Origin of the sequence: Amycolatopsis sp. NPDC051106 (assembly GCF_040682775.1) — a bacterium.
GTDB lineage: Bacteria > Actinomycetota > Actinomycetes > Mycobacteriales > Pseudonocardiaceae > Amycolatopsis.
Map to the genome: position 1 here is coordinate 1 of NZ_JBFBBQ010000032.1, position 89,226 is coordinate 89,226.

General features: G+C 71.2%; 80 protein-coding genes, 1 tRNA gene and 1 pseudogene. 32 read left to right on the forward strand and 50 right to left on the reverse strand.

Going from position 1 to position 89,226, the window contains the following annotated elements; genetic code table 11:
- Positions 1-61 precede the first annotated feature (61 nt).
- Together AB0M83_RS23480 and AB0M83_RS23485 are read right to left on the reverse strand one after the other, a co-directional pair.
- Complete coding sequence (locus AB0M83_RS23480) at positions 62-1,483, reverse strand: AMP-binding protein (RefSeq protein WP_364520462.1); 1,422 nt, start codon at positions 1,481-1,483, stop codon at positions 62-64.
- Positions 1,484-1,488: 5 nt separating this feature from the next.
- Positions 1,489-2,619: an acyl-CoA dehydrogenase family protein gene (locus tag AB0M83_RS23485; RefSeq protein WP_364520316.1), complete on the reverse strand. Its 1,131-nt coding sequence runs from the start codon at positions 2,617-2,619 to the stop codon at positions 1,489-1,491.
- Between the two features lie 78 nt (positions 2,620-2,697).
- Between AB0M83_RS23485 and AB0M83_RS23490 the strand changes: the two genes are divergently transcribed.
- A complete protein-coding gene (locus tag AB0M83_RS23490; RefSeq protein ID WP_364520318.1) occupies positions 2,698-3,876 on the forward strand; it encodes a macrolide family glycosyltransferase in 1,179 nt (392 codons plus the stop codon).
- A gap of 81 nt (positions 3,877-3,957) precedes the next feature.
- Here AB0M83_RS23490 and AB0M83_RS23495 read toward each other — a convergent pair whose 3' ends face one another.
- Together AB0M83_RS23495 and AB0M83_RS23500 are read right to left on the reverse strand one after the other, a co-directional pair.
- Complete coding sequence (locus AB0M83_RS23495) at positions 3,958-4,791, reverse strand: ABC transporter permease (protein WP_364520320.1); 834 nt, start codon at positions 4,789-4,791, stop codon at positions 3,958-3,960.
- A 1-nt stretch (position 4,792) separates the two neighbouring features.
- Positions 4,793-5,761, reverse strand: a complete 969-nt coding sequence (locus AB0M83_RS23500) for an ATP-binding cassette domain-containing protein (RefSeq protein ID WP_364520322.1) — start codon at positions 5,759-5,761, stop codon at positions 4,793-4,795.
- Positions 5,762-6,035: 274 nt separating this feature from the next.
- Here AB0M83_RS23500 and AB0M83_RS23505 point away from each other — a divergent pair, with 274 nt between their 5' ends.
- Positions 6,036-6,248, forward strand: coding sequence for a hypothetical protein (locus tag AB0M83_RS23505; protein WP_364520324.1), 213 nt, complete (start codon positions 6,036-6,038; stop codon positions 6,246-6,248).
- 113 nt (positions 6,249-6,361) lie between these two features.
- Here the strand turns inward: AB0M83_RS23505 and AB0M83_RS23510 are convergent, their stop codons facing one another.
- Positions 6,362-16,669, reverse strand: a complete 10,308-nt coding sequence (locus tag AB0M83_RS23510) for an SDR family NAD(P)-dependent oxidoreductase (RefSeq protein WP_364520326.1) — start codon at positions 16,667-16,669, stop codon at positions 6,362-6,364.
- Positions 16,666-17,886: a macrolide family glycosyltransferase gene (locus AB0M83_RS23515; RefSeq protein WP_364520327.1), complete on the reverse strand. Its 1,221-nt coding sequence runs from the start codon at positions 17,884-17,886 to the stop codon at positions 16,666-16,668. Before AB0M83_RS23515 ends, AB0M83_RS23510 begins: the two co-directional genes overlap by 4 nt.
- Before the next feature lie 165 nt (positions 17,887-18,051).
- Between AB0M83_RS23515 and AB0M83_RS23520 the strand changes: the two genes are divergently transcribed.
- From AB0M83_RS23520 to AB0M83_RS23535, 4 genes are all read left to right on the forward strand, one after another.
- Positions 18,052-19,497: an NDP-hexose 2,3-dehydratase family protein gene (locus AB0M83_RS23520; RefSeq protein ID WP_364520328.1), complete on the forward strand. Its 1,446-nt coding sequence runs from the start codon at positions 18,052-18,054 to the stop codon at positions 19,495-19,497.
- Positions 19,476-20,492 carry a Gfo/Idh/MocA family oxidoreductase gene (locus tag AB0M83_RS23525; RefSeq protein ID WP_364520329.1) on the forward strand — a complete coding sequence of 339 codons (1,017 nt, stop codon included), beginning with the start codon at positions 19,476-19,478 and terminating at the stop codon, positions 20,490-20,492. Before AB0M83_RS23520 ends, AB0M83_RS23525 begins: the two co-directional genes overlap by 22 nt.
- Positions 20,492-21,283: an NAD-dependent epimerase/dehydratase family protein gene (locus AB0M83_RS23530; RefSeq protein WP_364520331.1), complete on the forward strand. Its 792-nt coding sequence runs from the start codon at positions 20,492-20,494 to the stop codon at positions 21,281-21,283. Before AB0M83_RS23525 ends, AB0M83_RS23530 begins: the two co-directional genes overlap by 1 nt.
- 589 nt (positions 21,284-21,872) lie before the next feature.
- Positions 21,873-23,513, forward strand: a complete 1,641-nt coding sequence (locus AB0M83_RS23535; protein ID WP_364520333.1) for a beta-1,3-glucanase family protein — start codon at positions 21,873-21,875, stop codon at positions 23,511-23,513.
- Positions 23,514-23,550: 37 nt separating this feature from the next.
- On the opposite strand, the gene AB0M83_RS23540 is transcribed toward AB0M83_RS23535, so the two are convergent.
- From AB0M83_RS23540 to AB0M83_RS23555, 4 genes are all read right to left on the reverse strand, one after another.
- Positions 23,551-25,107, reverse strand: a complete 1,557-nt coding sequence (locus AB0M83_RS23540) for an alpha-L-arabinofuranosidase B (RefSeq protein ID WP_364520335.1) — start codon at positions 25,105-25,107, stop codon at positions 23,551-23,553.
- 405 nt (positions 25,108-25,512) lie between these two features.
- Positions 25,513-26,673, reverse strand: coding sequence for a 4-hydroxybenzoate 3-monooxygenase (locus AB0M83_RS23545; RefSeq protein ID WP_364520337.1), 1,161 nt, complete (start codon positions 26,671-26,673; stop codon positions 25,513-25,515).
- An 81-nt stretch (positions 26,674-26,754) separates the two neighbouring features.
- Entirely contained in the window at positions 26,755-27,534 is a 780-nt protein-coding gene (locus AB0M83_RS23550) for an AraC family transcriptional regulator (protein ID WP_364520339.1), read from the reverse strand.
- An 11-nt stretch (positions 27,535-27,545) separates the two neighbouring features.
- On the reverse strand, positions 27,546-28,331 hold the full coding sequence (locus AB0M83_RS23555; RefSeq protein ID WP_364520341.1) for an IclR family transcriptional regulator C-terminal domain-containing protein: 786 nt from the start codon (positions 28,329-28,331) through the stop codon (positions 27,546-27,548).
- Positions 28,332-28,473: 142 nt separating this feature from the next.
- Between AB0M83_RS23555 and AB0M83_RS23560 the strand changes: the two genes are divergently transcribed.
- The 5 genes from AB0M83_RS23560 (at position 28,474) to AB0M83_RS23580 (ending at position 34,443) form a co-directional block, all read left to right on the forward strand.
- Positions 28,474-29,829 carry an FAD-dependent oxidoreductase gene (locus AB0M83_RS23560; RefSeq protein ID WP_364520343.1) on the forward strand — a complete coding sequence of 452 codons (1,356 nt, stop codon included), beginning with the start codon at positions 28,474-28,476 and terminating at the stop codon, positions 29,827-29,829.
- A gap of 105 nt (positions 29,830-29,934) precedes the next feature.
- Complete coding sequence (locus tag AB0M83_RS23565) at positions 29,935-31,188, forward strand: MFS transporter (protein WP_364520345.1); 1,254 nt, start codon at positions 29,935-29,937, stop codon at positions 31,186-31,188.
- Positions 31,185-31,919, forward strand: a complete 735-nt coding sequence (locus AB0M83_RS23570) for an SDR family NAD(P)-dependent oxidoreductase (protein ID WP_364520347.1) — start codon at positions 31,185-31,187, stop codon at positions 31,917-31,919. Before AB0M83_RS23565 ends, AB0M83_RS23570 begins: the two co-directional genes overlap by 4 nt.
- Positions 31,919-33,523 carry an FAD-dependent oxidoreductase gene (locus tag AB0M83_RS23575; protein ID WP_364520349.1) on the forward strand — a complete coding sequence of 535 codons (1,605 nt, stop codon included), beginning with the start codon at positions 31,919-31,921 and terminating at the stop codon, positions 33,521-33,523. The genes AB0M83_RS23570 and AB0M83_RS23575 overlap by 1 nt, the downstream gene beginning before the upstream one ends.
- Positions 33,520-34,443 (forward strand): alpha/beta fold hydrolase, encoded by a 924-nt coding sequence (locus AB0M83_RS23580; protein WP_364520351.1) that lies wholly within the window; start codon positions 33,520-33,522, stop codon positions 34,441-34,443. Before AB0M83_RS23575 ends, AB0M83_RS23580 begins: the two co-directional genes overlap by 4 nt.
- A gap of 190 nt (positions 34,444-34,633) precedes the next feature.
- Here AB0M83_RS23580 and AB0M83_RS23585 read toward each other — a convergent pair whose 3' ends face one another.
- Positions 34,634-35,527: an alpha/beta fold hydrolase gene (locus AB0M83_RS23585; protein WP_364520353.1), complete on the reverse strand. Its 894-nt coding sequence runs from the start codon at positions 35,525-35,527 to the stop codon at positions 34,634-34,636.
- A 255-nt stretch (positions 35,528-35,782) separates the two neighbouring features.
- Between AB0M83_RS23585 and AB0M83_RS23590 the strand changes: the two genes are divergently transcribed.
- Genes AB0M83_RS23590 through AB0M83_RS23600 form a run of 3 tightly spaced genes read left to right on the forward strand, consistent with a single transcriptional unit; the run spans position 35,783 to position 39,278 of the window.
- Complete coding sequence (locus tag AB0M83_RS23590) at positions 35,783-36,304, forward strand: PadR family transcriptional regulator (RefSeq protein ID WP_364520354.1); 522 nt, start codon at positions 35,783-35,785, stop codon at positions 36,302-36,304.
- Entirely contained in the window at positions 36,304-36,993 is a 690-nt protein-coding gene (locus AB0M83_RS23595; RefSeq protein WP_364520356.1) for an ABC transporter ATP-binding protein, read from the forward strand. Before AB0M83_RS23590 ends, AB0M83_RS23595 begins: the two co-directional genes overlap by 1 nt.
- The gene (locus AB0M83_RS23600) at positions 36,990-39,278 is read left to right on the forward strand and encodes an FtsX-like permease family protein (protein ID WP_364520358.1); all 2,289 of its coding nucleotides are present in this window, start codon (positions 36,990-36,992) and stop codon (positions 39,276-39,278) included. Before AB0M83_RS23595 ends, AB0M83_RS23600 begins: the two co-directional genes overlap by 4 nt.
- A 67-nt stretch (positions 39,279-39,345) precedes the next feature.
- Here AB0M83_RS23600 and AB0M83_RS23605 read toward each other — a convergent pair whose 3' ends face one another.
- Positions 39,346-39,813, reverse strand: a complete 468-nt coding sequence (locus AB0M83_RS23605; protein ID WP_364520360.1) for a nitroreductase family deazaflavin-dependent oxidoreductase — start codon at positions 39,811-39,813, stop codon at positions 39,346-39,348.
- An 82-nt stretch (positions 39,814-39,895) separates the two neighbouring features.
- Between AB0M83_RS23605 and AB0M83_RS23610 the strand changes: the two genes are divergently transcribed.
- Positions 39,896-40,513, forward strand: coding sequence for a TetR family transcriptional regulator (locus AB0M83_RS23610; protein WP_364520362.1), 618 nt, complete (start codon positions 39,896-39,898; stop codon positions 40,511-40,513).
- Between the two features lie 351 nt (positions 40,514-40,864).
- Here the strand turns inward: AB0M83_RS23610 and AB0M83_RS23615 are convergent, their stop codons facing one another.
- The 3 genes from AB0M83_RS23615 to AB0M83_RS23625 are packed head-to-tail and all read right to left on the reverse strand — an operon-like array spanning position 40,865 to position 43,970.
- Positions 40,865-41,998, reverse strand: a complete 1,134-nt coding sequence (locus AB0M83_RS23615) for a histidine kinase (protein WP_364520364.1) — start codon at positions 41,996-41,998, stop codon at positions 40,865-40,867.
- Positions 41,999-42,058: 60 nt separating this feature from the next.
- A complete protein-coding gene (locus tag AB0M83_RS23620; RefSeq protein WP_364520366.1) occupies positions 42,059-43,093 on the reverse strand; it encodes an amidohydrolase family protein in 1,035 nt (344 codons plus the stop codon).
- Positions 43,094-43,097: 4 nt separating this feature from the next.
- Positions 43,098-43,970, reverse strand: coding sequence for an NAD(P)H-binding protein (locus tag AB0M83_RS23625; RefSeq protein ID WP_364520368.1), 873 nt, complete (start codon positions 43,968-43,970; stop codon positions 43,098-43,100).
- A gap of 69 nt (positions 43,971-44,039) precedes the next feature.
- Between AB0M83_RS23625 and AB0M83_RS23630 the strand changes: the two genes are divergently transcribed.
- Positions 44,040-44,657, forward strand: coding sequence for a TetR/AcrR family transcriptional regulator (locus AB0M83_RS23630; RefSeq protein ID WP_364520370.1), 618 nt, complete (start codon positions 44,040-44,042; stop codon positions 44,655-44,657).
- A gap of 9 nt (positions 44,658-44,666) precedes the next feature.
- On the opposite strand, the gene AB0M83_RS23635 is transcribed toward AB0M83_RS23630, so the two are convergent.
- Genes AB0M83_RS23635 through AB0M83_RS23650 form a run of 4 tightly spaced genes read right to left on the reverse strand, consistent with a single transcriptional unit; the run spans position 44,667 to position 49,121 of the window.
- Complete coding sequence (locus tag AB0M83_RS23635) at positions 44,667-46,025, reverse strand: adenylosuccinate lyase family protein (protein WP_364520372.1); 1,359 nt, start codon at positions 46,023-46,025, stop codon at positions 44,667-44,669.
- Positions 46,022-47,518 carry an NAD-dependent succinate-semialdehyde dehydrogenase gene (locus AB0M83_RS23640; protein ID WP_364520374.1) on the reverse strand — a complete coding sequence of 499 codons (1,497 nt, stop codon included), beginning with the start codon at positions 47,516-47,518 and terminating at the stop codon, positions 46,022-46,024. The genes AB0M83_RS23635 and AB0M83_RS23640 overlap by 4 nt, the downstream gene beginning before the upstream one ends.
- Positions 47,519-47,539: 21 nt before the next feature.
- On the reverse strand, positions 47,540-48,232 hold the full coding sequence (locus AB0M83_RS23645) for a type 1 glutamine amidotransferase domain-containing protein (protein ID WP_364520376.1): 693 nt from the start codon (positions 48,230-48,232) through the stop codon (positions 47,540-47,542).
- A gap of 28 nt (positions 48,233-48,260) precedes the next feature.
- A complete protein-coding gene (locus AB0M83_RS23650) occupies positions 48,261-49,121 on the reverse strand; it encodes an SDR family NAD(P)-dependent oxidoreductase (protein WP_364520378.1) in 861 nt (286 codons plus the stop codon).
- Between the two features lie 184 nt (positions 49,122-49,305).
- Between AB0M83_RS23650 and AB0M83_RS23655 the strand changes: the two genes are divergently transcribed.
- Positions 49,306-50,190, forward strand: coding sequence for a helix-turn-helix transcriptional regulator (locus AB0M83_RS23655; protein ID WP_364520380.1), 885 nt, complete (start codon positions 49,306-49,308; stop codon positions 50,188-50,190).
- A gap of 8 nt (positions 50,191-50,198) precedes the next feature.
- Positions 50,199-50,543 (forward strand): hypothetical protein, encoded by a 345-nt coding sequence (locus AB0M83_RS23660; protein WP_364520382.1) that lies wholly within the window; start codon positions 50,199-50,201, stop codon positions 50,541-50,543.
- A 26-nt stretch (positions 50,544-50,569) separates the two neighbouring features.
- Here AB0M83_RS23660 and AB0M83_RS23665 read toward each other — a convergent pair whose 3' ends face one another.
- Positions 50,570-51,001, reverse strand: coding sequence for a MarR family transcriptional regulator (locus tag AB0M83_RS23665; protein WP_364520384.1), 432 nt, complete (start codon positions 50,999-51,001; stop codon positions 50,570-50,572).
- A gap of 46 nt (positions 51,002-51,047) precedes the next feature.
- Here AB0M83_RS23665 and AB0M83_RS23670 point away from each other — a divergent pair, with 46 nt between their 5' ends.
- The 3 genes from AB0M83_RS23670 (at position 51,048) to AB0M83_RS23680 (ending at position 53,647) form a co-directional block, all read left to right on the forward strand.
- Positions 51,048-51,734 (forward strand): class I SAM-dependent methyltransferase, encoded by a 687-nt coding sequence (locus tag AB0M83_RS23670; protein WP_364520386.1) that lies wholly within the window; start codon positions 51,048-51,050, stop codon positions 51,732-51,734.
- A gap of 92 nt (positions 51,735-51,826) precedes the next feature.
- On the forward strand, positions 51,827-52,627 hold the full coding sequence (locus AB0M83_RS23675; RefSeq protein WP_364520387.1) for an alpha/beta hydrolase: 801 nt from the start codon (positions 51,827-51,829) through the stop codon (positions 52,625-52,627).
- Positions 52,628-52,813: 186 nt separating this feature from the next.
- Positions 52,814-53,647: a MarR family transcriptional regulator gene (locus AB0M83_RS23680; protein ID WP_364520389.1), complete on the forward strand. Its 834-nt coding sequence runs from the start codon at positions 52,814-52,816 to the stop codon at positions 53,645-53,647.
- 120 nt (positions 53,648-53,767) lie between these two features.
- Here AB0M83_RS23680 and AB0M83_RS23685 read toward each other — a convergent pair whose 3' ends face one another.
- From AB0M83_RS23685 to AB0M83_RS23695, 3 genes are all read right to left on the reverse strand, one after another.
- Complete coding sequence (locus tag AB0M83_RS23685) at positions 53,768-54,793, reverse strand: hypothetical protein (protein WP_364520391.1); 1,026 nt, start codon at positions 54,791-54,793, stop codon at positions 53,768-53,770.
- A 28-nt stretch (positions 54,794-54,821) separates the two neighbouring features.
- A complete protein-coding gene (locus tag AB0M83_RS23690) occupies positions 54,822-55,376 on the reverse strand; it encodes a sigma-70 family RNA polymerase sigma factor (protein ID WP_364520393.1) in 555 nt (184 codons plus the stop codon).
- 194 nt (positions 55,377-55,570) lie between these two features.
- Positions 55,571-56,221 (reverse strand): TetR/AcrR family transcriptional regulator, encoded by a 651-nt coding sequence (locus tag AB0M83_RS23695; protein ID WP_364520464.1) that lies wholly within the window; start codon positions 56,219-56,221, stop codon positions 55,571-55,573.
- Between the two features lie 110 nt (positions 56,222-56,331).
- On the opposite strand from AB0M83_RS23695, the gene AB0M83_RS23700 reads away from it, so the two are divergent.
- Entirely contained in the window at positions 56,332-56,784 is a 453-nt protein-coding gene (locus tag AB0M83_RS23700; protein ID WP_364520395.1) for a nuclear transport factor 2 family protein, read from the forward strand.
- 67 nt (positions 56,785-56,851) lie between these two features.
- On the opposite strand, the gene AB0M83_RS23705 is transcribed toward AB0M83_RS23700, so the two are convergent.
- Both AB0M83_RS23705 and AB0M83_RS23710 read right to left on the reverse strand, forming a co-directional pair.
- Positions 56,852-57,196: a hypothetical protein gene (locus AB0M83_RS23705; RefSeq protein WP_364520397.1), complete on the reverse strand. Its 345-nt coding sequence runs from the start codon at positions 57,194-57,196 to the stop codon at positions 56,852-56,854.
- A 95-nt stretch (positions 57,197-57,291) separates the two neighbouring features.
- Positions 57,292-57,897: a helix-turn-helix domain-containing protein gene (locus AB0M83_RS23710; RefSeq protein ID WP_364520399.1), complete on the reverse strand. Its 606-nt coding sequence runs from the start codon at positions 57,895-57,897 to the stop codon at positions 57,292-57,294.
- Between the two features lie 190 nt (positions 57,898-58,087).
- Here AB0M83_RS23710 and AB0M83_RS23715 point away from each other — a divergent pair, with 190 nt between their 5' ends.
- The 3 genes and pseudogenes from AB0M83_RS23715 to AB0M83_RS23725 all read left to right on the forward strand — a co-directional run bounded on the left by AB0M83_RS23715 (position 58,088) and on the right by AB0M83_RS23725 (position 60,470).
- Positions 58,088-59,056, forward strand: coding sequence for a chlorophyllase (locus tag AB0M83_RS23715; RefSeq protein ID WP_364520401.1), 969 nt, complete (start codon positions 58,088-58,090; stop codon positions 59,054-59,056).
- 60 nt (positions 59,057-59,116) lie between these two features.
- A pseudogene (locus AB0M83_RS23720) lies at positions 59,117-59,722 on the forward strand (NAD(P)-binding domain-containing protein); the annotation flags it as partial.
- Between the two features lie 505 nt (positions 59,723-60,227).
- Complete coding sequence (locus tag AB0M83_RS23725) at positions 60,228-60,470, forward strand: hypothetical protein (protein WP_364520403.1); 243 nt, start codon at positions 60,228-60,230, stop codon at positions 60,468-60,470.
- Between the two features lie 250 nt (positions 60,471-60,720).
- Here the strand turns inward: AB0M83_RS23725 and AB0M83_RS23730 are convergent, their stop codons facing one another.
- The 7 genes from AB0M83_RS23730 to AB0M83_RS23760 form a co-directional block, all read right to left on the reverse strand.
- A complete protein-coding gene (locus AB0M83_RS23730; protein WP_364520405.1) occupies positions 60,721-60,861 on the reverse strand; it encodes a hypothetical protein in 141 nt (46 codons plus the stop codon).
- Between the two features lie 45 nt (positions 60,862-60,906).
- Positions 60,907-61,839 (reverse strand): iron-siderophore ABC transporter substrate-binding protein, encoded by a 933-nt coding sequence (locus AB0M83_RS23735; protein WP_364520407.1) that lies wholly within the window; start codon positions 61,837-61,839, stop codon positions 60,907-60,909.
- 267 nt (positions 61,840-62,106) lie between these two features.
- The gene (locus tag AB0M83_RS23740; RefSeq protein WP_364520409.1) at positions 62,107-62,541 is read right to left on the reverse strand and encodes a hypothetical protein; all 435 of its coding nucleotides are present in this window, start codon (positions 62,539-62,541) and stop codon (positions 62,107-62,109) included.
- Positions 62,542-62,560: 19 nt separating this feature from the next.
- Positions 62,561-62,962, reverse strand: a complete 402-nt coding sequence (locus AB0M83_RS23745; RefSeq protein ID WP_364520411.1) for a beta/gamma crystallin domain-containing protein — start codon at positions 62,960-62,962, stop codon at positions 62,561-62,563.
- Positions 62,963-63,107: 145 nt separating this feature from the next.
- On the reverse strand, positions 63,108-63,404 hold the full coding sequence (locus tag AB0M83_RS23750; protein WP_364520466.1) for a helix-turn-helix domain-containing protein: 297 nt from the start codon (positions 63,402-63,404) through the stop codon (positions 63,108-63,110).
- A 236-nt stretch (positions 63,405-63,640) separates the two neighbouring features.
- Positions 63,641-64,501: a helix-turn-helix domain-containing protein gene (locus tag AB0M83_RS23755; protein ID WP_364520413.1), complete on the reverse strand. Its 861-nt coding sequence runs from the start codon at positions 64,499-64,501 to the stop codon at positions 63,641-63,643.
- A 63-nt stretch (positions 64,502-64,564) separates the two neighbouring features.
- A complete protein-coding gene (locus tag AB0M83_RS23760; protein WP_364520415.1) occupies positions 64,565-64,813 on the reverse strand; it encodes a PLD nuclease N-terminal domain-containing protein in 249 nt (82 codons plus the stop codon).
- 286 nt (positions 64,814-65,099) lie between these two features.
- Here AB0M83_RS23760 and AB0M83_RS23765 point away from each other — a divergent pair, with 286 nt between their 5' ends.
- Positions 65,100-65,435, forward strand: coding sequence for a transposase (locus AB0M83_RS23765; RefSeq protein ID WP_364520468.1), 336 nt, complete (start codon positions 65,100-65,102; stop codon positions 65,433-65,435).
- 532 nt (positions 65,436-65,967) lie between these two features.
- On the opposite strand, the gene AB0M83_RS23770 is transcribed toward AB0M83_RS23765, so the two are convergent.
- Complete coding sequence (locus AB0M83_RS23770) at positions 65,968-67,113, reverse strand: acyl-CoA dehydrogenase family protein (RefSeq protein ID WP_364520417.1); 1,146 nt, start codon at positions 67,111-67,113, stop codon at positions 65,968-65,970.
- A gap of 1,083 nt (positions 67,114-68,196) precedes the next feature.
- Positions 68,197-68,269, reverse strand: a tRNA-Asn gene (locus AB0M83_RS23775).
- Between the two features lie 124 nt (positions 68,270-68,393).
- On the opposite strand from AB0M83_RS23775, the gene AB0M83_RS23780 reads away from it, so the two are divergent.
- Complete coding sequence (locus AB0M83_RS23780) at positions 68,394-68,606, forward strand: hypothetical protein (RefSeq protein WP_364520470.1); 213 nt, start codon at positions 68,394-68,396, stop codon at positions 68,604-68,606.
- On the opposite strand, the gene AB0M83_RS23785 is transcribed toward AB0M83_RS23780, so the two are convergent.
- From AB0M83_RS23785 to dnaG, 3 genes are read right to left on the reverse strand one after another with little or no spacing between them, the layout of a single operon-like run.
- A complete protein-coding gene (locus AB0M83_RS23785; RefSeq protein WP_364520419.1) occupies positions 68,603-69,364 on the reverse strand; it encodes a trans-aconitate 2-methyltransferase in 762 nt (253 codons plus the stop codon). The genes AB0M83_RS23780 and AB0M83_RS23785 overlap by 4 nt on opposite strands.
- Before the next feature lie 48 nt (positions 69,365-69,412).
- Positions 69,413-69,934: a hypothetical protein gene (locus tag AB0M83_RS23790; protein ID WP_364520421.1), complete on the reverse strand. Its 522-nt coding sequence runs from the start codon at positions 69,932-69,934 to the stop codon at positions 69,413-69,415.
- A gap of 1 nt (position 69,935) precedes the next feature.
- Positions 69,936-71,843 carry a DNA primase gene (gene dnaG / locus AB0M83_RS23795; protein ID WP_364520423.1) on the reverse strand — a complete coding sequence of 636 codons (1,908 nt, stop codon included), beginning with the start codon at positions 71,841-71,843 and terminating at the stop codon, positions 69,936-69,938.
- Positions 71,844-71,884: 41 nt separating this feature from the next.
- Between dnaG and AB0M83_RS23800 the strand changes: the two genes are divergently transcribed.
- Entirely contained in the window at positions 71,885-72,838 is a 954-nt protein-coding gene (locus AB0M83_RS23800) for a sigma-70 family RNA polymerase sigma factor (RefSeq protein WP_364520425.1), read from the forward strand.
- Here the strand turns inward: AB0M83_RS23800 and AB0M83_RS23805 are convergent.
- The 3 genes from AB0M83_RS23805 to AB0M83_RS23815 form a co-directional block, all read right to left on the reverse strand.
- Positions 72,810-73,580 (reverse strand): hypothetical protein, encoded by a 771-nt coding sequence (locus AB0M83_RS23805; RefSeq protein WP_364520427.1) that lies wholly within the window; start codon positions 73,578-73,580, stop codon positions 72,810-72,812. The two genes, AB0M83_RS23800 and AB0M83_RS23805, sit on opposite strands and share 29 nt — an antisense overlap.
- A gap of 66 nt (positions 73,581-73,646) precedes the next feature.
- Positions 73,647-74,213 carry a carboxymuconolactone decarboxylase family protein gene (locus tag AB0M83_RS23810; protein WP_364520429.1) on the reverse strand — a complete coding sequence of 189 codons (567 nt, stop codon included), beginning with the start codon at positions 74,211-74,213 and terminating at the stop codon, positions 73,647-73,649.
- A gap of 22 nt (positions 74,214-74,235) precedes the next feature.
- Entirely contained in the window at positions 74,236-75,594 is a 1,359-nt protein-coding gene (locus tag AB0M83_RS23815) for an MFS transporter (RefSeq protein ID WP_364520431.1), read from the reverse strand.
- A 24-nt stretch (positions 75,595-75,618) separates the two neighbouring features.
- Between AB0M83_RS23815 and AB0M83_RS23820 the strand changes: the two genes are divergently transcribed.
- A complete protein-coding gene (locus tag AB0M83_RS23820; protein ID WP_364520433.1) occupies positions 75,619-76,071 on the forward strand; it encodes a MarR family winged helix-turn-helix transcriptional regulator in 453 nt (150 codons plus the stop codon).
- Here the strand turns inward: AB0M83_RS23820 and AB0M83_RS23825 are convergent.
- Entirely contained in the window at positions 76,068-76,772 is a 705-nt protein-coding gene (locus AB0M83_RS23825) for a carboxymuconolactone decarboxylase family protein (protein ID WP_364520435.1), read from the reverse strand. The genes AB0M83_RS23820 and AB0M83_RS23825 overlap by 4 nt on opposite strands.
- Before the next feature lie 103 nt (positions 76,773-76,875).
- Between AB0M83_RS23825 and AB0M83_RS23830 the strand changes: the two genes are divergently transcribed.
- Positions 76,876-77,475, forward strand: a complete 600-nt coding sequence (locus AB0M83_RS23830; protein ID WP_364520437.1) for a TetR/AcrR family transcriptional regulator — start codon at positions 76,876-76,878, stop codon at positions 77,473-77,475.
- Positions 77,476-77,706: 231 nt separating this feature from the next.
- Positions 77,707-79,128, forward strand: coding sequence for a serine/threonine-protein kinase (locus tag AB0M83_RS23835; RefSeq protein ID WP_364520439.1), 1,422 nt, complete (start codon positions 77,707-77,709; stop codon positions 79,126-79,128).
- A 1-nt stretch (position 79,129) separates the two neighbouring features.
- Here the strand turns inward: AB0M83_RS23835 and AB0M83_RS23840 are convergent, their stop codons facing one another.
- Positions 79,130-79,669 carry a DinB family protein gene (locus AB0M83_RS23840; RefSeq protein ID WP_364520441.1) on the reverse strand — a complete coding sequence of 180 codons (540 nt, stop codon included), beginning with the start codon at positions 79,667-79,669 and terminating at the stop codon, positions 79,130-79,132.
- Positions 79,670-79,718: 49 nt separating this feature from the next.
- On the opposite strand from AB0M83_RS23840, the gene AB0M83_RS23845 reads away from it, so the two are divergent.
- Positions 79,719-80,405, forward strand: coding sequence for an alpha/beta hydrolase (locus AB0M83_RS23845; protein WP_364520443.1), 687 nt, complete (start codon positions 79,719-79,721; stop codon positions 80,403-80,405).
- 10 nt (positions 80,406-80,415) lie between these two features.
- Here the strand turns inward: AB0M83_RS23845 and AB0M83_RS23850 are convergent, their stop codons facing one another.
- From AB0M83_RS23850 to AB0M83_RS23885, 8 genes are all read right to left on the reverse strand, one after another.
- Entirely contained in the window at positions 80,416-82,227 is a 1,812-nt protein-coding gene (locus AB0M83_RS23850) for a glycosyl transferase (protein WP_364520445.1), read from the reverse strand.
- The gene (locus tag AB0M83_RS23855) at positions 82,224-83,315 is read right to left on the reverse strand and encodes a serpin family protein (protein ID WP_364520448.1); all 1,092 of its coding nucleotides are present in this window, start codon (positions 83,313-83,315) and stop codon (positions 82,224-82,226) included. The genes AB0M83_RS23850 and AB0M83_RS23855 overlap by 4 nt, the downstream gene beginning before the upstream one ends.
- A 276-nt stretch (positions 83,316-83,591) precedes the next feature.
- Positions 83,592-84,866 (reverse strand): deoxyguanosinetriphosphate triphosphohydrolase, encoded by a 1,275-nt coding sequence (locus AB0M83_RS23860; RefSeq protein ID WP_364520450.1) that lies wholly within the window; start codon positions 84,864-84,866, stop codon positions 83,592-83,594.
- Between the two features lie 32 nt (positions 84,867-84,898).
- Entirely contained in the window at positions 84,899-85,552 is a 654-nt protein-coding gene (locus tag AB0M83_RS23865) for a YdcF family protein (RefSeq protein ID WP_364520452.1), read from the reverse strand.
- Between the two features lie 32 nt (positions 85,553-85,584).
- A complete protein-coding gene (locus tag AB0M83_RS23870) occupies positions 85,585-86,190 on the reverse strand; it encodes a response regulator transcription factor (RefSeq protein ID WP_364520454.1) in 606 nt (201 codons plus the stop codon).
- A complete protein-coding gene (locus AB0M83_RS23875; RefSeq protein WP_364520456.1) occupies positions 86,187-87,389 on the reverse strand; it encodes a sensor histidine kinase in 1,203 nt (400 codons plus the stop codon). The genes AB0M83_RS23870 and AB0M83_RS23875 overlap by 4 nt, the downstream gene beginning before the upstream one ends.
- Before the next feature lie 28 nt (positions 87,390-87,417).
- On the reverse strand, positions 87,418-88,158 hold the full coding sequence (locus tag AB0M83_RS23880; protein WP_364520458.1) for an ABC transporter permease: 741 nt from the start codon (positions 88,156-88,158) through the stop codon (positions 87,418-87,420).
- A complete protein-coding gene (locus AB0M83_RS23885; protein ID WP_364520460.1) occupies positions 88,155-89,087 on the reverse strand; it encodes an ABC transporter ATP-binding protein in 933 nt (310 codons plus the stop codon). Before AB0M83_RS23885 ends, AB0M83_RS23880 begins: the two co-directional genes overlap by 4 nt.
- Positions 89,088-89,226: the final 139 nt, after the last annotated feature.

Below are 89,226 nucleotides of genomic sequence, written 5' to 3' on the forward strand. Positions count from 1 at the left end.
TCACGATCCTCTGGACCTTGCTGGCGCACCTGGTGTCATTCACTGCACCACGGCGGGACAGTCAGTGGGCGGCGGCCAGCGCGGCGCGGTCGGTCTTGCCGTTCGCCGTGCGGGGCAGCTCGGCGACCAGGCTCACGTCGTCCACGATCATGTACTTCGGCAGGTGGGCCGCGCAGTGGGCCTTCATCCCCAGGAGCGTCACGCGCTCGCCCGGGCGCGGGACGATCACCGCGCGCAGGCGGGCGTCGATGCCCGCTCCCGCCACGATCACCGCCACCTCGGCCACCGCCGGGTGGCGGGCCAGGGCCGTCTCGATCTCGCCCAGCTCGATGCGGTGGCCGCGGAGCTTGACCATCGCGTCGCGCCGGCCGGCGTACTCCAGCTCGCCCGCCGCGTCGTACCGGCCGACGTCGCCGGTGCGGTAGCCGCCCAGCTGCGGCGGCGCGCCCCAGTAGCCGAGCATGACGGTCGGGCCGTCGACGATGATCTCGCCGTCCGGCGACAGCGTCAGCGTCGCCCCCGAACACGCCCGCCCGATCGGCAGCCCCCCGGTCCGCGAGAGGTCCGCCGAAGTCACTTCGTAGCTGGTGACGACGTTCGTCTCGGTCGGGCCGTACCAGTTGAACAGCCGGACGTCCGGCCACGCGCGGCGCAGCGTCTGCACCCCGGCGATCGGGAACGGCTCCCCGGCGAACACGCAGACCCGCAGCGAAGCCGGCGCCGGCCGGTCGAGCAGGCCGCCGTGGCGCATCATCAGCAGCAGCGCCGACGGCACCGAATACCAGACGCTGATCCCGCGCCCGTGCAGGAAGTCGGTCAGCTCGGCGGGCGAGTAGGACAGGTCGGACCCGGCCAGGTCGACCGACGCCCCGGCGAAGAACGCGCCGTAGAGGTCGAACACCGACAGGTCGAAGTTGAACGGCGCGTGGTTGGCCAGCCGGTCGCCCGCGTGCAGCCCGGTCTCCGCCGCGGCCCACCCGACGAACGCGAGCGCGTTGCGGTGGCTGATCAGGACGCCCTTCGGCGCACCCGTCGAGCCGGAGGTGTAGAGGATGTAGGCGGGCTCGTCCGGCCCGACGTGCTCGAGCGGTGGCAGACTGTCGCTTGTGGACAGTTCCGCGAACGAGCTCGACGGCGGGGGGTTCGAGCCCCAGTCGGCTGCTCGGTCGGAGACGACCAGCGCGGGCGTGCAGCTCTCGGCGATGAGCCGCACCCGCGAGACCGGGTTCGACGGCGCGACCGGCACGTAGACCGCGCCCAGCCGCAGCGACGCCTGCATCAGCGCCACGACCTCGACGCTCTTCTCCGCCCAGATCAGCACCCGGTCGCCGCGGCGGACGCCGGCCGCCCACAGTCCGGCGGCCTGCCGATCGGCCAGCGCGTCCAGTTCCCGGTAGGTCACGGTCGTGTCGCCCGCGTGCACCGCGGGCGCGTCCGGCGTGCGCTCTCGAGCGGCGGAAACCAGCTGGTGCAGCAACTCCATCGTGCTCACATCCCCAGTTCCATCGCGACCAGCTGCCGCTGCACGTCGGAGGCGCCGGAAAAGATCGTGCCGCCGATCGCGTCCCGCAGCGCGGCTTCGATCCCCTGTTCGCGCAGGTAGCCGCGGCTGCCGAACAGCTGCACGGCGTCCGTCGCGCTCGCCACCGTCCCCTCGGACACGGCGAGCTTCGACAGCGCAGCGAACAGCGTCGCGTCCTCGCCTTCGTCCAGCGCCCAGCAGGCCCGGTACAGCAGCAGGCGAGCACTTTCGGCCCGCAGCTTCATCTCCACGATCCGGTTGGACACCGACTGGAACTCCGCGAGCCGCTTGCCGAACTGGCGGCGGCCGCGCACGTGCTCCAGGCAGCGCTCGATCAGCCGGTCCTGCACGCCCAGGTACAGCGCGAACAGGCAGGCCCGCTCCCAGCCCATCGAGTGCTGGAAGATGGCCGAACCCTGGCCGGGTTCGCCGAGGACGGCGTCCGCGGGCACGAAGCACCCGGTGAAGGTGACTTCGGAGGCCACGCAGCCTTCCATGCCGAGCTTGCCGAACGGCTCGCCGCAGGCGATCCCCGGCGAGCGGGCGTCGAGCGCGAAGGCGGTGATGCCCCAGTGCCCGGCGGCCGGGTCGGTGACCGCGTAGGTGACCAAGACGTCGGCCACGGGACCGTTGCTGACGAAGCTCTTGACGCCGTCGAGCACGAACCCGCCCTCGACCGGAGTGGCCGTGGTCCGCAGCGCGCCGACGTCGGAACCCGCTTCGGGCTCGGTCATCGCGTTGCCGGCAATCAGGTCGCCGGCGGCGAGGCCGGGCAGGAGCCGGGCGCGCAGGGCCTCCGGGGCGAAGTCCACGATCGGCATCGTGCAGGCGAACAGGTGCGCGGCCGCGCCGAAGACGAGACCGGTGTCCGGGCAACCGCGCCCGGCGGCTTCGAACACTCGCGCCGTTTCGAGGGCGGTGAGACCGCCGCCGCCGTGATCTGCGGGCACGCTGGCGCCGAGGACGCCGAACTTGCCCAGCAGGGCCCACTTCTCGCGGCTGAACACGTACTCGGGCGCGGCCGGGAAGGCCGCGCGCGTGTCGGCCACCGTCCGGTCGTAGCGCTGCCGCTGCTCCGCGGTCCAGCCGAACTCCATCCGCCCACCTCCACGAGTGTCCGCGCCCGAGGCTAGCCGCGGGATGTCTGGCGAAATCCCTGAATACGCGGTGCGAGCATGACCGGTGTGACCCGATACGTCGTGCTCTGCACCCTGCCCGGTTACGGCCACGTGACACCCGTGCTCGACGTCCTCGGCGAGCTGGTCCGGCGCGGCCACCGGGTCACCGTGGCCACCGGCGGCGCGTTCGCCGACCGGATCGCGGCGACCGGTGCACGGCCTCTCCGCTACGACGGGCCGGCCGACGACCCGGGTTCGCACCGCCTGGCCGCCGCGCTGACCGGCGCGTCCAGCTGCCTGGCGCCGCTGGAGCCCGTCCGGAAGCTGCTGGCCGAGGACCCGCCCGACGTGCTCGCCTTCGACTCGACGATGTGGATCGCGGGCCGCGTGCTCGCCCACGACGTCGCGTGCCCGACGGTCCAGCTCTCGGCGTGTTTCGCTTCCAACGAGCACTATTCCCTGCCGGCGCACGTGGCCCGGTTCCCGTCGGAGTCCACAGTGGACGAAGAGCCGTACGACTTCGTGGCCGACCTCACCGCGCTGCTCGCGGCCGAAGCTCCCGGGCAGAGCGCGGAGCGGTTCCTCGACGACGGGCGCGACCACAAGCTGGTCCTGATCCCCCGCGCCTTCCAGTACGCGGGCGAGACGTTCGACGCGCGGCACACGTTCACGGGCCCGTGCTTCGGCCCGCAGCGGCCGCTGACCGGCTGGGAGCCGCCGGGGAACGGGAACCCGGTGCTGCTGGTGTCCCTGGGCACGTCGGCGTTCAACGACCAGCCGGGCTTCTTCCGCCAGTGCGCCCGCGCGTTCGCGGACCTGCCCTGGAACCTGGTGATGACCCTGGGCGGCGGCGTGGATCCGGCGTCGCTGGGACCGTTGCCGCCGAACGTCGAGGCGCGGCCATGGGTTCCGCACCCGGCGGTGCTGCGGCACGCGTCGGCGTTCGTGACGTCGGCGGGCATGGGGAGCGTGATGGAGGCGTTCTACTGCGGGACGCCCCTGGTCCTGGTGCCGATGCACGGCGAGCAGGAGGTCAACACCGAACGGGCGGTGGAGCTGGGCCTCGGAGTCCGCCTGCCCCGCGAGGAGCTGACCCCGGAGTCGATCCGCGACGCGGTGCTGGCCGTGGCTGCGGACGAAGGCATCGGCGCGCGCATGCGGGCGATGCGGGACCACACGCACGAAGGCGGCGGTGCCGTCACGGCCGCCGACCGCATCCTCGCGCTCACGGACTGACCCACCCCGAACGCAGTGAATGACTCATTCCTGGCGTCCGGCGCCAGGAATGAGTCATTCACTGCAACGAAAAACGGGAACTCAGCCGGAGTCGCGCTTGCCCATCAGGGAGAACGCCACCACCAGCGCCACCGCGACCCACGTCAACAGCGTGCCGCCGCCGGTCAGCGGGCCCAGGTACGTCACCGAGTCCGTCTTCAGCTGCGCGGTGCTCAACTGCTCCGCCGCCGATGCCGGGAAGTACGCCAGGATGTCGCGCTGGACCCACGTCGGCAGCAGCGCGCCGAGGATCGCCGGGGCGAAGATGAAGCCGATCGCCGTGGCGATCGCGCCCGCCGCGCTGCGCATCATCACGCCGAACGACAGCGCCAGCAGGGCGAACGCCGCGAACTCCGCGCCCCAGCCGAGCAGGCTGCGCAGCACGCCCGGGCCGCCGAGGCCCAGCGTCGGGATGGCCGGGTTGAGACCGAGGACCAGCTGGCCGATGAAGAACGCCGCCGCCGCGAACAGGGTGCCGAGCACGAACGCCAGCAGCCCGACGACCACGGCCTTCGAGATCAGGACCCGGCCGCGGTGCGGGGTGATGGCCAGGGTGAGGCGCATCATCCCGGTCGAGTACTCACCGGACACGGCGAGCACGCCGAGCACCGAAATGAGGATCAGGCCGAGGTTCATCCCGACCATGCTGGTGCCGGCCGAGTCGAAGTCCGCCGTCTGCCCGGCGGGCAGGTTCTTGTAGTCCTGCTCGGTCAGGAAGCTGAACAGCACGGAGAACCCGACGCTGACGACGGCCGCGGCGATGACGACGAGCCAGGTCGACCGGACCGACCTGAGCTTGGTCCACTCCGCGGCGAGCGTGTTGCCGATCCCGGGCGAGGTCTTCGTCTCCGGCAGCGAAGCCGTTGCGGTGGTCACGTTATTCCGTCCCTTCCGACGCGAGCGCCCGCACCGTCTCGAGTACCTTCTCTTCCGCCGGCGCGCCGCTGTGGGAGCGGTACTGCACGCTGTCCTTCGTGAGGTCCATGAACGCGGCCTCGAGGCTGGCGCGGACCGGCGTGAGCTCGTGCAGCCCGAGCCGGCGCTCCAGCGCGAGGTCGCCGATCTCCGGCGCGTCCAGGCCGACGACGTTGAGCGAACCGTCGTCCAGCTTCGTCACCTTGCCCCCCGCCCGTTCGAGGGCTTCGGCGAGGTCGGTGGCCTGTGGCGAGACCACGTGGACGTGGCTGCGCGCGCTGCGCTGGGTGAAGTCGGCGATCGGCATGTCGGCGATGAGCTCGCCGCGGCCGATCACGATGACGTGCGCGGCGGTCTCTTCCATCTCGTTCATCAGGTGGCTCGACACGAAGACCGTCCGCCCTTCGGCGGCGAGGTCCTGCATCAGGGTCCTGATCCAGAAGATGCCCTCGGGGTCGAGGCCGTTGACCGGCTCGTCGAACAGCAGCGTCGGCGGGTCGCCCAGCAGGGCGGTCGCGATGCCGAGCCGCTGGTACATGCCGAGCGAGAAGTTGCCGACCTTCTTGCCCGCGACGTCGGTGAGGCCGACGGTGTCGAGCACCTCGTCCACCCGCTTGCGCGGGATGCCGCCGGCCTGTGCCACCCACTGCAGGTGCCGGTACGCCGTGCGCGCGCCGTGGACGGCCTTCGCGTCGAGCAGCGCCCCGACCTCCCGCATCGGCGCGGGCAGGTCCCGGTAGGGCTTGCCATTGACCGTGACCGAGCCGCCGCTGGGGGCGTCCAGGCCGAGGATCATCCGCATCGTGGTCGACTTGCCCGCGCCGTTGGGCCCCAGGAAACCGGTCACGACGCCAGGCTTGATGTCGAACGACAGGCCGTTGACGGCCGTCGTGTCCCCGTATCGCTTCGTAAGATCTCGTGCTGTGATCAAGCGCCTGCTCCGTATCCGATCCTGAAGTACCTGAGGACGAGTCAACCGGCTGCCACCACCGCCGGGCTAGTACACAAGGTCGCTTGTCACCGCAACCAAAGTTGCAACCCCCGTACTCGCGTGATCTTCCCAGCACCCGGCGCGACCGGCAACTCGGGAGAACGTCAACTTTCGATGGTCGGAAGACGACTTTCGAGGACTCACAACGCTGATCTCCGTGTGCTTGAATCGATCACAAGAGATTTCGCCGACCACTTTTCACGAGGAGTTTCCGATGGCCAAAGAACAAGGACGTCCCTTCGTTTCCCTCGTCATGGGACTGATTCTCGTCGCGGGCGGGGTCGCGATCATCATCAACGCGGGAGAGCACACCATCGGCGTGATCGGCGGCGGGGTCACCATCGTCGTGGGTCTGCTGTTCTTCGTGCGCAGCGCCACTTCCCGCAGGACGACGGCCGCCGGACGGCGCCGCTTCTTCATATCCTGAACACTCTGAACACCCTGGAAATCCTGAAAGCCTGCCATCGGCGGAACTCGGCGGCCGTCCTGGTGTCCCGGTCGGGGGGTCACCAGGACGGCCGCTTTCCGTTGTGAGCGAAGCTATTCGTCGCCGAGCGCCAGCCGCACGAGGTCGTCGACCGCCATCTCGCCGAACGCGTCGTCGTCGGGCGATTCCGGGGCCGGGCCGCCGTCGCGCAGCTTCAGCACCGCCTCCAGCAAGCCCGCCTCGCGGAACCGCGCGACCGGGATGGACGCCAGTGCCGCGCGGATCTCCTGGTCCTCGTCCGCCTCCTCCGACGGGACTTCAGCGGTTTCCGGGAACAGCTCCTCCCCCACGTAGCCGGCCAGCGCCGCCGGGGTCGGGTAGTCGAAGATCAGCGTCGCCGGCAGGCGGATCCCGCTCGCCGCGCTGAGGCGGTTGCGCAGCTCCACGGCGGTCAGCGAGTCGAAACCCAGCTCCTTGAACACCCTCAGCGGATCGACGGTCTCCGCGCCGCCGTAGCCCAGCACCGCGCCCACCTGCGCGCACACCAGCTCCAGCAGCGCCTGCTCGCGGTCTTCGCCGGACGTCCCGGCGAGCCGCTGACGGAGGTCGGCCTCCGCCGCTCCCGCGCCTGCCGTGCGGCGCCGGACAGCGGTCCGGACCACTCCGCGCAGCTGCTCCGGCACGTCCGCCGAGGCCAGCACGCGCGCGTCGACCAGCATCGGCACCAGCACGGCGTCGGGCGCCCCCAGCGCCGCGTCGAACAGCGCGAGGCCCTGCTCCGCGGGCAGCGGCGGCAGCCCGGACCGCGCCATGCGGCGCACGTCGGCGTCGGACAGGCTCGCCGTCATGCCGCCGGTGGGCAGCCACGGGCCCCAGGCGAGCGCCAGCGCCGGCCGTCCCGCCGATCGCCGTTGCCGGGCCAGGGCGTCCAGGAAAGCGTTTGCGGCCGCGTAGTTGCCCTGCCCCGGCGCCCCGAGGACGCCCGCCGCCGACGAGAACAGGACGAACGCGGACAGATCGAGGTCTCGTGTCAGCTCGTCCAGGTTCGCCGCCGCCGCGGCCTTCGGCCGCATTACGGCGTCCAGCCGCTCCGGGGTGAGCGCGCCGACGAGGCCGTCGTCGAGCACCCCGGCCGCGTGCACCACAGCGGTCAGCGGGTGCCGCTCCGGCACGTCGGCCAGCAGCTTCGCCAGCGCTTCCCGGTCCGCCGCGTCACACGCGACGACGGAAGTCTCAGCGCCGAGCGAGGACAGCTCGGCCTGCAGTTCCCCGACACCTTCGGCCGCCGGGCCGCGCCGGCTCGCCAGCAGCAGGTGCCGGACGCCGGAGCCCGCGAGGTGCCGGGCCAGCAGGCGCCCGAGCCCGCCGGTGCCGCCGGTGATCAGCACCGTGCCTTCCGGGTCGAGCGGCGCGGGCACGGTCAGCACCACCTTGCCGACGTGCTTCGCCTGGCTCACGTGCCGGAACGCCGCGGGCGCGCGCCGGACGTCCCAGGTGGTGACGGGCACCGGCGTCAGCACCCCGGCCTCGAACCACTCCAGCAGCCGGTCGAACAGCTCGCGGATCCGGTCGTACCCGGCCTCGACCAGATCGAACGCCTGGTACCGGACGCCGGGGTGCTCGGCCGCGACGCGCGCGGCGTCGCGCACGTCGGTCTTGCCCATCTCCAGGAAGCGGCCGCCTCGCGGCAGCAGCCGCAGGGACGCGTCCACGAACTCCCCGGCGAGCGAGTCGAGCACGACGTCGACGCCGCGTCCGCCGGTCGCCGCGCGGAACTCCGCCTCGAAGTCGAGCGTCCGCGACGACGCGATGTGGTCGTCCGCCAGGCCCGAAGCCCGCAGCGTGTCCCACTTGCCGGCGCTCGCGGTGCCGTAGACCTCGGCGCCGAGCTGCCGCGCGAGCTGCACCGCGGCCATGCCGACGCCGCCCGCCGCCGCGTGCACCAGCACGGCTTCGCCCGGTTGCACGTCACCGAGGTCGGTCAGGGCGTAGAGCGCGGTCAAGAACACCACCGGCATCGAAGCGCCCTGCGCGAACGACAACCCGGCGGGCAGCCGGCAGAGCATGCGCTCGTCGACCTCCGCGACCGGTCCGAACGCGCCGCCGAACATGCCCATCACGCGGTCGCCCGGCGCGAACCGGGTGACGCCGGCGCCGACCGCCGTGACGACCCCGGCGCCCTCCAGCCCCGGCGAGGTGGCCGGGCCCGGGTACATGCCGAGCGTGTTGAGCACGTCCCGGAAGTTCACGCCGGCGGCGCGCACGGAGATCCGCACCGCGCCCGGCGCGACCGGCTCGGCGAACTCGGGGCAGGGCACGACGGTCAGCCCGTCGAGGGTGCCGCGATCGGCGATGTCGACCCGCCAGTCCCCGGCCGGGACGGCGAGTGCGTCGACTTCCGCTGCCTTGGCCAGCCGCGCCACCCGGATCACACCCGAGCGGACCGCGACCTGGTTCTCGCCCACGGTCAAGGCGGCGCCCGGTTCGGCTGAGCCGTCGGAGTCCACCAGCACGAAACGGCCGGGGTGCTCGGACTGCGCCGAACGCACCAGGCCCCACACCGCGGCGAGGGCGGGATCGGCCGGGCCGTCGCCTTCTTCGGTGACGACCGCCCCCGAAGTCAGCAGCGCGAGCTTGGCCGCGGCGAAGCGCTCGTCGGCGAGCCAGGCCTGCACGAGGGCGAGCACGTCGTGCGTCGCCTCGCGCACCGGCCGGGTGGCGAAGGGGACCACGACGACGTCCGGGATGTCGGTGACGTCGGCGAGCGAGTCGGCCACCGTCCACGACGGGTCGACGACGTCGCCGTCGTGGACGGGCCAGGTGAGCCGGTACAGCGCGTCCGGACGGGCCACGAGCTGGTCCGGCGAGAACTCCCGCAGAGCCAGGGAATCCACGGTCGCCACGGCCCGGCCGGCGGAGTCGGCGATCGTGATCGCGAGGGACTCGGCGCCGGTCTTGGTGAGCCGTACCCGCAGGCCGCGCGCGCCTTCGGCGTGCAGCGACACCCCGCGCCAGGAGAACGGCAGCCTGCCGTTCGGCGCGGGCGCGAACGGCAGGAACGCCGCCGCGTGCAGGACCGCGTCGAGCAGCGCCGGGTGCAGCCCGAACGCCGACGCGTCCGCACCCTCGGGCAGCTCGACCTCGGCGTAGACGTCTTCGCCGTGCTTCCAGGCCTTCCGCAGGCCCTGGAAGACGGGCCCGTAGCCGAATCCGCTGTCCGCGAGCCGGTCGTAGAGCCCGTCCGTCTCGAGCGGCTCCGCGCCCGCGGGCGGCCACGCGGTGAGGTCGTCGCCGCGCGCCGGGACCGCCGGGGTCAGCACGCCGCTCGCGTGCAGCGTCCACGGGCTGTCGGGGGCCGCGTCCTCGGTGCGCGAGTGGATGGTCAGGGAGCACGCGCCGGATTCGTCCGGTGCGCCGGTCAGGACCTGAAGCCGGACGCCGCCGGTCGCGGGCAGCACCAGCGGTGCCCCGAGCGTCAGTTCCTCGAGCTGGGTGCACCCGGCGCGGTCGCCCGCGTCGACGGCGAGGTCGACGAACGCCGTCCCGGGGAAGAGCACCGAACCGCCGATGCCGTGGTCGGCGAGCCAGGGGTGGGTGCGCAGGGAAAGCCGGCCGGTGCCGAAGAAGCCCGCGGACCCGGCCAGTTCGGCGGTGGCGCCGAGGAACGGGTGCGGGCTGGCCGAGAGCCCCGCGGTCGCGACGTCCCCGGAGCGCCCCGAAGATGCGCCGGGCCAGAAGCGTCGGCGCCGGAAGGGGTAGGTGGGCAGGTCGACCCGGCGGCCGGCCGGGTGCAGCGTGGTCCAGTCCGGGGAGAAGCCGTGCACGTGGGCCTCGGCGACCGCGGTCAGCAGGGTCTCGACGTCCGGTCGCCGGGGTCGTTGAGTCGCGGTGACGAAGACATCGCCGTCGACGCAGTCCCCGACCATGGCGGCGAGCACGGCGTCCGGCCCCACCTCGACGAACCGGGTGACCCCGCTCGCCACCAGCCGGCTGACGCCGTCGGCGAACCGGACGGTGTCCCGCACGTGGCGGACCCAGTGCTCGGGATCGGTGGCGTTCGAGACCAGTCCGATCTTCGGGTCCTGATAGGACAGTCCACGGGCGACCTCGCGGAACTGCGCGAGCATCGGGTCCATCAGCGGGGAGTGGAAGGCGTGGCTGGTGCGCAGCCGTTTGGTTTCCCGGCCCAGCCGCGTGAAGTGCGCCGCGATGCCGAGGACGTCTTCCTCCACACCGGACACGACGACCGACGCCGGGCCGTTGACGGCGGCCAGGTCCGCCGACGCCGTGAGCAGCGGCCGGACCTCCTCCTCGGTCGCCCGCACGGCCACCATCGCGCCGGTCGCGGGTAGTTCCTGCATGAGCCGGCCACGCGCGGCGACCAGCGTGCAGGCGTCGTCCAAGGTCAGGACACCCGCCACGTGAGCGGCCGCGAGTTCGCCGATCGAGTGACCCAGCACGAAGTCCGGCGTCAGCTCCCAGGACTCCAGCAGCCGGAACAGCGCCACTTCGAAGGCGAAGAGTGCGGGCTGGGTGAACTGCGTCCGATCGAGTCGCTCGCCGCCTTCGGCGATCACCTCGCGCAGGGGGAGGTCGAATCGCGCGCAGGCCGCGTCGAAAGCTTCCGCGAAAACCGGGAACTCCTCGCGCAGGGCGAGTCCCATGCCCACGCGCTGGGCGCCTTGGCCGGTGAACAGGAACGCCGAGCGGCCCTCGTCGGCGACGCGGCCGCGCACGACACCGGGGCCTTCGCCGCCCTCGGCCAGCAGCCGCAGGTTCCGCACGGCGGTGTCCCGGTCGGGCACCGCCACCACGGCGCGGTGGTCGAACGCCGTGCGCGCGGCCAACGCGGAACCGAGGGCGTCGAAGTCTTCCGCTACCCAGGGAAGCAGCGCCGCGGCCTGCGCGGCCAGTGCCGCCTCGGTGTGCCCGGAAAGCGGCCACAGCGGCAGCGCCGACTCGTCCACAGTGGACTCGCCCGGCGGGGACGCCGGGGCCTGCTCCAGCACGACGTGGGCGTTGGTGCCGCTGAAGCCGAACGCGGACACCGCGGCGCGGCGGGGCCGTCCGGCGGCGGGCCACGCGACGGGCTCGGTCAGCAGCCGGACGTGCCCGGCGGTCCAGTCGACCCGCTCCGAGGGGACGTCGGCGTGCAGCGTGCGCGGCAGCACCTCGTGGTTCAGCGAGAGGACCATCTTGAGCACGCCGGCGACCCCGGCGGCGGCCTGGGTGTGGCCGAGGTTGGACTTGATCGCGCCGAGCCACAGCGGCCGATCCTCCGAACGATCCTGCCCGTAGGTGGCGAGCAGCGCCTGGGCCTCGATCGGATCGCCGAGCCGGGTGCCGGTGCCGTGTGCCTCGACAGCGTCCACCTCGGACGGCGTGAGCCCGGCGTCGGCGAGGGCGGCGAGGATGACGCGTTGCTGCGAAGGCCCGTTCGGGGCGGTGAGCCCGTTGCTCGAGCCGTCCTGGTTCACCGCCGAGCCGCGTAGCACCGCGAGCACGCGACGGCCGTTGCGCTGAGCGTCGGAAAGCCGTTCCAGGAGCAGGATTCCGGCGCCCTCCGACCAGCCGGTGCCGTCGGCCGCCTCACCGAAGGCCTTGCAGCGGCCGTCCTCGGCCAGGCCGCGCTGCCGGCTGAACTCCACGAACCCGGCCGGCGTGGACATCACGGTGACCCCGCCGGCCAGCGCCAGCGAGCACTCGCCGGACCGCAGCGACTGCGCCGCGAGATGGAGGGCGACGAGCGACGACGAGCACGCCGTGTCGACGGTGACCGCCGGGCCTTCGAGCCCGAAGGTGTAGGAGACCCGGCCGGAGAGCACGCTCGCCGCGTTGCCGGTGCCGAGGTGCCCGGCGACCTCGTCCGCCGAGTCCCGCAGCAGGGACGAGTAGTCCTGGCCGTTGGTCCCGGCGAAGACGCCGGTGCGGCTGCCGCGCAGCGCCGACGGGTCGATCCCGGCGCGCTCGAACGCGTCCCAGGAGGTCTCCAGCAGCAGCCGCTGCTGCGGGTCCATGGCGACGGCTTCGCGCGGCGACACCTCGAAGAACTCCGGGTCGAACCCGGCCGCGTCGTCGAGGAAGCCGCCTTCCCGCGTGTAGCAGGTACCGGGGTGGTCGGGGTCCGGGTGGTAGAGCGCGTCGAGGTCCCAGCCGCGGTCGCCGGGGAACGGCGCGATGACGTCCCGCCCGCTTTCGAGGAGGTCCCACAGCTGCTCGGGCGTGCTGACCCCACCGGGGAAGCGGCAGCTCATCGCCACGATCGCGATGGGCTCGTCGGCGGCCCGATCGCTCGTCTCCGCGGGCCTGAGATCGGCCGCGCCCAGGAGGTGCTCGGCGAGCGCGCGCGGCGTCGGGTGGTCGAACACGAGGGTCGAAGGCAGGGTCAGGCCGGTCTCGCGGCCGAGGGCGTTGCGCAGCTCGACCGCGGTCAGCGAGTCGAAGCCGAGGTCGGCGAAGGGCCGGTCCGCGCGCACGGACGCCGTCGACGCATGGCCGAGCACCGCGGCCACCTGGGCCCGGACCAGGTCCAGGGCGGCGGCGGGATCGCCGGCGAGCAGCGCGGCGGGGGCGGGCCGTTCTCCGGCGAGCCCGCCGAGCAGCGGCCGGGTGGTGTCCAGGTCGTCGGCGGCGAAGTCGATCGGCACGACGAGCGCGTCGGGGCTCGCGAGGGCCCGGTCGAACAAGCGCAGTGCGTCGCGGGCGGGCAACGGCCGCACACCGCCCTGGCGCATCCGGGCGACGTCGGCGTCGGTGAGCTGCCCGGTCATCCCGCCGTCGGGCACCCAGGGGCCCCAGGCCAGCGACACCGCGGGCAGGCTGAGCTCGCGCCGGTGCGCGGCGAGGGCGTCGAGGAACGTGTTGGCCGCCGCGTAGTTGCCCTGCCCGGCACCGCCGAGGACCCCGGCGGCGGACGAGAAGAGGACGAACGCGGACAGGCCTTCGGTGAGCTCGTGCAGGTGCCAGGCCGCGTCGAGCTTGGGCCGCAGGACGGCGTCGAGCCGCTCCGGGGTCAGCGAGGAGACGACGCCGTCGTCGAGCACCCCGGCCGCGTGCACCACCGCGGTGAGCGGGCCGACCTCGCCGAGCAGCCCGGCCAGGGCTGCCCGGTCCGAGACGTCGCAAGCGGCGAGGACGACTTCGGCGCCTTCCGCGGCCAGTTCGGCCTCGAGTTCGCGCGCGCCCGGCGCCTCCGGTCCCCGCCGGCTCACGAGCACGAGCCGGCGCACGTCGTGCGCGCGGACCAGGTGCCGGGCCAGAACGCCGCCGAGCGAGCCGGCCCCGCCGGTGATGAGCACCGTCCCGTCGAGACGGACGCCGGGTTCGTCCGAAGTGGACTCCACGAGCCGGGGCACGGTGACTTCGCCCCCGGCATGAGTCGCCTCCGGCTCGTCGATGGCGAACGCGGCCGGCAGTTCGGCGGCGTCGGCCAGGACGAACCGGCCGGGGTGTTCGGCCTGCGCGGAGCGGACCAGGCCCCGCACCGCGGCACCGGCGAGCCCCCGGGTGACGAACACCAGCTTGGACTTCGCGTAGCGGTCGTCGGCCAGCCAAGTCTGCAGCAGCCGCAGGGCTTCCCGCGTCCGGCGGTGAGCGGACTCGACGACGTCACCTTCGGCCTCGCACCGGAAGAAGACCACCGGCGGGACGTCCGCGGCCGGGTCCAGCTCGTGCCAGTCGACCGCCGGGCTGGTGGCGGTGGCCGGGACCTGCTCGACGCGGTACAGCGCACCGGCCGGCTTGACGGCCCGCTGCCCATCCAGCCAGTAGCGTTCCCGCTGGAAGGCGTAGGTCGGCAGGTCCACGACCCGGGCGCCCCGTCCGGCGAACACGGCCGCCCAGTCGGGGCTGAACCCGGCGACGTGCAGCCGGCCGACGGCTTCGGTGAAGGTGCGCACCTCGTCGCGGTCCCGGCGCAGGACGGGAACCACCACCGCGTCCGGCACGCAGTCCCCGGCCATCGCGGCGGCCGCGCCACCGGGGCCGGGCGTCACGAAGCGGGTCACCCGGTTCGCGGCGAGCCAGCGCATCCCGTCGTGGAATCGCACGGTGGCGCGGACGTGCCCCACCCAGTACTCCGCCGAGCCGACGTCGGCCGGTTCGCCGGTCACGTTCGACACCACGGGGATCTTCGGCGTTGTGTACGTGACGGTCTTCGCGACCGCGCGGAACTCCGCCAGGATCGGGTCCATGTGCGGCGAGTGGAACGCGTGGCTCACGCGCAGCCGCTTCGCCTCGGCGAACCGCCCGGCGATCTCCTCGACGGCGTCGGCGTCCCCGGAGACGACCACGGCCGCGGGCCCGTTGACCGCCGCGATGGCGACACCGTCGCGCAGCAGCGGCCGGACCTCGTCTTCGGTGGCGCGCAGGGCGACCATCGCCCCCTCCGCGGCCACGGACTGCATGAGCCGCGCTCGCGCGGCGACCAGCCGGCACGCGTCGGCGAGGCCGAACACCCCGGCGACGTGCGCGGCGGCCAGCTCGCCGATCGAGTGGCCCAGGACGAAGTCCGGGGTCAGGCCCCAGGAGACGAGCAGCCGGTGAAGCGCGACCTCCACGGCGAACAGCGCGGGCTGGGTGATCTCGGTGCGGCCGAGCGCGTCGCCGTCCTCGGCGAAGACCAGCTCTCGCAATCCGGGCACCCCGGCGGCCGCGAAACCCGCGCAGATCTCGTCGAAGGCTTCGGCGTAGGCGGGGAACGCGGCGTACAGCTCACGCCCCATACCGGGCTGCTGCGCACCTTGGCCCGCGAAGACGTAAGCCGTCTTGCCCGGGTGGGTTTCGCCGACGGGCGCACGCCCTTCGGCCAGCTCTACGAGTCCTTCGCGCAGTTCCTCGGCCGTTTCCGCGAGCACGACGGCACGGTGCTCGAACGCGGCGCGGGTCGTGGCCAGCGAATAGGCGACGTCGACCGGCCGGTGATCGTCCACATGCGACAGCAAACGGGTGGCTTGCTCGCGCAGCGCCTCGGGACTCTTCGCCGACAGGACCGCGGGAACGAGTCCCGCCGAGCCGGTCTCTTCGACGGGCTCGGTTTCAGGCGCCTGCTCGATGATCGTGTGCGCGTTGGTGCCGCTCACGCCGAAGGACGAGACCCCGGCACGGCGCGGCCGCTCGCCCGCCGGCCACGCGACGGCCTCCTGCAGCAGCTCGACCTCGCCCGCGTCCCAGTCCACTTTGGACGAAGGGACCTCGGCGTGCAGGGTGCGCGGCAGCAGCTCGTTGCGCAGCGCCATCACCATCTTGATCACGCCGCCGACGCCGGCCGCGGCCTGCGTGTGGCCGAAGTTCGACTTCGCCGAGCCCAGCCACAGCGGTGCCCCGCCCGCGCGTTCGCGGCCGTACGTCGCCAGCAGCGCCTGCGCCTCGATCGGGTCGCCCAGCGTGGTCCCGGTGCCGTGGCCTTCGACGACGTCGACGTCCGCGGCGGACAGCCCCGCGTCGGCGAGCGCGGCGCGGATGACGCGCTGCTGCGAAGGCCCGTTCGGTGCGGTGAGCCCGCTGCTCGCACCGTCGGAGTTGACGGCCGAGCCGCGCACCACCGCCAGCACCGGGTGGCCGTTGCGCCGCGCGTCCGAAAGCCGCTCCAGCAAGAGGAACCCGGCGCCTTCCCCCCAGCCCGTGCCGTCGGCGGCGTCGGCGTACGAGCGGCACCGGCCGTCCGGGGAAAGGCCGCGCTGCCGGCTGAAGCCGATGAACGTCACCGGCGTCGACATCACCGCGACGCCGCCGGCCAGCGCCAGCGAGCAGTCACCCCGCCGCAGCGCCTGCGCGGCCCAGTGCAGCGCGACGAGCGACGACGAACAGGCGGTGTCGACGGTGACCGCCGGGCCTTCGAGCCCGAAGGTGTAGGCCACCCGGCCGGACGCGATGCTGGCGGCGCTTCCGTTGCCCACATAGCCTTCCAGGCTCGCGGGCAGCTCGGTCAGGCGCGTGGCGTAGTCGTTGTACATCACCCCGGCGAACACGCCGGTGCTGCTGCCACGCAGCGACGCCGGGTCGATGCCGCCGCGTTCGAAGGCTTCCCAAGCAGTCTCGAGCAGCAGCCGCTGCTGCGGGTCGATCGTCTGCGCCTCGCGCGGGGAGATGCCGAAGAACTCCGGGTCGAACTCGTCCGCGTCGTGCAGGAAACCACCGTGGCGGGTGTAGCACTTCCCGGCGCGGTCCGGGTCCGGGTCGTAGAGCGCGTCGAGGTCCCAGCCGCGGTTGACGGGGAACCCCGAGATCGCGTCGCGGCCCGAGGCCACGACGTCCCAGAGGTCCTCCGGCGACCGGACGCCGCCGGGGAACCGGCAGCTCATCCCCACGATCGCGATCGGCTCGTGCTCCCGGTCCTCCGCGTCGCGCAGCCGCTCGCGCGTCCGGTAGAGGTCCGCGGTGACCTTCTTGAGGTACCCGCGCAGCTTGTCGTCGTCGCTCATGCCTTTTCTCCGTCGGTGGACCGCACGGCGCGCTCGAGCACGTCCGCCGCCTTCTTCGCGCCCCCGGACGCCTTGATGGCGGCCCGCATCCGCGCGACCTCGGCCGCCACGGCCGCGTCGGCGGCGACGGCCAGGACGGCGTCGCGCACGTCGTCACCCGTCACGTCGCCGAGCAGCGCGCGGCCCAGCCCCAGCCGCTCGACCTGCTGCGCCGTCACCCGCGCCTCCGGCCGCTGCGGCACGGCGACCACGGGGACGCCGTGGCCGAACGCGTCCATCAGGGACCCCGTCCCCGCCTGGCAGACGACGACGTCGGTGTGCGGCAGGACCGCGCGGTGGTCGAGCCAGGAGTGCAGCTCGACGTTGTCCGGCATGGCCGCCGCGACGTCGTCGCCGACGTGCCCGGCGGTCGTCATCACGACCCGCCAGCCGGTGCCCGCGAACGCCTGCCCGCAGGCGGTGAAGAACCCGGGGTTGCTGTTGGACGAGGTGCCCAGCGACACCAGGACGACGGGGACGTCTTCGGCGGGCGCGGCCCAGCCGTCGGCGGCCGCGCCGTCGTCGCCGGTCGGGCCGACGAAGACGAACTCGTCGCCGAAGCACTCCGGGCGGGGCTGGAAGGCGCGGGGCACGAACACGAGGTTCGCCACGACCTCGCCGCCGCCGGGCGGGAACTCCGGCGGGGTGTCCAGGCCGAACTTCCCGAGCAGGGCCGTGATGCGCTCGCCGCACGCCGCCAACGCGGGGTGGGCGGGATCGAGCGGCGGGCCGTCGAGCTCGGTCTCGCTGCCGTTGAGGGGAACCTCGTCGTTGCCGCCGAAGCCGGCGAACAGGCGGACGACACCGCAGCCCGCGCGCCGCGCGACCAGCGTGCCGACATCGGTGCTCAGCACGTCCTGGACCACGAGGTCGACCGGGCGGTCCGCGAACTCCGGCCACGCGGTGGCGAGCGGGGCGTAGGCCTCGTCGAGGTAGTGCGCGAGGACCTCGGCGAGGTCGTCGGCGGTGTGCACGTCCGGCATCGACTCCGGGAACACCGACGGGTAGGGCACCACTCTCGCTCCGGTCTCCGCGACGACGCCGGCGAACCGCTCGGCGACGACGTACGACACGTCGTGCCCGCGCGAAAGCAGCTCGCGCACGACCGGCAGCGTCGGCCGGAGGTGACCGAAGCCCGGAAAACCGAAGAAGGCGACATGCCCGGCGGAGACGTCCACGCCGGTCACCCTAGGTCGGCCGGGAGCGCCGACCCGGGCGTGCACAGGAAATCCGGTGAATCGCCTAGTGTCACCGCGGCGGCCGGCCAAAGACCAGCATTCCTCCTAGTTTCTCCCCGCTACAACTAGGACATCCCGTCCGCCGGCCACGCGAGGTGAAAATCCATGGAGCGTCACACTGGAACCGGCTTGCTCCGCAAACCGGACGTGACGTTGCCACACCGGCTCGCCAAGTCCGCGGCCGCAACCGACGGTGTCGCGACGCCGAACGCCGTGGTGGCCAAGTGGATCGAGGACCGCAACCTCGCCCACCGCCACGAGGTCCGCCGGATCGAGTTCGGCCAGCTCCGGCAGTGGGGTTTCGACCCCGGCTCCGGGAACCTGCGGCACGAAAGCGGCCGCTTCTTCGGCGTCGAGGGGCTCGAGGTCGACACCGACCACGGCCCGGTGACGCACTGGTCGCAGCCGATCATCAACCAGCCGGAAATCGGGATCCTGGGCATTCTCGTCAAGGAGATCGACGGCGTCCTGCACTGCCTGATGCAGGCGAAGTCCGAGCCGGGCAACGTCAACGGCGTCCAGGTCTCGCCGACGGTCCAGGCGACCAAGAGCAACTACACCCGCGTGCACGGCGGGCGGCCGGTCCCCTACCTCGACCACTTCCGCGACCCGGACCCGGAAACCGTGCTCGCCGACGTCCTGCAGTCGGAACAGGGTTCCTGGTTCTACCGCAAGCGCAACCGGAACATGATCGTCGAAGCCGCGGAGTTCGCCGGTGAGGACGACCTGCCCGACGACTTCCGCTGGCTCACCCTCGGCCAGCTGCACGAGCTGCTCCGGCACGACAACCTGGTCAACATGGACGCCCGCACGGTGCTGTCCTGCATGCCGGGCGGGCTCGAAGGCCACGAAGCCGACGCCGTGAGCGACCTCGCCGCGGCGATCGCGCGTTCCTCGGCCCAGCCCACCGGCAGCCTGCACACCCGCACCGAGGTGCTCAGCTGGATCACCTCGCGCCAGGCCCAGCACGTCGTGCGCACCAGCCCGCTCCCGCTGGGCAAGGTCGCGAACTGGGTCCGGACCCCGGCCGAGATCTCGCACGAGCTGGGCCTGTACTTCAGCATCATCGCCGTCGACATCACCACCAACGGGCGCGAAGTCGCGCAGTGGACCCAGCCGCTGGTCCGCCCGCACGGCGCGGGCGTGGTGGCCCTGCTGGTGAAACGCGTCGACGGGGTGCTGCACGCCCTGCTCAACGCGCGGGTCGAGCCCGGTTACCTCGACGTGGTGGAGCTGGCGCCGACCGTGCAGTGCACCCCGGACAACTACGTGCTCACGCCGGCCGCGGACCGTCCGCCGTTCCTCGACATGGTGCTGGGCAGACGCGAAGACCAAGTGCTCTTCTCCGCCCAGCTTTCCGAAGAAGGCGGCCGGTTCCACCACGCGTACAGCGACTACCAGATCATCGAGGTGCCCGCGGACTTCCCGGACGCCGGCCTGGCCGACTTCCGGTGGCTCACCCTCAACCAGCTCAACGAGCTGCTGCGGCACAGCCACTACGTCAACGTGCAGGCCCGCAGCCTGATCGCGTGCCTGCGGGGGCTGCGGTGAGCCGGGCCCTGCGGCTCGGTGCGCTGGGCTGCTCGTCGATCGCCGCGCGGCGCACGCTGCCCGCCGCGGCCGCGGTGGCGGAGCTTGCGCTGACCGCCGTCGCGGCCCGCTCGCCGGAGAAGGCCGCGGAGTTCGCCGCGCGCTTCCACGCCACCGCGACGACCTACGACGAGCTGCTGGAGCGCTCCGACGTCGACGCCGTGTACGTCTCCCTGCCGACCAGCCTGCACCACGAGTGGGCCAGAAAAGCCCTGCTGGCCGGGAAACACGTGCTGTGCGAGAAGCCGCTCACGCTCAACCTCGAGCAGGCCGAGGACCTGGCCGGGCTGGCCACGAAGCAGAACCTGGTGCTGCGCGAGAACTTCACGTTCATCCACCACCCCCAGCACACGCGGGTGCGCGACCTGCTCGACGCCGGGCGCCTCGGCGACCTGCGGACGTTCACCGCGTCGTTCGGCATCCCGCCGCTGCCCGCCGACGACATCCGCTACCAGCCCTCGCTCGGCGGCGGGGCGCTGCTCGACGTCGGCGTCTACCCGCTGCGCGCGGCCCTTTTCCTGCTGGGCCCCGACCTCCGGGTCACCGGCGCCACCCTGCGGTTCGACGAAGGCGGCGTGGACGTCGCCGGGCACGCGCTGCTCACCTCGGCGAGCGGCGTCACCGCGTCCCTCGACTTCGGGTTCCAGCACAGCTACCGCTCGCGCTACGAGCTCTGGGGCAGCGCCGCCGCGCTCTCGCTGGACCGCGCCTTCACGCCGCCGCCGGGCCGCCAACCGGTGCTGCGCATCGAAGAACAGGACCACGTCGAGGAAATCTGGCTGCCCCCGGCGCACCAGTTCGAGCTGTCGCTGCGCTCGTTCGCCGTCGCCGCGCTGGCCGGGCGCGACGACTCCGAGGCGGCCTGGCTCGCCTCTTCCGTGGACACCGCGCGGCTCGCCGACGACGTCTTCTCGAACGCGGCCGGGGTGGCCGACGACCGGACGGTGGCCCGCTGATGGAGATCATCGGGAACGGCTTCATCGCGCACCACACCCGGCAGCACTTCGGCGACCGGTACCCGGACGTCACCCTCATCGCGGCGGGCGTCTCGACGGTGCTCGTCGACGACGTGTCCGCGTTCCAGCGCGAGTCCACGCTCGTCTACGACGTGATCGACCGCTGCCGGGCCGCCGGCCGCACGGTGATCTTCCTGTCCACCGCCTCGACCGGCATGTACGGCGCCGACCAGTCGGTCGGCAGCGAGGGCGGCGCGGTCTTCCCGCTCACGCCCTACGGCCGGCACAAGCTGTGCCTCGAACACGTCTGCGCACTCTCCGGGGCGCGCTGGCTCGTCCTGCGGCTGTCGCACATCGTCGGGCCGGGCCAGGCGTCGCACCAGCTGCTGCCGTCCCTGACGCGCCAGGTGCTCTCGGGCTCGGTCACGCTGCACTCCGGCGTCTCCCGGGACCTGCTCGACGTCGGCGACATGATGCGGATGATCGACTCGCTGCTCGGCCAGGGCATCCGCGACGAGGTCGTCAACGTGGCGTCCGGCCGGTCCGAGACCATCGAGGACATCGTCGACGGGCTGGAGGAGCGGCTCGGCACGCGGGCCGAGCGCAAGCTGGTCGACATGCCGGCCAAGCGCGGCGACGTGCGGATCGAAAAGCTGCGGTCCCTGGTCACCGGCTTCGACGACTTCGGCATCGGCCCGGGCTACCTGAAGGTGCTGCTGGACCGCAACATCGACGAGCTGGCCGCGAGCGCCCGCCGTCACCTCGAGGCCGCCGCCGTGGTCGGCGCCTGACCCGTTTCCGTCCCTTGTGGACAATCTCGTTTCTTCTTCGTGCTTGCGGCACGACGTCCGGCGCACCGTACTGGGGGCTGGGTGCACCGGACGTCGTACCTCGCAGGCGGGAGGGGGGAGTGCTCCCGCCGGGTCTTCGGTCGCCCGCTCAGGGCGGCGTGGCAGGGGAAGAATCCGGCTCGGCGTTCCCGCGCTCGCTCATCGGTTTTCCCCTCCCTCGGGCGCACCGCCCGCGCGGTGCTCCCGTGATCAGCTAACCGGGCGCGGTCGTGGTACGGCTAGCGGAAAAGGTCGCTGCCGCTGACAACCTAAGTTGATCGGTCCTGGGATGAGTAGTCCACGAACGGAGCAGCAAGCATCTTCCGAATTGCGACTTTCGGGTTCCGTGCGGGCATTCCCGTGCGCAAAAGAATCGCGTTGCTCCGAATGCCGCACCTGTACGGGAGGGCAGGCTCGGCGGCCGCTCGTACCCCACGTGACCAGGTGGTCTTGACCACGTCGGGGCGGCGTACCTAGCGTTCGGCGACCCCCACCCCGCGGACACGTGCTCGCCGCCACCGCACGTCACCGCCCTCCCCCAGGAGGCGCCATGTTGTCCAGGCGTACCTTCGTCACCGCCGGCCTCGCCGCCGCCGTGACCAGCGCGCCACTGTGGTCTGCCGTCACCGCGCCGAGAGCGCGGGCCGCGGCGGCCCTGCCGTTGACCCTGAAGAACAATTCGGGCAGCGGAACCGTCTACGCCTACATCAGCGGCGCGGACACCTCCGGCCGGCCCGGCTTCGTCACCGCCAACGGCCAGTTCCAGCGGCTGTCCAACCCGTCCTCGCCGGTGACCCCGATCCCCGACTACGCCATCCCGCTGGGCGGCTCCGGGTCCCAGGTCACGGTGATGCTGAACGACTACATCATCGGCGGCCGGGTGTGGTTCTCGGCGGACAAGAAGCTCCAGTTCTTCGTCAACCCGGGCCCCGGCCTGGTGCAGCCCGCCTTGACCAGCTCGGACCCCAACTGGCAGACGAACTGGACGTTCTGCGAGTTCACTTACAACAGCGCGAACCTCTACGCGAACATCAGCTACGTCGACATGGTGGCGCTGCCGGTGTCGATGGCGACGACGGGAGCGGCCGGGGCGCAGTCGGTCAGCCCGCTGCCGGACGGCGCGCTCGGCGCCATCGCGGACGGGCTGCGCGCCCAGCACAACACCGACGGGGCGCCGTGGGACCGGCTGGTCGTCACCGACGCGTCCGGCAAGCTGGTCCGGGTGCTCGCGCCCGGCCACTCCCCCACCGACTTCGGCGGCTACTGGACCGGCTACCTGAACGCCGTGTGGGACCACTACCGCAGCACGCCGCTGACGATCAACGGCCAGGGCAGCATCGGCTCGTACACGGGCACGGTCAGCGGCGACGCGATCGTGTTCGCCGGCCTGAACACCAACGGCGTCCCGTTCACCAAACCGAGCGCGATCGACATCTTCGGCTGCGCGAGCGGACCGCTGTACAACTCCGGCGGGGACGCGCGCGGCGCGATCGCCGCCCGGCTCGCGGCCGCGCTCAACCGCAGCAGCCTGCTGGTTTCGGGCGGGAACAACCAGCCCGACGGCGTCCCGCCTTCCCAGTATTACCGGGACGCGACGACGAACCACTACGCGCGCCTGGTCCATCAGCACGCGTCGATCGGCTACGCCTTCCCGTACGACGACGTCGGCCCGACGGGCGCCCAGCCGGTCGACGGCCACCTCCAGGACCCGGCGCCGACGTCCTGGACGGTGGCGCTCGGCCCGGGCGCGGGCGGCGGCACCGGGCCCGGTCCCGGCGGCACGAGCGCTTACTCGACGATCCAAGCGGAGTCCTACAGCGCCCAGAGCGGCACGCAGAACGAAGGGTGCAGCGACACCGGCGGCGGCACCGACGTCGGGTGGATCGCGGGAGGTGACTGGCTGAAGTACAGCGGCCTCGACTTCGGGTCGAGCTCGCCGCGCCAGTTCGTGGCCCGCCTGGCCTCCGGCGCGGCGGCCGGCGTGAGCGGCGCGATCCTGGCGCGCCTGGACAGCACGTCGGGGCCGGTGCTCGCGGAGATCGACTTCGGGAACAACGGCGGCTGGCAGAACTGGCAGACGGTGCCGGCGAACATCGTCGGGTCCGCGACGGGCGTGCACGACGTCTACCTGACGTTCGGCGGCGGCTCGGCGGACTTCGTGAACATCAACTGGTTCACCTTCACGCGGTGACCGGCGGGCCGGGGGCCACGGCCCCCGGCCCGGTGGGTCACGGCGTCCAGGGTGAGCTGACCAGCCAGCTCACGTCGTCGTTGTACGAGGTGGCGTTGTCGAACGTGTTGGCCCCGCCGTTGCTGGCGATGTACCCGACGTTGGCGTAGTGGCGGACGTACCGGTCGGCGTAGTTGGCCGACCTCAGCGAGGTGCCCTGGCCGTTGCGGCCGGCTTCGGGGCAGAACGTCGCGTCCTGGGCGAACAGCGAACTCCCGTCGTTCGCGTTGAGGTACAGCTGGAAGTTCTGGTGCCGCAGGTACTGCCCGGCGGTGTTCTTGGATTCGAACGACACGCACGACGCGTTGCCGAGCCCGGCGCGCACGATCCAGGACGCATTGCCTTTCTCCGTGGTGGAAGTCGCGTTGGTGACCACCGCGGTGTCCACCCCGGCGCCGGTGTGGTGGATGTACCGGTCCGTGCAGCACGCCGTGGTCGCGCGCAGGGACACGGTCGAGCCGGGGGTCAGCCCGCTGCCCGCACTGCCGACGCTGTAGCCCGCCGCGGTGATGTTGGCCTGCACGGCGTTCTCGGTGGCGTCCGACGGGTAGCCGGACGTCATCACGCCCTCGTAGAAGGTGCCGCGGGCGCCGACGCTGTTGTCGCCGCCGATGCCCAGGATGATCGCGCCTTCCTTCTTCATCGGGTTGTACCCCGAGGCGTTGGGCCGGGCCCCGTTGTAGAACGTCGACACGCCGCCCGACTGCGCGTTGCCGCCCCGGATCGCCCAGTGGTTGGGCTCGCCCTTGACGATCGCCGTCAGGAACCGGTGGCTGATGGACGGGTCGTTGGCGTTGTAGCCGGGGTTGATTCCGGAGAACAGGCCGTTTTCGAGGTCGGCCATGATCCACGGGCCGTTCCCGCTGCCGTAGCCCCAGACCTTGATGTTGCCGAAGTAGATGGCCTCCATGGTGCCGTTGCCGTTGTCCCGGCTGTTGCGCTCGGCGTTGCCGTAGTCGAAGCAGCAGCCGCCGTTGAAGTGCGTGCCGTCGAAGACGGAGTACATGCCCTCCGGCTGGTCACCGGTGGCGACGCCGTTCGTGTTGTTGTTGCGATAGCCGGTTCCGGGCGCGACGTAGACGCCGTAGGCCTTGTGGCCGCCGACGGTGATGGGAGCCGCGGTCGCGTTCGCGAGGTTGTCGTAGCCGCCGGCGGCCGGACCGTTGAACCCGCCGGGAGGCGCCTGGGTGAGCCGGTTGTTCCGGCCGCTCTGGTCGTAGATGACGGTGATGAGACAGGTGGTGCCGGCGCAGAAGGAGTCCTGGGCGGCGGCGTTCGCGACCCCGCCCGCGCTGAGCGGGCCGATGTCACGGGTGCCGTTGTCCGAGGCCCGCCGGACTTGGTAGAGCGGGCCGGTGTAGGCACCGTAGAGCGCGCGAGTGGTGCTGTGCGCGGCCACGCAAGGCGTACCCCCGCTCGCGTAGATGTCGCACGGCCCCTGCGTGGCGGCCTGCGAGGTACCGGTGGCGGCGACCAGTCCCCCGGCGAGGGTGACCACCGCGGCGGCGATCCGGGAAATCGTCCGCAAACGGCGATTCTTCAGCCGTGGAGTCATATTCGATTCCTCCGTTGCAGTGAGAACAGCTGGCAAATCTTCGAACGACAGCAGAACCGGGCTCTGCCGGAACGCAATGGCCCCGGCGGCGCGCAGCTTCGACACCCGTGCTCGCACAGCGCGGCACGGGTGGATCCGGTGAAAGACTGCTATTTCAGGACAAAACGGGCGCCGACGCGCGCTCTTGCGCGAGGATTCCGCCACTCAGCCCGATATCGGGAAGCGGTCCGGCAATGCGGCTTCATTGGCATCTCTCCGACTCCGTCGTCGAACCAGGCCTAATGTTAGCGCTAACATTCTGTCGTACGCTTGAATTGTGGGCGCTCACCGGCCGGGCGTCAAGAGTCAGTCGGCGGAACTTGGGCCGGCGCCCGCGCGGTGATCGCGGGCGCCGGCTCCGGCCGGTCAGCCGGGAACCACCGGCTCCAGCATGGTTTCCAGGTTCTTCCGGGCGATCTGCTTGCGGAACTCCCCTTCGTAGGAGGCATCGCCGGCGTCATGCATCGTCTCGGTCATCCGGACCGCGGCGGCCTGACGCTCCCACGTGTGGCCGAGGCAGGTGTCGGAGTAGCTGTCGAGCAGGCTCGGATCGTCCTTCTCGACCTGGCGGACGACCGCCCGGGCCAACGTCTCGGCGTCGTGGAGGGCGAGACTCATCCCCTCCGCGCTCATCGGGGAAATGAGGTGGGCGGCATCTCCGAGGAGGAAGAGCCGGCCGTGGCGCAGGGGGCTGAACACCACCCCGCGCAGCGGCACGACCTGCTTGCTCGAGATCGGCCCCGGCGCCACGGGCTCGCCGAACCGGGTGCCCAGCTCGGTCCAGACGCGCTCGTCCGGCCACTGGTCGACGGTGTCGGTCAGCGGGCACTGCAGGTAGAGCCGGCTGGCCTCCGGGCCCCGGGTGATCCGCGCCGCGAAGCCGCGGGAGTGCACCGCCAGCACGGCCGGCGGATCCGCCGGCACTCCCGCCATGACGGTCAGCCAGGCGTACCCGAACTCGTGGGTGTGGCAGGTGAGCGCGTCGGCGGGAACGGCCGTCCGGCTGACGCCGTGGTAGCCGTCGGCGCCGGCGACGAAGGCACAGCCGATGGCTTTCGCCGCACCCGTGGCGTCCCGATAGCGCACCACGGGACGTTCGGTGCCGAGTCCTTCCAGTGCAACGTCTTCCGCCTCGAAGCGGAGGTCGCCGCCGTCGCGGAGGAAGCTCTTGACGAGGTTCCGGACGACGACCTGCTGGGGGCAGAACGCGCCGTCGGCGTCGTCCTCGTCGTCCTCGAAGCTTTTCCACAGCCGCTTTTCCCCGTCGATGAGCAGCGGCATCCCGGCATCGCCGGAGTCGTGGCCGACGCCGCCCTCGACGACCTCTCCCAGCCCCCACGCCCGCAGCACGCGCACCCCCTGAGCGTCGAGGGACCCCGCCCGCTGGCGGGTTTCGACGTGCTCACGGCTGTGCTTCTCCAGGACCGTGCAGCCGATCCCGCTGCGCAGGAGGAAGTTCCCGAGCGCGAGACCGGCGACTCCGCCGCCCACGACGACCACGGTGGTGTTCTCGTCTGTCTTGGTCATGGGACCACAGTGGACTCGCGAAAGAGTGCCGACCACCGGGATCCGGACACCGGATGACGGAAAGCCGCCACCTTGCGCCGGTCAGCCGCCTGGGTCCTGCAGGCCGGCCTGGTAGCGCCCCGGCGTCTGGCCGACGACGGCGCTGAACGCTTCGATGAAGGTCGACGGATTGGACCACCCGCACGCGACCGCGGTGTCGGTGACGGACTGCCCGTCGGTGAGGTGCACGAGGGCGTGGTGGATGCGCAGGATGGTGCGCCACCGGTGGAAACTCATCCCGAGATCGGCGTGGAACAGGCGGCTGAGCGTGCGCTCGCTCGCCCCCGCGACGCGCCCGAGCGCCGCCAGCGTCGTGGCCCGCCCGGGATCGGCCCGCAGCAGATCGGTGACGACGCGCAGCCGGTCATCGCGCGGTTCGGGCAGGTGCAGGGACTGCTCGGGCGTCTCACGGAGCTCGTCGACCACCACGGCGCGCAGCCGTTTCTCGACCTCGGGAGACCGGCCACTCCGGCCGGTCAGCGCGAGCAGGGCCTCGCGCAACAGCGGACTCACGGCGAAGACGCTGGGGTGCGCGACGAGGCCACCGCACTCGTCGGCCGGGATGGCCACGAGCCGGGCATCGGTCCGGCCGTAGAAGCGGTGGGAGTGGCCGAACCCGGGAGGCGTCCAGGTGACCCGGCTGGCGGGGGCCACCCAGGTCCCCCGCGCGGTGGTGGTCGCCAACGCTCCGGCGGCCGCGTAGACGAGCTGGCCATCGGGGTGGGAGTGGGTACCGAGGTGAAAGCCGTGCGGCAGCCAGCCCCCACCCCGAGGCGTCGCGCCTCCCGGTTCAGTCGGCGGGGACTGGCGGGATTCCTGCATCGGGCGTCAGATTACCGCTGATCTCGAGGGCGAGTGCCCGGTCCGGCGAGCCGGGTGCGCGGCGACTCCGCCGTCTCGATCGCCGCCGCCGCGTGGCGCAGGGCCGTCAGGTACGCCGGCAGCCGGTTCGGCGCGTACCGGAACTCCGGGACACCCAGGGAAACCGCGGAACGCGCGTGGTCCTCGGTGCCGCCCACCGCCACGCCCAGCGCGACGAACCCGGACCTGGTCTCGGTGACGTTGGTGCCGAACCCCTTGGCCCGCACGTCGTCCAGGGTCCGGCGCAGGCTCCGGGGGTCCGCGGCCAGCCGTGATCCGCTGTGGAGCGCGATGACGTCTTCGTCGCTCATGGTGGCGAGCATGGCGCGGCCGCCGGAGACCATGTGCGCGGGCAGGACCAGGCCGGTCCGGTCGCCGACGCGAACGGCCTGCCGGGACTCGACCGTGGCGATGAAGTGCACGTCGCGGCCGCGCAGCACCTGCAGGAACACCGTTTCGCCCGTCTTTTCCGCGAGGTCCTTCATCGCGGGCGCCGCCGAGGCCCGCAGCCGGCTCAGCGGGTCGCCGCCCGGACGCCGCACCGGCAGGCGGTGGCCCGCGCGGTATTCACGGGTCACCCCTTGCTCGGCGAAGTCCCGGTGCACGAGCGCGCTCAGCACCCGGTGCGCGCTCGAGCGGCCGATCCCCAGCAGCTGCGCGACATCGCCGACCGTGACCGTCGCGCCGGTCTGCAGCGTCGCGAGCACCTGCAGCGCGTGATCCACCGATTTCAGCGGATAGTTCGGCGCGCGTCCCATTCGCTTCACCTCCGGACTTCGCCGGTTCTCATCATAGCTGGTCAGCGCCTTGCCGTTCTGCAATGCGGAACGCGGGCCGCCGCCGGGCCCCGGCGAGGCACCGTTCCCGGGCAGGACTTCCGGCACCGGACGAGGAGGAGCATTGCAGCTGCTGCACACGACGGAGGGTGACTCGATCGCCCTGCCCGGCGAGACGATCGAGGTCGACCGGTCGGTGGACGTCGCCGTCGCGGGTGGTGGTCCGGCCGGGTTCTGCGCGGCCGTCGCCGCGGCCCGGTCGGGAGCCCGGACCGTGCTCGTCGAGCAGGCGCCGTTCCTCGGCGGCACGGCGACCGGCGCGATGGTCGCCAGCTTCATGGGCTTCTACTGGCGGGACGTGCGGGTCGGCGGCGGCATCGGCCACGAGATCACCGAGCGCCTCGTCGAAGCCGGGGGCGCGAAGGCGTTCACCCCGTACGTCCTCGCCGAGGCGAGCCGGAACCCGGTCAAGGTGCGGACCTTCCCGTTCGACCCGGAGGTGCTCAAGTTCGTCCTCGACGACGTGTTCGCCGAAAGCGGCGCCGAGCTGCGGCTGCACACCCAGGTGGTCGACCCCCTCCGAGAGGGCGCCACGGTCCGCGGAGTCGTCACGCAGGACCAGTACGCCCGCCGCGCGATCCGGGCGAAGGTGGTGGTCGACGCCACCGCGAACGCGGTCGTCGGCCGCCGGGCGGGGTGCCGGACGCAGAACCGGGTCGAGGACCGGCGGGACCGCCAGCCGATGACGCTCATGGCGAGGCTGTCGAACGTCGACGTCGCCCGTTTCCGCGCCCTGCCGCGCGAGGAGAAGCGGCGGCTCGCGGTGGCCGGTGTGGCGGCCGGCGCACTCAAGCAGGAGCTGCTTTCCCTGGTCAGCTCCCCTGAAGGATCCGACGCGTTCGTCCTGATGACCCGGGTGACCGGGCTCGACGGCTCCGACAGCCGGGACCTCACCACCGCCGAGCGGATCGGGCGCACGCAGATCCAGGCGGTCGTCGAGTTCCTGCGGACCTCCGTGCCGGGGTTCGAACGGTCGTACCTCGCCGCCCTGGCGCCCTGGATCGGCGTGCGCGAGACCTGGCGGGTCGAGGGCGAGTACACGCTGACCGAGGACGACGTCCTGCAAGGGCGCCAGTTCGCCGACGCGATCGCCCAAGCCGGTGGCCCCCTGGACGTGCACGACACCACGGGGACCGGACTGGTTCTCCTCGAACCGCCCGCGCCGTTCTCGGTCCCGTACCGGTGTCTCGTCCCGCGCGGGACCGAGGGCCTGCTGGTGGCGGGCCGGTGCCTGTCCGCCACCGGGCGCGCGATGGGCGCCACCCGGCACATGGGCACGGCGATGGCGACGGGGCAGGCGGCGGGCACCGCCGCGGCCATCGCGGCCGGCGACGACGTCGGCACCCGCGACGTACCGGTCGAGGAGCTGCGCCGTGCGCTGCGCGACGCGGGCGCCATCGTCGACTCCCCACTCCCCTGACCTTTCCCGCTCTGTCCCGTAACCCGACGTCGAAGGCGGTCACCGTTGACCCACACCTCACCGGCTCTGCACCCGGAAACGACCTCGCGAGCCAGACGCCGAGCCGTGGCGGCGAACCTCATCGGCACCGTGCTGGAGTGGTACGACTTCTACATCTACGGCACGGCCACCGCGCTCGTGTTCGCCCCGCTGTTCTTCCCGGCCGCGAGCGCCGCCGCCGGCACGCTGGCGGCCCTCGCCACCTACGCGATCGGCTTCGTCTTCCGGCCTGTGGCGGGCATGCTGCTCGCGCGCTGGGGCGACACGATCGGGCGCAAACGCCTGCTCGTCCTCTGCCTCGTGCTGATGGGCGCCTCGACCGGCGCGATCGGGCTGCTCCCGACCCACGCCCAGGCCGGGCTGGCCGCCCCGGTCCTCCTGGTGGTCCTGCGGCTGGTGCAGAGCCTGGGCGCCGGCGCCGAATACGGCACCTCGGTGACGATGACCTCGGAGTACTCGGCCGCCGGACGGCGCGGGCTGTACGCGACCGTGCCGGCCCTCGGTGTCGGCCTGGGCATCATGCTCGGCACCGGCGTCTTCTCACTCCTGTCCCTGCTCCCGCGTGAGTCCTTTTCGGACTGGGGGTGGCGGCTGCCGTTCCTCTTCGGGTTCTGCCTCGTGTTCGTCGGGCTCTACCTCCGGCTGCGCGTGGCGGAGTCCCCGGAGTTCGAACGGCTGCGGGAATCCGGGACGCTGGCGGCGAGCCCGCTGCGGGAACTCCTCCGCTCCGGCCGCAAGCACCTGGTCCTGGCGTCCCTCGCCCGATCGACCGAGTCCGTCTGCGCCCAGCTGTTCAACGTCTTCGCGATCTCGTACTGCACCGCCCAGCTGGGGATGAGCGCCGGGCCGGCCCTGACCGGGGTCCTGGTGGCGAACGCCGTCGGGCTCGCGGTGATCCCGCTGAGCGGGCACCTGGCCGATCGCGTGGGCCGCCGTCCGGTGTTCCTCTTCGGACTGCTGTTCATCGCCGCGTTCGCCTTCCCGTTCTTCTGGTTGCTGGAAACGCGAAACCCGCTGCTCGTCATCGTCGCCCTGGTGCTCGCCTACGGGCTCGGCGTCAAGGTCATCCTCGCGGTGTCCGGCGCGTACCTCGCCGAGATGTTCGAGCCGCGCGTCCGGAACTCCGGCGTCACCATCGCCCGCTCACTATCCGACCCGCTCGGCGGGTTCACCCCGTTGATCGCGTCGGCCCTGTGCGCGGCGACCGGTTCCTACTGGGCGATCGGAGCCCTGCTCGTCGTCCTCGCCCTCACCTCGGCGGGAGCCGTCCTGGCGAGCCCCGAAACCGTTGAGCCGTCCCAGAAAGGTGCGTCATCGTGAACCTTCCAGCTGGAATCGAGGACCTGCGCGTCGTGGTCGTCGGCGCCGGGAACGGCATCGGCGCCGGAGTCGCCGAACTGCTGCACGCCTCGGGCGCGGTCGTCGTCGGCAGCGACCTGCCGTCGGTCAGGCCGCCCCTGCCCAGTCTGGCCGCCTGGTTGCCCGTCGACCTCACCGATCCCCCGAGCGTGCGGGAGATGGTCGGCAGCGCGACACGCACCCTGGGCCGGCTCGACGGCGTCGTCAACTGCGCCGGCATCCTCGGCGACCCCGCCCCCGCGGCCGAGGAGCCGATCGAGCACTTCGAGCACGTGGTGCGCGTCAACCTCACCGGGGCGTTCGCGCTGTCCCAGGCAGTGCTCCCGGTGATGGCCGCCGCCGGGTACGGCCGCCTCCTGCACATCGCCTCGATGGCGGGCAAGGACGGCAATGCCGGGATGACCGGGTACTCCGCCTCGAAGGCCGGGCTCATGGGCATGGTCAAGGCCCTCGGCAAGGAGTACGCGACCACCGGCGTCACGGTGAACGCGGTCGCGCCGACCATGGTCGAGACGACCCTGATCCGGGGGATGTCCGACGAACAGGTGGCCCGGCTCCGGACCCTCATCCCGATGGGCCGGCTCGGCACCGTGGCCGAGGTCGCCGCGCTCGTGCGGTGGGCCATCTCCCCGGCCGCGTCGTTCACCACGGGGTTCACCTACGACCTCTCGGGCGGGCGGGCGACGTACTGATGACCGGCTGGGACCACGAAACCGACCTGCTGGTGCTCGGAGCCGGTGCGGCCGGGCTCACCGCCGCCCTCGTCGCGGCGGGCGAAGGCCTGTCCACTCTCGTCGCCGAGAAGTCGGAGTGGGTGGGCGGCACCACGGCCCGCTCGGCGGGCACGGTGTGGGTCCCGGGGCACCGGCAGCTGGCCGATCCGCGAGCGGACCTCGCCGAGGCGGCCCGCTACCTCGACGCGCTCGTCGGCGACCGCGGCCGCCGCGACCTGCGCACCGCGTACCTCCGGCACGCACCCGAAGCCCTGGACCGCCTGCGGCAGCTGGGAATCGGCTTCCGGCACACGGCCGGCGCCGCCGACTACCACCCGGAGGTGCCCGGGGCGGGCGTCGGCCGGGCTCTCGAACCGGAGCCCTTCGACGGACGGCGGCTCGGCCGGCGGGCCTTCGGCCGGATCCGCCGGCCGGTACGGGAGTTCACGCTCCTCGGCGGGACCTTGATGCTGCGCCGGGCCGAAGCCGACCAGCTGGCGGCCGTGTTCGCCGGGGACACCGTCCGGGCCGCGGCGACGGCGGCCCGCCTCGGCCTGCGCTGGCTGCTCGACCGCGTGGGCGGCTACCCCCGCGGCACCCGGTTGACCATGGGCAACGCGCTCGTCGCCGCTCTCTACGAACGGTTGCGGGCGACGTCGGCGGACGTGTGGTTCACCGCCCACGCGGACGAGCTGATCGCCGGCGAGCGCGGCCGGGTCGAGGGAGCGGTGGTGCACCGGCGGGGCACGGTCAGCCGGGTCCGCGCCCTGCGCGGCGTCGTCCTGGCCTGTGGTGGCTTCGCCGCGAACCCCGCCTTGCGAGCCCGATACCTGCCGGAACCCGTCGCCCAGTTCACGCCGGCCGTGCCGGAAGCCACCGGAGACGGCCTGCGCCTGGCCCAAGCGGCAGGCGGGGCGCTCGGCGCGCCTCGAGACGACAACGCGATGTGGTTCCCCGGTTCCCTCGGCCGGCGACGCGACGGCAGCACAGCGGTCTTCCCGCACATCTGGGACCGGGCCCAGCCCGGCGTCGTGGCCGTCGACCGAGGGGGACGCCGGTTCGTCGACGAGTCGGTGTCCTACCACCGCTTCGTTCGCGCCATGTACGCCGCCACGCCGGGCCCGGCGGTCCCGGCGTGGCTGGTCACCGACGCGGCCGCGCTGCGGAAGTACGGGCTGGGCATGGTCCGGCCGTACCTGCCGGGAGCCGCCCTGCGGCGCCACCTCGACGACGGTTACCTGCGGTCCGGCCGCACCGGGCGCGAGCTGGCCGCGGCGATCGGCGTCGACCCCGAGGCCCTTGAGCACACCGTGGCGGCGCGCGGCCGGCCGCCGTTCTACGCCGTCGCCGTCTTCCCGACGCCCTTGGCGACCACGCTCGGCGTGCAAACCGACTCCTGCGCCCGTGTCCTCACCAGGACCGGCGAACCGGTGCCGGGTCTGTACGCCTGCGGCGACGACGCCCACTCGATCACCGCGTCGGAGTACCCGGGACCCGGGTGCCGGATCGGCGCGGCCGTGACGTTCGGCTACCTCGCGGCCCGGCACGCGGCGCAGGATGTCCGGGAAGGGAACCGGCTTTGACCGCGACGCCGCCGAGCCGGCGCACGATCCTCGGGAGCGCACTGATGGCCGGATTCGGGACACCGCCGGGTCACGGAAAGACAGCCGGAACGGACTTCGTCCTCGTGCACGGCGCTTGGCACAGCGGCGCCGCCTGGGCCGACGTGAGCTTCGAACTGGCGGCGGCGGAGGCGCGTGTCTGCGCGCTCGACCTGCCGGGCGCGGGACCGAACGCCCGCTTCCCGAAGTCGTACCTGACCGCCGGGCAGCCGGGGCTCACGACCGAGGCCTCACCGCTGCGGAACCTCACGCTGGACGACACCGCCGACGCCGTCGTGGCAGCGCTGCGACGGCTGCGCGGTGCCCGGCGCCGGGTCGTCCTGGTCGCGCACAGCCTCGGCGGGCTCACGGTCACGCGGGCCGCCGAGAAGGCACCCGAGCTGGTCGACCACCTCGTCTACGTCGCGGCCCTGGTGCCCACCCTGCTGGGATCGGCGGCCGCCTACCTCCGCCTGCCCGAGGCCGGCCCCCGCTACCCGGGCCTCTACGTCGGCGACCCGGCGGCGATCGGGGCGACCCGGATCAACTTCCGCAGCACCGACGCCGGCTACCGCGACCTGCTGCACCGCACCTTCTACGGCGATGTCGACGAAGAGCGCTTCCTGGCCTTCGCCCACGGTCTCGTCCCGGACAACCCCACCGCCATCGCCGCGGCCGAGGTCGGCGCGACCCGGGAACGCTGGGGCCCGATCCCGCGCTCGTACGTGCTCACGACCCAGGACCGGGTCGTCACCCCCGCACTGCAGCGCAGGATGATCGACGACGCCGACCGGTTCACCCCGGCCCACCGCTTCCGGGTCGCCTCGCTCGAGAGCAGCCACTCCCCTTTCGCTTCACGGCCGGAGGAACTGGCGAGACTGATCCGGACACTTTCGGCGTAACACCTGCGCCGACATCGGCGAGACGGTCGCGCAGCCGGGAAGGCGGGTCGACGCGCAGCAGCTCGCTGTCCACCCCTCGCCGCTCGAACGGAGCCGCGGGCACGCTGAAGGGCACCTTCCTCGCATCACATGCAAGGAAGGGCACCTTCAGCCGCCCGTGCGCTGTCAACGGATCTCGGACGCACGGCAATCAGGCGGATTCGGTGATGACGTGCTGGATGGCCTGCACGGCGATGTCGGGCTGCTTGACGTAGATGTAGTGGTCGCTCTCGGCCGCGGTCACCGGCTCGCTGCGGCTGGACAGCTCCAGCCACTTCTCCTGCCCGTCGGTCCACGCCTTCTCCAGCGCGGGCCCGTACTGGGGCAGCTCGGCGAGGTAGGGCTGCCCGTGCCGGATCACCGTCACCGGGATGTCCCCGGCGTAGCCGACCTCCCCGTCCTGCATGACCAGCTTCTCCGGGTTCTCGCCGCCGTACACCGCGAGGCTCTGCCCACGCAGCTCGGCCACCTGCCCGGTCGCCGACTCCGGGATCGAAGCCTTGGTGTCGGCGAGGATCGTCGACGGGGTGGCGTCCATCAGCACCAGTCCCGCGACCCGGTCCTGGTGGGCCGGGGTGTAGCGGGCGGCGATCAGCCCACCCAGGGAATGCCCGGCCAGCACGACCTTCCGGTGCCCGGCGACGCGGTCGAGCACGCCGGTCAGGATCTTGCCGGCGCTGTCGAAACTCTGCGGGCCCTCCGGCTGGTCGCTGGCGCCTTCGCCGAGCCGGTCGTAGGAACAGACCCGGCCCTTCTCACTCAGCGTCTTCTGGAACGCGGCCAGCTTGTCCAGGCCGTCACCCAGCCCGGCGAGCAGCACGACGACCGGCCGGCCCTCGGCCGCCGTACCCGAGCACGACACGTTCACCGACCGGCCCTCGACAGTGATCTTGGCCGTGCCCGAAATCGGGGCCGGGTCCCCGGTCGCCGCCGGCGTCGAGGCGCCGTCGTCCGGCTCGGCGCCCTCGTCGCACCCGGCGAGCACCGGTGCGGCCGCGGCGCAGAACAGGGCGGCGACGGCGGTGGCCTTGACATTGCGAAACATCAGTACTCCACGGTTTCCTCGGGCAACTTCGGCCGATCCGGCCTCCGCGGTCCGGTGACCGCGTGTCCCGAACGCTAGGGGCCCGGCAGCCTCAAGATCGTCACCCCAGGGTGGACATTTGCGCGTAGCTCGCACGGGGGACAAAGGCCCTGAACTGCGAAAAGAAGCTATTCGCTGGGGGTATACACACGACGTATACGCCACCGGTATAGTGATCACCACTCGCGAGATCGCGGGTGGAGGAGGGAGAGGGGAATGTCGGTTTCACACACCTTGCTCGCGCTGCTCGAACCGGGCCCGCGGCACGGCTACGACCTGAAGCGGGCGTACGACGAGCAGTTCGGGCAGGACCGCCCGCTCGCTTACGGCCAGGTCTATTCGACGTTGTCGCGGCTGCTGCGCAACGGCATGGTCGAAGTGGCGGGCATCGAAAGCGGCGAAGGGCCGGAGCGCAAGCGCTACACGATCACCGACGCCGGGGTCACCGACGTCGAGACGTGGCTGCGCACTCCGGAGAACCCGCAGCCGTACCTGCAGAACACGCTCTACACGAAGGTCGTGCTCGCACTGCTGTCCGGGCGCAGCGCCTCGGAGGTGCTCGACGTCCAACGCGGCGAGCACCTGAAGGTGATGCGGTCGCTCACCAAACGCAAGAACGGGGGCGAGCTCGCCGATCAGCTGATCTGCGACCACGCGCTCTTCCACCTCGAGGCGGACCTGCGGTGGCTGGAGCTCACCGCCGCCCGCCTCGGCGAACTCGAAAAGGCGGTGCGCTGATGACCACGCCGGGAACGCCGTTGCTCGCCGGCAGCGGGCTGCACAAGTCGTTCGGCCCGACGCGCGCGCTCGACGGGGCGGCGCTGTCCGTCTCGGCGGGGGAAGTGCTCGCGATCATGGGTTCGTCGGGCTCGGGCAAGTCGACGCTGCTGCACTGTCTCGCCGGCATCGTCCGGCCGGACTCGGGCACCATCACCTACCGCGGCGCCGACCTCGTCGGCATGGACGACAAGGGACGCAGTGCGTTGCGGCGCACCGAGTTCGGCTTCGTGTTCCAGTTCGGCCAGCTCGTGCCCGAGCTGTCCTGCCTGGAGAACGTCGCGCTTCCGCTGCGGCTGACCGGGTCCAAGCGCAAGCAGGCCGAGGCCAAGGCGACCGAATGGCTCGCCCGGCTGGAGGTCGACGGGCTGGCGAAGCGGCGTCCGGGCGACGTGTCCGGCGGGCAAGCGCAGCGGGTCGCGGTGGCGCGGGCCCTGGTGACCGGGCCGAAGGTGGTCTTCGCGGACGAGCCGACCGGCGCGCTCGACTCGCTCAACGGCGAGAAGGTCATGCAGATGCTCACCGAGGCGGCGCGGGAAACGCACGCCGCGGTGGTGCTGGTGACCCACGAGCCGCGGGTCGCGGCCTATTCGGACCGGGAGATCGTGGTGCGGGACGGGCAGACGGTCGACCGGGAGCTGGTCGCATGATGCGGGATCTCGCGCTGGGACTCCGGCTGGCCGTCGGGGGCGGCCGGATGTCCGGCGCGGCGCTGCTGCGCCTCGCGATGACCGCGTTCGGGATCGCGCTCGCGGTCGCGGTGCTGCTGCCCGCCGCGGCGGCGCACCACCTGGCCGGTGCCCAGGCGGAGCGCAAGGCGGCCATCGCCCAGGTCACCGAGCCGCGCGCGGGCATCGCCCCGCTGCTGGTCTACAACTGGTACGCGTCGGCCGGCGATGACTACGTGAAGGTCACCGCGGTCGCGGCGACCGGGGCGAACTCGCCGGTGCCGCCGGGCCTCGGCCGGCTGCCGGCGCCGGGCGAAATCGCCGTGTCGCCGGAACTCGCCGCGAAACTGGCCGCACCGGACGGCGCTACGCTGAAGGCGCGGCTGCCGGGGCGGGTGATCGGCCAGATCTCGCGGGAAGGCGTTTCCGGCGCGGGCGATCTCAGTGCGGTCTACGGGGTGCCGGCCGCGCAGATCGAGGCCGAGGGCACCGACGGCGCCAAGGTCTACGCGTTCGGCCGGCCCTACACCGGGCTCGGGCTGTCGGCGGTCATGCTGGCCGTCATCCTGCCGATCGCGGCCGTGCTGCTGCTGCCGTTGCTGATCTTCGTGACCACCGCGTCGCGGATGGGCGCGGCGCAACGGGAACGCCGGCTCGCCGCGCTGCGGCTGATCGGCCTGGACTCCCGGCAGGTGAAACGGGTCGCGGCGGCCGAATCCCTGGTCGGGGCGGTGATCGGGCTCGCGGCCGGGATCGGGTTGTTCGCCGTGCTGCGCACGTTCGTCGCCGACATCCTGCCGTTCGGCCTGCGGATCTTCCCGGAGGACTTCGTCCCGGACTGGCCGCTGGTCGTGGTGATCGTGCTGCTGGTGCCCGCACTCGCGGTCGGCTCGGCGATGTTCGGGCTGCGCGGCACGATCGTGGAGCCGCTCGGCGTGGTCCGCCAGGGCAAGCCGATGCGGCGGCGGATGTGGTGGCGCTGGGCGCTGACCGCGACCGGCGTGCTGTGCCTGGCCGCGAGCCTGGCCTTCGACCGCGGCAAGGGCGACACGGCCGGCGGGCTGGCGCTCGCGGTGGGCAGCGTGTTCCTGCTGGTGGGCGTCGCGGCCCTGCTGCCGTGGCTGGTCGAGCGGCTCGTGGACCGGCTGCACGGTGGTTCGCCGGCGTGGCAGCTGGCGATCCGGCGGCTGCAGCTGGACAGCGGCACCGCCAGCCGCGTGGTGTCCGGCCTGGTCGTCGTCCTGGCCGGCACGATCCTGATCCAGGGCGTGATCACGTCGCTCGGCAGCGGCGGCGACCGGCGGGAGTCGCCGGCCGGGGTGGCCGCCGTCCCGGTGCGGGTGCACACCACCGCCGCGCACGAAGCCGAAGTCGTCGAGCTGACGGCGTCGGCGGCCGGGGTGACCGGGACGCACCCGGCCCGGACCGTGGCGTTCCAGTCCGGGCAAGAGCAGGACTACGGCGTGGTCGGCGATTGCGTGGCGCTCAAGGCGCGGGCGGACATCGGCGGCTGCTCCGACGGCGACGTGTTCTACGTCGTCCCGGCCGAGGGCGGCGCGGCGCCCTCCGGCCGGCTGCGGCTGACGGGCTTTTCCCACGGCCGGGAGGTGCCCGGTCCGGAGTGGACGGTCCCGGGGAACGTCCGGGTCGTGCGGCCGGGCGACACGCTCGCGGGTGACAGCCTCCTGGTCACGCCCGGCGCGCTCGGCGGGCTCACCCTCCCGGACTCGACGGTCGCGGTCTACGTCTCGGGCACCGGCGACCCGAAGGTGCTGGCCGACAACGTCGCGACGGCGGTCGGCCCGCTGGCGTGGAACGCCGAGGTCAGCAACAGCGACTACCTGACCGACTTCGCCGAGCGCGACGAGCGGATGATGGCGAGCTTCCGTGCGGTGCTGCTCACCGCGACGCTCTTCGTGCTCGCGGTGGCCGCGATGAGCCTGCTGATGCTGTCGATCGAGCAGATCAGCGAACGGCGGCGGCCGCTCGCGGCGCTGTCCGCGGCCGGGGTGCCAATCTCGGTGCTCGCCCGCGGATCGCTGTGGCAGACCGCGATTCCGGTGGTGGTCGGCGTGGTGCTGGCGGTCGCGGCGGGGCTGGGGCTGACCGCCCCGATCCTGCGGCTGGCGGACCGGCCGATGATCATCGACGTCCCGGCGCTGCTCGCGCTGGCGGGCGCCACGGTGGCGGCGGTCCTGCTGGTGACCGGGTTGACGATGCCGTTGCTGCGGCAGGTGACCCGGCTGGACACGCTGCGCTCGGAATGAGCCCCGGGGGGGGGTCGCTCGGGGAAGGGCTTCTTGCCGCAGGAGGCCCTTCCCCACCCGAGCGGAACTACGCGGTGGGCGTGGCGTCGGCGGGTTCGAGCACGACCACCGGGATCGTCCGCTCGGTGTAGGTCGCGTAGGTCGCATAGGGCCGGTAGATCGCCACCGCTCGCTCCCACAAGCGGGCCCGCTCCGCGCCCTCCGCGACGCGCGGACGGACTCGCCGCCGTTCGCCGCCCGGCAGCTCCACCTCGGTGGCCGCCATCGCCATCACGTTGTGGAACCACGCCGGATGCGCGTCGACACCGCCCTTCGACGCGACGACGACCAGCCGCGGCGAGTCGTCGAGGTAGATCAGGGGGCTGGTCCGGGCCTGGCCGGACTTCCGGCCGACGTGGTGGAGCAGCAGCACGGGCGCGCCGCCGAAGAACGTCCCGCCCACCTTGCCGCCGGTTTTGCGGAACAGGAACGTGTTCAACCGGGCGAACTGCCGCTGGAGTTTCCAGTAGCGGGACGTCGGCGCGGGAGGCTTCATGGCCACGACTGTGTCATGCAATGACAAGTGTCGTCAACTGACAAAAGTCTCCCCATGACGCGACTGCCGTAAGCTGGCCGGCATGGACCAGCCCGGGCTGCGCGAACGGAAGAAGCAGCGGACGCGAGAGGCCCTGATCGACGCGGCCCACGCGTTGTTCTGCGCGAACGGCTTCGACGCCACGACCATCGACCAGATCGCCGAAGCGGTGGAGGTCTCGTCGCGAACGTTCTTCCGGTACTTCGCCTCGAAGGAGGACGTCGCGCTGGCCCTCGCAGACGAGCAGATCACGGCGGTCCTCGAGGCGTTCGCCGCGCAACCGGCCGGCCGGCCGGTGCTGACCGCGCTGCGGACGGCCGCGGTCGAAGTCATCCGGACGTACGAGACCGACGCGCGCTTCCACAGCCTGCAGACCATGATTTCGGGCAACCCGTCGCTGACGGCCGCGCGCGTCGAGCGGGCGACCGCCCGGTTCGACGAGGTGACGCGGCTGATCGCCGACCGCATGGGCGTCGACCCGGCGGCCGACCCCCGTCCGTGCCTGGTGGCCTCGGTGGCGCTGTGCGCGGTGCAGACAGCGGTCGCCGCCTGGCGAGCGGCCGGCCACCCGGCGCCGGAATCCGAACTGACCGGGCAGGCGTTCGACCTGCTGGCCACCGGCCTCGACTATCCCGCAGGACCGGCGGTCACCGGCCGGTAGCGCCGGTTACCGCGCGCTGCCCACCGGAATCCGCGCCCGCACCACGAATTCGCCGTCATCCCGCCGCCCGGCCGTGAACTCACCGCCGAGCACGTCGACCCGCTCGCGGTCGCCACCGATAGTCAGTGAGAGCGCCGGTCGACGACCAGTCCTGCCGTGCCCGACCGCAAATGTACTCCGATAACCGGTGCCATCACTCCGCGCTGCCTACCGAAATATGAGCCAGCACCACGAACTCGCCAGCGAGCACATCGACCCGCTCGCGGTCGCCGACCGACAGTCAGTGATAGCGCCGGTCGACGACCAATCCTGCCGCGCCCGGCCTCGAAGGCACTCCGAAAATCGGCGCGATCACCGCGCGCTGCCCACCGGAATCCGGGCCCGCACCACGAACTCGCCGTCATCCCGCCGCCCGGCCGTGAACTCACCGCCGAGCACATCGACCCGCTCGCGGAGCCCGGCCAAACCCCGCCCGCTTCCGCCGACCCGGGCACTGCCGCCACCCGCGTCCGCCGTCCCGACCTGGACCGTGATCTCGCCGTCCGCGTGGCGCACGTGGACGGTCGTCCGGCCGCCGTGGGCGTACTTGAGCGCGTTCGTCAAGGCTTCTTGGACGACTCGGTAGGCCGTCGCGCGGGCGCTGCCGTCCGCCTGCGCCACGCCGCCTTCTTCGGTGAACTCCACCGGCTGGCCGGCTTGCCGGGTCTGCTCCACGAGCGTGCGGAGATCGCCGCCGTCGTGCCCGGGATCGAGCAGGTCGAGCAGGTGCCGCAGGTCGGCGATGGCACGGCGACCCGAGCCCGTGATGGCCGACAGGGCCTGATCGAAGCGATCGGGCGAGCCCGTCAGGTAGCGCGCCGCTTCCGTCTGCACGACCATCGCCGTCACGTGGTGGGTCACGACGTCGTGGAGCTCGCGGGCGATGCGCGTGCGTTCCGCGGTGCGGGTCGTCTCGGCGACGTGGCGACGGCGCTCTTCCTCGGCGGCCCGCGACTGCCTCAGCCAGCTCCCGATCCCCCAGGTGAGCGCGAGGGCCAGGTAGAACGTCACGAAGCCGGTCACGCCTTCGGCCGCTTCGGGGCCGCTGAGGGCGATGGCCAACGGGACGTAAGCCGCCGAAGCCAGGACCACGGTCGTCCACCGCCACCGGTTCAGGTGAGCCCCGGTACTGATCAGCGCGATCGGCAGCCCGGTCGCCGCGACCGTGTGGTAGCCACCCAGCTGGTCGAGGGCGAAGCCGATCGACACCAGGGCGAGGCAGACCAGCGGCCACCGCCGCCGGATGATCAGCGGGAGGCATTCGACGGCGACCACGCCGATGCCCAGCGCGTCCATCGGACGGCCCGGCACGTCCCCGAGCTGCGTGCCCTGGTTGTGCAACACGGGAATCAGCGAAGCCACGAACTGCACCAGCGCGAGCGGCGCGTCCCGGACCGTGACGTCGAAGCGCGACCACCACCCCGTATCGCGCCGGACGTCGATCACGGGAGGAGATTAGTGGGAAGCGGCGCGCCGCCGACGCCGGGCCGGCACGCCGTCCTGCCGCTATCCGCGGGAAAGCCGGAACAGGCGCTCCGCGTTGCCATGCGTGATCTTCTCCCGCTCGCCGGAAGTGATGTCCAGGTCGTCGAGGAACTGCCGGGTGCCGTCGAGGTGCAGGAACGGGTAGTCGGCCGACCAGATCACGCGGTCCAGTCCCACCACGGCCCGGATGAAGTCGAACTGGGGGCGGTGGAACATGCCGCTCGGGGTGACCCAGACGTTCGAGCGGTAGACCTCGGTGATCGTCCGCGAAAGCCCGGTGTCGCCCGGGGACAGGACGTCGTCCAGGCGGCTGAGGTAAAAGGGAACCATCTCGCCCCAGTGGCCGCTGATGACCTGCAAGTCCGGGAAACGCTCGAAGACGCCCGCGAAGATGAGCCGCAGGACGTGGATTCCCGCCTCGTGGTGCCAGCCCCAGGCGCCCAGCGAGAACTCCGCCGACACCTTCTCGGAGAACCCCGCGTAATAGGACTGCTGGACCTGCGGGACCGGGTGGAACGGGTGCACGTAGAGCGGCACCCGCAGTGCCGCGATCCGCTCGAGGACCGGCCGATAGACGAGATCGTCGAGGAACCCGGCCCCGGGGCGGCCGAGGATCAGGACCCCGCGCAGACCGAGGCCGGTCACGGCGCGGTCGAGCTCGTCGACGGCGGCGTCCGGCCGTTGCCACGGCAACGCCGCCAGCCCCTGCAGCCGATCGGGGTGCGCGGCGACCGCCTCCGAGAGCCGGTCGTTGACCGACCGGCACCGGGCGATCGCCTGGTCGCCGGGGACCAGCTGGATCGGGCTGGTCCAGGAGACGATCTGCAGGTCGATGCCGTGCTCGTCCATCCGCCGGATGCGGTCCTGCCCGAGGTCGGTGCCGAGGCGGACCGCTTCGTGGATGTCGACGGCGGGCCGCCGGCCGGGACCGGGCCGCACGGGCGAGGAACTGGAGCTCTGCGCGCGCATGTACGGCGCTTCACGGGCGAGGACCGGCCCGGCCGCTTCGGCGATCGCCTGGTCGACTGCGTGCTCTTCGATGCAGATCAGCGTCATGACGTCAGCCCACCGCCGGCTTGACGGCTTCCACGGCGAACTCGCGGAAGGTGGTGGGCGTGGTGTTCGCGGCGGTGCGCGGTGTGGCGTTGTTGATGCCGCGCTCGCCGGCGAGATCCATGTCCATCATGGAGCGGGCCATCGCCTCGGAGAACCCGCGGCCGACGAGGAACTGTCCGACGACGGCACGGTCTCCGCGCTCGTACCGGACGGGTGTGCCGAGGACGTCGGTCAGGGTCGCGGCGACGTCCTGGTACGAGAGGTCCTCGCCGCCGAGGACCTCGACCGGGTCCTGCCCGGTCCAGGTGCGGTCGAGGAGGTACTCGGCGGCGAGCGCGGCGATGTCCTTCGTCGCGATCCACGGCATCGTGAACCCGGCCGGGAGGGTCCCGGAGACGACCCCGTTCCGGACCGTCGCCACCTGCCGGAGGATGTTGTCCATGAAGGTGGGCAGGGCGAGGGCGCGCACGTGCGCGCCGGTGCTGCGGAAGAGGTCTTCCATCGCGTGCGAGGCGGAGATGTGGCCGGCGTAGATCTGCGATCCGCGTCCGAGCGCGGAGACGATCACGACGCGGGGTACCGCGTGGCGCACGACGGCGTCGGCGCCCGGGATCGAGGCGGTGACGTACGCCTCGTAGGGACTGCTCGCGGTCGCGGCCGCCGGCATGAGCCAGAACAGCGCGTCGGCGCCGTCGAGGGCGTGGTCCAGGACGTCACGCTCGCGGTGCGACCCGACGACGATCTCGGCCCGCTCCCGTACTTCGGCGGGCAGCTTGCCGGGGTCGCGGACGACGAGGCGGACGGGCTCGCTTTCCCGGAGCAGCGAGGTGACGAGCTTGCTGCCGATCTGCCCGGTGGGGGCGGTGATCACGATCATGGATGATGACTCCGAACGGTGAGAAGCGGAAGTAAACTCGACTGTACCGTATACTTTGAGGTGGACGCCATGGCCCGACGCGGCGAAGCGCTGCGTGAGCACATCCTCGACGCGGCGAAGCTCGCGTTCCTGGAGGACGGCTTCGAGCGGACCTCCATGGACGCGATCGCGGCGCGCGCCGAAACGTCGAAGCGTTCCCTGTACGCGCACTTCCCGACCAAAGACGTTCTGTTCGTCGCGGTCGTCGAACGCATCCGCGCCTTGTTCGGCGAGCGGATGCGCACGCCCGCCTCCTACGCCGGCGAACCGGCGGAAGCGGTCGTGCGGTACTGCGGGCGCTTCGTCCAGCTGCTGCGCTGGTCCTCGGTCGCCCGGATGCTCCGCCTCGGCATCGCCGAGGCCGACCGGCTGCCGGAGCTGGCGGCGGGCCTCTACGACGTCCTCTTCGGGACGACGGTCGCCGACCTCGCGGCACACTTGACGGCAGCCTGGGGGCTCGCGCCCGACGAGGCCGAGGCGGCGGCGAACGAGCTGATCGGCCTCGTCATCCACCCGGCACTGCCGCGACTGCTGTTCGGAATCGAGCCTTCCGTGGACGAACTCCCGGAGGAGGCTCGCCTGGCGGTCGACGTCGACCTCGACCGGATCAGGCACCTCTCGAGCATCGTGCTGCCGGCCGCCCCCTGAGGCAGGCGTTCACTCCGCGGCGGCGCCCCCCACCGCGACGCGGACCATGGCCCGGGCGCTTCCCAGGTACCCGGCGGGATCGCAGAGCGCGTCGATCCGGTCGTCGCCGAGGATCGCCGTGACGGCCGGGTCCTTGCGCAGTTCGGCGGCCAGCTCGGTGCCGGTGTCCCGCACCCGGCCGCAGGCGGCGTAGACGAGTTCGTGGGCGTGCTGACGGCCGATTTCGGGCGCGAGCGCCATCATCACGGCTTCCGCGGCGATGAGCCCGCCGGTCAGGCCCAGGTTGGCCCGCATCCGCTCCGCGTCGACCCGCAGACCGGCCATCACCTGCTCGGCCTGGGAAAGCGAGGAGGCGAGCAGGAGGAACGCCTCGGCGACCACGGCCCATTCGACGTGCCAGGGCCCGGTGGCGCGCTCGAAGTCCTGCACCATCGCGTCGAGCATGGCCGACGACTTGCCCCGAAGCAGCTTCGCCGCCGCCACCATGAGCTCACTGGAGATGGGGTTGCGTTTCTGGGGCATGGTGGAACTGGCGCCCCGGCCCGGCACGAACGGTTCGGCGAGTTCGCCGAACTCCGTCGAGCACATCACCGCGACATCGGTGCCGATCTTGCCGACCGAAGCACCGATCGCCGCGAGCAGGCCGACGATCTCGGCCAGGCCGTCCCGCGCGACGTGCCACGTGATCCCGGGGTCACGCAGGCCGAGTTCCGCGGCCAGTCCGGCCCGGACCCGCAGGCCGGCCGGGCCCGGGCCGAGCGAAGCCAGGGTTCCGGCCGCTCCACCGAACTGCACCATGAGGTCCCGCTCCCGCACGGCGGCGAGCCGATCGGCGTGGCGGTCCAGCGCGGACAACCAGACCGCCACCCGGTAGCCGAAGGTGACAGGCAGGGCGTGCTGGAGGTGAGTCCGGCCGGCGGTGACCGTGTCGATGTGCTCGGCGGCCAGCCGGCGCAAGTGCGCGCGCAGGCGATCGAGCGCGTCCGAGACCACGGTCAAGCCCTCGGCGCACTGGAGAACCGTGGCCGTGTCCATGATGTCCTGGGTGGTGGCTCCCCAATGGACATACCCGCCGGCGTCACCACAGTGCTCCGCGAGTTGCCGGACGATGGGCAGGATCGGGTAGCCGACGGTCTCCGTGTCACGGCGGAGCCGATCACGGTCGAGCCGCGCCGGGTCGCACGATGCCGCGATCACGTCCGCACTCTCGCGCGGGATGACGCCGGCTCGTGCTTCTGCCCGCGCCAAGGCGACTTCGACGCGAACGACCTGGTCCACATAGGACCGATCGGAGAAGACCGCCCGCATTTCGGCCGTCCCGAACAGGTCCCGGACCAAGAACGAGTCGAAAACGGTGCTGCCGGTCATCGCCCGCCCTCCCCGCTCTGGGGCGTGCCCACGTGGATGGCCACGTACTTCTGCTCAAGGTATTCGTCGATCCCGGTGTTGCCGCCTTCCCGCCCGATGCCGGACTGCTTCATGCCGCCGAAGGGAGCGCTCGGGTCGGACACGTAGCCGCGGTTGAGACCCACCATGCCCGTTTCGAGCTGCTCGCTCATCCGGAGTGCCTGCCCCAGGTCCTGGGTGTAGAGGTAGCTCACGAGACCGAACTCGGTGTCGTTGGCGTCGCGCAGGGCTTCGGCTTCGGTGTGGAAGGTCCGGATGGCCGCGACCGGGCCGAAGATCTCCTCGCGGGTGATGCGCGTGCCGGCCGGGACGTCGGTGAGCACGGTCGGCGGGTAGAAGTAGCCCGGGCCCTCGGGAACCCGGGCGCCGGTGCGCACCCGGGCGCCCGCCCCGACGGTTTCGTCGACCAGGTCCGCGACCCGGCGCCGCTGGCGCGCGTCGATCATCGGCCCGAGGTCGGTGGCGGGGTCCGTGCCGGGTCCGACGGTGATGGTGCTCATGCGCGCGACAAGCTTCTCGCTGAACTCGTCGGCGACGTCGGCGTGGACGTGGAAGCGATTGGCGGCGATGCAGGCCTCACCGACGTTGCGGAGCTTGGCGGTCATCGCGCCCTCGACCGCGGCGTCGAGGTCGGCGTCGCGGCAGACGATGAAGGGAGCGTTGCCGCCCAGCTCCATCGAGGTCCGCAGCACGGTTTCGGCGGCCTGGGCCAGCAACGTGCGGCCGACGGGTGTGGAGCCGGTGAACGACAGCTTGCGCAGCCGGCCGTCCCGCAGGAGCGGCGCGGTGATCGCGGCGGCTTGCGTGGTGGGAACGACGTTGAGCACGCCACCGGGGAGGCCGGCTTCGGTCAGCAGCGCCGCCAACGCGGCCGTCGTCAGGGGCGTCTGCGGCGCGGGTTTGACGACCATGGTGCAGCCGGCCGCCACGGCCGGGCCGATCTTGCGGGCCGGCATGGCCAGCGGCGCGTTCCACGGCGTGATCAGCAGGCAGGGCCCGACCGGCTGCCGGGTGACCAGGACTCTCGCGGTGCCGTCCTCGCTGACCTTCCAGCTTCCGTCGACCCGGACGGCTTCCTCGCCGAACCAGCGCAGGTAGTTCGCGCCGTACTCGACCTCCGCCCGGGATTCGGCCAGTGACTTGCCCATCTCCAGGGTGATCAGCAACGCGAACTCGTCGCTGCGCTCGATCAGCAGATCGTGGGCTCGCCGAAGGATTTCGCCCCGCCGGCGCGGGGGCACCGCGGCCCACTCCGCCTGGGCGGCACTCGCAGCGTCGAGCGCGGCCATCGCGTCCGCCGGGGTCGCGTCCGCCACCTCGCACAGTGTCCGCCCGGTGGCCGGATCCTCCACCGGGAAGCTCGCGCCGCCGGACGCCGGTCGCCATCGACCGCCGATGAACAAGCCCTTCTCGACCCTTCCGACGGCGTCGGATCGAGGCAGAGTGGTGACCACGGTTTCCACGCTCCTTCCTTGTTACTTGAGCGCGCCGATCATGGCTTCGGCCATGGGGGCGCTGGAGGCCGGATTCTGGCCGGTGAAAAGGTTCCGGTCCCGCACGGTGTACGCCTGGTACGCCGGTCCCCCGGAATGCTTCGCCCCCTTTTCACGCAACGTGCCGGCCAGCAGCCACGGCGCGCCTTCCGCGGTGCCGAAGCTCCGCTCCTCTTCGTCGGTGAAGGCCGTCATCTCCCGGCCGGCGAACAGCCACTTGCCGTCTCCGTCCACAGCGGACAGCAGGCCGGCCGGGCCGTGGCAGACGGCCCCGATGACCTTCCCGGCCGCGTCCGCCTCGGTGAGCAGACGGCCGAGGTCCCGGTCCTGGTGCAGGTCGACCACCGGACCGTGGCCACCGGGGATGACCACGGCGGCGTAGTCGTCGATGTCGATTTCCGCCAGCTTGAGCAGCGGACCGAACTCACTGAGCGCCCGCGCGGCGTGCGCCACGTAGTGTGCACAATCCGGACCCGCGATGTCCGGGTCGGCGCTGTGGGCGTCGAGCGGCTGCAGGACGCCGCCCGGGGAAGCGAAATCGACGGTGAAGCCGGCCCGCACGAACTTCTCGTGGGGCGCGGCGACCTCTTCGGCCCAGTACCCGGTCGGGTATTCCGAGCCGTCGGTGCGCTCCCAGATGCTCGCGGCGGACATGACGATCAGGATCTTGCTCACGATTTTCTCCTTCTGGTGACGGATCGGCTCAGGCGTCGGCGAAGTCGGTGGCGTTGGCGGTCTGCGCGGTGGCCTCGAGGTTCGCGCGCAGGGCGTCGACCTTCGCGGTGGCGTAGGCGTGGGCGTCCGAGCCGAGCAGCCGGCGCAGCGGGCCCTCGCCGCTGACTACCTGGCGGATGATCGCCGCCGCGCCCTTGACCGGGTCGCCCAGCTGGTTTCCTTGCAGCTTCAGGTGGTTCTCGGTCATTTCCCGCACACCCGGGTACGCGTCCGTCGTCGAGGCGGGCAGCGCGAGCGAGTCGGTGGAGAGGAAATCGGTGCGGAAGTAGCCGGGCTCGACGAGGGTGACCTTGACGCCGAAGCCGGCCATCTCCTGGGCCAGCGCTTCGGTGAGACCCTCGAGCGCGAACTTGCCCGCGCAGTAGAGGCCCCAGCCCGCGACCGCGGTCAGCCCGAGCACCGACGACACGTTGACCACATGACCGCTCTTCTGCTCGCGCAGCACGGGCAGCGTGGCACGCAACACGTTCCACACCCCGGCGACCTGGACGTCGAGCATGTCGCGCACCTCGCGGGCACTCGTCTCCTCCACCGCGGCCAGGTAGCCGTAGCCGGCGTTGTTGACGACCACGTCGAGGCCGCCGAACCGGTCCGTGGCCTGGCGGACGGCGTGGCGGACCTGCTCGTCGTCACGCAGGTCGACGGTCAGCGGCAGCAGCCGCGCAGTGTCGGCGCGGTCGCCGAGGGCGGCCAGCAGCCGCTGCGCGGACCGGGTCGTCGCGGCGACCTGGTCGCCACGCTGGAGCAGCTGCGTGACCAGCTCCAGGCCCAGACCGCGGGAAGTGCCGGTCACGAACCAGGTCGCGGGTCGATCCGTCGGGAAACTCATGGTCGTCCTTCGCTCGCGATTTCGGGGGATGCGCCGCCGGACTGTTCCTCGGTGGCGTGCTTCCAGAGTCGCCCACCGCAAGCCCGTTTTGGGGCCCATCTCGCGCCCTGCGGAGGCGCGGTCCGGGGAACCTAGGACTCTCCGGTCCACCCAGGACCGCACCGGCTCGGGGATAATCGGAACCGTGCCCAAGACCAACCAGGAGCTCGCCGATTTCCTGCGGCGCGCCCGGAGTCAGATCGATCCGGCGCGCGCCGGCCTGCCGCCCGACGGCCGCGTCCGCCGTGTACCGGGCCTCCGCCGCGAAGAAGTCGCCCGCCTCGCCGGCGTGTCCACCGACTACTACGCCCGCCTCGAACAGGGCCGCCGCATCGTTCCCTCCGCCGCCGTCGTCGAAGCCATCGGCCGCGCCCTCGGCCTCGACGCCGCCGGACGCGCCCACCTCGACGACCTCATCGGCCTGACTTCGGCCCCCTCCCCGCGCCGGGCCCACGACGTCCAGCGCGTCCGCCCCGGCCTCTACCAGCTCCTCGACGCCCTCGACGGCGAACCCGCCCTGATCCTCGGCCGCCGCACCGACATCCTCGCCGCCAACCGCATGGCCAAAGCCCTCTTCGCCGACTTCGACCAGTTCCCCGCGGCCCACCGCAACTACGCCCGCTGGATGTTCCTCGACGACGGCGCCCGGGCCCTCTTCCTCGACTGGCCCGACCAGGCACGGGCCGCCGTCGAAAGCCTCCGGTTCGAAGTCGGCCGCAACCCCGACGACCGCGCCACCGCCGACCTCGTCACCGAACTGCGCGAACACAGCCGCGAATTCGACCAGTGGTGGGAACAGCACCGCGTCCACCAGCGCACCCACGGCTCCAAGCGCCTCCGCCACCACCTCGTCGGAGACCTCACCGTCGAGTACGAAACCCTCACCCTCCCCGGCGACCCGGAGACGACGCTGTTCGTCTACACGACCGAGCCGGGATCACCCTCACGGCGGGCGATCGACATCCTCGCCAGCTGGACCGCGACTACTTCGGCCCTCGGACCGAACCGCAAGATCCAGGAACAAGAATGAGTGCTGGCATGATCTTTTTGGCCGTACTCAACGGCATCGTCTCTCTCGGGTCCGTCGGCTTCGCGGTCGTGGCCGCCGTTCGCCCCTCGGCGCTGAGTCACGTGAAGGAGCAAACCACCGGACAGCGTTTTTACGCGTGGATGTACACCGCCCGAGGAGTGCCGCTGGGAGTGCTCGCCGGCGTAGTGCCGTTCTTCCCGCACGGAGCGGTCAGCGCACTCGCCCTGATCGCCGCCGCGGTCGCCCAGGCCGGGGACATCGCCATCGGCGCGCAGCGGCGCGACGCACGCATGATCGCCGGAGCGACCCTCGTCTGCGTCGTCCACGTCGTGACGGCGATCGCGGTCTTGTGATCACAGTGCGTCTCTTCGAACCGGGATCACCGCCGGGACACCACCCGGCCCGCCGCGATGAGAAGCCGCCGAAGCTCCCGCCGATCGTGGTCGTCGAGCTCGGCCAAGACCCGATCCTCGGCCTCGGCCACCTCGGGATCGATTCGCGCCAGCATGGTCACGCCCTCGCGCGTCAACGTGGCGGGCAACGACCTCCCGGACGACACCGTGGCGGGCCGCGTCACCAGACCGCGATCCTGCAGCTCGAGAACCACCTTGTTCATCGCCTGCGGCGACACCTGGGCCTCGCGGGCCAACTGGGCGTTGGACTTCGGCGACTGCGCCAGCATCCGCAGGCAGAGGTACTCGGGCGCGGCCAGCCCCGACGGCCCGAGCACGGTGGCGGCCACCTCGCCGCGCAAGGCCGCGGTGACCCGGTGCAGCAGGTAGCCGAGCGGCTCGTCCCGGAAGCTTTCCATGTCAACCATGTTGACATATATCAACCCAGTTGACACTCTGGGGTGCATGACGACTTCATCCAGCGACGCGTTGTACGAATCCGCCTATCGTGGCGAGGCTCCCGAGATGGGACAGGGCTTCCGGCCGCCGTGGAGCATCGGCGAACCACAACCCGAGATCGCCGCGCTCATCGACGCGGGCGCGTTCCACGGCGAGGTCCTCGACGCCGGCTGCGGCGAGGGCGCGACCTCGCACTATCTCGCCGAGCGCGGCTTCACGACGGTCGGCCTGGACCAGTCGCCGACCGCGATCGAGCTCGCGCGCACGGAAGCCGCCCGGCGCGGCTTGACCCACGCCGGTTTCGAGATCGCCGACATCAGCACGTTCACCGGCTACGACGGCCGCTTCGGCACCATCGTCGACAGCACCTTGTTCCACTCGATGCCGATCGAGCTGCGCCAGGGATATCAGGAATCGATCGTGCGTGCCGCAGCACCCGGCGCGTCCTACTTCGTGCTGGTGTTCGACAGCGCGACCGTGCCCCCGGGCAGGGTCAACTCGGTGTCAGCGGAGGAACTGCGGCAGGCGGTGGGCGCGTACTGGACGATCGACGAGATCCGCCCGGCCCGCATCCACGCCAACGTCCCCGAGAACTTCCCGGACTTCGCGGACTTCGCCGGCAGCGACGTCCGCAACGAGGGCAACGGCCGCAAGTCGACACCCGCCTGGCTGCTGTCGGCGCACTTGTCCTGACCTCGTGCCGACCGTCAGCGGCTGGTGCGCCGACGGTCAGTGGACCCGGACAGAGTGCTGTTCATCGAAACAGACACGTGAAAGGTCCGATCATGAACAGCACCACCATCACCGGAACCCGCGGTGAACTCGACATCGACGGCCGTCGACTGTCCTACCTGGACTTCGGCGGGCCCGGCCGCCCGCTGCTGGCCCTGCACGGCCACCTCGACGAGGGCCGGACGTGGGCGCGGCTGGCCCAGGCGCTGGCGCCGCGGTGGCGGGTCATCGCGCCCGACCAGCGCGGGCACGGCGATCCCGACCGGGCCGTCTCCTACACCCGCGAGGACTACGTGGCCGACGCGATCGCCCTCCTGGACCACCTGGGCATCGAGCAGGCCGTGACACTCGGACACTCCGGCGGCGGCATCACGGCCTTCCAGATCGCCGCGCGGCACCCGCAGCGGGTGTCGGCGATCGTCAACGTCGAGGGCCCGGTCTGCGATCTCGACGACGGCCCCAGCGCGCTGTCGTTCGTGCTGCCACTGCCCTACACAGCTCCGGACCGGCAGACCCTCCTGGACGCCATCGGCCCGCTGGCCCCGATACTCGGCGACAAGCTGCGCCCCACCCCCGGCGGCGGCTGGCGCCTGCCGTTCCACCCGCAGGACACCATCGCGTCAGAGCAGGGAACACACGGCGACCACTGGGCCGACTGGACCGCCACCGAGTGCCCCGCCTTGTTCGTACTGGCTCGCAGCAGCCAGGTGATCACCCCCGAGGAGGGCCGGGAGATCATCGCCCGCCGCGCGAACACCCACCTCACCCAACTCGACGGCGACCACTTCGTCCACACCACCGACCCCCAGGGCTTCGGCACCGCAGTCAAGGACTTCCTGGACACCCTCGGCTGATCACTCGGGATCCCGCTGCAGCCGTCGATCGGCCCTCGCTGAGGGGGCCACCGCGCACCTGCCGGCTTGCTGACGGGACTCCCTCGGCCAGATGGGCGAGAGCTGGGTGTCGGATCCGGGGTGAGCCGTTCGTGGAGTAGATGAGCGGCCACCACAAGGGCGGCGCCAGAACCCACAGAGGATGAGATGTCGCACCCGGAGCCCGTCGCCCGCCGCATGTACGACCTGGTCGAGCCCCTCGGCCTGGTGCCCTACTTCGCCGACGAGTCGGACGAGGCCCTGATGGCGCTGGGCCTGCGCAATTCGTGGGACGCCTACTTCGCCGGACGAGCCGCGCCGTTGGGCCGGGCGGTGCCGGCCGAGGTGGTCCACGCCGTCTTCTACAACTTCGCCCCCGGCGAGGTGGCACGCCATCTCCCGCAGGTGTGGGACCTGACCACGCCCGAAGCGGCGCTGGCCGCCCGCGAGCGGGGATGCGTCGCGGGCATGCGGCGGGTCCTCGGCGAACTCGCCGACGACCCCGGCATCGCTCGCGCCGGCGACCTCCTGCTGAAGGCGGCCGCCAGCGCACCTGTCGAGGGACGCGCCCTCTACGCCGCCCTGCGCGCGCTCCCGGCACCGCAAGAGCCGGTGGCCCGGCTGTGGCACGCGGCCACCCTGCTGCGCGAGCACCGCGGCGACGGCCACACCGTCGCGTTGCTGGCCGAGGGCGTCGGCGGGACGGAAGCCCACGTCCTCCACGCCTTGTCCGCCGGCACGCCCGCGAAGGACTTCGGCCGGGTCTGGCACCTGCCCGCCGTGCAGCTGAACGCGGTCATCGACGGCATGCGCGCCCGCGGTCTCGTCGGGACCGACGGCTGGCTCACCGCCGCCGGCCGAGCCACCAAGGAACGAGTCGAAGCGCTGACCGACCGGCTCGCGGAGGCGCCGTACAACGCCCTGAGCCCCGGGGACCTCGACCGTCTCGTCGCCGACCTCGAACCGATCTCGGCGGCCTTTCGGTCGGTATTCCCGATGTAGCAGTCGACACGTGAGCTTCCCGAGTCGACAGCGTCGAGGCCGAGCTGCGGCCTGTCCGGGAGAACGATCCTGGGAGGGCCGAGATGATCTCGGCCCTCCCAGGCCAGTTCGGTACGAGGATCAGATCTTGCCCGCGGCCACGTCGGCGAGGGTGACGCGGGCGGACTTGTAGTTCACCACATAGCGCTTGGATTCCGCCGAGGTGATCTCCTCACGGATCGGCAGGCCGTTGTCGGCGTTGATGGTGAGGACGTCCGCACCGCCGCCCAGGATGGCGGGGGGCGGGGTGAGGGTCAGCGCGGCCTGGCCGTCGATGTCGGTCTTGCCGACGACCATGTCCGGGATGGTCGCGTACAGCTTCAGCACGCCCGCGCGGACCTCCGCGTCGGCGGCGTTGGCGAACAGCGCATGCTGGGTGTTGCTCCACAGGTGGTTGTTGATGAGGTTTTCCAGGTCCTTGCCCGTCGGACGCGGTTTGGGGGCGGGAACCGGCTTGCCGTGCTTGCGGAACATCTCCGCGGTCTCCGCTTGGGCGGCCGCCCAGGCCTTGTCGGCCTCGGCGGGGCTCAGGCCGACTCCCAGGGCATTGCCGGACGCGGTGATCATCGCGATCCTGGCCTTGTCCACGTCACCGTTCGCGGCGAGACGGGCCGCCGCCATCACCTTCCCGTCGTACGGCGTAGCAGGCTCGGCGTGGCCCTTGACGACCGCGTCCACCAGGGTCTTCGCCGAGTCGCCCGTGAACTGCTGGCCCTTGTCGGTGTAGAGGGTGTAGTAGAGGTCCGGTTTGTTGTCCAGCCCGAACTTCGTGTTGACGATCAGCGACGCGTCTCCTGGCCGCGTGCCGGCCGCCTGGACCGCGGAGGCCAGCTTCACCAGCGGCGCCTCGACCGCCTGCGGTCCCTCGATCGCCTGCGGGGCCGCGCCGGACGGGCCGGCCGGGACACTGCCGCCCGACGTACCCAGCACCACAGCCGCCGCGACGGCTGCTGCGCCCACGGCGGCGACGCCGACCCTGGGCCAGGAGAACCAGCGCTTCGGTCGCACGACCGTCGCCACGGGTTCCCCCATCGCCGCCTGCAGTGCCGTGCGAGCACGGTCATAGGCCTCGGGACCGGGGGACGGCACGTCACGCAGATTCTTCATGAGATCCATTTCATCCATGGGCTGTCTTTCACGTTGTCGGGACTTGCAGCAGCGCGACCACTTCGGGGGCTCCACGCAATGCCTTGCGCGCCTGGTGCAACAGGCGGCGGGCCGTGCCGGCCGGGATGTCGAGCACCCGCCCGGCCTCGGCGACGGTCAGGTCCTCCCAGGCGACCAGGCCCAGCACTTCCCGCTCTTCCGGTTTGAGCCGGGCCAGTGCCCTGCTCAGCAGTGCCTGCGTGTCCACGCGGGCATCCACCGCCGGCCAGGGATCCCAGTCACTCGCCACGCCGCTCAGGTCCGACGCCGGCTCCTCGGCCGGCGCGGACCGCCAGTGCCGGCGCAGCCTGTTCAGCGCGACGCCGTACAACCAAGGCCTGGCTTCGGGATACGAACGGTCGTAGTTCGCACGGGACTCGTAAGCCGCCACCCACACATCGCCGAGCACGTCCTCGGCTGCCTGCCGCCCCACTCTGCGCGCCAGGTAGTTCCCGAGCGCGGTCTCGTGCCGGCTGATCACTTCCACGAAGGCATCGGTGTCTCCGCGCAGCGACCTACCGATCAGTTCCGCGTCTGACGACATGAAGCTCCTCGGGTTTCGCTTCGCCCTGACACCCCGTCTTTGCCACCGCGCGCCCAAAGCGTTCAGGTTGGGTCACCCCGTGCGGAACATCGCTGGTCAGGCGACGTGCAGGAGGTCGAAGTCCGACCGCGGCGCTGCGCACGACCGCACGCTTCCGTCGTCCGGTGCTCGACTCCCAGCCAAGAACCGCCGCGTCAGTGGGTGGCCGGCAGCCCGGCCGCGGTCGCGGCGATCATGCGCTGCAGCGTCGGCCGGAACGGCGGGAACACCCGGGCGATCTCCGGCTCGCGCTCGTACAGCTCCCGCAGTGCGGCCGAGGGACGGGTCAGCGGGAACAGTTTTGCGACGAACGCGCTGGCCGCCATCACCAAGGACGCCCCGTCCGTGCCGGTCAGCTCGGGGCAGGCGGTGGTGAGCTGGCGCCCCAGGGTGAAGTAGGTGTCGATGGCCCACCGCTTGTAGACCTCCAAGACCGCGACCGAGACGTTGTGCTCCAGCATCGTCTCGGCATGCGTGGTGAGGTCGCAGTACAACGGCCGGTCGGCGTAAGCGTCGGCCAGGGCCGCCGCCGCCGCGGAAAAGCCGCTCGCCCCGTGCAGCGCGGCGCCGGCGGCGGCCGCCCAGTCCGCCCCCTCCCGCATCGTCAGCTGCAGGTAGATCTCCTCGCGCGTGCCGAAGTAGCGCAGGACGTTGGACTTGGCCAGCCCGACCGCCGCGGCGATGTCGCCGAGGCTGACCCAGGCCACGCCCGACGCCCGGGCGAGGTCGCCGGCGGCGGCGAGGATCGTCTCGCGCCGCTGGTTCTTCTGCTCCGGGCGCCTGGCCCGCTGGAACGACGCTTCCATGGCGGTCACCACCCTAACCCCACACTTAGCGGAACAACGTTCTCTTGTTAAAGTTACGCCGTTCTTATAACCTCGGCCCGACCCGTTCCCCACCCCGAAACGGCAGGCACATGACCGTCGGCAGCACCGATCTCGGCCAGACCATCGACGCCTTCGTGGCCTCCTTCAACGACCCCGACCTCGACCGGGTCATGTCCTTCTTCGCCGAAGACGCCCGCTACCTGCCCGGCCGCGGCCCCGAGCTGCGCGGTCTCCCCGCGATCCGGGCAGCGTTCGCGCCGCAGTTCGCCGGCCGCTACGGCGCGATGACCTTCGACGTCTACGACCGGGTGATCGACGAGGCGCGCGGCCGGGCGACGATCCGATGGGCGTGCCGGCTGGACCTGACCGGCGAGCACGGCAAACGCGCAATCCCGCCGCTGCGGTGGTTCGCCCGGCTCCGCTACAGCGGCCGTATGCAGTGGCACGGCTTGGACGTCTTCCACTTCGACTCCGCCGGGAAGATCACCGGCAAGTTCACCTACGCGACCTTCCGCCTGCCCCTTTGGGAACGGGCACGCTGACCAGCCGAGCCGACGAGCGTGATCAGCATTTTCTCCTGCTGCGGACCTGATCTGTCACAACGCACGCTCATGCCGATGAGCGGACGGTACCGGTACTTGTCGTGGCCATAGCCGCGATCGGAATCGATGGGATGGCGTCGATCAGCGGAACCAGTTGGGTGACGTCGCTGCGATGTCCGCCGGTGAGCGTGACGGCAAAGAGAATGCCGGTGGCGTCGGTGATCAGATGGTGCCTGGAACCAAGCTTGCGTCGGTCGACCGGGCTCAGCCCCGTGTGATCCCCATTGAGCGCACGCAGGTGGGTGGAGTCGACCAGAGCCGCGGACAGGTCCAGTAACCCGGCGGCGCACAGTTCAGCGAGCAGCAGTTCATGCAGTTGCTGCCGGACTCCGGCCTCGTACCACTCGGTCAACCGCCGCCAGCAGGTCGTCGGTCAAGACGTCCTCGCGCACACCGCGATCTTGGAACGTCCTGCGCTGTGCGCAAAGCCGAGACGCCACCTGAGCACTAAGGGTCCAGCTTGAGCGAGCCGTGGCCGACGTCGGTGCTGTCGGCGATGGCGCGGATCAGGTGCAGCAAGTCGTTGTGGAGTTCGTCGGTCATGCGGTCCTCGGCGACGCCGCGGAGGAACACGTGGTTGACGCCCCTGATCGCGGCTCGGCCTGCGGCTCCGAACAGGTCGTCGCGATCGGTTCCGTCGAAGGGGAAGCCGGTTCCGGGGGTTCGTTGTGAGACCTCGGCCTCCGCCATGGCGACCACGCCGGGGTTGGCCAGGGCCATGGCGCGGGTGAGTGCGGCTTCCTCCTGGTCGACGTTGTCGCGCAGGTCGTGCCACCACCTGTCCACCAGCTCGATGAACTCCAGGGTGGGATCCTCTTCGTGTAGCGCGATGACCCGCTGCTCGATGGACGCCGGCCATTCGGTGATGAAGTCGAGCTTCGACGGGAAGTAGCCCGTCACGGTTCGCGGCGCGACTTCGGCCACCTCGGCGATGTCGGCGATCGTGGTCCGTTCGTAACCGCGTTCGGTGAACAGGCGCAGGGCCGTGTGCAGGATCAGCCGCCGTCGTCGTGCTTTGGACCGTTCCCGAAGCCCCGGACCGTCACTGGTCACCGTCGCACTCTCCTGCACTTTCGTTGATCACCGCCTGCGCGTGCCTCAGCCTACATGCACCTCATGGCTAAAATGCCCTCTTGTGCAAAATTGCCATGCATGGCAATCTTCTGTCGGGCGGTCGCAGTCGATCACTCACCGAGTCCGTCAAGCAACGGGTTCACGGACGAACAGCTTGAGAGGAACAACCATGAGCACGTCCTACGCGGACGCCGCCGGCTTCCCGGTCAGCGACCCCACCCCCATCTTCAGCTACAGTCCCGTCTCGCTCGAGATGCCGGACCGGCCCGTGCCGCTGGAAATCAAGATCTCGGCGCCCGTGACCGGGACCGACCTGCCCGTGATACTGCTTTCGCACGGGCACGGCATGGCCAATTTCCTCTCGTCGCTGCGCGGCTACGGCCCCGTCGCGGATTTCTGGGCCGCTCACGGGTTCGTCGTCGTCCAGCCGACGCACCTGGACTCCACAGTGCTCGGACTGCGCGACCAGGACCTGCCCGACGCGCCGCTGTTCTGGCGTGACCGCGCCGTCGACATGCACACCGTCCTCGATCACTTGGAGGAGGTCCTCGCCGCGGTTCCGGGGCTGCCGGGCCGGGTCGACACCGAAAAGGTGGCCGCGGTCGGGCACTCGGCCGGTGGCCACACGGTCTCGCTGCTGCTGGGCTCGCAGGTGACTGACCCGAATGACCCTCGGGAGAAGGACCTCTCCGAACCCCGGATCAAGGCCGGTGTCGTGATCGGGGGACCGGGCATCGCCGACGAGCACTTCTCGCCGTGGGCAGCCGAGCACTACCCGATGATGAAGTACATCGACTTCAAGCAGATGACCGGCACCGCGCTCGTCATCGCCGGCGACGAGGACCTGAACCCCAACTTCTCCTCCCGGCTCAGCTACCGCTGGGACGCCTACACCCACAGCCCCGGCGGGAACAAGACGCTGCTGACCTTCCTCGGCGCAGGACACCTGTTCGGCGGGATCTCCGGCTACGACGCCGCGGAAACCTCCGACGAGAACCCCGAACGGGTTGCCGCGCTGCGGGCGCTGGTGTGGGCCTACCTGCGTTCCCAGTTGTTCCCCGGCGACACGTCCTGGGACATCACCGTGAAAGCCCTGGAAACCCGGAAGACGCCCCTGGCGACGGTCGAAACCAAGTAGCCGGCGACGTGCGGCTCGACACCGCACCCCACACGTCGATCGTCCGAACCACCTCAGGAAGAACCCAGGAAAATCGCGATCCTCGGCACGGGCAAGGTCGGCTCGGCACTGGGAACACGACTGGCATCCACCGGTCACCACGTGGTCTACGGATCACGGACGCGCGCAGGTGAAGCGGAAACGCTCAGCCCGCGCGAGGCCGTCGCGTCCAGCGACGTGGTCGTCACCGCCATCCCCGGCACGGCCGTGGTCGGTGCCTTGGAAGAAATCGGGGATGAGGTGCTGGCCGACAGAATCGTGCTTGACCCCTCGGCCGCTTTCACCCCGCGGATGACGATGGCCTACCCCGGCGACAGCGTGGCCCAGCAGGTGCAGGCACGCTTCCCGCGGGCCCGTGTCGTGAAGACGCTCAACACGATGAACTTCACCCTCATGGTCGACCCACTGGCGTCACTGTCCCAGGCGACCGTTTTCGTCAGCGGCGACGACAGCGCAGCCAAGACTGTGGTCACAGGCTTGCTCGGCGACCTGGGATGGCCCGAAAGCAGCGTCCTGGACTTGGGTGGCGTCCACACCGCCTTGGCCACCGAGCACGCTGCCCCGTTGTTCTTCGCGACCGTCAGGGCACCGGGAACTGCGAAGTTCACCATCTCCATCTCCCGGTAAGAGGTGAATCGCGCCTGCGGGACCCGCCTGCTGGTCCTTCCAGACGATCAACTACCGGGCAACGTTGCGGATTAGTGCAGGTAGAACGTCGCCGTACACGGCCGCCGTCCAACGCGCTCCCATGCCGCGAAGTGGTCGGAACAAGTGGCGTGCTGACCAGGACCGGAAGGCTTCGTCATGAGGCGGTGAACCATGCCTTCCGGACCTTCGACTTCGACCGGGGCTCGACCGGCCAATTCTTCGACCAGCTCGGCGACCGCGGGCCGAAGAGCGGCCGTGCGGATCAGCACCCACGGATACAGCTCTTCCTGCTCGTCCGAGGTGAGGAACTCTTCCCAGACCAGCTCGTAGTCGTCTTAACCGGCGCAATGTCTGCGAGCAGGTCGGCCGCCTCGGCCAACGCGCCGAGGCACCGGGCGAGCACCGCTTCGGGCACTCGGCGAGCACGCAACACTCGGATAGGCCACCCGAAGGCGTCCGGGCTCGACAGCCAGAGCGTCGACTGGTGCACAATCGCACTCCGGAAGTGGTAGGCCGCAGCAGTCTGGGCCTCCTCCTCGACGACGTCACGAGGACGCTCGCCGGGAAGATCGCCACGGTGAAGCCGTTCAAGTCGTACACCGCGGAGGATGACCCGAACCACCTGCTCGGCCGGCCGAACGGCTACACGCCGAAGACGGCGTTCACGGACTCGCCACGAGCCGCCGACCACACTCTCAGTCCAACGCGAGCGGCACCTGCGGACTAAATCTACGGGAAGCCGATGTCGACGGGTGGAGCGCAGAGACCGGCCGATCACCACCTCGCCCGCGCCTTCCGCCAGCGAGACCATCACCTCGACCGCGCGGACGGCTGCGCCGCGAGCACCTGGTCGAGGGCATGCCGGTGGTACCTACGACGTACTCGAACTCGTCGCGCCTCACGATTGAGCCGGTCCCGACCTGCGCAGCTTTCGCCAACGCACCGAGCCGAGGACGCGGATCTCGTCTCGAGTCTGATCAGCGGTCGCTCCACGGGTACGCGGCGCTGAACTGGTCGAATGCAGCGTTCAGCTGCGTGTCGCAGGCCACCGGATCCACGACAATCGAAGACGTGGCGACAAAGCCGGCAGCGTCGAGAACTCCGGCGACCGCGTGCACGATCGCGGCGTACCGAGCAGGCGGCACGTCGAGCGGCCGTGAGGCCTACTTGGTGACCATCGACACCAGCTGCTCGGGAAGGATCCCCAAGAGCGGCGGCAGGCTCAGCACCGAGGAGAATGCCAGGGCGGCAGACGGGTCTTCGTCGAAGACGAGGACGTCTTTGCGCTGGACGACGGAGAGCGCGGAGTAGCCGGGCAGAGAACGAAAAGCTTCGAACTGCGCGGTGTCCGAAGTCAGCAACACCACCGCGTCGGCCGAGTCGAGCAGTCCGAGTCGTTCCGTTCCGACCGTGGCGGACGGACCATTTCCGACCACGTTGCCGATCTCCGCCGGAAGCCGCATACCCAGCGATTCGAAGATCCACGCGCGCGGGTCGTGTGAGCCCCAGACGACGTAATGGCCGCTGTCACCCGGCTGAGCCAACACCACCGTCTTTCCTTCGATGCCGGGGTAGCGGGATTTCACCGCTGATATCTTTGCTTCCACCGCCTCCACCAGCTTGGTCGCCTCGGCGGTTTTTCCGAGCGCTCGGCCAATCGTCTTCGTCACCTCCCGCCATGATGAGCCGTGCTCAGCGGAATCAGCGGGTTGCGTGATCACCGGCGCGATCTTCGACAGCCAGTCGTACTGCTCTCGGGTGAGGTCGGCCGAGAATGCCACGATGAGGTCGGGCCGCAGCCCCGCGATCAACGCCGGATTGATGTCAGTCTGCCGCAGTACCGCCGGTTGCTTGCCTTGGAGCTTCGTGGTCGTCCACGGCCACGCCGCCACCGATGACTTGTTGTCCGCGAACTCGCGAACCGCGACCGGCACCACGCCGAGAGCCAGTATCGCGTCCTGGTCCGTACGCCCCAAAGACAGAACTCGTTCCGGCACCGCCGGAATCCGGGTTTCCCCGAATCGATGGGCGATCGTCAACGGGAATCCGTCATCATCTCCGGCCGGTGCACCGCACCCGGGGAGAAATCCGGCCATGACGAGGATCATACCGAGGGCGAGAAAGCTTCCGCGGAAGCGTCTCGCGATCACACGCGAAGTCATCGGACGGCGCCCGAATGCTCCTGCCACTTCGGCTATCTCGCCTCTGCGCAACACTGTGCTGCCTCCGTCCACCTGTGCACCATCATCCGTGGCCCATTACCCAAGTCCGACCCAGCCGCTATTGACATCGAAACGGCGAAGAATGAGGCCCGGGCCGACGGATCGGACATCTGACCGGGCTCCGTCGAACGTTGCCGGAAATTACTCCTGGTAAATCAGCACCGTAATGATCTCGTTGAAGTGCTCATCGCTGTTCTGCCACTTGTTGAAGCCCCTGACGACCTTCTGGCTACCGATGGCACCGGTGAAGAGCCCGGCGTTGTTTCCGGATTTCCAACTCCAGACCTCCGTGAGGCCGACGTCATAGAATCCGCCGGCATCCGCGTAACAGGTCGGCCACCGCTGGCCGGTCCTGAGGTCGGCTTTCCAGAACGCGAGGTACTCGCCCTTGCCGAAAATCCCCTGGTCCCACGTACAGTCCGCGGGGTTCACCTGAAAAATCGCGGGCGCGATCACCCGGCCGGCCGCGGGCGCGGCCGGCGCCGCCTCCGCCGCAGTCGATGTCATCATAGGGGCCACGAACGCGGCAGCGGCGACCACGCCCATCCCGCGCAACAATGTTCTGAACTTCTTCATTGACAACACCCTCTCGTGATCAATCGACGTGCAGGAAGTAAACGTGTCCGTAGGACTTCGTGATCCCTTGCCCCTTGGGGAAGTAGTGCCGGTAGCGGTAGCCATCCCCCGGCTCGTACTCGAAGTAGCCGGCGTTGTTCCCGCTCTTGAAGCTGGTGACGCGATCCAAGCCGAGCGACATGTCGCCCGCATCCGCGTAGCACCGTCGGCTGCCCAGACCATTGTCGGCAGTCTGGCCGAAAGCCAGGAAATCGGCGGTACCCAAATTGCAGTCGAAGAAGTTGACCTCAAACGTCGCCCACGACGGAGTGGTCGCCGCCAGCGTGATACCCAGGGTGGCGAACAACACCACGGCCATCGCTCGCAATCGCTTCACATGCGTTCCTTTCAGGCGGATTGTCGATCGGTCGAATACCGCCATCGGAATTGAACCAGTCCTGGCGGAGCATCACCACGTACGGCGCTACAAAGTGTGTAGCCACCGGGTTGGATGCCGGCACAATTCATGGCGAGCCGAGGACGGAGTCAAGCAGCGTGCCGACCACTCGGCTCGCCGCAGGACGGCGTCAGACGCTGTCGGATCGAGCTCCGCGCAGCTTCCGGTGTTGGAGGGCCCACCACACCTCGGACATCGTCTCCGTGTCCTGGAGATCCGCTCCGGTGAGCCCAGCGAAACGGTCCAGCTGGTAACGCAGTGTGTTGCCGTGGACGGACAGGACGGCGGCCTCGGGCACCGATCGCCGTCGAGCCAGATAGGCCTCGACACTGACCAGCTGGGCGTCGATGTCGCCGCGTGCGGTCCTCCATCCAAGTGGCCTGCAGGCACCCGGGTTGGACGCAAACGGCGCCCTCGGCGCCACCATCACCTGCTACAAGAAACTCGCCAAATGAGACATGCTCCAAGGTGGCCCCGAATATCGCACGCGGCGGTCGGAGGCGAGCCTGCAACCACCCCTTCTCATCCCTTGGTCACATCCTTCGTTCGTGGTCGATCAAGCGATCGGAAACGCAGGTCCGGCCCACGATCCGAGCGCAGCCGGACATGACGACAGATGCCGTCCTCTCCGAGCGAAGCGGAACCTCGTACGGCAGCACGACGTCAGCCGTCGTCAGATTGGAGATCCACACGAATGCGGAACTGGAGGGCCCACCAGACCTCGAACAACGTCTCGGTGTCCTGGAGATCCGCTCCGGTCAGCTCGGCGAAACGTTCCAGGCGGTAGCGCAGCGTGTTGACGTGGACGGAAAGTGCGGCTGCCGCTTCGGGGACCGACCGCCGCCGGGACAGATACGTCTCGACGCTGGCGAGCAGAACCTCGCCGATGGTACTCGCCTCCACCGGCTCGATGTACCGACTGTGCAGGTACTTGCCCAGTTCCAGCTGGTTCGACACGGCCAGGCGCAGGGCCATGCGCCGGCGGTCCACGATCCCGCGAGTACCGAACCTGGTCGCCGCCTCGAGCAGCTGCGTGGCCTCGGCGAAGCCGTCGCTCAACCGCGACAGATCGACAGGCCCGGCAAGACCCGCTGTGACGTCGTCAGCCAGCCCATCGGTGACTGGGCAGGAAAACAACGCCGCCACATCACCACCATAGGGACTGACCAGAACCGTGTTCTGCCCCCCTGCCGCGCGCTCGAGCACACGGACCAGGCCGGACGAACCGCCACCGGCGGGCCGGGCCCGCAAGACCCAGTAATCCTCGCCGGCGGCGAGCCCGAACCCGACGCCCGCCGCGACCATCTCGTCGATCGTCATCGCGCCATCCAACAGCCGGGCCAGCAGAGTGGTCCGCTGCTGCTCCTGGCGGCGGGTGAGGTCAAGCTCGACCTCACGGTAACCGGTCAGGAAGTCATTGCTGCAGCGATCACCGACCCGCCAGATCCGCTGCGCACCCAGCAACACGGCATCAGCCGAGATGGCCTCCTCCCCGGCGATCCGGAGAAACTCGTCCCGCAGCAACGCGATACCGCTCCGACAGGAAGCCACCACCGGGGTAGCGCTTCGTCAGTCCTTCCGCGACGATCACCGGCGCTCCTGCAGGTAGGCGTCGCGCCGGCCGAATACGAACCACAGCAGGCAGCCCAGGAACGGCGCGCAAAAGGCGAACACGACCCACACCAGCTTCATGCCCCCGGTCAGGCGGGAGCCGAGGATGCTGACCAGCGCGGCCAGGAACAGCACGACGACGGCCAGCAGGAGGGCGATTGGCACACTGCCCACGATCCACCCCCAGAAATTCTCCTCACCCTGGCTCATGTCGGCCGAGTACATGGGTCCTCCTCGCAGGCGTCGGGCCCGCACGGTGCGGGCCTCCCGATAGCCAAGATCGCCCGATACACCCACCGGCACATCCGATCTTCGGAGACGCCGGGATAGGCGGAAAGTACTAGGGCCTGTATCGAAGTCAGTTCCGGCAGGCCGGGCTGAAGTTGACGGTGTGGAGCGTGTCGACGGCTGGAATGGGTGAAGGTCTCCGGTAGTTGGTTCGTCGACCAAGAAAGAACCTGAACACCGGTTCGACCTGACCGACGAGCAGTGGGCAGCGCTGGAGCCGTTCCTGCCTGCGCCATCGCGGCCGGGTCGGCCGTCGTTGTGGAGCAGACGGCAGCTGATCGACGGGATCCGGTGGCGGGTGCGCACCGGCGCGCCGTGGCAGGACATGCCGGTCTGGTACGGATCCGGGGCAGCCGTTAACGGGTTGTTTCGGCGCTGGCAACGAGCCGGTGTCTGGCAGCAGATTCTGGCCGCGGTGCAGGCACTGGCCGACGCGTCCGGATCGAGTGCTGCCGGACAAGGCTTACACGTCGAAGGCCAACCGCACTCACCTGCGCAGTCCTGGCATCAAGGCGACTATTCCGAGCAAGACCGATCAGGATGCGCGTCTTGCGTTTGACCGGTCTCCCTTCTTCACCAGCATCGCGCGGCGGCCGGTGAAGGCCACCACACGTTTGAGTCGGCGTTGCGCTGGAATACCGCACTGTTGGACATCACCTCCTGGCTGCAACATCCTGGCCTGGCCGCTCCCGTTGCACAGTCAGCACATCGGCGGCCTCGACTTATGGCAGTGCGAGGTTGATCAGCAAGCTGTAATCGGCCTGATTCGAGTCCACGCCGCACCGCTACGCGGCGGTCTCGCTCGCCGGACCCCGGACAACTTCGCGATTGAGCTCGTAGCTGATGACCTGCCATCCGTGCGTGGCCCTGTCCGTGTTGGCAGATCCTTTTGTCACTGGCAGGGCGGGTCGTACTGGACGTCGGGAAAATGATCAGCCCACTGGTCTGGTGTGATCCGGCGTGCCGACAGATCTGAGCTGCGGCCCCGGCGGGATCGAGGTGCCGTTGCCCGAAGTCCGCGGGCCGGTCATCGCCGTTCGCGCCCGAGGCTCGGACATACTGCGATCCAGTCAGCGCAGCACCGCAGGCTCTCAGAGCATCCCGGAGGGCGCGTCGTCGACCCCGAGCAGAAGCACGCCGTAGTCCTCCTCGACGACGTGCGAGGTGAACTGGACGTGCCGCGACCCCACCGCGAAGTCCCGCCAGTACCGTTGCAGCGGGTTGGAGCTGAAAAGACCACTAGAGCCGTGCAAGTCCAACAGATCGTCCAGCGCGCTGCGACACTCCCGCACGGCGGTGATCAGGTCCATCCGCAGCCGCGCGCGCTCATCGGCCGCCAGCGTCTCACCGGGCGGCGTGGCGTCGATGGTGGTGGCGATCCCCAGCATGCGCCGCTCGGCGGTATCGATCTTGTATGCGGCGACGGCGAAGTTCCGCCGGGCACCGGGCGAGTCAGCCAGCGTGGCGTGGGCGGGGTTCGGGGACGGTCGCTCCGCGAGAACGGCGGCCACGACGTCGAGCGCGCCGCGCGCCGCTCCCCACAGCGGTGCGAACAGCCCCACCGCGATCGGGAGATTGGAGGACGCATCGTTGATCCGGGCCAGGTCGAGCACGTGGGAGTCCGGAATCCACACATCGTCGCCGACGAGCGTGTGACTTCCGGTGCCGCCCAGCCCTGCCACCTGCCAGTCGTCCCGATCGACGACCAGCTCCCGGGTACGGACGAACACCGCAACCGTCTGCGGCTGGCCGTCACCATCGCCGGGCAGCTGCGCGGGGAGCATCGCCCATTCGGCATGTTCACAGCCCGAGGCGTACGCCCACCGGCCGGAGATGCGCAGCCCGCCCGGCTCTCGGACGCCCCGCCCCAACCGCGCCGAACCACACACCACGGTGTCGACGTCGCCGAAAGCGTCCGCATACGCCTCATCCGACACGCCGACCCGCAGTACCCGCTTCGACTCGACGGTCGTGGCTGCGATCCAGGCCGTCGACGGACAGCCCCGTCCGAGCTCGCCCAGAAACCGGACCCGGGTAGTCAGGTCGGCGTCGATCCCGCCGTCGGACCGGCGCACGCTCAAGGCGAACGCCCCCGCGGCGCGAGCGGCCGCGAAGCTCGCGTCGGTGACCCTCCGGTCCCGCTCGGTTGCCGCGGCCTCGGCGGCCAACCGTTCTGCGGTGGTACGGGCGGCCTCGAGCAACGACTCGGCGGCGTCGCCAGCTTCCTTGGTCGTCATGCTTCGGGCAACGAGCCATACTCGGCCCGTGTTCCGTCGTTCGCGGGGTCGAGGGCATCCTGCCCATTCGGGCAACGAATCGAGGCGGTCGAGGCAAAGCAGGAAAAGCGCCCGGCCGATGGCCAGGCGCTTCCACATCACAGAGTGGACCTGACGTGTCAGCATACGAACCGCGCAAGTCGGCACGCGTTGCGTATCGGGGGGCCGGGGTTGTCCCCCGGGTGGATACTGCGGGCACCGGCGAAGGTGTGTCAGCACCGAGCAGCCGGAGCCGCCTCGTGGGCCGCGATGAGGTCATCCACGGGGACCATGACGCGCCCACGCGAACCTGCCGCAAGTACGGCCCTGATCGCCATGCAGGCCCCCGAGGAAGTCTCAGCGACAAGTCTGAGTAGGCCTGCCGGCGATGGTCTCTCACCAATTACGGTGAAGCAAATCCGGAGCACAGCCACGGGGCCAACCGCACTCGACTGCGCTGGACCGCGCTCAACGGCAGCCAACTGCGCCACGCGGCCAGCAGATTCTCCATAACCGCAGGTCAGAGCCATGATCGGCCCATACTGGCAGTGAGGAGGTCACCAGCGCTGTTCTCGCTGGTCAAGGACGTACCGTCAGTCGCCGGCTCAAGCTCGTCAGCGGTCATCGCCAGGCCCCGAACGACATACTTATGGCACGGTGCCCCATTTCGGGCAGCGCAGCGAGAAGCATCCGCCGACATCCGCTCGGCAAAGAACCCCGACCTTCGGAAGTCATCGATAACACTCGTCGACGCCGGTAGCCCGCACGGAAGCCGCCTCCACACCGGCGACAGGAAGCACGGCAGACCCGCCGCCACGCGCCGGAGTCGTGCCCGGCCATGAGCCCATGATCGACGAGGGGCCGACACAGTACGCACCGGAGGCACTACTGCACCGCGAAGCCGCGCCCGTACAGCCCCGCCGACGACCATCAGAGCCGGCCGACAACGTCACCGGGACACCACCGGCCGCCGGGCAGACCACCGTTTCGACGATCGTCGAGGTAGACACCAAATCGCCCCGGCTCCGGACACAAAGAAGCCCAGGCCATCGGCCTGGGCTTTTGCTCCCCCGCTTGGACTCGAACCAAGAACCCTCCGGTTAACAGCCGAATGCTCTGCCAGTTGAGCTACAGGGGAATGTTGCTCACTTCCGGTGCCGGTCTCTCCGACCGACGAGAAGAACTTTAGCCCATGCCCGCACACCCTCCGCACCCACCCCCCACTTGGCGCAACCGCCCCCTCGCGGCCGTTTTCCTGGACAATGGACAGTCGGACGACCGACGAACGGAAGGCGTGGACGCGGATGAAGAAGTTCCTGCTGGGGGCAGGCCTGGGGTACGTGCTGGGCGCCAAGGCAGGCCGGGGGCGGTACGAGCAGCTCGTGCGCACCTACCGCCGGGTCGTCGACCATCCGATGGTCCAGGGTGCCGCCGGGGTCGCCCGGGCCAAGATCAGTGAGAAGGTGCGCCGCTAGACCTGGGCCACGACGAACACCCGGCGGAACTCGAACCACGTCGTTCCGTCGGCGCGGGCCGGGTACGCCGAAGCCAGCCGCGGGGCCAGTTCCGCGCGGAACTGGCCCCACTCGGCGTCGGACAGTGCCGCGCGGATCGGGCGCAACGCCGTCCCCGTGATCCATTCCAGGACCGGCGACGGCCCCCGCAGCGGCTGGACGTACGTCGTCTCCCAGGCGTCGACGCCGCAGCCTGCGTCGGCCAGGAGATTCGCGTACTCCAGCGGGCTCGAAACCGCGTCATCCTCACGGAGGACCACGTCGGCCAGCCGGGACGACCACGCCGGGGACGCCGCCAGTTCCCGCGTCAGCGCGTGCGAAGGCGCAGTGAAGTTGCCCGGCACCTGGACCGCCAGGTAGGCACCCGAGGGCAGCGCCGAAACCCACCGGCGAAGTAACGCGGAATGGTCCGGCACCCACTGCAGGACGGCGTTCGACACGACGACATCGGTGTCCGGGGCCGGTTTCCAGTCGCGGACGTCCACCAGCGACGCGTCGAGGCCGCGAGCGCGCGCGGCCGCCACCATTTCGGGTGAACTATCGCCACACTCCAAGGCCGCCGAGGGCCACCGTGAGCGCAGCGAAAGCGTCAGGTTCCCCGGCCCGCACCCGAGGTCGACGACGCGCCGCGGCGACGTGGCATCGATGCGCGAGACCAGGTCGTGGAACGGCCGGGCCCGCAAATCGGCGTAGTCGAGGTACTTGTCCGGATCCCACACGGCAGCCTCCCAGTAAACAGTACGCCTGTACTGAGTACGAGCGTACTGCTAGTCGGCGGGGTTGACCAGCTTCGCGGCGGCCTGCTCGGCGATGGCCGCCACCAGCTCGGCGTCGGTGCCCGGGTCGGGCCGGACCTGCAGGACGACGCCGTCGCGGCCGGGCACCTTGCGCTGCACGAACCACGCTCCCCCGGACCCGATCTCCTGCCGGTGCCGCGACCGGATCGAGCCCTCGACGCGCTGGTAGGCCTCGCGCGGCACCTTGCCCGGCGCGGCCGGCCGGAAGCGCACCGGCGGCAGGTCGGCCAGCAGGACCGCCTTGCCCGCCTCACCCACTTCCGCCGACTCGGTCAGCGTGAACACCCCGTCCGCCCAGGTCGCCTTGGCGATGAGGTGCCAGCCGACGCGACGCGCGCCGCCCTCGGCGGGGACCCACAGCCCGAGCTGCGTCACGACCAGGTAGCCGCCGCCCTCGACCGGGGCGCTGTCGATGACGTCTTCCCCGGGCGCAAGCGAACCGGCGAAGTCCGCCGGGGTGCGGTCGCCGAGCAACCGGCGCAGGAAGGACACGTCAGCCCCACGCGCCGGCGGCCGCCTGCTCGCCGAGCGACTTCTTGTACTGCTCCAGCGCGACCAGGTCGCCGAACAGCGCGCGGTAGTCGTCCGGCGCTTCGACCGGCGAGAGCCGCTGCAGCTTGCCCTTGATCTCCGCGATCTGCCGCCCGACGAGCCCCTCCTGGAGCCGGGCGAGGATCGACGAGATGTACCGCGAGTCGACTTCGTCCTTGGCCTGCAACGGTTCCACGGCCAGCTCGGACAGCACGCGCCGGACCGTCCCTTCCGGACAGTGCGGGGCCGCCGCGTCCAGCAGCGCCGGGCCGGTCAGGCCCGACCCCGCGCCGCCCGCCTTCAGCACGGCCTCGTGCACCGCGACGTACACCGGGTGCGTGAACGCCTCCAGCGGCAGCGCGTCGTACTCGGGCCCGGCGATCGCGGGCTGCTGCAGCGCCGCCTTCAGCGCCTCGCGCTGGACGGCGAACCGCGGGTCCTTCGGCGCCGGGCGGGCGACGTCCTGCGAAGGCGCCGGGGTCTCCGGGGCGCCGACGCGCGCCGGTTGCTTGAGGGGCGCGCCGCCGCGCCGGTCGGTCGCGCCCGCGCTCCCGCGGACCCGGTTGACCACTTGGGCGACGTCCTGCCAGCCGACCCACCAGGCGAGCTTCGACGCGTAGCCGTCGCGGGCCGCGCGATCCTTGATCGACGCGACCATCGGCACGGTCTTCTGCAGGGCCGCGACCTGGCCGTCGACCGAGTCGAGGTCGTAGTTCTTCAGCGTGCTCCGGATGACGAACTCGAACAGCGGGGTCCGCCGCGCGACCAGGTCCTTCACCGCGCTGTCGCCCTTGGCCAGGCGCAGCTCGCAGGGGTCCATGCCGTCCGGCGCCACCGCGATGTACGTCTGGCCGGCGAACGTCTGGTCGCCTTCGAACGCCTTCAGCGCCGCCTTCTGGCCCGCTTCGTCGCCGTCGAAGGTGAAGATCACTTCGCCGCGGAAGGCGTCGTCGTCCATCATCAGCCGGCGCAGCACCTTCATGTGGTCTTCGCCGAACGCCGTGCCCGACGACGCGACCGCCGTCGGCACGCCCGCCGCGTGCATCGCCATCACGTCGGTGTAGCCCTCGACCACGACGACCTGGTGCCGCTTCGCGATCTCGCGCTTGGCCAGGTCGAGGCCGAACATGACCTGGGACTTCTTGTAGATCGGCGACTCGGCGGTGTTGAGGTACTTCGCCGAGATCCGGTCGTCGTCGAACAGCCGCCGCGCGCCGAAGCCGACGACCTCGTTGCCGACGTCGCGGATCGGCCAGACCAGCCGCCGGTGGAAGCGGTCCATCGGGCCGCGCTGGCCCTCCTTGGACAGCCCCGCCGTGAGCAGCTCCTTGACCTCGAAACCGCGCGTGAGCAGGTGTTTCGTCAGCTTGTCCCAGCCGCCGGGGGCGTAGCCGCAGCCGAACGTCTTCGCCGCGGCGGCGTCGAACCCGCGCTCGGACAGGAAGTCCCGCGCGGCGCGCGCCTCGTCGGTGTTCAGCTGCTCGGCGTAGAACTCCTGGGCCGCGCGGTGGGCCTCGATCAGCCGGCTGCGGCTGCCGCGGTCGCGCTGGATCGTCGCGCCGCCACCTTCGTAGGTGAGCCGGATGCCGACCCGGTCGGCCAGCCGCTCGACGGCCTCCACGAAGGTGATCAGGTCGATCTTCTGGACGAACTTGATCACGTCGCCGCCCTCGCCACAGCCGAAGCAGTGGAAGGTGCCGTGCGTCGGGCGGACGTTGAACGACGGGGTCTTCTCGTTGTGGAACGGGCAGAGGCCCTTCAGGCTGCCCCCACCGGCGCGGCGCAGCGCCACGTACTCCCCGACGACCTCGTCGATCCGGTTCCGCTCGCGCACCTCCGCAATGTCGCTCTCCCGAATCCGTCCTGCCACGTCACCCACTCTAGTCTTGCCGTTTGCGGCACACTCGGGGCATGGTCTCCACGCCCACCGCCCAGGACACCCTCGCCGCCCAGTTCGCCGCGCACCGCGGCCACCTGATCGGCGTCGCCTACCGGCTGACCGGCACGCGCGCCGACGCCGAGGACGCGGTCCAGGAGTCTTGGCTGCGCCTGGCCGGGCTCGACGACGAGGGCCGCGCGGCGATCCGGGACCTGCGGGGCTGGCTCACCACGGTCGTCGGCCGGATCTGCCTCGACCGGCTCAAGTCGGCCGCGGCCCAGCGGGAGAAGTACGTCGGCAACTGGCTGCCCGAGCCGGTCGTCACGCCGTTCGGACGCCCGGTGAGCGAAGACCCGCTCGACGTCGCCGTGCGTGACGACGGCCTGCGGATGGCCGCGCTGGTCGTCCTCGACAAGCTGACCCCGGAGCAGCGCGTCGCGTTCGTGCTGCACGACGCCTTCTCGGTGCCCTTCGCGGAGATCGCCGACGCGCTCGGCGTCTCGGTCGACGCCGCGCGCCAGTACGCCTCCCGCGGCCGCAAGGCCCTCGCCGACGCCGACCCGGCGCCGCGCGTGCCGCTGGACGACCAGGCGAAGATCCTCGAGAAGTTCGTCGTCGCGCTGCAGGCCGGGGACATCCGGGCGATGACCGAGCTGCTGGCCCCGGACGTCGTGCTCATCGGCGACTCGAACGGCAAGGGCCGGACCACGCGCCAGCTCATCGTCGGCGCGGACAAGATCGTCCGGTTCTTCGTGGGCCTCACGAGCAAGTACCCGCCCGGGGTGCTCACCGGCGGCGAGCCGGTGCTCGTCAACGGCGATCTGGGAGTGTACCTCGCTCCGCAGCCGGGTCAAGACGGCTTCTTCGCCCTCGACGAGCACGTGCAGGCGATGACCGTCCGCGACGGGAAGATCGTCGCGATCTACGACGTGGTCAACCCGGACAAGCTGGCCCGGATCACGCGTCCCGGCGCCGCGCCCGCGTGATCCCGGCCGCCAGCAAAAGCACGGCGAACGCACCGAAGCAGGCCAGGGCCCAGCCCGGGCTCAGGGGCGAGTCCGACAGAGCGCTGGCGTTGCCGCCGTCCCGGCCGGCGTTGGCCTCGCCGCTGCCACTGAGGAACTTCGTGACGGTGTTCAGCGGCAGCCACCGGTGGATCGCCTGCCCCGCCCGGGGGATCAGCGTCACGACGTTCTCCGCCATGAGCGGGTAGGCGACGAGCAGCGCGACCGCGCCGGCGGTGTGCCGCACGAGCAGGCCGACGCCGACCCCGCCGACGGCGGCCAGGGCGAACACCGGGCCGGTCCCGGCGACGATCGTCCAGTCGGCGGCGCTGTCCAGGGCCAGGTCGGCGTCCGGGGCGAGGACCCGCGCCACCAGCCAGGCCGTGAACGCGGCGGCCTCGCCGAGCGCGAACGCGTACCCGGCGGCGACCACGGCCTTCGCCACCAGCGCCGGCCACCGGCTCGGCACGCCCTGGAAGGTGCTGTGGATCGTGCCGGTGTGGTACTCGCCGGTCACGGCGAGCCCGGCCGCCAGCAGCACCGCGACCAGCCCCAGCTGGTAGCCGAACTGGGTGCTCGCGACGGTCGGCGGCAGCCGCGACTCGGTCGCCGTCAGGGCGGTGAGCGCCGCCGGGGCGGCCAGCGCGACCAGCGCGAAGACGCCGCACACCCAGGGCGTGGCGATGCTGAAGAGCTTGATCCGTTCACTGGCGACGAGGTGCATGCGCAGAACGGTCCCGCGGCGGAGCCCGGTCGCGCGTCCGCCCGGAGTCCGATTCCCGGGGTCCTCCTACGGGAGCGGGACGCGGCAGGCGTCGCCCGAGGTGAACCCCTGGTCGACGACGCCGAGCGCGCTGTTCATCCGGGCGCGCGAGTTCTCCAGCGCGATCTGGTAGGTCAGCTCGACGACGCCCTCGCGGCCGAACTCGCGCTCGAGCTCGGCGACCTGCTCGTCGGTCACGGTCACCTGCTCGGCGGACATCGCGTCGGCGTAGGCGATCGCGAGCCGTTCCTGGTGGCTGAAGGCGGGCGAAGTCGCGTAGTCGTCGATCTTCTTCAGCCGTTCGATGTCCAGGCCGTCGTGCTTCTGCAGCATCGTGCCGAAGTCGACGCACCACGAGCAGCCGATCCGGGTGGCGACGCGGTAGACGGCGAGCTCGCGCACGTTCGCGGGCACCTTCTTCGAGGCCCGCTCCACCATCAGCTCGTGCACGGCGTTGGCTCGCAGGAGGCCCGGGTGGTGCGCGGCGACGGCCATCGGCTCGGGCACCGCGCCGTAGCGCCGCCCGGCGATCCGGTAGACCAGCTTGAGGAACGGGCCGGCTTCGGACGTCTTCTTCGCGGGGATGCGAGGCATCAGCGTTCTCCTTCGTTCGCGGTCACGAGGAGGACGAGACGGCTTCGCGAGACGTGACAGCGGGTGCGGTGAGCCAGGCCACCAGCATGATCGCGGCCGCGGCGCCGAACACGACGGTGAGGCCGGCGGCGCCGAGCCCGCCGGTCGTGGCCAGTGCGAGCCAGCCGAACACCGCGGCGCCGGCGAGCCCACCGGCCTGGCGGGCGAAGGTCAGCGACCCCAGCGTGACGCCCATCAGCTCGCGCCGGGCACGGGTCTGGCCCAGGACGGTGTACGCGGACGTGCAGACGGCGAAGGCCGCGCCGATCGCGAACAACCCCGGCGCGAGGAGCCGGGAACTGCCGTCGAGAGCCGCCGCGACGGCGATCGCCGCGAGCCCGGCCGTGCCGAGCAGGCAGCCGAACCGGCCCCACGCCGGCATGTCCGGACGTCGGCGGGCCAGCGCGGCGAAGGACGCGGACAGGGCAAGCTGCCCGGCGGTCATCGCGACGAGCAGCAGACCGGTCCCGGCCGCGTCCGCGCCCAGCGCCGCGACCAGCGCGACGTAGGTGAAGGTGCCGTAGAGCGCGGCGCCCGCCAGCCCGTTGACCAGCACCGCGCGCGCCAGGACGGCGTCCGCGAAGACCTTCGGCGAGATCAGCGGGCTCGGCGTGCGGCGCTGCCTGCGCACGAAGAGGATTCCCACCGCGGCGGCGATCCCGACGAGGATCGGCGTCCACAAAGGACTCCTCGCGAGATCTTCGACGGTGCCGAGGGCGACGACGGCGGAACCCGCGACGGCGAGCAGCACGCTGCTCCCGACGTCGAACTTCTCCTTGGTGCGGCGGGGTTTCGCCGGCAGGCCACGCAGGCCGAGCACCAGCGCGGGCACGCACAGCGGGAGGTTGACCAGGAAGATCCAGCGCCAGCCCGGGCCCGCGGCGAGCAGCCCGCCCAGCGGCGGCCCGCCGAGGGTGGCGGCCGCGAAGACCGCCGTCTGCCAGCCCTGGCGGCGCAGCAGCTCGTCGCGCTCGAACAGCTCGCCGAGCGCGCTCATCGCCGTGACGATCAGGCCGCTCCCGCCCAGTCCCTGCAGCGCGCGGGCGGCGATCAGCGAACCGAGATCGGGCGCGGCGGCGCACCACGCCGAGGCCGCGGCGAACACGAGAACCGAGGCGGCGAACGAGATCCGGCGGCCGTGGAGGTCGCCGAACCGGCCGTGCAGCGGTGTCGCGACGGTGAGGGTGAGCAGGCCGGCGGCGGTCACCGCGACGAGGCCGGTGCGGGCGTGCAGGTCTTCGCCGATCGAGGGCAGGGCCGCGGTGACGATCAGGCCGTCGAGCTGGGCCATGGCCATCCCGAGCAGGAGGCCCGCGAAGGCGAGGTTCCGAGATGTGTGCATAAAGCACACGTTATAACGTGCCTTATGCACACATCAAGCGCGGCCGGCGGACCCGCCCTCTTCCGGCTGGTCCGGCACTGGGCGCGCCAGTGGGCCCCGGACGTCGTCGAGCGCTTCGCCGCCGGCACCCCACCGGCGTGGACCGTGCCGAACCTGTTCGTGATCCAGGCGATCGACGGTTCGGCGAGCGACGAGGTGACGGTCGCCGACGTGGCCCGCCAGCTGGGCATCGACCGCTCGGTGGCCAGCCGGATGGTCGCCGAAGCGGGAAGAGACGGCTTCGTGGTGCGCTCGACGTCGGCCCGCGACGCACGCCGCGCGGTGCTGACGCTGACCGACGCGGCGAAGGAGTTTCTCGCGGCTTCGCAGGCCCACCAGCGTCAGGCGTTCGAGGCACTGGTGGGCCACTGGCCACGCGAAGATCGCGAACGCTTCGCGGGCTACCTCAGCCGGCTCGCGGACGAGGTCCTCGGTTAGGCCAGGATTTCGTTCAGGACTTCCCAGGCGTGCCAGGCGCGGGTGACGCCGAACTGGGCGTTGAACCGCAGCGCGGCGCGGACGTCCTCGGGTGCCGCGCCGCCCCGCAGCGCCCGCCCGACGTGCGTGCGGAAGGTGTCGGCCAAGGTTTGGTAGTGGACGTCGACGCTGAGGCTGACCAGGCCGCGCTCGCGTTCGCTGAGCGTACCGGGCCCGTGGCCGGTGCGCATCCGCGACTGCAGGTCGAAGAACCCGGTGAAGTGCGGATCCAGCTCGTTCAGCCGGGCGCGCACCGGCTCCGGGAGCGGACTGGGCGCGGCGTCCGGCCCGGTGGACAGCAGCTCGGGGGCCAGCGGCTCGGCCGCCGCCGGCGTGACGCCGAGTTCCGCTTCGAGCTCGGTGATCCGCTCGATGCCGGCGGTCGCGGCGTGGTAACCGCAGTCGTAGGAAACGAACCGCAGCAGCTCGCGGATGTCCGAAGTGGACACTCCGGCGGCCAGCCCGGTCCGCACGTGGGCGCCGAACGCCAGGCCCAGGCTCGCCTGGCAGACGTCGGCGGTGACGCACAGGAACGTCTTCTCCCGGTCGGTCAGCTCCGGGATCGCCCGGACGTACTTCGCGGTGGCGCCGACCATCTGCGCGAACACCGGGTCGAGCGCGGCCAGCCTTTCCAGGTTGGTCGGGGTTTCAGTGGTGATCAAGATGGTGCTCCCTCAGTATGGTGAACATTCGTAGCGCTACAGCCGTAGTGCGAATGACGCTACACCTGTAGCGCAATGGGTGTCCAGCTACACTGGGCCGACCATGACCGAGAACCGCCGTCGCCCCAACGCCCGCGGCCAGGGCGAGCTGCTGCGCGAAGAGATCGTCACGGCCGCCGTCCGGATGCTCGACGAGCTGGCCGACGACGAAGCGCTGTCCCTGCGGGCGGTCGCGCGGGAGGTGTCGATCGCGGCGACATCGGTCTACCTGCACTTCCCCGACCGCGACGCGCTGGTGCTGGCGGCGATGCAGCGGTGTCACGAGGAGCTGGTCGGCGCCGGCGACGCCGCGGCCGCGCAAGCACCGGACCCGGCAGCCGCGCTACGCGCCCGGATTCTGACGCAGGCAGCGTGGGCGCGCGAGCACCCGGGTCTCTACAAGGTGCTGCACGAGAGCAAGGTCCACCGGCGGCTCGGCATGCCGTTCAAGGAGGTCATGGTCGCGCGCACGATCGAAGCGGTCCAGGCGTGCATGGACGCGGGCCTGGCACCCACCGACGACGCGGCGACGGTGGCGATCGACCTGCGCACGGCGGTCAACGGCATGCTGGCGCAGCGGATCAACGAGCCCGACCTGCCGTGGCCGCCGGCCATCGAGCAGGTCGACCGGTTCCTGGTCAAGCTGGTCGGCCTACGGCTCTGACCGCGGTCGCGGCAGCCGGTCTTACCCGCCCGTTCTGCCATCGAACATGCTCTACGGCGGCCGCCGCGCGATGGTCCGCGACCCCGTTCGGATCGTCCGCCGCCGCGGCTGATTCCGGCTCCGCCGCGGGTGAATTCGCCTCACCACGCGCGGTTTCCGGGAATGACTGACGTGTAACGCGCTGCCGGTCACGCCACGACTTCGGAGGTATTCCGCCTGCGAAGGAGCCACGTGAACTCGGAATTCGGGCCGTACCGGATCGAGCGGCCGATCGCGCGCGGCGGCATGGGCGAGGTCCTGCGCGCCTGCGACACCCGGCTCGACCGGATCGTGGCGTTGAAGGTCCTGCCACCCCACCTCGCCGCCGACCAGGAATACCGCGAACGCTTTCGCCGCGAAGCGCACGCGGCGGCTCGGCTGCGCGAGCCGCACATCGTGCCGATTCACGCTTTCGGGGAAATCGACGGCCGCCTCTACCTGGACATGCAGCTCGTCGAAGGCGAAGACCTGGCGCCCCGGCTGAACACGCGCGGGCCGATGACCCCGGCCGAAGCCGTCGACGTGGTCGGCCAGATCGCGCAGGCCCTCACGGCCGCCCACGCCGAAGGCGTGATCCACCGCGACGTCAAGCCGTCGAACATCCTCCTGAACCGGAACGGGTTCGCCTACCTGGTGGACTTCGGGATCGCCCGGTCCCGGGAATCGGCGACCGGGCTGACCGGCGCGGGGGCGGCGATCGGCACGCTCGATTACATGGCGCCCGAGCGGTTCACCGGCGCGCGGCCCGACCAGCGCGTCGACGTCTACGCCTTGGCGTGTGTGCTGCACCAGTGCCTGACCGCCACCAAGCCCTTCACCGCGACGACGGCGGCGTCCCTGCTGAACGCGCACCTGAATCAGGCACCGCCACGTCCGAGCCTGCTGCGTCCGGACGTCCCGGGAGCACTCGACGGCGTGGTGGCCCGGGGAATGGCGAAGAGCCCGGACGACCGCTACCCCACCGCCGAAGCTCTCGCGGCGGGAGCACGCGCCGCACTCGGCTCGTCGTCGCCGCGTCGCGACTTCGCGGCCGCACCCGCCGAGACCCGGGCCTTCACCAAGGTCGCGCCGGATGCCGCACCGGGACGCAAGGCCGGTCTCGCGGTGGCGCTCACGATCGTCGTGGTCATCCTGCTCGGCGGAGCGGGAGCCCTGATCGCCCTGCCCGCCCTGCAGTCGCGGACCACGACCACGACACCGACGTCGGCACCGCTCGCCGCGCCCGTCCCGGTCCGGACCACCACGTCGGCGACGGCCGAGACCACCGAGCCCGTCGCGGTGCCGACGGCCGGCGCGAGCCGGCCGTCTCCGGGCGACCTCTCCGGGTTCGTCGTCCACTACTACGGGCTGATGCCCGACACCGACGCCGGCTGGGACCTGATCGGCCCGAACCTGCGGCTGCGGACCCGGGACAGCTACGAGAAGTTCTGGAGCAAGTTCAGCGGCGCCGAGGTCGTCGGCACGCCGGCGGTCGAGGGCAGCACGGTGACCGCGCGGGTCCGGCTGCACTACCGCGACGGCCGCCCGGACATCACCGAAACGCATGTTCTCGGCATCGCGATGCAGGACGACCACCTCTGCATCGACGCCGATGCGGTGCCGAAGAACCGCTGAGCTACTCGCCCGTGCTGCCGTCGATCGACTCGCGGATGAGGTCGGCGTGGCCGTTGTGGCGGCAGTACTCCTCGACCATGTGCACCAGGATCCAGCGCAGGCTGGGCGAAGTGCCGTCCCGCCGCGTGTGCTTCGACGGCTGTGAAAGGTCGCCCTTCGCCATCGCCTCCGCGTACAGCTCCCGGGAGCGCGCCACGGCTCCCTGCCAAAGCTCGCGAAGCTGCTCCGGGGTGTCCTCCGCCGCCGAATCCCAGTCCCAGTCCGGGTTTTCGCGCCACTCCACCGCGTTCCACGGCTCCGCCGGCTCGCGGTCGAACAGGACGCAGGAGAACCAGTAGTCCTCCACGTACGCGAGGTGCTTGAGCAGCCCGCCCAGCGTCATCGTGGACGGCGGGTGCGTCGCGCGCAGGCCCGCCTCGTCCAGCCCGGCGCACTTCCACGCCAGGGTGTCGCGGTGGAAGTCGAGGAAGCCGAGCAGGATCGCGGCTTCGTCGCCGTCGACGGGCGGCTCGGTCCGCCCCTGGTCGTCCACTGAGGTCACGGGCGCCGACTCTACCGAAACTGTCGTACCCCTCCACTAGGTTTCCGGCATGGCTGAATTCGTACTGGTGGCAGGCGCTTGGCTCGGTTCGTGGGCGTGGGACGAGGTGGTCCCGGGGTTGCGCGAAGCGGGCCACGGCGCCCACGCGGTGACGTTGTCCGGCGTCGCCGAAAAACGCGAGGTACCCGCTGGGCAGCAACGGCACGTGCAGGACATCGTCGACGTCGTCTCGCAGGGCGATCTGCGGGACGTCGTGGTGGTCGGGCACAGCTACTCCGGCATCCCGGCCGGGCAGGCGGCCGAGCGGATCGGCGACCGGCTGCCGCGCGCGGTGTTCGTCGACTCCAACGTGCCGGCCGACGGCGAGTCGTTCACCTCGGTCTGGTCCGAGGCGCAGGTCACGGCCCTCACCGAGCGCGGCTTCTGGCCCCCGCTGACCGCGGAAGACTATGCGGGCCAAGGGCTTTCGGACGCCGAGATCGCCCGGATCGTCGGGGGCTCGACCCCGCACCCCGCCGCGTCGCTGACCGAACCCGCGGTGCTTTCCCGCCCGCTGGGCGAGCTCCCGGCGACCTACGTCAAGTGCCTGCTCGACGGCGAAACGCCCAGCCCCGACGTCGTGAAGCTGCTGGAAAGCGACCGCTGGCAGCTGGTGGAGCTGGACACCGGGCACTGGCCGATGTTCTCGCGACCGAAGGAGCTGACCACGATCCTGCTGGACGCGGCGAAGGGCTGACCGCGGCCGGTCACGGCGTCAGGGCGCGGACGTCCCAGATCCACACACCGCCGACGAACTCCGCCGGCTTGCGCAGCAGAAGCTCCACAGTGGACTTCAGCGCTTCCTGGTTCTGGCGCGGCCCGACCACGAGGACGTCCGCGTTCCAGGCGCGCAGGTCGGTCAGCGCCTGGGTGCGGTCGGCTTCGGTGACTTCCGCGGCCTGCCCCGTCTTCTCGACCTCCGCGAACAGGTCGGAGGTCGGCAGCGGCACCGCGCCGTAGCGGCCGCGGCGGTCGTCCGGCGAGGTCGGGCCGACGAAGTAGCCCTCGGGCATCGGGTAGCCGAGGCCCGCGTCGACCTGCCAGTGCAGCGGCTCGGCCTCGCCGGTGCTGGGCAGCGGCACCGGCACGAGCGAGCCGCCCGGGGCGATGTACTGGCGCCAGATCCCGTCGGCGAAGAAAGGCGGTGAGAGCGGGCGTTCGTGCGTCACCAGCTCCGTCGGCGCGATCGGCAGCAGCACCGCCACCACCGCGCCGATCCAGATCATGCGCAGCGGGAACCGGGGCTTGCCGTCCAGGGGTTCCGGTTGCTCGGCCGCCGCCGTCCAGACGCGGTGCGTCGCGATCGCCAGGAGCGCGCCGACCACCGGGATGCAGCCCATCGCGAGCCGGGACTCGAGCAGCGAGTCCAGCAGCGGCAGCTGCCCCAGCCACTTCCACGGGCCCGGGATGCCGGTGTCGTCGTGTGCCACGGTGATCTCGATGCCGAGCGAAAGCAGGGCCATCACGTACATCGTGATCGCGAGCGCGCGCGAAACGACGTCACGCCACAGCCAGATCGTGAGCACGACCATGAGCACGATGAGCGGCCAGCCGAAGAAGGCGTTCTCCTCGGTGCGGTTCATCGACACGTCCGCCGCCGCCTCGGGCGCGCCGGCGATCGACTGCGTCGCGAAGCGCGTGAACGCCGCCGTGTCGTTGCCCGCCGAACCGTGCAGCAGCGAATGGAAGCTCTGCGGGCCGAAGAACTGCCAGTACAACGGGAACCCGGCGATCAGCAGCGCGACGACCGCGCCGATGCCGATCCCCTTGCCCAGCGGCGCCAGCATGCCGCGGATCTCCGCGCGGTGCGGAATCAGGTAGGCGATCGCGAACACCACGAACGTGATCGCGAAGATCATCAGCGGTTCTTCGCCCAGCAGGATCTGCCACGCGACGAGCAGCCCGAGCACGATCCCGTTGCGCACCGGGCGTTCGCCGTGGGCGATCTGGATCGTCTTGAGCGCGATGAACGGCAGCACGAACAGCACGACGAAGTTCGGGTGCGCGTTGCCGTGCGAGATCATCGGCGGGGCGAAGCCGCAGAACGCGCCGCCGATCGCGGCCGCCGTGCGGTTCGGCACCAGGTGGCGGGAGAACACCCAGTACCAGCCGGTCGTGGTGCCGGCGAGCCCGGCGGTCAGCACGATCGCCCACGTCAGCGTCGCGCCGAAGGTCAGCGTGATCGGCGCGAGGGGGACGTTCAGGCCGAACATCGCCGCGTTCGCCGCCATGTTGACGCCGTGCGGGTAGTTCTGGAGGTCCGTGGTGAACGGGTTCTGGAAGTGCAGGACGGCCTTCGCGACGACCGTCGAGTACCACTCCCACTGGCTCTGGTCGGCGGCGCCGTTCCAGAGGTAACCGCGCTTGAGGTCGAACCAGAGCCCGTTGTAGAGCAGGATCGTGAAGAGCAGGAACCCGCCGGTGATGGCGGAGTCCTGCCACGCCCAGCGCTTCGGGGCTTCGGGTGGTTCGGGGGCGGGCGGGACGAGGTCGGGAACGGCTTCGGACTTCAAGCTCACGGTTCGACCACCCTGGCGAGGAAGTGGAGGGCCCCGGTGCCGGCGTGCCGGACCAGCAGCAGGAACGGCCGGTCGACCGTAACGGTGACCGGGTCGTCGATGATCATCGAGGTGAGGCGCATGGTCAGCGCGGTCGCGGCGGCTCCCTCGAAGCCTTGTTCGTCCACCCGAAGCACGGCCTGGTGCAGCACCTCGGACACGGTCAGCCGCGGGTCCGGGGAGAGCCCGCTCAGGTCGGCCTCGTCGGAAAACATCGTGCGGACGCCGAGTCCGCGCAGCACGCCCGTGAGCGAGCTGGGGATGTCCAGCGAAATCTTCGGCAGGGCGAGCTCGACGGGCTTGAAGCCGATGCCGTCGAGGATGCGCGTGAGGGTCGGCTGGTCGAGAGCCGCTTCGGCTTCGGCGAGGTCGCCGTCGGGCAGCAGCACCACGGCCTGCAGGCCGCCCGCCGCGACCAGCTGCACGGCCTGCCAGCCGGCGGCGTGCGCGTAACCGACGCGCTCGCTGAGCCACATGGTCGGGACGTCTCGGGTGCCGGAGGGCGCGTGGAACGGCGCGTCACCGGTGTTCGCCTCGCGGAACGGCAGCTTCCACGCGGCTTTCAGGTAGAGGGCGTTGACCAGCACGGCAGCGACGTCCCGGTCGATCGAGCCGGGCGGCAGCAGCTGCGGGATGAGGCCGCGCGTGGTGCGCCCGACGTCGTCGTTGATCAGGGCGCGCGCGGCTTCGGGCTCTTTTTCGAAGGGCGCGCTCGCGACGGCGGCGCCGGGCCACCCGGCCAGCTCGGCCTTGAAGGAGTCTTCGAGCGGCAGCCGGTCGTCGGCCCACAGCGTGTTCGAGACGGCCAGCTCGGCTTGCTCGCCCCGGGCCTCTTCGACGAGCTGCGCGGCGTCCCGCAGCAGGACGCTCTGCTCTCCGGGATCCCCGAGCAGCGCGACGAGCTCCTCCCGCGTCTGCCCCCGGGCGGCCAGAGCGGCCAGGGTCAGGGCGCTGGCCACCGAATACGGCGAGAAACAGGAGTTCCCGCCCTCGGCACCGAGGGCCGCGTGGACGGCGAGGGCGAACCGGAGGTGGCTGTCCGTGGCCATGCGGGCGAGACTACCGGAACGGTTCACCCCGCCGGGCGACCACGCAGAACTCCGCCCAAGGTGACAAATCCCCCACGCGGGAAGGTACGGCCGAATGCCGGAACCACCGCCCGACCGGATCAGCACGCCGTACCCAGACGGTCGTCCCGCGTACCTGGAGGTCGGCTCACGTACCTGGAGGGTCGGCTCACGTGATCGGAGGGGCATCTCACGTGATCAGGAGGGCATCTCACGTGATTGGTGATGCCTCTCCGGACACGGGTGATGCCTGGTCGGTCAGCGGTGGTGGCGGGTTACGTGCCAGGAATACCACGTGTGGGCCTGCGCGTCCGTGAGCGAAGCGACCTGGTCGATCACCACCCGCAGGAGCCCCGCGTCGTCGCGGGCCGTGTTCCACGCCGGGACGAACAGCGGGTCCAGGGACTCCGGCGCACGTCGGGCCAGCGCGTGGACCAGCTCCACCAGCAGCTCGCGCTGCCCCTCCTGCATCGCCAGCCGGCGGCGGTCGCTCATCACGTACCGCAGCGCCAGCGCCTTCAGCAGCGCCACCTCCGCCGCGACCTGGTCCGGGACGCACAGCCGCGCCCGGTAGCGGCCCAGCGGCCCCTCGCCGAACTCCGCGCGGGTGCCGGTGACCGCCGCCGTCGTGAACCGGCCGACCAGCTCGCTCGTCAACCGCTTCAACGCCACCTGCGCGCCCGGCGAGCCGTCCGGCTCCGCCGACGTCAGCGCCGCCACCACCGGCAGCGCCAGCAGCTCCGCCGCCGCATCCTCCAAAGTGGACACCGACTGCGCCGAGAAGTGCTTGGCCGCGGCCTCGGCGACGGCCGCGCGCTCGTCCGGGTGGGCGAGCACGCGCAGCTTGATCCGGCCGGCCAGCACGCCGTCCTCGACGTCGTGCACAGAGTACGCGACGTCGTCCGCCCAGTCCATGATCTGGGCCTCCAGGCACGTCCGCTCTTCCGGCGCCCCCTCGCGGACCCAGGAGAACACCGGGACGTCGTCGGCGTACACGCCGTACTTCACCTGCCCCGGCTTGCGCGGCCACGGGTACTTCGTGGTCGCGTCCAGGCACGCGCGGGTCAGGTTGAGCCCCACCGGGTCACCCTCGGCGGAGAGGAGCTTCGGCTCCAGCCGGGTGAGGATGCGCAACGTCTGCGCGTTGCCCTCGAAGCCGCCGCACGCGGTGGCCACCTCGTCGAGCGCGCGCTCGCCGTTGTGCCCGAACGGCGGGTGCCCGATGTCGTGCGCCAGCCCCGCGGTGTCGACGAGGTCCGGGTCGGCGCCCAGCTCCTCGGCGATGCCCCGGCCGATCTGGGCGACTTCCAGCGAGTGCGTCAGCCGGGTGCGCGGGACGCCGGTGACCTCGGCGCCCTCCCCCGGCCCGACCACCTGGGTCTTGCCGGCGAGCCGCCGCAGCGCCGCCGAGTGCAGCACGCGGGCCCGGTCGCGGGAGAACGCACTGCGCCCGTCCGCCCGCGTACCGGGCAGCGCCGCGCCCTTCGCCGGTTCCGGCAGCAGGCGGGCGGTGTCGTGCTCGGTGTAATCCACCCGGCCAGCCTAAACGCGGCCACCGACAAATCTCAGCCGAGGAAGGTGGCGAAGAGGTCGTCGGCTGGGGTCTTCGTCAGCCGGTAGTACAGCAGCGCGCCGGTCTCGCGGACGATGTAGCGCACCTGCGTGACGCGCTCCTGCACGATCGGCCCGCTGTGCGTCGGCGCGGTCCAGGCGTCCAGGCCCAGGTCGTCGGCCATCGTCCGGGCCCGGAACGAGTGCCACGGGTCGCTGACGAGCACCGCCGTGTGCCAGCCGCGCCCCTGGACCTGGTCCGCGACCGCCCGGAGGCTGCGCAGCGTGTCGCTGCCCTCCCCGACGGCCAGCGTCGCGGACGCGGGCACGCCGTGCCGGGTCAGCCACAGCTGGCCGGCCCGGGCTTCGGTGAAGTTGTCCTCGGCCTTCTTGCCGCCCGCGGTGACGATCGTCTTCGCGACGCCCGCGTCGTAGAGCTGCTTCGCCTTGACCAGCCGCGCCGCGTAGATGTCCGACGGCTTGCCGTTGTACTGCGCCGCGCCCAGCACCACGATGACGTCGGCGGGCGTCCGGTCGTTCTCGCGCGCGACCTGCCAGACGCGGAACGCCGTGCCGCCGACGAGCGCCAGCAGCATGAGGACCGTGCCGAAGGCGATCCGGCGTGCCCAGCTCGCGCGCGTCGGTTTGGTGCGTTCAGCGGTACCCACCCGGCCCATCTTGTCAGAAGGCCACCGGCCGCTCAGAGCCAGCCGCGCTCCTCCGAAACCCGCACCGCTTCGGCCCGCGTCCGGGCGCCGGTCTTGCCGATCGCGGCGGACAGGTGGTTGCGCACGGTGCCCTCCGACAGGTGCAGGGCCCGCGCCACGTCGGCCACCGTGCTGCCGTCCTTGGCTTCCCGCAGCACATCCCGCTCCCGCCCGGTGAGCGGGCTGGCGCCGGTGGCCAGCGACTCGGCGGCCAGCGCCGGGTCCACCACCCGGAGTCCACTGTGGACGCGTCGCACGGCTTCGACGAGCTGTTCGGGCGGGGCGTCCTTGACGACGAACCCGGCCGCGCCCGCCGCCATCGCGCGCGCCAGGTAACCGGGCCGGCCGAACGTGGTGCAGATGATCACCCGGCACGACGGGAGCGCGGCCCGCAGGTCGGCCGCCGCCTCGAGGCCGTCCTTGCCCGGCATCTGCACGTCGAGCAGGGCGACGTCGGGCTTGGCCTCGCGCGCGGCGGCCACCACCTCGTCGCCGGAGCCGACCTGCCCGACCACCTCGATGTCGTTCTCGAGGCTGAGCACGGTCGCCAGCGCACCGCGCACCATGGCCTGGTCGTCGGCCAGCAACACCCGGATCAAGCGAGTCCTCCCGCGGGTTCGGCGCGCACGGCCGGGGCGGCCGCGCGAGGTTCAGGCTGCGAGACCTCCGCCCGCACCAGCAATCCTCCCCCGGGCCGCGCGGACGCCCGCAGGGTGCCCCCGACCGCGTCGAGCCGCTCGGTGAGGCCGCGCAGGCCGTTGCCCGGGACGACCTCGGTGGCCGTGCCGTCGTCCTCGACCTCCAGCCAGGTGTCCCCCAGCTTCACCTTGACCAGCTTGGCGCCGGAGTGCCGCAGCACGTTCGTCACGGCCTCACGCAGCACGTACCCGAAGACGCTCTGGAGCTCGGGCCGCACGTTGTCGACCGCGTGCGGCAGGTCGGCGTCGATCTCCGCGGCCCGCAACGCGGCCCGGGCGCCGACGATCTCGGCCGACAGCGACACCTCGCGGTACTCCGACACCGTAGCGCGGACGTCGGAGAGCGCGCTGCGCGTCAAGCCCTCGACCTCACGGATCTCCTCGACCGCCCGCGGGATGTCCCCGGCGGTCTCCAGCACCCGCCGGGCCAGCCCCGCCTTGACGGTGATCGTGGTGAGGCTGTGCCCCAGCAGGTCGTGCAGGTCGCGGGCGACGCGCTCGCGTTCGTTCGCCACGGCGAGCGTGGCGATCTCCTCGTTGGCCAGCTGCAGCCGCCGGACCGCCCGGACCAGGCTGGACATGAAGAACATCGCCATCGTCACCGACGCGACGGTGACCAGATCGCCCCAATCGTCGGCGAAGCGGCCGTCCAGCAGCAAGATCCCGGCCCCCAGCAGCAGCGCGACGCCGTCGAGGATCACCACCCAGGCCAGCGGCAGCAGGAACACCAGCGCCGCGGTGCCGTAGAGCATGACGAACGGGTTGGTGTCCGCCGCGGCGACCACGGCCAGCCCCAGGACGAGCATCCACCCGCTGTAGGCGAACCGGAACGGGCGGCCGCGATCGAACGCCAGCGGGAACAGCGCGTACGAAACCGCGACGGCGTAGACGAGCGCCCACAACGCCACGACCCCGGGCGTAACCCGGTCCACGGCCAGCAGCGACTTCGTCACCGGGATGAGGTAGGGCAGGGTGAACACGATCGACAGGAACGGCCACCGGAACTTGTCCGGCCCACTGCGGCCCCGGTTGACCGGCGGGTCCTCCCACCACGTGTCCCTTTTGCCCAGTCCGTACGGCTGCGCTTCGTCCTTGGCCATCGCCGTTCCCATTCCCCTGTCCCGGCCCTCAGACCCGGGCGCTGTCCTTACGGTAACGCCTGATCACCAGGGCTCCGAGCACGAGCGTCCACGCCCCGAGCACGCCGGCGGCCGTCGGCAGCGAGACCACCATGTCGCTGGTCACCGCGGGCCGCGCGACCTGCAGCACCCAGTACGTCGGCATGATCTGCGCGACGTCGTGCATCCAGCCCGGCATCGATTCGATCGGGATCCACAGCCCGCCGAGGAAACCCATGCCGAGAGTGACGATCATGTTGACCGGCTGCATCGAATCGGGCGTGCCGAACTGGCCGAGCAGCAGCCCGAGCAGGACCAGCGGGATCGTGCCGAGCCAGACGCCGGCGAAGATCCGCACCCAGCCCGCGGCGTCCAGGTGCACACCCTCGACCGCCACGGCCAGCAGCGGCACGAGGATCAGCGCGGGCAGCCCCACGAGCATCCCGGAGATGCCCTTGCCCGCCAGGTAGCCGGTGCCGGTCAGCGGGGTCAGGCGCAGCTGCCGCTGCCAGCCGAGTGCGCGTTCCAGGGCGAGCCGGGCCCCGCTGTTCGTCGCCGCGGCGAACGTCCCGAACGTCATCATGTTGATCATGATCACGGCGGCGATCGCGACGTGGTCCGGTGCGTCCGCCTTCGTGAAGACGTTGGCCTGCAACAGGAACATCAGCACCGGGAACGCGACGACGAAGATCAGGAACCGCGGCGCCCGGAAGTTCCGGCGGATCTCGGTGAGCAGGTAGGCGGCGTTCATCGCACGGACTCCGGGGTCTCGTCGGCGGTCAGGGAGAGGAAGGCGCCTTCGAGGCCGACGGCGCCGATCTCGACGTCGCGCACGGCGGGCACCGCGGCCTTGAGCGCCCACAGCGTCGAGTCGGAGTCGCCGGTGGAGATCGCGACGCGGTCACCGCGCAGCTCGAACTCCTTGACGCCGGGCAGCGCCGCGACGACGGCTTCGGTCGCGCCCGGGACGGCGGCCCGCAGCGTGCGACCGCCGGCCAGCGCACGGACCTCGGCGACGCTCCCGTCGGCGACGACGCGGCCGCGTCGCATCAGCACGACGCGGTCGGCGAACTCCTCGGCCTCTTCGAGGTAGTGCGTGGCGAACAGGACCGTCCGGCCGGACTCGGTGAACGAGTACATCGACTGCCAGAACTCGCGCCGGGTCCCGACGTCCATCGCGGCCGTCGGCTCGTCGAGGATCAGCAGGTCGGGGTTGCTGACCAGGGCGACGGCAAAGCGCACGCGTTGTTTCTGCCCGCCCGACAGCTTGTTCGCGCGGCGCCCGGCCAGCTCGTCGATCCCGGCGGCGCGCAGGGCCTCGGCGACCGGCATCGGCTTCCGGTGCAGCGCCGCGACCATGCCGACGGTCTCCCCGACGGTCAGGTCGTCCATCAGGGCGCCGCCCTGCAGCATCGCGCCGATCAGGCCGGCGCGGACCGCGTCGATCGGCTTGCGCCCGAACACGCGCACGTCGCCGGTGTCGGGGCTCGTGAGGCCGAGGATCATGTCGACGGTGGTGGACTTGCCGGCGCCGTTGGGGCCGAGCAGGGCGACCACTTCGCCCGGGGCGATCGTCAGGTCGACGCCGTCGACCGCGTGCACGTCCCCGTAGTGCTTGCGCAGGCCGGTGAGGTGGACCGCGGCTCCCGCCGCCACCGCCTGGAGTGCTGTTTCTCGCATGCCCCCAGGCTGCCGCCCGCGACGCCGCCGCTCCCAGACCGTGCGTCACGACCTGGCCGTGACAGGTGTCAGGGGTCCGCCGGGCCCGGAAAGCCGTGAAGGCCTCCTTACCGGCATCTTGAGCCGGTAAAAGTCCGGG

Coding starts and splice junctions, on each gene's coding strand:
- AB0M83_RS23480 (WP_364520462.1), bottom strand. CDS start 1,483: ATGGAGTTGCTGCACCAGCTGGTTTCCGCCGCTCGAGAGCGCACGCCG.
- AB0M83_RS23485 (WP_364520316.1), bottom strand. CDS start 2,619: ATGGAGTTCGGCTGGACCGCGGAGCAGCGGCAGCGCTACGACCGGACG.
- AB0M83_RS23490 (WP_364520318.1), top strand. CDS start 2,698: ATGACCGGTGTGACCCGATACGTCGTGCTCTGCACCCTGCCCGGTTAC.
- AB0M83_RS23505 (WP_364520324.1), top strand. CDS start 6,036: ATGGCCAAAGAACAAGGACGTCCCTTCGTTTCCCTCGTCATGGGACTG.
- AB0M83_RS23510 (WP_364520326.1), bottom strand. CDS start 16,669: ATGAGCGACGACGACAAGCTGCGCGGGTACCTCAAGAAGGTCACCGCG.
- AB0M83_RS23520 (WP_364520328.1), top strand. CDS start 18,052: ATGGAGCGTCACACTGGAACCGGCTTGCTCCGCAAACCGGACGTGACG.
- AB0M83_RS23530 (WP_364520331.1), top strand. CDS start 20,492: ATGGAGATCATCGGGAACGGCTTCATCGCGCACCACACCCGGCAGCAC.
- AB0M83_RS23535 (WP_364520333.1), top strand. CDS start 21,873: ATGTTGTCCAGGCGTACCTTCGTCACCGCCGGCCTCGCCGCCGCCGTG.
- AB0M83_RS23540 (WP_364520335.1), bottom strand. CDS start 25,107: ATGACTCCACGGCTGAAGAATCGCCGTTTGCGGACGATTTCCCGGATC.
- AB0M83_RS23545 (WP_364520337.1), bottom strand. CDS start 26,673: ATGACCAAGACAGACGAGAACACCACCGTGGTCGTCGTGGGCGGCGGA.
- AB0M83_RS23550 (WP_364520339.1), bottom strand. CDS start 27,534: ATGCAGGAATCCCGCCAGTCCCCGCCGACTGAACCGGGAGGCGCGACG.
- AB0M83_RS23555 (WP_364520341.1), bottom strand. CDS start 28,331: ATGGGACGCGCGCCGAACTATCCGCTGAAATCGGTGGATCACGCGCTG.
- AB0M83_RS23575 (WP_364520349.1), top strand. CDS start 31,919: ATGACCGGCTGGGACCACGAAACCGACCTGCTGGTGCTCGGAGCCGGT.
- AB0M83_RS23585 (WP_364520353.1), bottom strand. CDS start 35,527: ATGTTTCGCAATGTCAAGGCCACCGCCGTCGCCGCCCTGTTCTGCGCC.
- AB0M83_RS23590 (WP_364520354.1), top strand. CDS start 35,783: ATGTCGGTTTCACACACCTTGCTCGCGCTGCTCGAACCGGGCCCGCGG.
- AB0M83_RS23595 (WP_364520356.1), top strand. CDS start 36,304: ATGACCACGCCGGGAACGCCGTTGCTCGCCGGCAGCGGGCTGCACAAG.
- AB0M83_RS23600 (WP_364520358.1), top strand. CDS start 36,990: ATGATGCGGGATCTCGCGCTGGGACTCCGGCTGGCCGTCGGGGGCGGC.
- AB0M83_RS23605 (WP_364520360.1), bottom strand. CDS start 39,813: ATGAAGCCTCCCGCGCCGACGTCCCGCTACTGGAAACTCCAGCGGCAG.
- AB0M83_RS23610 (WP_364520362.1), top strand. CDS start 39,896: ATGGACCAGCCCGGGCTGCGCGAACGGAAGAAGCAGCGGACGCGAGAG.
- AB0M83_RS23620 (WP_364520366.1), bottom strand. CDS start 43,093: ATGACGCTGATCTGCATCGAAGAGCACGCAGTCGACCAGGCGATCGCC.
- AB0M83_RS23625 (WP_364520368.1), bottom strand. CDS start 43,970: ATGATCGTGATCACCGCCCCCACCGGGCAGATCGGCAGCAAGCTCGTC.
- AB0M83_RS23630 (WP_364520370.1), top strand. CDS start 44,040: ATGGCCCGACGCGGCGAAGCGCTGCGTGAGCACATCCTCGACGCGGCG.
- AB0M83_RS23635 (WP_364520372.1), bottom strand. CDS start 46,025: ATGACCGGCAGCACCGTTTTCGACTCGTTCTTGGTCCGGGACCTGTTC.
- AB0M83_RS23650 (WP_364520378.1), bottom strand. CDS start 49,121: ATGAGTTTCCCGACGGATCGACCCGCGACCTGGTTCGTGACCGGCACT.
- AB0M83_RS23660 (WP_364520382.1), top strand. CDS start 50,199: ATGATCTTTTTGGCCGTACTCAACGGCATCGTCTCTCTCGGGTCCGTC.
- AB0M83_RS23665 (WP_364520384.1), bottom strand. CDS start 51,001: ATGGAAAGCTTCCGGGACGAGCCGCTCGGCTACCTGCTGCACCGGGTC.
- AB0M83_RS23670 (WP_364520386.1), top strand. CDS start 51,048: ATGACGACTTCATCCAGCGACGCGTTGTACGAATCCGCCTATCGTGGC.
- AB0M83_RS23675 (WP_364520387.1), top strand. CDS start 51,827: ATGAACAGCACCACCATCACCGGAACCCGCGGTGAACTCGACATCGAC.
- AB0M83_RS23680 (WP_364520389.1), top strand. CDS start 52,814: ATGTCGCACCCGGAGCCCGTCGCCCGCCGCATGTACGACCTGGTCGAG.
- AB0M83_RS23685 (WP_364520391.1), bottom strand. CDS start 54,793: ATGAAGAATCTGCGTGACGTGCCGTCCCCCGGTCCCGAGGCCTATGAC.
- AB0M83_RS23690 (WP_364520393.1), bottom strand. CDS start 55,376: ATGTCGTCAGACGCGGAACTGATCGGTAGGTCGCTGCGCGGAGACACC.
- AB0M83_RS23695 (WP_364520464.1), bottom strand. CDS start 56,221: ATGGAAGCGTCGTTCCAGCGGGCCAGGCGCCCGGAGCAGAAGAACCAG.
- AB0M83_RS23700 (WP_364520395.1), top strand. CDS start 56,332: ATGACCGTCGGCAGCACCGATCTCGGCCAGACCATCGACGCCTTCGTG.
- AB0M83_RS23715 (WP_364520401.1), top strand. CDS start 58,088: ATGAGCACGTCCTACGCGGACGCCGCCGGCTTCCCGGTCAGCGACCCC.
- AB0M83_RS23735 (WP_364520407.1), bottom strand. CDS start 61,839: ATGGCCGGATTTCTCCCCGGGTGCGGTGCACCGGCCGGAGATGATGAC.
- AB0M83_RS23740 (WP_364520409.1), bottom strand. CDS start 62,541: ATGAAGAAGTTCAGAACATTGTTGCGCGGGATGGGCGTGGTCGCCGCT.
- AB0M83_RS23745 (WP_364520411.1), bottom strand. CDS start 62,962: ATGGCGGTATTCGACCGATCGACAATCCGCCTGAAAGGAACGCATGTG.
- AB0M83_RS23750 (WP_364520466.1), bottom strand. CDS start 63,404: ATGGTGGCGCCGAGGGCGCCGTTTGCGTCCAACCCGGGTGCCTGCAGG.
- AB0M83_RS23760 (WP_364520415.1), bottom strand. CDS start 64,813: ATGTACTCGGCCGACATGAGCCAGGGTGAGGAGAATTTCTGGGGGTGG.
- AB0M83_RS23770 (WP_364520417.1), bottom strand. CDS start 67,113: ATGACGACCAAGGAAGCTGGCGACGCCGCCGAGTCGTTGCTCGAGGCC.
- AB0M83_RS23780 (WP_364520470.1), top strand. CDS start 68,394: ATGGACAGTCGGACGACCGACGAACGGAAGGCGTGGACGCGGATGAAG.
- AB0M83_RS23800 (WP_364520425.1), top strand. CDS start 71,885: ATGGTCTCCACGCCCACCGCCCAGGACACCCTCGCCGCCCAGTTCGCC.
- AB0M83_RS23805 (WP_364520427.1), bottom strand. CDS start 73,580: ATGCACCTCGTCGCCAGTGAACGGATCAAGCTCTTCAGCATCGCCACG.
- AB0M83_RS23810 (WP_364520429.1), bottom strand. CDS start 74,213: ATGCCTCGCATCCCCGCGAAGAAGACGTCCGAAGCCGGCCCGTTCCTC.
- AB0M83_RS23815 (WP_364520431.1), bottom strand. CDS start 75,594: ATGCACACATCTCGGAACCTCGCCTTCGCGGGCCTCCTGCTCGGGATG.
- AB0M83_RS23820 (WP_364520433.1), top strand. CDS start 75,619: ATGCACACATCAAGCGCGGCCGGCGGACCCGCCCTCTTCCGGCTGGTC.
- AB0M83_RS23830 (WP_364520437.1), top strand. CDS start 76,876: ATGACCGAGAACCGCCGTCGCCCCAACGCCCGCGGCCAGGGCGAGCTG.
- AB0M83_RS23845 (WP_364520443.1), top strand. CDS start 79,719: ATGGCTGAATTCGTACTGGTGGCAGGCGCTTGGCTCGGTTCGTGGGCG.
- AB0M83_RS23855 (WP_364520448.1), bottom strand. CDS start 83,315: ATGGCCACGGACAGCCACCTCCGGTTCGCCCTCGCCGTCCACGCGGCC.
- AB0M83_RS23875 (WP_364520456.1), bottom strand. CDS start 87,389: ATGGCCAAGGACGAAGCGCAGCCGTACGGACTGGGCAAAAGGGACACG.
- AB0M83_RS23880 (WP_364520458.1), bottom strand. CDS start 88,158: ATGAACGCCGCCTACCTGCTCACCGAGATCCGCCGGAACTTCCGGGCG.
- AB0M83_RS23885 (WP_364520460.1), bottom strand. CDS start 89,087: ATGCGAGAAACAGCACTCCAGGCGGTGGCGGCGGGAGCCGCGGTCCAC.